Source organism: Paraburkholderia sp. Cy-641, assembly GCF_011752945.1.
GTDB lineage: Bacteria > Pseudomonadota > Gammaproteobacteria > Burkholderiales > Burkholderiaceae > Paraburkholderia.
Genome location: NZ_VWWM01000023.1, coordinates 1 through 112,521 on the forward strand (window position 1 = coordinate 1; position 112,521 = coordinate 112,521).

The window sequence follows — 112,521 nt, forward strand, 5'->3', positions numbered from 1 at the left end:
ACGCGCGCAGCGAGCCGCGCGTCGCCGCCGTCGCGACCGCGAGCGCGGCGAGCGTGACGAACGCGAGCAGACGGCTCGGCTGTGGCGTGACGGCGGCCGGCCAGTTCGGCGCGGCGATCCACAGGTAGAACGTGCCGAACACGAGCGAGGTGAACAGCGTGCCGTTCGCGACGAGCGTGCAGACCAGCGCGAGCCACGACGGCGCGCCGGCTACTTCGGTATGCGGCGGTACGCTGACGCCGCGGCCCACGGGCAGCGCGCCGTAATCGCGCGCATGGCCGGCGCTTTGGCCCGCGTAGACGAAGAGGCCGAACGTCACGAACGCGAAGGCGAGCGACAGCCAGTAGAACTTGAACAGCATCGCCAGCACCGCCGCGCAGGTGACGGTCGCGGTAATGAGCGGCAGATAGGTCGGGCGCGGCAGCACGATCAGCTGCTCCGGCTCGCCCGAGGTCATATGCACGCCGAGCGCTTCCTGCCAGCCGTTGCGCGTGAAGCCGAGATAGCCTTCGCCGCGCGCGAGCGAGGCCGCGAGCCGGCCGGGGCCGACCTGTTCGGTTTGCGCGTCGACGTGCGGAATCGATGCGAATGCATAGGGCGCGGGCGGAATCGGCATGGCCCATTCGAGCGTGGTCGATTCCCACGGATTACGCCGCACCCGCCGGCCGAAACGCAGCTGCACGAGGATGTCGATCGCGACGAGGGCGAAGCCGATCGTCATGACGAAGCTACCCAGCGACGACAGCAGATTGAGCCCGTTCCAGCCTTCGTCGCCGCTATAGGTGAAGATGCGCCGCGGCATGCCGAGCAGGCCGGTCAGGTGCATCATGAAGAACGTCATGTTGAAGCCGATGAACACGAGCCAGAACGCCGGTATCGAGAGCTTGTGCACGGCGGTGCGGCCGGTCAGCAGCGGCAGCCAGTAGTAGAACGCGGCCAGCATCGGAAACGCGAGTGCGCCGGCCACCACGTAATGCATGTGCGCGACGACGAAGTAGGTGTCGTGCGCCTGCCAGTCGAACGGCACCATCGCGAGCATGACGCCGGTCAGGCCGCCGCAGGTGAACACGAAGAAGAAACCGAAGATGTACAGCATCGGCACGTCCCAGCGTGGCCGGCCGTGCGACAGCGTGGCGAGCCACGCGAAGAACTGGATCGCGGTGGGCACCGCGACGATTGCCGAGCCGGCCGAGAAGAACGCGAGCGCGAGATGCGGAATGCCCACCGTGAACATATGGTGGACCCAGATGCCGAAGCTCAGGAACGCGAGCGCGATGATCGCGACGACGATCGCCTTGTAGCCGACGAGCTTTCTTCTCGCGAAGACCGGGATCATGGTCGAGAGCACGCCTGCCATCGGCAGGAAGATGATGTAGACGTCGGGGTGGCCGAACAGCCAGAACAGATGCTGCCAGAGCAGCGGGTCGCCGCCGCGCGTCGGATCGAAGAACGGCAGGTTGAAGGCGCGTTCCACTTCGAGCAGGATCGAGCCGAGAATCAGCGGCGGAAATGCGACGATCATCATCATCGCGGTCACGAGGATGTACCACGCGAAGATCGGCATGCGGTCGAGCGACATGCCCGGCGCGCGCATCTTCAGGATCGAGACGACGATCTCCATCGCGAGCGAGAGCGCCGAGATCTCGACGAAGGTGATGCCGAGCAGCCATACGTCGGCGTTCAGCCCCGGTGTGTAGACATGCGAACTCAGCGGCGTGTACATGAACCAGCCGCCGTCCGGCGCGCTGCGCAGAATGAGCGAGACCGTCAGGATCGTGCCGCCGAACAGATAGCACCAGTAGCCGTACGCGGTGAGACGCGGAAACGCGAAGTCGCGCGTGCCGAGAATTTTCGGCGTGAGATAGACCGCGAAACTTTCCACCATCGGAATCGCGAACAGGAACAGCATCATCGACCCATGCATCGTGAAGACCTGGTTGTAGGTCTCGACGTCCATGAAGGCCGCGTGCGGCGTGGCGAGCTGTACGCGCGTGAGCATGCCGAGAATGCCCGCGATCGCGAAGAACACGAACGAGGTCATCATCATGCGCATGCCGAGCACGCTATGGTTGACCGCGGCGAGTCTCTGCACGCCAGGCCCGGTGGCCCAGATCGCGGCAAGCTGACGGTGCAGCCGCAACGCGCTCATGCCCTGCGATTGCGGTTCGATGGGCACGCTCATTTCCTTATCTCCCCGGTGGCGGCGCTTCTGACGGCGGCGGAAAAGTCTTCGGAACGATCGACGATCACGCTGAAATGCATGCCCGCGTGGCCGATGCCGCAAAACTCGTTGCATTGTCCGGAGTACTCGCCCGGCTGATCGGCTTCGATGCGCAGGCGGTTTTCATGACCGGGCAGCGCGTCGATCTTGCCGGCGAAGCGCGGAATCCAGAACGCGTGCACGACGTCCCGGCTCGTGACGACGATATCGACCGGCGTGCCCGCCGGCAGATGCAGCACGTTCTCGGTTTCGACGTTGCCTTCGTCCGGATAGCGGAAGGTCCAGCGCCATTGCTGCGCGATCGCTTCGATGCGCATGGGCGCATGCGCGCGCAACGGCAGCAGCAGTTCGCCCGCATAGAGCGCATAGCCGATCAGCGGCAGCAGAACCACGGCGGGCAGCACGAGGCCGCCGAGCACGATCCAGCGCGCGGGCGACACGCGCGAGCCCCAGCCCGGATGACGGATCACGAGGTAGAACAGCACGAGCACCAGCGCGAACAGCAGCGCCGAGCCTGCCAGCATGACCCACCATAGTCCGGCGATGGACGCCGCCGCGGGACCGGAGGGTTCGAGCGTCGACAGCGGACCGGCGCAGCCGCATAACGCCGCGATCAATCCCGCTTGGACCATCAACCGCAAACGGCTATGATAGTTCGCACGATTAAGCATTCGACGCGAGGAACTTTCATCATGGCAAAACAAGGCAATTCCGGATCCGAAAGCAGAAGCGAAGTCCTGCTGGAACTGTTGCGGCTCGATGCGGGCTCGGCCGTTGCACTCGTCGGTCATCCTATCCACGTGATGATGGTGCATTTCCCGATCGCGTTCGTCGTCGCGACGCTGGGCGTCGACGTGCTCTACTGGTGGACGGGCGATCCGTTCTGGGTGCGTGCCGGTTTGTGGGCGGCTGGCTTCGCATTCTGGAGCGGCGTGGCCGCGAGCTTCGTCGGCACGGCCGAGTTGTTGCTCGTGCGCGGCATCCGTCTCAGGGAAGCGAGCTGGTCGCACGCGGTCGCCGCGATGACGCTCGTCGCAATCGCGGGCGCGAACTGGGGCGTGCGGCTGTTCTACCCCGAGCAGATCCTGCCGCATGGTCTCGCGCTGTCGGTGCTCGCCTCGGTGATGACGGGCTTCGCCGGCTGGCATGGGGGCAAGCTCGTGTTCGATCATGGCGTGGGTATTCTGGTTTCGCCGAAGGAGTGATGCAGCCAGCGGCCAAGTCCGCCGGGCTCGAACAGATGCGGGGCAAGCAGGTTCGAGTCGATGTGCGGCTTGGCCAGCACGATCCAGATGATCGCGACGATCACGACCACGTACGCGACGCTCAGCACGATCAACGATGCGCGGCTGAAACGGCCGTCGGGCAGAAACACGTCATGCAGCACGAGGCCGGCCACGACGTGCAGCATCGCCATGATGCCGACCAGCACCATCTTCAGCGAGAACCATTCGACGAAGGTGGCCTGCAGAAAAATTAACACCGTGCCGCTCGCAATCGCGACGAAGGCGGCAGGAGAAGTCAGTTCCACATAGACCATGCGCGTGATGCGGTGCAGGCGATCGAGCTCGGTGCCTTCCGTTTGCGCGCCGCGTTGCCAGAACAGGAACGGCAACACGATCAGGCCGCCCGACCATAGCGCAATCGCGGCGAGATGCATGAATTTCAGAAGGGTCGTCACAGTGCGGGCTCTCTGACGTGCAGGCTGGACCAGGCAAGCCGAAGTCCCGCGATGAAGTAGGGGATCATTCCGAGTACCCACATCAGCAGTCCTGCGAGTTGCTGGTCGGCGAGCGGCGTGAGCCCCCATGCGGCCGTGGTCGCGAAGTGCGCGACATAGAGCGGCACCGGCGCGAACACGATCAATGCGCCGAGCAGGCCCATATGTCCTATCGTCGCGACGAGCGCCATCAGTGCCGCGCCGGTCGGCACCGATGGCGAGAAGATGCTGCGCCACATGAACCATGCGCTGCCGAGCAGCGTGAGTTGCATGAGCCAGTAGGCCGGCACCGTGGAGAGCCCCCACGCATAGGGGCCGGGTGCATGCCAGAGCCAGATGAACACCGCATGCGCGGCGACTACCGGCACGAGCGGTGGACAGGCGAGGCGCGGCCATGGAAACGCGAGGGCGAGCAGCGGCGCAATAGCCGCGATCAGAATGATGTGGTGAGTGACGCGCGCCGAGAACAAGGCCGACGACAGCGCGCATAGCGGCGAGACGAATACGACGACCATCAGCGCAATGGCCGCCCAGGCCGCGCGTGCATTGTCGGAGCGGCCGCTCGCCACCACGAAGGCGAGCGCGGCGAGTGCCACGAGCAACAGCGGGTCTGTATTCCAGCGTAGCCACACGCTGCCGGGGACAGCGGCGGGGCCACAATAGGCGACCAGAAAATATGGCATGGCGCAATATCTTCAGCTAGTCCAGGTTTCGCACCTCACGTTGAACGCGCGGAATAAGAAACTGGAGAATGGTTGGGATGGCTGATGATCTTATTGATTGCCCATGTACTGTAGCGTAAATAATCTGTTTAGGGTCGGCTATCTGGACGTCATTGCTTTTTGCATTGCATAAAAGATTGTGAATTTTTCATGCGGAATGTGAATTATGAAAAAATCGATTCTATGCAATGACATCGATATACGTGCGATGGTGCGACGCAATACGGCCATGCTGATAGACGGAGTGGGTCGAGTGCTCGTGGGCGCGCGATCTATTCGCGTGCTTCCGGATCAATTGAATTGATTTGAATGGTGGCGTTGAAATTGCACCACCATTGGCATTGGAGCTGTATTGATGAGAATAGGATAGGGGGCGTGGTGAATGGGCGTCTTTACGATAATGTTGCTATTCGTTCTTTACAGCTGTGGGCGTTCCAGTTGTATCCATTGCCGCACGGAGTCTCGTTGCCATTGATCGTTTGCATAGTCCTTCAATCTTTGCGGCACCGGGTCACCGTTCAATACGAGGCGATTCAACATAAGCGCGAGATCCGTATCGGCAATGCACCACTCGCCGAAGAGATTGGACGAATCGTGCGGAAGCAGCGCTTCGACTGCTGCGAATAATTTTTGTGCCGCATCTTCGGCGGTCGCGGAAAGCGGGCCGCCACGCACGCCATAAAAGATGACTTCGGTCGAGCGTTCCTGGCGGATCGGCAATAGATCGCTGCGCAGCCATGCCTGCACCTGGCGCGCCCGCGCGCGCAGATAGCGGTCTTGCGGATAGACCGGCGTTTGGGGAAAAGTCTCGTCGAGGTATTCGGTAATCGCCGACGATTCGGATAACGCGAAATCGTCGTGGACCAACGTTGGTACGCGTTGTGTCAGCGAGCGGGCGGCATACTCTGCCTGACGATTCGCGTTGCTTGCGAGATCGACGGTGGAAAGATCGAATGGCAATTGCTTCTCGCGAAGCGTGACGAAAACGGACATCGCATACGGGCTGGCGAATTGGACATCCGTGTAGAGGCGCAGATGCGGTTGCAAAGTACTCTCCATCGTTGTGGTGTTGTCTTGCGTATCGAGCCTGAGGGGCGTTTCCCTCGGAGAAGTCCAAGCTTCAATACTAAACCGTTCTTACATCGGGCATCGCGCCTCGGGACATCCAGTTGGCTTCGGGTCTGTTTTTGAAAAATCTCCGCATAGGGGCTTCAAAAAAATAATTTTGTTGCTACAATGGCGCCCCTCTGCCCAGGTGGCAAAGGGGTAGACGCACTCAAAGCGCTGTCCAGGCCTTGGCTGACGGGGCTGTCAGCGGTAAAGGGTCCAGTGCGTCCTGAGTTGTATGCAGTGCCGACGTGGTGAAATTGGTAGACACGCTATCTTGAGGGGGTAGTGGCGAAAGCTGTGCGAGTTCGAGTCTCGCCGTCGGCACCAAAGTCATGCTCCGTAGCCAGCCGCGCTGCGGGCTACTAGCAGTTCTTCTTCCGCAGCTATCTGCTGCACGTTCCCCGTTCAAAGACCCGTTGAATCAGACGACGACGCCCGAGGGTAGTCTTGCGACGTGGTCATAAATTTCTCCCGGCCGCGTGAACCATACTTTGTCGCGATTCGCATGATTGACGATGTATTTCAAAGCTCGTTTGATTGCGCGTAATCGATACGGCTGGCCGACAATCATGGTGTGCAAGGCGACGCCACATACCAACGGATGCTCTTCCGATTGTTCAAGCATTTCCTCGAACTGATCGACGATCATGCGCTCGAACTCCTCAGCGGAGTGGTGACGGACCAGTACCTGGGGCGAGTCGTTGATTTCAAACGGATACGGTAGCGACAGAATCGGGCCCGAGCGCGTTTGCATCCAGATCGGCTGATCGTCACCGGGCCAGTCCATCAGGAACTTGTAGCCGCTTTCGCGTAACAGATCGGGCGTCTAGTGGCTGACCGACATCCATGGACTCATCCAGCCTCGGACTTCCTGCTTCGCGTGGTGCTGAATCTGCTCGCGCACATGTTGCAGGAGCCTGATTTCGTCCTGCTCCCACATCTGCCCCTGACGCTCCGAATTGGTTCGTCCGTGTCCGATGATCTCGTCACCGCGAGTCCTGATCGCTTCGACAATTTGTGGTGCATAGTCGAAAACCGCGGTGTTCATCAGATGGCATGCCGGCAAACCCAATTCGTCGAGTAACTTGAAAATACGCCATACGCCGATCCGGTTTCCGTAATCGCACCATGTGAAGGCTCGATGGTCGAGGCCAGGCAATGGCGTAGAAAGCGAATGGCTGAGGCCCGTTCCGAATGCGAAGTGCTCGATATTCAGGCCGATATAGAACGCCAGTCGTTTCCCCTCGGGCCATGAATAGTTCTGGCGTTCGACAATGGGCGAGTAGCTGTAACGATTATGGTGTGGCAGTTGCATAAGTGATTGGGTAGCCGTAGTTCATTGATCAATGACGATTCGCCATTCTTCTGCGTTCCAGTCGGCTGATAAGGCGAACCAGCGGGATCAACAGCAGCAGATACAACAGGGCGGCCAAAATAATCGGCGACGGGTTGTAAAGCAAAGCCTGCGCATTTTGGGCGACCTGCAATAGCTCGGGCAGCGCGACTGCGCTCGCGATCGTTGTGAGCTTGATGATTTCGAGTGAATTGCTGACCAGATCCGGCATTACATTGCGCACCGCCTGCGGAATCTGCACATAGAAGAGCGCCTGCATGAAAGAGAGCCCCGTGGAGCGGGCGGCCTCGACTTGTCCCTTGGGGAGCGATTCGAGCCCGGCGCGAAATACCTCACCGTAATAGCAGGAGTTGTTCAATGTGAAGCACAGCACGACCGCGACGATCTTCGGGATATTGAGGTTGAGGAAGGGAAGCCCGAAGTAGATGACCATCAGCAGCACGAGTGGCGGAATGGATCGGAAGATGTCGATATAGACCACCAGTACGGCGCGCAGTAGCGGGTTCCTGGCATTCGTATATAGAACCGCCACTCCGAGCCCGGAGATCAGGCCAAATGGAATCACCAGAATCGACAGGAGCACTGTCATCCAGAGTCCCTGCAGCAATATCGGAGCGACGCTGCGATAGATGTCCAGATTGAAAAAATTGTCCAGAATTCCCTGCATGGGGTTCCTCGTCTATTCAGCGGAAGCGCCGTTCCAGATAGCGGCCGACCAGTACCACGGGCAAGAAGATCGCGAGGCTGCCGATGGCGCACATCATCAACGGAGTCGCATTGCCCGCGCTGCTGGTCGCGGACTGCGCATTGTTGAGTACCTCGGCAAGACCGACCACCGCTCCCAGCGCCGTTCCCTTGACGATGGCGATGACCCGATTGGTCAAAGGCGGTACCGTGAGTTTCAGCGCGTGCGGCCATACGACATACCACATCGTCTGCATCCAGCTCATTCCGGTCGAGCGGCCCGCTTCCATCAATCCCTTGGGGGTTGCGCGCAATCCCGCCCAGAAGATTTCTTCGGCAAAGGCAGCCAGAACGAGCGATAGCGCCAACCAGGTGGCCGCGAACGCGGACATGGATATGCCGATGTACGGGAACGCAAAGAACAGCAGAATGATGCCGACGAGCGGCGGGAGCGAGCGAAGCACATCGGCGAATACGATGATGGCGACATTGACCGTGCGCACGCCGGCAGCCCGCATGAATGCAAGCAGGAACCCGATGGTGAGGCCCGTAGCGACCACCGCAACGCCCACCTTCGCCGTGACCCACATGCCGGACAGTATGAAAAGGTAGTATTTCCCGATCACGTCGGGATTTAAGAACGTAAATATCAGCCCTTGAATATTCATCGGTGTCTCAAAGCCGGAATCGAAACCTGAACGGACATCAATGCCGCGATGTCACGCTCGATATAAAGGCCTGGGTGCGCTCATGCCGCGGCTGCTCGAAGATCTGTTGCGGTGTACCTTGCTCCAGCACGACGCCGCCGTCCATGAACACGACCCGGTCGGCCGCCGCCCTGGCGAAGCCCATCTCATGGCTGACCACGATCATCGTCATGCCCATGGTCTTGAGCTTGCGCATGGCTTCCAGCACGCTGCTGACCAGTTCCGGATCGAGCGCGCTGGTGGGTTCGTCGAACAGCACGATCTTGGGATGCAACGCAATCGAGCGCGCAATCCCGACGCGTTGCTGCTGCCCGCCCGAGAGCTGATCGGGATAGTAGCTGGCGCGCTCCAGCATGTTGACCTGAGACAACGCTTCCAGCGCACGCTGTTCCGCGGCCGCTTTAGGCAGCTTCTGCACCTTGCGCAAGGCGAGCATGATGTTGCTCAGTACCGTCATGTGAGGATAGAGATTGAAATGCTGAAAAACCATTCCGATCTTCTGTCTGACTGCATTCAGGTCGGTGCGAGGATGCGTGATGTCCTGGCCGTCGAAGTGAATGCTGCCCGAACTCACATGCTCCAGCACGTTGCAGCATCGCAGAAGGCTGCTCTTCCCGGAGCCGGACGGCCCAATGATGAACACCAGTTCTCCGGCGCGAATGTCGAGATTGATTCCCTTGAGCACAGGGTTGTCGCCATACGACTTGTGAAGATCGCGGATGCTCAGGATGGGCTGCGAGGCGTTGTTCAGCATGAAATACCTCTACTTGGCGCAGGATAGCTTGACCGGCGTGGCGTCGTAGCCGGGCATATTCGGAATCCCTTCTCCCGGGTACACGTTTTTCGTCGTGTCCGGTGCAAAGCCCAGCCATTTGACCGCGATTTGAGCCACGATGCCTTTTTGTTTGAGGCACTTCAATGCATTCGAGATCTGATTGCGGCGCGCGGCATCGTCCTTGCGAAATGCGAAGGCCCAGGCTTGTCCGGTCTTGATGAGAAGCGTCGATTGAAGCAGGGGATTGTGTTTGGCCGCCCATGCCTGCGCGGGCACGCCCGCCATGTTTGCATCGGCTCTGCCCGAGACCACCGCCTGAATCGCATCGGCATTGGTCGGGAAAACGTTGAATTCAAAACCATATTTCGCATGGTTCTCCTGCGACCATTGCTCGTATGGCGATCCCCGATTGACCGCCAGCCGCATACCCTTCAGTTGTGCCAGCGAGGTGATCGGCGTCGCGCCTTTCTTTTGCAGCACCAGGTAGTCGGAATCCAGATAGGGCTCCGAAAACAGCATCGCGTTGGCACGTTCAGGCGTGGCGGTGACGGCCCCGAGGATGAAGTCGTACTTCTTTGCGTTGAGTGCGGGAATCAGCGCCGAAAACTGCGTGCCTTCAACCTCTATCTTATCGCCCAGTTCTTTTTCCAGCGCGTGCCCCAGATCGATCGAGAATCCTTCGAGCTGACCTTGCAAGTTGCGAAAAACGAGCGGGGCATAGGTGTCGTCAACCCCGGTGTGCAGGGTCTCGGCCTGTGCCGGTGCGATCGACATCGTCAATGCCGCGATGCAGGCCAGCATTCCCGCCCGTTTAACACCCAATCCGTATGCCATTTCTTTGTCTCCTCAAAAGTTGTTCCTGCCCGACAAGGTCGATCGTTAGCACTGCAATGGCAGCCCTTTATAGATCGAACAATTTTCTGAACAATAAACCTCGGCCATCGCGCCCCAGGCCATCAGGCACGGGGCGCTCGGGTTGCACCAGCCATTCCGACGGTCCGCACGCCAGAAACGTGCCGTCTCCCGGTTTCGCCAATAGCTGTCCGCCATTGACGACGACCTTTCCCCGGCAGATCGTTGTTTCCGGCCATCCCTGCACCTGCATGCCTTCGTATGGCGTGTAGCCCACGCGATCGTGCAGCATCTCGCTAGTGATGGTCACGTGGCGATCCGTGTCCCAGATCACGAGGTCGGCATCGCTACCGACCCGGATGACGCCTTTCCTTGGATAAAGCCCGTAGGCTTTGGCCGGATTGGCCGCGGTCAATGCAACGTAGCGCTCCAGTGAAATGCGGCCTTTGCCGACACCCTCGGAAAAGAGCAGAGGCAGACGTGTTTCCAGACCCGGAACGCCGTTGGCGATTTCGGAGAAGCGAGTCTCGGCGCCATTCGGGAGCTTCCCGCTGCTGTCGAAGCGATAGGGCGCATGATCGGACGAAAATACGCTGAGCGTCCCGCTGGCGAGACCCGCCCATACCGCTTCCCGCGATACGCCATCTCTCGGCGGCGGCGCGCAGCAGAACTTGGCGCCTTCCAGTCCGGGCAAATCCAGGTCTTCGCGGGACAGAACCAGGTATTGCGGGCAGGTTTCGGCATATACCGGCGCGCCCATTGTCTGCGCCGCATGAATGACCTGGACGGCCTCGATACCGCCGACATGCACGATGAGCAATGGCGCGCCAGCCAGCCGCGCCAATGACACGGCGCGATAAGTGGCTTCGGTTTCCGCGAGGGGATCGTGTGCCACCTCGTGATATTTAGGTGCGGTCAGGCCTCGTTCGAGCAGCCGGGCCGTCAGCCAGCGCACCATGTCGTTGCTTTCCGCGTGCACCATGACCAGGGCGCCGTGCTGGTTGGCCGAGGCGAAAACATCGAGTATCTGGGTGTCGTTCAGCCTGACCGCGTCATACGTCATGTACACCTTGAACGACGTTATGCCGCGGGATACGGCGATCGGTACTTCCCGGGTCAGAACGTCATCGGATGCGTCGGTCAGGATTGCATGGAACGCATAGTCGATCACCGCCTTGGGTGTGGCGCGAGCCGCGTAATCGTCGATGGCGGCAAGCAATGATTCGCCACGCCGCTGCATGGCAAAAGGAATCACGGTTGTCGTGCCGCCGAACGCGGCGGAAACCGTTCCGCTGTAGAAGTCGTCCGCTCCCATGATGCCCATGCCGGACATCTGCTCGATGTGACAGTGACTGTCTATGCCGCCGGGCAGAATCAGCTTTCCGCCGACATCGAAATCCTGCCGACCGGGACATAGGTCCGGGGCCAGCGCGACAATCTGTTCGCCACGAATTCCAATGTCGAGGCGATGCGTTCCATCGCCGGTGTGCACGAGACCGCCGCGCAGCGTAAGGTCGAATTCAATCGTCATCAATGAATCCCTGGTCGTTGTCAGGCTGTTGAAATTCGCTGTGAGATATGACTTAAAGAACCTATTCAACAGTCCTGCTGGAAAATGCCGGATCGATATACCGGCTGAGCAATTCGGCCGCAGCCAGCAGCAGGCGATCCTGACCAAATCGCCCCACCAGTTGCAACCCGAACGGCATGCCGTTCGCGGACCGGCCAAATGGAATGACGATGGTCGGCAGATGCAAGAGGGTCCATAAAGCGCCCAGTCGTGGCGAGCCGGAATAGTCGAGGCCTTCTTCCGCGGAGCCTTCCGTCGCCGGGTAGATCAGCACGTCGTTGTCCTGGAACAGTTCATCGACCGAGTATCTGGCGCGCTCGACGGCGCTGCGCAGCTGCAGATAAAGGTCCTGGTCGATCTGTTCCGCGACCGCGAGGCGGTTGCGCAGAATGTCGCTCATCAGTTCGGCGTGGTTCTGGCGTTCATGCGCGAGTGAATGAGCCGCTTCATAGACGAAGATTTTTTCCTGTCCGGCAATCAGACTCTCCAGATCGGCGTCGAGGTTCAATTCGCGAACCGGCTGATTTGCCCGCATCAGAGCCTGCTGAAGTCGCGTCAGCGTATCGAAGAACGATTGCTCGACGCCGTTCCACTGTGATGATCTGCAAATGGCAAAGCGCGGTGTGCCGCATCGAACGATTTCCGAGTCGAAGTCGGGATCATTGAACGTGAGCAGATAGGCATCGCGAATCGTGCGGGTCAACAATCCAATCGTGTCCAGAGATTGACTCGTGGGTTTCAGGCCCGCACGGTTGAACAGGTCGAACGTGGGCTTGAACCCCACCACTCCACAATACGATGCCGGTCGGGCAATCGATCCGGTCGTTTGCGTACCCAGTGCGAAAGGCACCATGAAATCGGCGACTGCCGCAGCCGATCCGCTGGACGATCCCCCGGGAGTATGGGTGAGACGAAGCGGATTGCGCGTCATGGCGGGCTTGCGCGTCGCGAATTCGCTGGTGGCCGCTTTGCCGACGAGAATCCCGCCCATGCCCCGGAATTGCGACACGCATGCCGAATCGGCTTGCGGGCGATGTCCGGCATAGATTGGGGAACCGTATTCAGTCGGAAAGTCGGCGGTTTCGATGATGTCCTTTACAACGAACGGTATCCCATGCAGGTGAGGGCGATACACCTGCCTGTCCATCTTGCGTGCATCGTGAAGCGCCTTGTCCGGGTCGACGATGACAAGAGCCTGCACGACCGGGTTGCGATCCTGAATGCGCTCCAGGCACGACCGTACGAGTTGCTCGGAAGTGAGCGAGCCGGCCGCCAATTGCTGCGCGGCGGCGGAAACAGTGAGCAGATGAGCTTCGTGGATCAATTTTCTTGCCGGAAGTCAACTTGAGTGGCGGATTATAGGTAGGCCATAAATCTACGTCTAATTCTTAATTGACAGTCGATTGATTCGTATTAAGCTATCAATCGAGTCTCGCCGGATCAGCCGACTCGGGGGCGAAGAGGCCACCCCGCGGGCCACACCGCGCGTAAGTTCGTCTTCCTTCTACTCATCACCCATGTACGATCTGATTCATCTGAAGACATTTGTCGTGCTGGCGGAAGAGCTGCATTTCCGCCGGGCCGCCGAGCGCCTGCATATCACTCAGCCCCCGCTCAGCCAGCGGTTGAAGCAGCTCGAAGACTTTCTTGATGTACGCCTGCTGGAGCGCACGACGCGATCGGTCGAACTCACCAATGCGGGCAAGGTTTTTCTGGAAGGCGCACGCGAGGTGCTGAGGCGGCTCGAAACGCTCGACTTGCAGACGAAGCTCGCGTCGACAGGCAATGCGGGAAAACTGCGCATCGGCTTCGTTCCGAGCGCCGCCTATATCTTCCTGCCGATGGTGTTGCAAAAGTACAAGGCACTTCATCCGATGGTGGATATCCAGCTGGACGAAATGCCGTATCTGCGCATCCTCGATCAATTGAAGAATCAGAATATCGATGTCGCGTTGCTGCGAACCTCGACGCAGGAGAAAGCGGTGAGCAATATCGTCGCAATGAGGGAGCCGCTCATTGTCGCCATCCCGCGCAGCCATCGATTGGCGAAGAGCAAGGTGGTCCGCGTTACGGACCTGCATCAGGAGCCATTCATCGCGTTTTCCGGGCGCGACTCGCCTTATTTCTCCGAGAAGATTGGCAACATCCTGTTGCAGCACCGGGTGCAACCGAGGATCGTTCAATATTCGCTATTGCCGACCATTCTCTCTTTTGTGGAAGCGGGAATCGGACTCGCGATCGTGCCGGAATCGGTCAGTCGAATCGCGAATCCGAATGCCGTCTACAAGAAACTGCTTGGCTTGCAGGATCGCGATGCGGTGGATCTGACCGCGGCGTGGCGCAGAGATCATAAATCGATTCTGCTGGCTAACTTCATTGAGATTATTCGCGAGGTGAGTCTCGTCAGTCGTCGGCGAAAACCGGGGGGAAAGGAAGTGTTCTGAGTGAACGGAGTATGGGATTCCTGTTTTACGTCGTCGGTCTGACTACCACCGTCCCTACCGAACCTCGATATCGCCGCGTGCCCTATCCCGCGGGTTATCTGTCGTGCGACGCCTGCGCGGATCATAGTCGAACTCGAGGCGCGCAGGCGTTGACTGCAATCTTGAAACAAAAATCATCCACGGCCCATTCCATACGTCGCGATTGATCGGTAGTTTGACTGGTTCAATTAATTTTACGCGAATGAACAAAGTTTTCGTCGTTCTGAAATACGAAACCTATAACGGCATGCCTATACATTCTTACCGCCTACATCGAATGAGAGAGAAATAAGTTCTTCAGAGCGCTATCCAGAAATGGACCACATTTTTAGTGTGTATTTCGGCCAGGACTTCGACCTGTTTGGAGAAACTGTTCCGGAAATTGTCGTGTGTTATAAGAAAGACAGTCCTTACCACTATAAAGAATTGAATCGCGAAATAGACTCGTTCAGGAGCGAACACCCGAACGACCTGGAGGCAGCATTCAATCAGTCGTTCAGGGATGGGTTTCGTCCCGAAGGGGCGGGCTACACGACCGCCTCTTTCCTTGAGGAATTGAAGCGGCTTCTGAGCGAGTAACCGCACCTACCACGCCGGGCCCAACATCGGTTTGCCGATACCCGTCGGCCCACCATCAGTACACTACCATTCAAAACTCACCCCGATACGCAAACAACCCCGGCAGTCCCCCGCTCATCACAAATAGAACCTTCTGCCCCGCAGCATACTTCCCACTCGTCACTCCTTCCACCAGTCCCGCGAACGCCTTCCCGCTATATACGGGGTCGAGCAGAAGACCTTCCGTCGACGCCAGCAAACGAACGGCAGCACGCATGCCATCCGTGGGGATGCCGTACCCCTGCCCGAGTTGCGCTTCATCGATCGAAACGTCGCTCTGGTTCACGCGCAGATTGGGATCGATAAGCTGAAGCGTTTGATTCGCTTTATCGAGTGTCGTGGCGTGCGCGTGAGCGGTATCGCCATAGACCGTGAATCCGGTAATACGCGACGGGTCCAGGCCGAGTGCGACAAAACCCGCAACCAGTCCTGCATGCATGCCGCCGCTTCCATTGGGTATCACGATGCGATCGAAAGACAACCCCGCCGCGCGCGATTGATCCACGATCTCAGCCGCGCAATCCGCATAGCCGAGACAACCGACGGGACTCGATCCACCCAGCGGACACACATAGACATTGCGGCCTTGCGCGCGCAATGCGTTCGCACGTTGTTCGGCGAATTGCAGCGCATTTGCCGAGCCGGGCAGATCATGCACATGCGCGCCGAATAGCGAATCGAGCAGGACGTTGCCGTTCTCCATGTAGTCGTGATCGGATCGCGGCACGGTGCACGTCAGCACCAGTTCGCATTGGAGTCCGACGCGCGCTGCCGCGGCCGCCGTGAGTCGTGCGTGATTCGACTGGCGGGCGCCGACGGTCATGATGGTATCCGCGCCGACGGCCAGGGCTTCTCCAATCAGGAATTCGAGCTTCCTCAATTTGTTGCCACCGCCGCCGAGACCGGTCAGGTCTTCTCTTTTGACGTAGATGTTAGCGCCGCCAAGATGGGCGCTCAGGCGCGGGAGATGCTGGATCGGCGTCGGACCTTCGAGAAGCTCGCGACGTGGGAATCGCGAAAGATCGAGCTTGGCGGTTCTGCTCATGGGCGTGGAATTCATGGTCTTTCAGAAATCGTTCGATTGAGCGGCATGTTGAGCCACGCGATCGGCGCGCTGCGCGGCCCGTTACCCGAACCTTAATGCACGAGAGCTCGTATCGCGGCTAGCAGTCTTTCGATCTCCGTATCGGTGGTCAGATAGCTGACGGATGCGCGCGCGACCTGCTGAAGCCCTCTGTGTGTCATATCCAGCGGCGTGTAACTCACGCCGTTACTGCTGATCGCAATGCCTTGCGCGGCGAGCGAACTCCGTACCGATGCCGCATCGAGACCCGCGACGTTAAACGACACGAGACCAGATAGTTCGGTACCCTGATCGAGTACCGATACGCCAGGAATATCCGCGAGTTGCAGGCGCAATCGTTGAGCGATCTGATCGATCTGTGCGCGAATGGTATCGATGCCGATTTCGAGCGCTTCGTGTAGCGCATTCGCCAATCCGCAGTGTAGAGCGAACGCCGTTTCCGACAATTCGAAGCGTGCCGCGTCGTCTCGCAGCACGGGTTCGCCGTGGGCATCGAGCGGTGCCGAATGTATGTCGACGAATGCAGGCATCAGGCGCGAGAGAAAATCCTGCCTCACATACAGCAGTCCTGTACCTCTTGGACCGCGCAAGGCTTTACGGCCTGCACCGGCCAGCATATCGCAGCCCAGTTCAGCCACGTCGACGGGAACCTGCCCCACGGCCTGCGCCGCGTCGATGAGGTAGGGAATGCCGTGGCGTCGCGCGACCCGGCCGATCGCCGCGGCCGGATTGATGAGTCCGCCGTTTGCTGGCAGCCAGGTCAGTGCGATCAGGCGCACGCTGTCATCGAGCATGGCTTCGAGCGCGTGAGGATCGACCATGCCGCTCGAATCGGACGGAATCGTTTCGACCGAGGCGCCGGCTCGTTGCGCGGCGTAGTACATCGAGGCGAGATTGCCGCCCCATTCGTGCCGCCCGACGAGAATGCGCTGCCCCGGTTGCCACGGCCCCAATGCGGCGAACGCAATACCCCAGCTAGCGGACCCGCCTGTGGTCAGCGCGATTTCATTAGGCTGTGCGTTGAACAGTTGCGCCGCGAGCGCGCGTGCTCGCGTGGACTGTTCTCTGCCTGTCGCGCCGGCTTCCATCGGCCCGGCCGTGGCTTCGCGCATCAGGTGCGCGTGAATGGCTTCCAGTGTGGCAGCCGACGGCAACGATGCGCCGGCGTGATTGAAGTGTGTCGTGGTGGACGCGCCGGGAGTGCGGGCACGCAGCGCATCTATTGCGGCAGACGAGAGCGGAGAGGACATGGCGGTTTCGATCGGGTGAGTTGAGTTCGCGCTTCCTGCAAAGTGCCGAGGATAGCCCGAAACCCGCCCTCTCCGCTAATTCCATTAACCCTTCCAGGCCTCTCCATCCGGAAACGCGTGCTTTTCGAGCGACTCCGCGAATATCTCGATGCTATAGCCCGGCTTTTGCGGCGGCATATAGCGGCCATTGCGAATGACGACCGGATCGACGAAATGCTCGTGCAGATGATCGACGTATTCGAGTACCCGGTTTTCGAGCGAACCCGACACGCAGATATAGTCGAACAGCGAAATATGCTGCACGTACTCGCACAATCCGACGCCGCCCGCATGTGGGCACACCGGCACGCCGAACTTCGCGGCCATCAGCAGCACGACGATGACTTCGTTGAGTCCGCCGAGCCGGCAGCTATCGACCTGGCAGAAGTCGATGGCTTGCGCCTGCAGCAATTGCTTGAACATCACGCGGTTGTGGCAATGCTCGCCGGTAGCGACGCCGATCGAGCCGAGCCGCTTGCGAATCGCCGCATGGCCGAGAATGTCGTCGGGACTCGTGGGTTCCTCGATCCACCACGGGTCGAATTCCGCGAGGCGCCGCATGTTCGCGACCGCTTCGTCGACGTCCCATACCTGATTCGCGTCCATCATCAGCTTCAGGTTCTCGCCGATTTCCTCGCGCAGAATGCGCGCGCGCCGGACGTCCTCGTCGAGATCGCCGCCCACCTTCTGCTTGAAATGCGTCCAGCCCTGCGCGACGCCTTCGCGCGCAAGGCGGCGAATCTTCTCGTCGTCGTAACCGAGCCAGCCGGCCGAGGTCGTATAGGCCGGGTAGCCGTGCGCGACCATTTCTTTTTCGCGCTCGCCTTTGGTTTTCGCGTGACGGTGCAGCATGGCGAGTGCTTCATAAGGCGTGATCGCATCCGTCACGTAGCGAAAGTCGAGACAGCGCACGAGTTCTTCGGGACTCATGTCGACGAGCAGTTTCCATACGGGCTTGCCGACCGATTTCGCCCACAGGTCCCACACCGCATTGACGACTGCCGCGGTCGCCAGATGAATCGCGCCTTTATCGGGGCCGATCCAGCGCAATTGGCTATCCGACGTCAACGCGCGCCAGAAAGCCCCCATATTCGCGGCGATATCTTCGAGCTTCTTGCCGGCGATGAGCGGCGTCAGCGCATTGACCGCCGTCACGCAGATCTCGTTGCCGCGCCCGATCGTGAACGTGAGGCCATGACCCGCGAGACCGGGCGAGTCGGTTTCGAGCGTGACGTAGGTGGCGGAATAGTCCGGCGCGGCATTCATCGCATCGGAGCCGTCGAGAGAGCGTGAAGTGGGAAAGCGAATGTCCCGAACGGACAGTCTTGTGATCGTGGTCATCTGAGTACTCTCCGGGAGCGATGGCTAGCGGTTTTCGCCTGCGGGGCAGGCGGGTCGGCTTTTTGCGCATGCGGCGCACGCACTACTCGTACGCGTATCGAGGCAGGGCGACCACTATTTGGACCATGGCGGACCCAGGCATTTGTACGCGTTGACAACACTGCATTCGCTTCCTAGCATGCTAGCATGTCTTCTCGAAATCAAGAGCGTCGTGAGTTCTTCAGCCGATCCAGAGACTGTCGCCAGCAATCCGTATGTCGCACTGCAAAAGATCAGGGGCGGCGAGCGCGGCAGCTTGACCGACGCGGTCGAAGCGGCGTTGCGGGAAGCGATTCTGACGCTGGCGTTGGAGCCCGGCATGATGATCGACAAGATCGCGGTCTGCGAGCGGATGGGCGTGTCGCGCTTTCCCGTTTCTTCCGCGTTGGCGAGGCTGGCGCATGCAGGCCTCGTCGAGGTGTTGCCGCAGCGCGGCACGCGCGTCAAACCGATCGCGCTCGACGACATTCGCCAGCATCTGTTTATCCGCAGCGCACTGGAAGTCGAAACGGTGCGCGGCGTTGCGTCGATGCGCGATCGGGCCACGCTCGATGCGCTGGCAAGCAATCTCGACAGGCAGCGCAGTGTGGCCGGCAGCGGCGAACGTCTTGCGTTTCACGAGCTGGATCTGGCTTTCCATGAAATCCTGCTCGACGCGGTGAAGCTGCCGCGAGTGAAGGAAATCGTCGCGGTGTCGCGCAATGCGCTGGATCGCGCGCGGCAATTGCTGGCGAGTCCCGAGCGGCTCATGCATACGCTCGAAGAGCACGAAAAGATTTTCGAGGCTATCGGCGCCGGCAATGGCGATGCGGCTGCGAAAGCGATGCACGATCATCTCGACCAGGTGGTCGCCGAGTTGCACCGGTCCGCGAAAGCAAGGCCGGATCTTTTCGAGCCGTAATGAAAGCCGCCTTGAACGCGGTCATCAAAGTGCTGGTGATACAGGTAGCCGTCGGCGAGTCCGCACCATGAACCCACTCATTTCAGTCAACAAGCTGTGCAAGAGCTTTCCTGGCGTCAGAGCGCTTCATGACGTTCGCTTCGAACTCATGGCCGGCGAGGTTCATGCATTGATGGGCGAGAACGGCGCGGGCAAATCGACGTTGATGAAAATTCTCGCTGGCGTCTACACGCGCGATTCGGGCGAAATTCTCTACGACGGCAAGCCGGTCGATTTTCAGGGGCCGCGCGACGCGCAGGCGGTCGGCATCGGCATCATTCATCAGGAACTGCAACTGATGAATCATCTGAGCGTCGCGCAGAACATCTTTATTGGCCGCGAGCCGCGCACGCACCTGGGGCTCTTTCTCGACGAAGACAAACTCAATGCACAGGCTCGCGAGATTCTCGCGCGCATGCATGTCAATCTCGATCCGCGCACGATGGTCGGCTCGCTCACGGTGGCGAGCCAGCAGATGGTCGAGATCGCGAAGGCACTGTCTTTCGACTCGCGCGTGCTGATCATGGACGAACCCACGTCCGCGCTCAACGACGCCGAGATTGCGGAACTGTTCCGCATCATTCGGCAATTGAAGGAGCGCGGAGTCGGCATCGTCTATATCTCACACAAGATGGACGAGCTGAAACAGATCACCGACCGTGTGACCGTGATGCGCGACGGCGAATACGTCGCGACCGTGCCGACCGAAGGCACGAGCATCGAAACGATCATCGGCATGATGGTCGGCAGAACGCTCGCCGAGATGCCGCCGGTCGAAAGCGCTTTGGTGCGCGGCGAGGTCGCGCTCGAAGTGAGAAATCTCGTTGCGGGGCCGCTCGTGCGCGACGTGAGTTTCGCGTTGCGCCAGGGCGAAATACTCGGCTTTGCCGGCTTGATGGGCGCGGGCCGTACCGAAGTGGCGCGCGCGGTGTTCGGTGCCGATCCGGTCGAGTCCGGCGAAATTCTCGTGAAAGGCGTGAAAGCGTCGATCAGAAAGCCGAGCGATGCGGTGAAGCGCGGCATCGGCTATTTGTCGGAAGACCGCAAGCGCTTCGGTCTCGCGACTGGCATGGACGTCGAATCGAACATCGTGATGTCCGATCTCGGCAAGTTCCTGTCGTTCAATATGTTTCTGCGCCGTGCGCAGATACGCAAACGCGCCCAGCACTTCATTAAGCTGCTCGCGATTCGCACGCCATCGGCCACACAGCAGGTACGGCTTCTCTCGGGCGGCAATCAGCAGAAGATCGTGATTGCGAAATGGCTCGAACGCGACTGCGACGTGCTGTTCTTCGACGAACCGACGCGCGGCATCGACGTCGGCGCGAAAAGCGAAATCTACAAGCTGCTGCGCTCGCTTGCCGCACAAGGCAAGGCGATCGTGATGATTTCCTCGGAATTGCCCGAAGTGCTGCGCATGAGCGACCGCATCGTCGTGATGTGCGAAGGCCGCATTACCGGCGAACTCTCCGCCAGCGAAGCGACGCAGGAGCGCATCATGCATCTCGCGACGCAGCGCGAAACCCTGAAAGCGGCACCAGCCTGAAGAGGTCCACGACATGACATTGCGAACGGATACCGCGGCGCTCGACGGTGAAGGCCGGTCTTCCGGCCTGCGGGCCCGCATCTTCGCGCCCACCGCGTTGCAGAAACTGCTCGCGTTCGCGAGCCTGATTCTGCTGCTGGTTTTCTTCAGCTTCGCGTCGCCCGCTTTCATGCAGATGGACAACATCCTCGGCATTCTGCAGGCGACCGCGGTGAACGGCGTGCTCGCGATTGCCGCGACGTTCGTCATCATCACGGGCGGCATCGATCTTTCGGTCGGCACGTTAATGACGTTTACCGCCGTGATTTGTGGCGTGTTTCTCACCAATTGGCATTTGCCGATGTGGATCGGCGTACTCGCTGCCATCGTCACGGGCGCAATTTGCGGCACGGTATCGGGCACGCTGACCGCGAAGATGAAGATTCCGCCGTTCATCGCGACGCTCGGCATGATGATGCTGCTGAAAGGACTTTCGCTCGTCGTCTCCGCCGACAAACCGATCTATTTCACCGACACCGAGAACTTCTACCGTATTTCGCAGGATTCGCTGATCGGCTATGTGCTGCCGAGCGTGCCGATTCCGAATGCGGTGCTGATCCTGTTCTTCCTCGCGATTGCGAGTTCGATCGTGCTCAATCGCACGGCACTCGGCCGCTACACGTTCGCACTCGGCAGCAACGAAGAAGCGGTACGGCTTTCGGGCGTCAACGTCGATCGCTGGAAGATCGCGATCTATGGCGTGGGCGGCGCGATTTGCGGCATTGCGGGGCTGCTGATTGCGTCGCGTCTGAATTCCGCGCAACCGGCACTTGGCCAGGGCTACGAGCTCGATGCGATCGCCGCGGTCGTGATCGGCGGAACGTCGCTGAGCGGCGGCTCGGGCACGATTCTCGGCACGATCATCGGCGCTTTCATCATGAGCGTGCTGACCAACGGCTTGCGCATCATGTCGGTCGCGCAGGAATGGCAGATCGTCGTGACGGGTCTCATCATCATTCTCGCGGTCTATGCGGACATCCTGCGGCGCAGCAGGAGAAGCTGAACCCGCCGATAGAGGAAACACAGCAAACGCAAACACAACAAACGCAAACGCAGCAAACACAGGAATCGCAGGAGCAAGAGAGAGAGGGGAGCACGTGGAGGCTCCCTCAACGGCTGCAGGTTGATAGCCCATCCTTAGGAGGAGGCCCCATGTTGAAGAGAAGACTCATCGGTATTGTGGTCGGTGTCGGCGCGCTCGTCGGTGGAAGTGCTCTCGCGTATGCGGACGAGCCTTATATTCCGCTCATTTCGAAGGGCTTCCAGCATCAGTTCTGGCAGGCCGTGAAAGCAGGCGCCGAACAGTCCGCGAAAGCGAACAACGTCAGGATGACGTTCGAGGGACCGGAAACGGAGGCGATGGTCGACAAGCAGATCGACATGCTCTCGGCCGCGCTCGCGAAGAAGCCGCAGGCGCTCGGCATCGCGGCGCTCGACAGCAAGGCCGCGATTCCGCTGCTCAAACGCGCGCAGAACGACAAGATTCCGGTCATCGCATTCGACTCCGGTGTCGACAGCGATATTCCGCTCACCACGTGCGCGACCGACAACATCGCTGCCGCCGCGCTCGCTGCCGACAAGATGGCCGCGCTGATCGGCGACGCGGGAGAGGTCGGCGTGATCGTGCATGACCAGACGAGCCGCACCGGGGTCGACCGGCGCGACGGTTTCCTCAACCAGATCAAGTCGAAGCATCCGAACATCAAGATCGTCTCCGTGCAATACGGTGCCGGCGATCACCTGAAGTCGGCGGAAATCGCCAAGGCGATGATTCAGGCCAACCCGAACCTGAAAGGCATTTTCGGAGCCAATGAAGGCTCGGCGGAAGGTGCCGCGATCGGCGTCAAGGAATCGGGCAAGAAGCTCGTGCTGATCGGCTTCGACTCCGGCAAGGAGCAGAAGGACAACATCATGTCGGGCCTGATGGCGGGCGCGATTACGCAGAACCCGGTCGGCATCGGCAAATGCGTGGTCGATTCGGCGGTCAAGGCGCTGCATGGCGAAAAGCTGCCGAAGAAGATCGACACGGGTTTCTACTGGTATGACAAGACCAATATGAACGATCCGAAGATTGCGGCAGTGCTTTACGACTGAGTTGCGCCGGCACGGCAATCGACGTGCGATCGTCAAAGAGGAAGAGCGACGCTCTTCCTCTTTTTTATTGGGTATTCGTCATGTCTGTTATTCGCAACGCCTGGAGTGCCTCGCGCATGGTGCATTGCGTGACGCCAAACGTTTGCGAGGACGTTCGAATTCTCCGTTGAACCGTTGTGCACGTGCTCGTCATTTGTGCAGCGCTTTCAATCGGTGTGTGGGCCAGTCATTTCCCGCCATTTGCGGAATTAATCTGATATTTTACGTTTGTGCAACCATTGCACGTCCGTGTGGCCCCACTAACCGATAGATGCGCAGGTCATGGCTTTTACCGAACCAAGGTCTCCATTTTTCAGGTGGGTCGTCTCTTGCGCTCAGAACCTGAGCCCGGAGAACCGGCAGGTTTTACTTGCTAATCTGTTTACGCGAACCGCTTCGATCGTCTTCGCGTCGATCTGCGAAATCAGCGTTTGCGCCACCGCGTACTATCTTTATCCGATTCCTCTCTACGCCGTCTGGGGCATTGCCGTCGTCGCATTGCTGGGCGCGCGGCTCGTGCTGATCTGGCTGTGCCGCACGCGTTCCGCGCAAGGTCTGCCCACGCCGACTTCCGCGTTTCTGTTGGCGAGTCTGCTGTGGAGCATGCTATTCGGCATCGGTACATTACTGTGCAATATCAGCGGGAATCCCACGCTGTTTCTGCTCGGCAACGTGTGCGCGGTTGGGGTGATCGGCGGCCTGGCCGGACGCAATGCGGGTACGCCGCGCCTCGCGCTATTGCAGATCGTTTTCATTCTCGGTTTCCTGAGCGTGGGCGCGGCACTCTCGCCGGGCAGCGGCAAGCTCGTGCTGCTGTTTCAGGCGCCGTTTTGCGCGGCCGGCTTTTTCACGGTGGCGTTGCGCAGCAATCGCGATACCGTGGCGTTGCTGCTCGCGCGCGAAAACAGTCATCGTCTTGCGCGGCAGGACAGCCTCACCGGTTTGCCGAATCGCGCGCGTCTCAGCGAACTGCTGCTCGAGCGCACCAGCAAGGGCTCGCCCGAGGACCAGGCATTCGCGGTGCTGCTGATCGATCTGGACGGCTTCAAGGCGATCAACGACAGTCTCGGCCACGCGGCGGGCGACCAGATTCTTCAGGAAGCGGCGAGGCGTCTGCGCGAGCTGCTGCCGGGCGGCGATCAGGTGGGCCGTCTCGCGGGCGACGAGTTCGTGGCGATTGCGGACGGCGCTGCACAGATTCGCGACGTAAAGGTGCTTGCCGATCGCATCGTCAGAACGCTCGCGCGGCCGTTCGCGTTGAGCGATGCGCTCGTGCATATCGGCGCGAGCGTCGGCATTGCGCTTTATCCGCAGCATGCACAGACGGGTCCGCAATTGCTGATTTGCGCCGATCGCGCGTTGTATGCGGTCAAGCGCAGCGGCAAGAGCTCGTTCACGATCTTCGACAGGGAGAAGCATGTCTCCGACGAAAGCCTGAGCCTCTTGCGCAGCGATCTCGAAGGCGCGTTGAAATCGTTCAGCGGTTTGCGCATCGAGTATCAGCCGATCGTCGACCTGAGTAGCGGCGCGGTGTCGGGCCGCGAGGCGCTGATTCGCTGGACGCATCCGACGCGCGGCGAGCTGTCGCCGTCCGCGTTCATTCCGACCGCCGAACGCACCGGGCTGATTCTCGCGCTAGGCGAATGGGTGCTACTGCAATCGTGCATGGAAGCGGCGAGGTGGTGCGACCAGGTGATCGTCGCGGTTAACGTGTCGCCGGTGCAGTTGCGCGAGGAATCGTTCGCGTCGAAGGTATTGGCGATACTTCGCAAGACGAAGCTGCCGGCCACGCGGCTCAATCTCGAGGTGACCGAAACCGCGCTATTGAACGATGATGCGGTCACTCGCCGCAACATCGCGAGGCTGCGCTCGCTCGGCATCGGACTCGCGCTCGACGATTTCGGCACCGGCTTCTCGACGATGTCGACGCTCGTGCGCTTCTCGTTCGACAAGCTGAAGATCGACAGTTCGTTCGTCAAGGAGTCGGTGCACGGGCGCGAATCGGCGGCCGTGGTGCGCGGCATCGTTGCACTGGCGCGTGAAATAGGCATGTCGACCACGGCCGAAGGCATCGAAACCGAGGAGCAACTGAACTTCGTGCGCGTATGCGGATGCACGCACGCGCAGGGCTATCTGCTCGGCAGGCCGGTGCGTGGCGATGCAATCGAGCAGAGCGAGTTGGCGCTCGAAGCACCCGATGTTGCGCCTGCTACGGCACCTGCTACCGCGCCTGTTACTGACAAGACAGAAAACGCCGGCTTCTGAAAGCCGCCAGCGGAAATCGACATGTCTTCTCCATTGCAATTCCAGCTCAGAATTACCGCGTCGCGCGAATGGGCAGAGGCGTTGCGCGCCGATCCGTCCAGCGCATCGTGGCCGGCGCTGCGTGACGTTCTGCGCACGCACAACGCGACGCTGAAGTGCCAGTTCGATGCATTCGCCGACTACGTGAGCGAAGCGGAAAGAATCGGCATCGAGCACTATCCGCTTTATCAATGGACCCGGCAGACGATAGAGAACCCCGAGAAAAAAGCGAAGTATCTGCAATCGTTCACGCTGTATGTCAACGGCGAGGAAGTCTACGACCAGGCTGTGACAGACGCGCTCGAAGGCGAGTTGTCGAAGCTCGTCGACGGGAGCCGCATCGTGCGCGTTTCGTGCTTCGACACGAATCCTGCGAACAATCCGCAGCCGCCCTCAAGCTGACGATTGTGTTACATCGGTACAGTCCCGTCACCGTCAAGCCGCTTAACATTTGACGACAGCACGCGAGCTTCGTGAGACGATGCAGTTTCACCAACTTTTGTGGGAGCGCGACATGGGACTTCTGGACGAAGTAGGCAAGATTGCAGGTGCGGTTGCCGCCGTCGAAGCAGCGGAGAAAGTCGATCCGGAAGCGGGTCTGCTGACGAAAGGCATTGCCGCTGTCGCTGGTTTTGAAGGCGCCGGCAAGCTGGAATCGCTGGTCGAGAAGAAAGAAGACGAGAAGCAGGACGACGCCAGCAACGCTCAGGCTTCCGACGATACGAGTTCGCAGACCTGAGCGAATTCACGGTTGCCGGCTGCATGCAGGTCGTCTGGTTGCATCGTGCGCCGGCAACCCCACGCTGATTAAGCTAGTCTGATTTAACGGTCGCCCGGCCGTTACGAATTTTTCAGAACGCCTTCATTGATATCGAAACGAGCTTTCGTTTCGCAATCCGATTCTTCCATTCCTTCGTTTTTCCGGTCCGATGTTTTCATCGGGCTGTCATCGCTACGCCGCTACGATGGTTCGTCACATGCGTCCGCGCTCGCACCGCGGTGCGTTGTTTTGCGCTGGCATTCTTCCACCACCTCACAACAACACCGGACATGTCGAACAAGAAAATCGTCAAGGCAGCGCCCGCCGACGAGCAGGGCGCATCGATCGTTTCGCGTCGAGGATTCCTGAAGTTCGCCGGCGCATCGAGTCTCGCAACCGCCGCGGGCGCGCTTTCGTCGGCGGCGCGCGGCGCAAACGGTACCGCACCCGACGGCACACCCGAGCAGGTGCATCTGACCTGGGGCAACGACCCGACGAGCGAAGTCACGGTGTCGTGGTCGTCGCTCGCGGTCGCAAGCAATCCGCAGGTGCGCCTGAGCGGGCTGAACGGCGCGGACCGGCAACGGCACACCGTGCATGCGGTGCAGAGCACCTATACCGACGGCATCAACGGCGAGGTCGTCTTCAGCTATCACGCCCGCCTGCGCGATCTGAAGGCCGATACGCATTACCAGTACGAAGTGACGGCCGACAACGACAGCAATGCGTCGCAGCCCTTTAGCGCGAGTTTCCGCACCGCGCCGCATGGCCGCACGCCGTTTCGCTGGACCAGTTACGGCGATCTCGCGACGCCGAATACGAACTGGGTATTGTCGTCGCCGCAAAGCCGCTTCGCGGTGCAGGCCGTCGAGCGCTTTCAGCCGCTGTTTCACCTGCTCAACGGCGACCTCTGCTACGCGAACCTGAATCCGATGCAGCAGCCCGAGGTGTGGCGCGACTTCGGCAACAATGCACAGACGTCCGCGTCGAACCGGCCGTGGATGCCGTGCCCCGGCAATCACGAACTCGAATTCAACAACGGCGAGCAGGGGCAGGCGTCGTATCTGTCGCGCTATACGCTGCCCGACAATCACACGCGTTTTCAGGGCCGCTGGTACAGCTTTCGCGTCGGCGCGGTGCTGTTCGTTTCGCTCGACGCGGACGACGTCATCTATCAGGATGGCGCGGCATTCGTTGCGGGGCCCACGCCATTGACGCCGGTGGCGAGCACCGGCAATCCGCCGATTCCGGCCGGCACCTCGCTCTACGTGCGCGGCTATAGCAACGGCGAGCAGACACGCTGGCTCGAAAACGTCTTGCAGCGCGCCGCACATGACGGCGACATCGACTGGATCGTCGTGCAGATGCATCAGGACGCGCTCAGTTCGTCGAAGACCGGCAACGGCTCGGACAAGGGCATTCGCGAAGCGTGGCTACCGCTCTTCGATCGCTATGGCGTGGACCTCGTGCTGTGCGGCCACGATCACGACTACGAGCGCAGTTATCCGGTGCGCGGTTGCAATCACCACAAGGGCACCGACATCGCGACGGGCCGGCCGGTCGATACGTTGCAGCCGAAGCCGGTCATGTCGGCGGTTTCGCATGGCGAGTCGACGTTCGATACGAGCCACGGCACGATTCACCTGATTCTCGGCGGTGGCGGCACGAGCGCGCCGCTCGACGTGTATGGCGTCGATGCCGGCACGGGTCTGCCGCAAGCGCGCATTTTCACGAAGCCGAATCGCCCGGCTCCGTCGACGACGACAACGGGCGCGTTCGTGCGCGCCAACGCGGATGCGGTCGAAGACGCGATCTGGTCCGCGCAGCGCGACACCGGCACCGGCTACGGTATCGCGGTGTTCGATTACGATCCGGGCGAGCATGGCGGGGAGACCACGATTACGATGAACTACTACCATGCGCCCGGCGCGGATCAAACGCCGACCGCCGACTACGAACTGTTCGAAACGATCGAGCTGAAGAAGAAACGGCACAAATAAGAAAGCGCATATCGTTCGGTAATCCGTAGCAATCCCGCAGCAGCAAGGGCCGCTTATTTCGAGCGGCCCTTGTTTTTTCGCGTTCAGCGCATGCCCTGCAAAAACGCGAATTCATTTTGTTACACGTCTTACTGGCGCTCGGCTATGTGGTTACAAAAGCCTTTCGAATGCGCCGTTATACTCGGCACCGTCTCATCAAAACAAAAGACCTGCTATGTCGAAGAGAATCATCCAGATGGTTGCCGTGGCCGCCTTGAGCGCCGCAGCGTCGTTGCCGGTCATGGCCGGCGATATGAACAACATGCTCGGCGGCGCGCTGGGCGGTGTGGCCGGTGCCGCACTTGGCGGCGCAGTGGGCGGCAGCACGGGCGCGGTGATCGGTGGCGCGGTCGGCGGCGGTGCCGGTGGCGCCGTAACGTCGAATCGCCGCGAGCGCACGGGCGCGATTATCGGCGGCGCGCTGGGCGGCGGTGCGGGCACCGCGGCCGGCAACGCAATGGGCGGCCGCGGCGGTGGACTGATCGGCGCGGCGGTCGGTGGCGGTGCAGGTTCGGCGCTCGGTGGCAATATCTCGCGCTCGAACTCCTACGAGCGCGATTATTCGCGCGGCTACCATTCGGGCAAGCGTCATCACAAGCGCCGCCGTTACGACTGATACGCTGGCCTCGCGTTTTCGCGCGGCAGGTCCCGCCTCGCGACGCATGCTTCCGGCCCGGCGAAATCGGCAAGGTGCTGAATCGCCGGGCGGCGCTGCATGACGTTGCGATAAAAACCTCGCAACGTCATTCAGCGCCCTTCAGCTTCCATCACGCATGCAAGATCAGCTTCTGAATCCGCCAGTTCAATAGCTCCGCGACGAATAGCGTGTTCTCGGCGGGACATGCCATCTGATGAATCCAGCCGAACTGCTTCGGCTGCTTGCCCGATTGGCCGAGCACGCCGAGTACCTTGCCGTCGAGCGTCAACTTGTAGATGCGGCCGGGAAACGCATCGGCGCTATAGAGTACCTGGTGAGGCCCCGGCGAGATGCAGATGGCCCACGGCGAGCCCGGTGCGAACGTGCCCGCGGCGATGTCGGCTTCGCTCGGCATGTTGCCGATCGCGGGGCGTGCATCCGGCGGCACCGGCACGTCGATCGTGAACTGGCGCAGGAACGTGCCTTCGGTATCGAACACCTGAATGCGCCGGTTGCTGCGATCGGCCACATAGACGTGGTCGTTTGCGTCGACGGCAATACTGTGCGGCGTATGGAATTGCCCCGGACCCGTGCCGCGATCGCCCCACGACTTGAGCCAGTTGCCGTCGCGATCGACCTTGGCGACGCGCGAGTTGATATAGCCGTCGCTGATATAGGCGTTGCCCGCTTTGTCCCACGCGACGTCGGTTACCTGGCGAAAGCGTCCGGGCTCGGCCGGCAGCGGCGGATTCGGATGCTTGAGCGGCGCGGTGTCCTCGTCCGACGCTTCCTGCTTGCGGCCGAACACCATGGCAACGCGTCCGTCCGGCGTGAACTTGATCACCATGTCGGAGCCTTTGTCCGTGACCCAGATGTTGTCGTGCCGGTCAACCTTGACCGAATGCGCGAACGACCACGCATAGAGGTTATGGCCGATCTCGCGCACGAAGCGTCCGTCGGGCGCGAATTCGAGCAGTTGAGCCGCGGCCGCGCCATAGGCGGGGCCCGTGCTGTTGCCGCGCGACAGCACGAAGATGTGTCCGCGCGAATTGAGCGCGACGCCCGAGCATTCGCCGAAATACATGTCGGCCGGCAGGCGTACGGGATTGGCAATCGAGTCGTAGGCGATGGAAGGAACGGTTGGTGTGTCCGCAAATACCGAGGGCATGGCGAGCCCCGCGGCACTGCCGGCAATTAGGCTCATGAAAGTCCTGCGGCTCATTGCCCGATGCTCCGCGATGCCGCAGCATGGACAGAACATGCCATATTGCTCGCTCATTCATCGTCTCCTTGATTGTCCGTTCGACCTGGGCCGACTCGCACCCGAAGTGTGCAAAGGCAATCGTAGTGCACAAAACGCTTAATAGCTAAGGCGTCTTGTGTTGCATGAGGAGAGGGCTTGGGTTGTGAGCGTTCATGTGCGACGACGTCATGGCTTCGCGGCGGCTCTTTGCTACTATGTAGCACCGCGACTGCTTTGAACCATCACACAAGGAGATTCGAATGAGCAAGGGTTATTGGGTGTCGTCGTACCGCAAAACGAACGACCCGCAGAAACTGGCCGCCTACGCGCAATTGGCCCCGGCCGCGGTGGCCGCGGCAGGCGGCAAGTTTCTCGTGCGTGGGGTGGCGGACGAGGCGCGCGAGCAAGGCCTCACGGAGCGCACGGTCGTGATCGAATTCCCGACGTACGAGCAGGCCGTCGCCGCTTACGACAGCGAGGAGTACAAGAAGGCGCTGGCCGCATTGGGCGATGGCGTCGAGCGCGATTTGCGCATCGTGCGCGGCGTCGACTGACGCGCAGCGCGCAAGCCAGACGAATCAGCCGCACGAGTTGCCTGCGCCGCAACACGTGCGGCAGCGCGAGGTCTATCTCGTCGCTACCCCATCAGCGCTACTTCACTGCGCCCAGCGCCAGCCCCTTCACGAGATAGCGCTGCAACCACGCGAACACGACCGACACCGGCAAGGTCGCGCACAAGGTTGCCGCCATCACGAGATGCCATTCGACGACGTACTTGCCCGCGACCATATCGGTCACCTGCACGGTCAGCGTCTTGTTCTCCGGTGAGCGGATCAGCGTATAGACCACCGCGAACTCGTTCCATGCATTGATGAACGTGAAGATCGCGGTCACGACGATGGCCGGCACCGCCAGCGGCAGAAACACCTTGAATACCGCGCGGGTGCGGCTGCATCCTTCGAGCCATGCCGATTCTTCCAGGTCCTGCGGCACGGTCTGAAAGTACGACGACAGCATCCACACCGCGAACGCGATATTGAACGCCGCATACGACACGATCACGCCGATCTTCGAATCGACCAGATTGCCGTCGCCCCACGGAATCATTGCGGCAAGGCGGAACAGGCCGACCACGAGCAGGATCGGCGAGAGCATCTGCGTGACGAGCAGGAACTGGCGGTACAGGCCGCGTCCGCGAAACGGAAAACGCGCGAGCGCGTAAGCGGCGGGCAGGCTCACCGCGAGTGCGAGCGAGGTCGACAGCAAACTGATGATCGTGCTGTTGCGCAGCGCGACGCCGAAGTTGGCCGCTTCCCACATGTCGACGAAATTGCGCCACTGCCAGTGCACCGGCAGCCAGCGCGCCGGGTACACGAAGATCTCCGAAGCCGGTTTTACGGCGGTGAAGAACATCACCGCGAACGGAAACAGCACGACGATCACGAGCGGCGAGAGCGCGAGCCAGCACCACAGCGAGCGCTTTGTCCGGGCACTGAGACTCATGACGGCGCTCCTTCTTTCGCGCGTTGCAGACGCAGATAGGCAATCGAGAACACGAACAGCATGACGAGCATGATGAGCGACACGGCGGCGGCCTCGCCGGGGCGTCCGAGCCGGAACCCCAGTTCGTACAGGTACGTGACGAGAATGTGCGTGCCGTTGTCGGGGCCGCCCTGGGTCATGACCCAGATGATCGGAAACGAGTTGAACACGTAGATCACGTTCAGCAGGATCGCCATGTTGATGAATGGGCGCAGGAGCGGCATCGTCAACAGGCGGAACTGCTGCCATGCGCTCGCGCCGTCGATGCGCGCGGCTTCGTAGATATCGCCCGGCACCGAGGAGAGGCCGCCGAGGAAGATCGTCACCGTAAACGGAATCGACACGAGAATGCCGACCGCGATTTCTACAGGAAATGCGAGCTCGGGCGTGGCGAGCCAATGTATCGGGCCGCCGATCAAACCGAGCCGCTGCAGCGTGACGTTGACCATGCCGTAGTCGTCGTTGAAGGCCCAGCGCCATACGACGGCGGTCATCGTCAGCGAGACGGACCACGGCAGCATCACGATCGTGCGGGCGATGCCGCGGCCGTGGAAGTCCTGATTCAGAATCAGCGCGACCGGCACCGAGATCGCGACGGTGCCGCCCACCACGCACACGGTCCAGACAATCGTGCGGCGCACGGAAGAAAGAAACACCGGGTCCTGGAACACGTTGATGAAATTCTGCAGACCGGTGAAGTCGCGAATCGCGCCGAAGCGCGACACCTCGTGCAGCGATTGCCACACGATGTTGAAAATCGGGTAGCTGATGATGAACAGCGCGAGCACGAGGCTCGGCGCGATCAGCAACCAGGGCGCGTGCGCGCGCGGAGAAACGGAACGGCTCATGCGTGCTCGATCGTAAGACGCGCCCGCGTTACACGGCGGGCGCGACGGAATGGGCCGGAGAGTGCGTCAAGTAATCGGACTGTTGGGTGAAGCCGTGCCGAAGCGGACTCGCGCGCCGTCGTGGCAACGGCGGCGCGCGTTCCGGATTCTACCCGTCAACGCCCGATTATTCCGAACGACGGTGCCTCAGTGACCAAGCGACTTGTTCGCCTGCGCCGCCGCGGCGTTCAGCGCGTCGGCCGGTTGCGCCTTGCCGAGGTAGATCGACTGCATCGCGTCGGTCACGGCCTTCGCGGTGTCTTCCCAACCCGTTACGGTCGGCGCGAAGTGAGCGGTCGGCAGCAACGCGACAAATGCTTTGGTATCCGGATCGTTGAATGCCGGGTCCGCTGCTTCGGCCTTCGTGGTCGGCAGGAAGCCCTCGGTCGTCGTGAACTCGACGCGCGGTTCCTTCGTGAACAGATAGTCGAGGAACTTCCACGCGCTCTTCTTCACTTTCGAGTTCTTGAACATCACGATCGAATCGGTGACCGCGTATGTCGCGTGCGTCGTGCCCATCGGCACCGGATCGATGCCGTACTTGAGGTTCGGCGCTTCCTTCTTGATCTGCTTGGCGAGGAACGGCGCCGAGATCGCCATCGCGACGCGGCCCTGCTTGAAGAGGTTCTGCACGTCTTCGCGGCTATAGCCGGTCACGCCCGGTTGCGTGAGCCCCTGGTCGATCATCGTCTTGTAGAGCGTGGCGGCCTTGATGCCGGCCGGCGAATTGAACGCGGCCTTGCCGTCCTTGCCGACCACGTCGCCGCCGTTGGTCCACAGCGCGTAGTAATAGTAGACGTCGGTTTCGATTTCCTTGCCTTGCAGACCGAAGCCGGCAATGCCTTGCGCCTTCAGTTTCTTCGACGCGTCGATCACGTCGCTCCAGCTCTTCGGGCCGTCGGGATAGCCGACCTTCGCGAGCAGGTCCTTGTTGTAGTAGAGCGCGCGAGCCGAAGCGGCAATCGGCAGGCCGTAGGTCTTGCCGTTGATCTGGCCAGGAGCCAGGAACGGCCCGATGAAGCGGTTCTTGAAGTTCGCGTCCATGTAGCCGTCGAGCGGCTCGGCCACGTCGTCCTTCACGAAGTCGAGCAGCCAGCGCGTGCCGACGATCGCGAGGTCGGCGTTGGCGCCGCCGGAAATGTCCGTTTGCAGCTTCTGTTGCAGCGTGTCCCAGTTCACGTCTTCGATCTTGATGGTCGTGCCGGGGTTGGCCTTCTCGAAGTTGCGCGCCATTTTCTTGAAGTACGGCGCGGTGGCATCGCTGTAGTGAGCGACGGTCACGCGGACCGTGTCGGCGTGGGCCGCCACGGCGATACCTGCAAACGCGAGCGCCACGGCGACTTTGCCTAGCGCGAGGGAAGCACGGGCATGCAACGACATTTCTCTCTCCTGTGGGTGGTTTGCCGCCGTCGCCGGCCGCCTTGGGTTGATTGTTTGAAAAAATCCTACATGACGAAAAATGGCTTGTCACGTAGGGTCTGCGATATTTCTTTTACCCCGGGTTTGTGCATAAGATGCTGTAAAGCATGGGGTATTCTGCATTGCGTGATGACACGAAAACCCATTCTTCGGGATCACCACGAGCGTGGCTCGCATCAGGCTTGTAGGAAATTTACAGAGTGGTCCGCGGCTCGGGTGGCACGGGCGGGGCGTGGACGAGTGAGGTCGAGATGAATCGTGTGGTGTTGGTGACAGGGGCGTGCGGCGGGATCGGCAGCGTGTTGTGCAGGCGCTTCGTGGCGGAGGGCGACACGGTGCTCGCGCTCGACATCGACGCGGCCGCGCTGCAAGCGCTGAGCGCGCAACTCGGCAAGGACAACGTCACGCCGGTCGCGGTCGATCTCGGCGACGCCGCTGCGGTGCAGCAGGCGGTGGCCGCGGCGGTCGCGACGCGTGGGCCAGTCGACGTGCTGGTCGCGAACGCGGGCGCGGCGCTCGGCACGACGCTCGCGACGACCGATGCCGCGAGCTGGCAGCGCGACGTGCATCTGAATCTGAACGGCACGTATCACACGGTGGAAGCGGTGCGTGCCTCGATGATCGAGCGGCAACGCGGCGCGCTCGTGCTGATCGGCTCGGTGAACGGACTCGCGGCGCTTGGCCATCCCGCGTATAGCGCGGCGAAGGCCGGGCTCGTCAGTTATACGAAAGCACTCGCCATCGAACTGGGCCGCTACGGCATTCGCGCGAACATCGTGTGTCCGGGCACGGTGAAGACGCAGGCGTGGCAGGCGCGGGTCGATAAAAACCCGCAGGTGTTCGAGGACCTGAAAAAGTGGTACCCGTTGCGCGACTTCGCGACGCCCGACGATATTGCCGACGCGGTGCTGTTTCTCGCCTCGCCGATGGCGCGCGTGATTACCGGCGTCGCGCTGCCGGTGGACGGCGGGTTGATGGCGGGCAACCGTTTGATGGCCGAGGAACTGACGCTCGAATCGTTTTGAGCCGGCGCCTTGAGCGCATGGGTAACGACGCAGGCAAGACAACACGCAGCAAGACAATGAGGACAGCATGGCAGCAGTGCAACTGAGCGGCATCTTCAAGCGCTATGGCGACACGCAGGTCGTGCACGGCATCGATCTCGACATCGACGACGGCGAGTTCGTCGTGCTGGTCGGTCCGTCGGGCTGCGGCAAGAGCACGCTGATGCGGATGGTGGCGGGGCTCGAAGAGATCAGCGGCGGCGATCTGATGATCGGCGGCACGCGTGCGAATACGCTCGCGCCGCAGCAGCGCAATATCTCGATGGTGTTCCAGAGCTATGCGCTCTATCCGCATCTGTCGGTCTACGACAACATCGCATTCGGTCCGCGGATTCGTAAGGAATCCTCGGCGAGATTCAAGCCGCGCATCGACGCCGCCGCGAAGATGCTGAATCTCAGCGGCTATCTGGACCGCTTGCCGCGCGCGCTGTCGGGCGGCCAGCGGCAACGCGTGGCGATGGGCCGCGCGGTGGTGCGCGAGCCGTCGCTGTTCCTGTTCGACGAACCGCTGTCGAATCTCGACGCGAAACTGCGCGTGCAGATGCGCACCGAAATCAAGGCGCTGCATCAGCGGCTGAAGAATACGGTGATCTACGTCACGCACGATCAGATCGAGGCGATGACGATGGCCGATCGCATCGTCGTGATGAACGCGGGGCGCATCGAGCAGATCGGCATGCCGCTCGAACTGTACGACCGGCCCGCGAATCTGTTCGTCGCGAGCTTTCTCGGTTCGCCGTCGATGAATTTTGCCGAGGGCGTGATCGTCAATCGCACGCAAGGCGCGGGTCTTGCGCTGAAACTCGCGGACGGCGGCGAGGTCGCGCTCGACGGCGCGCCGGCCTCGGCGGTGGTTGGCGCGAAGGTCACGCTCGGCGTGCGGCCCGAGCACATCGAAATCGCGACGCAAACGCCCGATGCCGAGCTCGACGTCGAAGTGATCGAGCCGACCGGCGCCGAGACGCATCTGTATGGGAAAATTGGCGTCGTCACATGGTGCGTGACGACGCGCGAGCGCTCGAGGATCGAGCCCGGCCAGCGAGTCGCACTGCGCTTGCCGGCCGAATGCATTCATCTGTTCGATACGGAGAGTGGACGCAGGCTGGTCTGAACCGCGTGTTGCCGCTCGGGGCTCATTCGAGCCGAACCAGCCGCGAGCGACGCGGGTCCCTCTGTAACAGACCCTAAGGAACACCGGGTGTCCGCAGCGAACTTGATTCCCCATATCCGCGGCGCGCTTGCGAGTCTGCGGCCCGCCGAGCGCAAGGTCGCCGAGATGGTGCTCGCCGACGTCGACTTCGCGATGCGCGCGAGCATTACCGAACTCGCGCAACGCGCCGACGTGTCCGAGCCTTCCGTCACGCGTTTTTGCCGCGCGATCGGCGCGCATGGTCTGCGCGACTTCAAGATGCAGCTCGCGCAGAGCGTGGCGGGCGGACTGCCGTACGCGTCGGCCACGGTCGCGCGCGACGACGACGTGCAGACCCTGATGGACAAGGTCGGCGAGGCGGCGATCGATGGCATCACGCACGCGCGTGGCGCGCTCGATCCGGCCGTGGTCGAAAGCGCGATTGCCGCGCTATCGAGCGCGCGGCGCGTGTTTTTCTTCGGCGTGGGTTCGGGCTCGGGGCTCGTCGCGCAGGACGCGGCGCTGCGCTTTCTGCGTATCGACATCGCCGCGGCGTCGTTTACCGACGGTCATTTGCAGCGGCTTTACGCGGGCCTGATGGAACCCGGCGACGTGGCGTTCGCGATCTCGCATTCGGGGCGCAGCGTCGAGGTGAACGAGAGCATCCAGATCGCGAAGGAGCGCGGCGCGACGACAATCGCGCTGACCAACGTCGGTTCGCGGCTTGCCTGGCTCGTCGATATTCCACTGCTGCTGCGCGTGCCGAGCCCGATCGATCCGAATACGCCAGGCGTGTCGCGGCTCGTGCAGTTGTGCATCATGGATGCGCTGGCGATCGGCGTCGCCTTGAAGGCCGGTCCGCAGACGCTCGAAAAGATGCGCCATGCGAAGGCGAGGCTCGGGTCGCATGAGCCGGAGGGGGCGGGGTAGGTGTCGCTTGGCGGAAAAGCGCCTACGTCCCCCCACTTTCCGCATCGTTCGCTGCCATCCACCCGAACCGTCGCGACAATCGCAGTGTGGCGGCGCGCAAGATCCGCGCAGGCTGGCCCGACGGTTCGCAATCGAAGCTGCCGCTTGTCCCCATTACCGCAAGCACGACGCAGATGCTGCCCGTGTGATCGAGCACGGGCGCGGCGAGCGTGTCGATGCCAGGCACCGGACGGCTCAATGCGGTATCGATGCCATGCGAGCGAATCTGCGCGAGACGTTGCGCGTAGCGGCTTTTTTGCGTGGCGATAGCCGTTGCGCTCGCGCCTGCGAGCCGCAGATGATCCTGGGCGAGCAGACCCACGCGCACGTCGTCGGCGACATACGCAGCAAACACGCGGCCAATCGCGGTATTGACGAGCGACATCACCGTGCCGACCCGCAAGCTCACATGCAATGGCCGTGCCGCTTCTTCGAGGCGCACGACGGTCGGCCCGAGCGGTCCGAGCACCGCCATCGCGACGCTCATGCCGGTCGAGGCCGCAAGATCGATGACTTCGGGCTCGGCCTCGCGCGTCGGCGAGAGGCGCTGCAAGCCGATCAAACCCAGTTCGAGCGCAAGCGGTCCGGCCTCGAAGCAGCCCGCCGCATCGCGGCTCAGCAGACCGATTTTCAGCAGACTCACGAGATGCGGAAACGCTTTCGCGGGCGGCATGCCGGCCGCGGCTGCGAGATCGCGCAGACTCAGCGGCCGCGCGGCGGTGGCGAGTGCGTTCAGCAGGTCGCCGGTGTTGTCGAGCGCTTGAATGCCGCGCTGCGGTTTGGCGTCGGCGGCGTCGGGAGAGAGCGGGGCGGAATCGGTCACGATGGAAAGCGGGCTATAGGGATGAGGCGAGTGCCAATGTCGAAGACGCGGAAGAAGACACCGCGAGTTCGGCGCCGATCTCGCTCGCCGTGGCGAGCAACGCATGCGCAAGCGGGCCGTCGGCAGCCACGTCGATCGCGCCGGTCGAGCCGATTACCGTCAGCGCGAGTAGAAGGCGGCCTTCGCCGTCGAGCACCGGCGCACTCAGACTGCTGATGCCGGGACTCGGCGCGTCGACACTGCTCTCGAGCCCGCGCGCGCGAATGCGTTCGAGCGTCGTCTCGAACGCGGCGCGTCCGGCGGGTGTCGTCATCGCGCGCTCGGCTGCGCCGGACTGATTCGCCCACATCGCGTCGAGCGTCTCGCGCGGCAGATACGCGCAAAACACGCGTCCCGTCGAGGTCGCCGGCAACGACATCACGGTGCCGATATGCAGATTGACGTGCAGCGGGAACCCCGCATGCTCGTAGCGGACGATGGTCGGCCCCTGCGGCGCGGCAATGCAGATCGCGACGCTAAAGCCGATCGCCTCGGCGAGCGCCGCGACGCGCGGCACGGCGGCGCGGAATGCGGGCTGGTTTTCGAGCCGCAGCAGACCGAGCCGCAGCGCGAGCGGCCCAGGCTCGTAACGGCCCGACAGTTCGTCGCGCTTGATGAGTCCCAGGCGGCTCAGGCTCACGAGGTAGGCATGTGCCTGGCCTGGCGCGATCTGCGCGGCACTCGCGAGATCGGACAGCGCAAGCGGAACGCGAGCGCCAGCGAGCGCGAGCAGCACGCGGCCGCTCACTTCGACGCTTTGAATGCCGCGTTGCGGTTTGGCGGTTTCCGGGGGCGCATTGTCGGCGCTGTCAGTGCTGCCGCTGCTCAGGCGTGAGCCTTTGCTCCTCGCGCGGCTTGTAATCGCCGTACCGTTCGCGCTTGCCGCCGATTTCGTCGCTTTGCTCACATTCGCGTTCGTCCGTAAAAAGCGCTTCATGTTAATCGAAGGATTGCCTTCTCCCAAGACCGCGCCGGGCAAGAGCTACCCGATAGGCGGCTTTCCAGGAGCCCAGTCGACCGGGTGTTCGAGCGAGACCTGCAAGCGGCCGCGCAACTCGGGATGTACCGAAGCCTGGTTGAGGACGGCCATGCCGCCAATCTGCCGTAAGGTTTCGTCGGTCAGCGGAGCAGTCGGGTCGTCGGAGCCAAGCGGCACATTCATTGCCGATCCGCGCGCGATCTGCCGGTCGATGGCTCCCTGGATTTCGTCCCGGTACACGGTACACAGCTGGAGCTGTTGCGTTTCCTCGTTATAAAAAATCACGGTGGCACGAAGGCGTTGGGTCATTTCATCAACCTCTGCAGTGCTGGTAATTTGCGAATGCTGTTTGCTTGCACATGGATTCTGCGCGTCGCCGTTGGTTTGCGTATAGCGATACTTTTAGCTATTGACAAATAAAACGTGACGACCATACCATGCATTCACCCCGACACACCGGCGCAATGACCGAACACAAAGCGGGGCGAGACAAGCTTCCAATCCCGCTGGCCCTTCGGTCTTCCTGCCGATGCGCCACGCCGTCTCGCCTCGCCCCCATCCCCGACGGAGACAAGCATGGCAAAGGCATTTGCATCGCAGGCCGATCTCGAAGCGAAGAAAGTCACGTGGACCCAACTGTCCGAGAACGCCTATGCGTACACCGCCGAGGGCGATCCGAACTCGGGCGTCGTCATCGGCGACGACGGCGTGCTGATCGTCGACACCACTGCGACGCCCGCCATGGCGCAGGACCTGATCGCAAGGATTCGCAGCGTCACCGACAAGCCGATCAAATACGTCGTGCTGTCGCATTACCATGCGGTGCGCGTGCTCGGCGCGTCCGCGTATTTCGCCGAGGGCGCGCAGCAGATCATCGCGAGCCGCGGCACGTACGAGATGATCGTCGAGCGCGGCGAAGCGGACATGAAGTCGGAGATCGAGCGCTTTCCGCGCCTCTTTGCCGGCGTCGAAACGGTGCCGGGACTCACGTGGCCGACGCTCGTGTTCGAGCGGGAAATCACGCTGTTTCTCGGCAAGCTCGAAGTGCGCATCGCGCATCTGGGCGCCGGTCATACGAAGGGCGACACGATCGTGTGGCTGCCGTCGCAGAAGGTGCTGTTTTCCGGCGATCTCGTCGAATACGAAGCGGCCTGCTATTGCGGCGACGCGCAGCTCGAACAGTGGCCGGCCACGCTCGAAGCGTTGCGCGCGCTGCAGGCCGACAAGCTCGTGCCGGGCCGCGGCCCCGCGCTGACCACGCCGGCCGACGTCGACAAGGGCCTCGATTACACGAAGGATTTCGTCACGACGCTATTGCAGACGGGCCGTGAAGCGGTCGCGCGAAAGCTCGACCTGAAGGCCGCGATGGCGCATACGCGCGAGGCGATGGACCTGAAGTTCGGCCACGTCTTCATCTACGAGCATTGTCTGCCGTTCGACGTGTCGCGCGCGTTCGACGAAGCGAGCGGCATCGCGCATCCGCGCATCTGGACCGCGCAGCGCGACAAGGAGATGTGGGCCGCGCTGCAAGTCTGATAGCGCAGGAGCGCAGAAGCAGAAACACCGAAGCAGAGAGCCTGGCGCGGAAGCAGACCGGCGCGGAAGTACACGCGAAGCCGCGCCATAGAGCGCGGCGGGACGGAGACACGAGATGAGCATCGATTATCAGGCGCTGTCGTTCGAATATCGGCCGTGCCGCGAGCAGCGCATGCCAGGTGCAGAGGAGCCGGCGGCCTATCCGGTGATCGTGGTCGGCGCGGGACCGGTGGGCTTGGCCACCGCGATCGATCTCGCGCAGCAGGGCGTGCCGGTGGTACTCGTCGACGACGATTGTTCGCTATCCAGAGGATCGCGGGCGATCTGTTTCTCGAAGCGCTCGCTCGATATTTTCGACCGCCTCGGCTGCGGGCAGAGGATGGTCGACAAGGGCATCAGCTGGAACGTCGGCAAGGTGTTTCTGAAGAGCGAACTCGTCTACACATTCAACCTGCAACCGGAAGCGGGGCATCACCGGCCCGCGTTCATCAATCTGCAGCAGTACTACGTCGAAGGCTTTCTGCTCGAACGTGCGCGGGAACTCGCGAATCTCGAGATTCGCTGGAAGAGCAAGGTGGTCGGCGTGCAGCAGCACGGCACGCCGGGCGCGTGCGACGCGAGCGTCACGCTGAGCGTCGAAACGCCGGACGGCATCTATGCGCTGCGTGGCCGCTATGTGATTGCTGCCGATGGCTCGCGCAGTCCGCTGCGCAACATGATGGGACTCGACAGTAAAGGCGTTACGTTCCGCGACCGCTTCCTGATCGCCGACGTGAAAATGGAAGCGGAGTTTCCGATCGAGCGCTGGTTCTGGTTTGATCCGCCGTTTCATCCGAATCAGTCGGTGCTGTTGCATCGGCAGCCGGACAACGTATGGCGCATCGATTTTCAGCTTGGCTGGGACGCCGATCCCGCGCTCGAAAAAACACCCGAACGCGTGATGCCGCGCGTGCGCGCATTGCTCGGCGCCGATGCGAAGTTCGAACTCGAGTGGGTCAGCGTCTATACGTTTTCGTGTACGCGCATGGAGCGCTTCCGGCACGGCAACGTGCTGTTCGCGGGCGACTCCGCGCATGGCGTGTCGCCGTTCGGCGCGCGCGGCGCGAATAGCGGCGTGCAGGACGCCGAGAACCTCGCATGGAAACTCGCAATGGTGCTCGGCGGCAAGGCGCCCGATGCATTGCTCGACACGTATGCGAGCGAACGCGAATTCGCCGCCGACGAAAACATTCGCCACTCGACGCGTTCGACCGATTTCATCACGCCGAAGAGCGCGGTGAGCCGCGTGTTTCGCGATGCCGTGCTGAAGCTGTCGCGGCACTATCCGTTCGCGCGTCAGTTGACGAATAGCGGGCGTTTGTCGGTGCCGGCCGTGTTGCGCGATTCGCCGCTCAATACGCCGGACAAGGACCGTTTCGAGGGCGCGCTGGTGCCGGGCGCCGCGTGCGTCGACGCGCCGCTGCGGATGGATGGCGAGCCGGCCTGGTTGCTGCGGCAACTCGGCGAGCCATTCACGGGTATGTTGTTCTGCGACCAGCATGGCGTCGATCAGGCGACGCGGACCGCGTTGAACGTACTGCGCGCGGCGCCGATTCCGCTGAAGCTCGTCATCGTGATGCTGGGCGAAGTGAGCGATGATGCTTTCACGCTGACCCACCTGCCGGCGAATATCCGCGTGGTGCACGATATCGAGGGACTGGCCGGCACGCGCTATGACGCGAAGCCCGGCACGTTCTATCTGATCCGGCCGGATCAGCACGTCTGCGCGCGTTGGCGGCGACTCGACGCCGAGGCGGTCGAGCATGCGCTCAGGCGTGCGCTGTGCGTCGAAGGCGCGGCCGGGAGCATGCAGGCGAGCGCCGATGTACGTGCAAGCGCGAATGCCATACCGGCAGCGCACTGAAGAAACACTAAAGAGAGAGTCGGGAGACAGACATGGCACTGAATACGCAACCGAATCTCGCGCGCCCCGATGACTTCTACGAAGCGCTGATCGACATGCATCGCGGGCTCGACGATGCGCAGAGCCAGTCGGCCAATGCGCAACTGATTCTGCTGCTCGCGAATCATATCGGCGATGAAGCGACGTTGCTCGAAGCGATGCGCCGCGCGCGCGAGGGGGCGCTCGAAAGCTAACGCAAAGCGTGCGTTAGGCGGCGGGTTGCGTCGTTCCCTTCGGCCAGCCGATCAGCCACGCTTTCGTCACCGGTTGCGCGACCGCGACCGCCGCGCGCACCTGGCCGCCCATCGGCAGATCGTGTACGTGCCACTCGCCGTGATGCGCGAGATCGAGTGCGACGCTCGCCGTCTCGCCGGAAAGCAGATTCGGCTCGACAACGATCGACGTATCGCGCAGTGCGCTGCGCAGGCTGGCGTAGCGTGCGAGCCGGTGCAGTCCTGCGGGCGAGGCGTCGAGCGCCGGGCGAGGCGCGGGCACCACGACGCTCAGGCCGAGCGCCGTCTTCGCGAGGCCGATCACGATCCAGATACCGCCATACACGATATCGACGACGATGCCGCGCCCGTCGCGTGGATGATGCGCGCGTAGCTTGTCGTCGCCGTCGTCATGCAATTCGACGTCGCGCGGCTTGCACTCGAACAGATGCGCGACGATCCAGCGCACCACCACGCGCGCGCTGATGAAGCGCTTGCGCAGCGCCGCGTTCGGATGCATCCGCGCGCGCTCGCGTTCCGACTTCGACAGCCACGAGTCGCCTTCCTGCACGGACACCGGCAACCATTCGCAACGAAAGCGCCACAGCAGCAGTTCGCCCGCCGACGGGATGACGGCATGGCGCGGAAAGTGGCGGCTCAGCGGACAGGGTGCGAAGGCGGGTGCGATGGACGGACGCGCGGCAACCGCAAGGTCCGCTTCCGGTGACATGAGCATCGATCGCGTCCTCAATGCATATAGGTGACGCGGCGCGCCTGCACGTCGAGTTCGACGCCGGCGTCGAGCAGGTCGATCGCGAACCAGCGCAGCAGCTTCAGCACGCCGCTGGCCGAAGGCGCGGGCAGCCACTCGTTCAGCATGCGCAACGCGGCGCCGCTATGGGTCTTTTGCAGCAGCGCGATGGCTTGCAGGATCACGGCCTCGTCCTTGCCGAGTTCGGTCGCGCAGCGGCAACGCATGTCGAGCGGACGATAGGAGGCGCGCATCAGCGAGCGCATCAGCAGATCGAAATGCTCGATGCCTTCCTTGCGCAAGCCGGCGTCGCTGAGGATGTCGTGCCAATGCCGGCTGCCGCGCACGGACTCGCAGGCCGGCCGCAGCCATGTGCGCACGGCGCTAAGCACGGTGTGATCGGGCGCGCAGGCGGTCTCGTTCGGATGATCGTCGACCAGTTCGGGGCGGCTGCTGTATTGAGAGCGGAAGTTCATCGATGCTCCTGAATGGACGCAGTCCAGAAAGTCGCGCCGGCCGGGTTGGACGATGCCGCGTCGCAGGCCGGCGTAACGCGCAGGCGACGGTTCGGCGCCGACGCGGCAAGCGCGTCGGGTTTTATTCGGTGGGTTGTCGGTGGCATGGCCATGGGTTGAATCATGGGGCAAATTTCTTGTTAATGCAAATCATTCTCATTTAATTGGATGAGTGTAGGGTAGATAGGGGTGTTTGTGCTTTCATTTAATGCAACTAACGGTCAATGGTGTGCGCTGCCCCCGACAAGCTATGTGGGCAAGCGGTCGAATCGGAAAGTCACGCAAGGGACGTGCGTGGTGATGTCAGGCGGGGGACTCTTACTGGCGAAGCATCAGATATGCGATGAAGGCTCCAATCAGCACGACACCCGCGCCATAGAGAACCGGTTTCTTTCTGAGCACGTCGAGCCTGGAGACAGGGGGCTCGTTTTCACCGTCGAGGTCCCAATAGTCAATGCCGGGATCGCCTGTCAGATTGACGATGATGATGCCGGCCGAACCCACAATCAGCACGAGTAACAGCAGGAAAACGGGGGTTGACATGTCGAAGTCTTGGCTTATTCGGTTGCCCAATGTGTGAAGACGAGTCGTTCTTCCTGATAGATGTCGTTTGCGGCTTCGCCGGCCATTCCGCCGAGGTTACTGCCAATATAAACGAGCGCCACCGCGCACGCGGGTTCAGCAGGACCGCACACGAAGGACACGGCAAAGCCTGCAAGTCCACCGCCAATCATGCCGCTCGCGATGATGCTGCCTTGTCGAGCGACTTCCTTAACCCTGTCTCTGGCTGCGATAATTTCACCCGTTGCCAGAACCGCAGTGAACAGGATTGCTATCCGAGCACTGATCCGAAGCTTGCGTACCTTGGTCGTGACATCAGCATTGCCGCCACCCGCCTTCCTGAGCACAGTGTAATAGACGGCGTTGCGCTCTTTCGTAGTCAGAGCATCAAAATTCTTTCCGAACTGAGCCTGGGCATACCTGTTCAGGTAATAGTCAAACCCCCTTGCCGTGAGCTTGAGCTTTTCCGCTTTCGCTACACCCACCGCAGAAGTGTACTTGCGATACTCAACAAAAAGCTTGTCTCGCAAGTCACTGCAATACTCGGCGCCTTCCTTTACCGTCATGCTGCCATCAGCAACTTCCTGGCGCACCTGGTCTGAGATCTCCTCGATGTGTTTCACATACTGCTGACGCACCTTGTCATCAGAGACGGCATTGGCCGCAAAGGTGGTCGCGATTGCCTCATAGTTCGCAATCGCAGCTTCCAGAATCCCGCTCCTGATGTCGTGAGTCTGTTGAGTGTGAAACGAGCCGCTTACTATAGCCTGAGCATTATTCTGAGCCATATCATCACCCCATCATCGCCTGCAACAAACTACCCATCACCGACTGCCCCGAACTCTTATTGGAATCGAGCACAACCTCAACCTTCTGGCAAGGCGAGGCATTGGGTCTGGTGAAATAGATCTTGTTTTTGGAATCGAACACCCCGTTTTCCACCGATCCATCAGAAAAGTAAGCGCGGCAGCGCAAGCCCTCACAACTATCTCTGTCGTGCAGAGCGAAGCGAATCCAATGCCCGTTTGTCGCTTCATCTGCCAACGAGTTGCTCGAGGATCCAAGGTATATGCTCGCCAGTTCGCGCGATTCGAAGTTCATCGCCATGTTTGACTGAGAAGCAAGCATCACAGGCGAGGGATGGCACTTACACGAACAGATGTCACCCTCCAGTGCGGCCTGCTTGCCCATCCAGTTGCCAGGCCAGCGAGGACCTTTAGCCACAATCTGCCCCGTGGATTTACATGCTGGGCATGTCACGGCCGCTCCAATAAAGGTCAGTTCTGTTCCATGGTGGGTCATCAACGGGATGCCCTCAACGACAGTACCACCAGCAGACGACTTATCTCCGATTTTCAGATAGCTTCTCTTCATGCATGTACTCCAGCAATTAATTTTTGACATTCGATGATGTGTCCGTCGAGTGTCTCCTTGTTGCAAGAAAGTCGTTGCTCAAACAGCGACGTAACGGCCTATAGAACGCTGCCTGAGCCGTATGCCGTCACACAATCGGAGAATTCTGAAAATGCTTGGAGAACCGAGCGTTTTTTTCGCTCGGCTTGATAGCTTGCAAGATCGAAGGGGAGAGAGACTGAAAAGATGGGCGCGCCGGAAAATCAGGTATTCGGCGCACCTCTGTAGAAATTTATTCTGAATTACTTTGGGTCGTTTCGGTCTGTCGGTAGACTGGTTCATGAACCCCGTGCCGCCGCCTGGCCTCTGCGACGATGCACTTCCATTCAGAAGGCGTTGCCCGCTCGCGGCATACTGCGATAAGAAGATCGCCAAGATCGTGATGTTTCTTGACGACTCCAGATTTACCCTTGATGAGCCTCAATTCGTTTTGCAGCCGGGCCACGCGTGCATGCGCCTTGCCATGTTCGAGCGAACCCGGCAGAAAAGTCTTGATGGATTGTTCGGCGGCGGCGAGTGCGCAAACGAGTTCGGCACGTCGCTGTTCGAGTGCTTCGCGTTCGTACCGGATGGTAGTGTCGGTAACCGATAACAGGGATCGGGTTTGCTCGGGGCAAGTGGGGAACTGGCGCAAGATGCACCTCCTATTCGGGTTGGATACCCGGCTCCCCGACGCCAATCGGGGTGGCCGGGCACATGGCAAGGTTGGCGTACCGGTGAATAGGAAACCGGCGAGCGCAAGCGCTCCCCCACCAAGGCCCGGCCATTGGAGCGCTTGATGCGGGCGTAAAAAAACCGCCAGTCGGCGGTTGCCCGCCTATTCCTTTTCCGGACGCCAATCCAGAGTCGCGGTGTCTACACGACTTGGCGAGCATAACGTACTGGGTCAGTGTCGATTTGCGTGGCTTGCCTCAGATCGAAGCACAGCGGCTTCACGCATTCGAACCTATCCCCGCACCACATCCCCCCGCCTACGCAAAACCGCAAGCAACGACACCCCATAAGGCAACGGCCCATGTGCGAGCCAATGCCGCTCGGCGCTGAAGATCCGATAGAGCACATCGTTGAGCACTCGCGGCGGAATCGCGTCGCCGGTCGAGCGCTTGCGGCGCAGCAGCCGGTCGGCCCAGCGCGCGGCCACCGCGAGCGGATAGAGCAGCGTGTTGAAGTAGGTGATGCGCTCGATTTCATAGCCGGCGTCGGCCGCGCAACGCATCAGCGAGTCGCGGCTATAGCGGCGGTGATGATGCAGATATACGTCGTGCGCGCTCCATAGCCCCGGACCCGCGGGCACCGTCACGACGATGCGGCCGCCCGGTGTCAACAGGCGCTCTATGCCTGCGAGCGCGCCGACGTCATCGGCAATGTGTTCGAGGCAATCGAAAAAGCAGATTAGCTCGAAGCGCTCGCGGCCGAACGGCACGTCGTCGGGACAGCGGCTCGCGCGAATGTCGAAGTGGCCGCCGGTTTTACGCGCGCTCAACGCGCGCGCGGTCGGGTCCATTTCGAGGCCGCTCACGGTGCCGAAGCCGGCCAGCATATCGAGGTTGCCGCCGGTGCCGGAGCCGACTTCGAGCACGCGCGCGCCGCGTGGCAACGCGAGCCGTTCGAGCATCGTTCGCAGCACGTCGCGCCGCGCGCGAAACCACCAGTGCTCGGCTTCGGTCGCGGCCATTTCGAGGTAGGCGTCCGGGGACATGATGTTCTCCTCGTTCAATGACCGGCGACGCGCACGCGCGGCGCGGTCCGCCTGCGCATGAGCTCGACGCGCGCGAGGTGCGGCGCGCGCGCGTCGTGGCGCACGGTCGGTAGCACGGAGACTTTGCTCTTCGCCTGATAGCGGCGCCGCACGAGATACACGGGCCGCTCTTTCGACTCGTAGTAAATGCGGCCGATATATTCGCCGATCACGCCGATGCCGATCAGCTCGATGCCGCCCATGAACAGCATCAGCGAGATCGTCGAGGCATAGCCCGGCACCGGGTTGCCCGACCACAGCGTATTGCCGACGATGTAGCCGCCATAGAGGAACGCGAGCGTCGCGATCGACAGGCCGATATACGTCCAGCTGCGCAGCGGCACGGTACTGAAACTCGTGATGCCTTCGAGCGCGAAATTCCACAGCCGCCAGCCGGAGAACTTCGAATGTCCGGCGCTGCGCGGCTCGCGCTCGTATTCGACGATGACAGTCCGATAGCCGACCCACGCGAACAGGCCCTTCATGAAGCGGCGCCGCTCGGGAAGGTTGCGCAGCGCGTTGACGACCTGGCGGTCGATCAGGCGGAAATCGCCGACGTTCTCGGGCAGCTTCACTTCCGAGAGCGCGTTGTGCACGCGATAGTAGAGCGCGGCCGCCGTGCGTTTCGCGAACGTATCGCACAGGCGGTTGGTGCGCTTCGCGGCTACCACTTCGGCGCCTGCGCGCCAGTGCTCGACCATCACCGGAATCAGGCTCGGCGGGTCCTGCAGATCGGCGTCGATCGGAATCACCGCGTCGCCGAACGCTTCGTCGATGCCGGCGGTCAGCGCTGCTTCCTTGCCGAAGTTGCGCGTAAGGTCGATCACGCGAATGCGCCGGTCGCGGCTGTTTGCCGCGATCAGATGATCGAGCGTGGCGTCGCTGCTGCCGTCGTTGATGCAGACGATCTCGAAGCGCGTGCCCTCGATCGATTCGAGCACCGGCACGACCGCGGCGAAGAAGCGCTCGACGGCGGCCTGCTCGTTGTAGAACGGCACAACGAGCGAGATCAGTGGTTTGTTGGCGTGGGTTGACATGGCGTTTCCCCGTTTAGCGAATTGTTTTGAGCGCGGGTGCGTAGGCGAGGGCGGCGTTGTCATCGCCGCGGTCCCCCTCGATGCGCACGCGACGCACGATCATCAACAGCATCAGCAGCAGAACGATCGGTCCGAACTGCGGCATCCCGGCCGTGCGGTTGAAGAATTCATAGGCTGGCAGCAGCCAGGCGAGCGCGATTACGCTTTGCTCGCCGCGCAGCCATCCTCGGTCGAGACCGAGCGCGCTCAGGCAGACGATCGCGATACCGAGCCACGCCAGTTCGTAGTGCCACACGTACGGATTCGCGATCAGCGTGGCGACCGTGAAGCTGGCCGCGCGCAGGCGGATGTCGTGCGTGTTTCTCCATACCCGCCACGCGGCGGCCGCGGCGATCAGCGCAACGCCCGCTTCCGCCGCATAGGCCACGGCAACCGGCACGCCGCTTTCGCGCAGTACCGCGAACGTGGTCGGCGACGCAAGCCAATAGCCTCTGCATTGTTCGAGCAGCGTCTCGCGCGCGAGTGCCGTGTTGACGAGAAAGAGCCGCACCGACTGCGTGCCGCAGACGAGCACGCTCAGCGCGCCGAACAGCCCCGCGCTGAACGCGGCGGCGGCCAGCGTGCGCCATGCGCGCGCGGCGATCAGCACGAGCGGAAACAGCACGGCCATTTGCGGCTTGATCGCCAGCAGGCCGATGCAGAGCCCCGCGCGCAGCGGATGACGGCGCATCAGGTAAAGCGCGAACGCGGCGAAGCTCGCGGTGAGCAGCGAGTTCTGGCCGAACGCGGCCGGCACGAACACGCATGGCAGCGCCGCGACGACGAACCATGCGAAGCGCGAGCCTCTGAAGCTGTCGGCGAGTCCGGAGACGCGCAGCGTGCCGGCCGTAAACAACGTCACGCCGAGGCCGACGAACATGAAGTACATGACGAGCGTCGGCAGCAACGCGAGCGGCGAGATCAGTACGAGGAACGTCGGTGGGTAGAGCCACGGCATCAGGCTGCCGTGACCGATATTGGGAAAGAGCGTCTGCTGGATGCGGTCGAACGAAGCATGCTCGTAGACCTGCGCCGCTGAGCCGTGCAACAGTCCGTACGACGCGGACCAGAAAATCGAAAAATCGAAACCGGGGCGGGTGAATTCCGGATCGGTGAAGCCGTGGCTCCAGAAGAACCACAACGACATGAGGACGACATACCCCGCGACCATCGCGCCGCTGTAAAAGACGATGCGCTCGGGCGTGAGCCAATGACGCACCCGGTCGTCGGCGCCGCGCATGCGCAATTGCTGAGAAACGTACATGATCCCCGATCCCCGTGTGATCCGGATAAGGCCGCGAGGACCTTCCGGTCTTTCTGTTTGTTGATTCAGATTCCTAATCGTCAGCGTGCGACATCGAATGAAGAACGTGTCGTTTTGCACTGAACCGGTCAACTTATTGTTGGCGGAAATCGGTCCTACTTTCAAGCTCGCGTTTTCGAGCGTGGGCGCCGTGCGCTGCCAATGTCGGCAAAAAGTGGCCGAATCGGCCGCCTTAATGTGCGCTAGCCCACCAACGCGTCTCGTCGATGAGACGCTTCGGACAGACGCTCCCTTTGGCGAGGGCCGTTTTCGCGGTCAATTTCGTTTTTACCGAACCAGGGAAAGTCCCAGGAAAAAAATCCCGAGCCCCAATTGACGGGCCTCTACGCGGAAAGCGAAGTGTCCGGCGCGGTGCGAGAAATGTTGCGGAATCAGCACATTCAGGACGCGATTTCGGTGGCGTACGCGACGGCATCCGGCGCGGACCCGCATGTTTGCTGCATTCGTGCGTAGCTGGCCCCGTCCTTGCGATAGGTGTGGCACGAGTGCCGGCCTCGAGCCGACACCGAAAAATACACAGTACGGGGGAAGTATGAACAACCAGCTCACGCGACTGAGCGAGCGCCATCACGGCAGCACGGGCCATGCGCCGATGCTGCACCGGCGGCTCGCGGCCACGGCGCATCGGTTTGTCCGCTGGCTGCGCCTGCGCACCGGCGGCGCGCGCAGCGCGCTCCAATTCTCCCGTTCTTCCCGGTTCGTCTTGCCCGGTGTCTCGCTTGTGCGTGCCAGCGCGCAAATGACGAGGCATGGGCGGCGAAGCTAGCCTGCCGTTCGTTTTTTCCGCAGTGCCCGTAGTGCTTTCCCTCGCGCCAATTCCGGCCAGGGGCTTTTAATTAGACATCCAAAGGGAGTCAATCATGAAGAACGTTATCGCTCAAGCAGTCCGTTTTGTTCGTGACGAAGACGGCGTGACGGCCATCGAATATGGCCTGATTGCCGGCCTGATCGCACTCGGGATCATCGGCGGCGTCACGACGCTCGGTACGAACCTGAAAACGATTTTCGGCAATCTCGCTTCGTCGGTATAAGCCCGGTGCCGACGGACGAACGCTCCGATTCGTCCGTCGCCGCCGTGCGATTGCCCAGCACGGACCTGGGCTCCTCATTTCCAATCCTGCCGCATCGGCGGCACGGGTTGACTCACTGACTAACGATAGCGAGGCCATCATGACGCTGCCGCCCTTGCCGCCGCATCCCGTGCCGCTTTGCGTGATCGCGCTGGTGATCGTGAGCGCCAGCACGGACATCACGGCGCGGCGGATTCCGAACCGCGTGATTGCGCTCGGCCTCGTCGCCGCGCTGGCCGTGCAGACCTGGCTTCACGGCCCGCTCGCCGGTCCGCTCGAATGGCTCGCCGGCGCCGCCTGCGGTTTCGCGCTGCTGCTGCCGTTCTATCTGCTGCGCGGCATGGCTGCCGGCGACGTCAAGCTGATGCTGACGATCGGTGCGTGGGTCGGCGCGGCGCTGACCTGGCGCATCGTGGTCGCGACGTTTCTGATCGGTGGCATCTGGTCATTGGCGTTCGCGTTGTACACAGGCCGCTTTGCGCGCCTGCTCGTCAATCTGCGGCAGCTAACGAGTGGCGGGTTTTTGGCGTCGCTGCGGCAGTCGAATCTGAATACGGCGGAATCCATCTCGGTCGGTGCGATTCCATACGGCGTCGCCATTGCGGCGGGAACCCTCGGGATGCTGTTCGCGGCCGCGGTCTAGCCAAGCGTCTCCATGAACCATGCAGGAGTGTTGCCATGAAAAACAGTCGTGCTTTAGTCATGCTGACGATCGCCGTGCTGGCGGGCCTCGCAGCCGTGAGTTTTGCGTCGCGATGGTTGTTGCAGACGTCCTCGGGCGCGGTGACGCCGGTGGCGGTCGCCTCGGGCGACATCAGTCTCGGCCAGCCGCTCAACCCGAACCTGATCCGCATGGTCAGCTGGCCCAGTGCGAGCGTGCCGCCCGGCGCGTTCGCCGACGGCAAGGCGCTCGACGGGCGCGTGCTGTTGACGAGTCTCGCGCCCGGCGAGCCGGTGCTCGAATCGAAGCTCGCGCCGCAGGGCACGAAAGGCGGCCTGTCGGCGGTCATCGGCGCGGGGCATCGGGCGATCACGGTGCGCGTGAACGACGTGGTCGGCGTGGCGGGCTTCGCCCTGCCGGGCAACTACGTCGACGTGATCGTCAATACGCAGGAAGCGGGCAAGGCCGACGCGCAGCAAAGCATTTCGAAGATCGTGCTCGAAAAGATCCTCGTACTGGCGGTCGCGCAGCAGGTAAGCCGCGACGACACCGCGCCAAAGGTGGTCAACGCGGTGACGCTCGAAGTCACGCCCGAGCAGGCCGAGAAGCTCGACCTTGCGCGCAGCGTCGGCACTTTGTCGCTGGTGCTGCGCAACCAGGTCGACAAGCAGACCGCGAGCACCGAAGGCGCGACCAAGCTCTCGCTGCTCGACATGCCGGCGTCGGCGCCGGCGCCCGAGCCGGTGCCGACGGTGCGTACGCACTATGTCGCGCGTCCGGCGCCGAAGCGCAACTGCATCGGCGTGCTGTCGGGCGTGACGGGCAGTGTCGAATGTTTCTAGGGAGGCTGCGGCGCGCCGGCTGACGAAGCGCCGCGACCTGAATAACAAAGGCAGTCAGGAACGTCTCGATCCACACACTTCGAGCGACGGGGGCAGCAACATGAAAACAGAACAACGCTTCTTATCCGGCAGCGGCCTGCGCTGTCGCGCGCTCGGCGGCACGATGCTCGCCGCGGCGCTGTGCACCGGCCTCGCGGCCATGCAGGATTGCGCCGCGCAGAACATGCCCGGCGGCCAGATGCCGGGCTGGGGCATGCAGAGCCCGCCGCTGCCGGTCGGCCGCGGAGCCGTGCCGATGCTCGTCAGCAATGCGGCGATTCCGAGCGCGATGGCGAGCGGCAAGGCGGTGGCTTCCGCGCAACTCACGGGGCCGAATTGCACCGGCGAGATTCGCGACGAGTCGAACGTATCGGTGCCCGTTGGCAAATCGGTTCTCGTGCCGCTCGCCGAACCGGCGCGCAATCGCACGCTCGGCAACCCGGTGGTGGCCGAGGCCACGCTCGTCTCGCCGCGCACGCTTTACGTGGTCGGCATGGCGGTGGGCACGACCAACATGATCGTGCAGGGACGCAGCGGCTCGTGCCAGATCATCGACGTGAGCGTCAGCGTCGATGCGGAAGGTTTGCAGCGCACGCTCTCGCAACTGTTGCCGAACGAGCACGGCATTCGCGTATCGAGCGCGGCCGGCAACCTCGTGCTCGCGGGCCGCGTGTCGAGCTCGCAGGCCGCGCAGCAGGCGATGGGCATCGCGAGCGCCTACGCGGGCGCCCAGCCCACGCAGCAACAGCAGGCCAGCACCGCGAGCTTCGGCAATGGCGGCTCGATCTCGCAGCAGAGCACGAGCGTCAGCAAGGGATCCGAAGTCATCAACATGATGACAGTCGATTCGCCGCAGCAGGTGATGCTCGAAGTGAAGGTCGCCGAAGTGTCGAAGACGCTGCTCAACCAGCTCGGCTCGGCGGTCAATATCCAGGGCGGTTTCGGTTCGTGGACCGGCGCGATCGTGAGCTCGCTGCTCGCGGGCGTCGGCAACGGCGTGCTGCTCAGCAAGGCGAACAACAAGCCGTTCAATCTGGCGCTCGACGCGCAGAAGAGCGATAGCCTCGGCAAGATTCTCGCCGAGCCGAACCTCGTCACGCTGAGCGGACAGGAAGCCTCGTTCCTCGCGGGCGGACGCGTGTTCATTCCGGTGCCGCAAAGCAACGGCACGGGCGGCTCGACGATCACGCTGCAGGAAGAAGAGTTCGGCGTCGGCCTCAAGTTCACGCCGACCGTGCTCGCGGGCAGCCGCGTCAACCTGAAGGTCGCGCCGGAAGTGTCGGAACTGTCGCCGACCGGCGTCACCGTAACGGCGACCGGCACCAGCGGCACGGCGATCCTGCCGCTCATCACGACACGCCGCGCGTCGACGACGGTGCAGATGAACGACGGCGAGAGCTTCGCGATCGGCGGCCTGATCCAGAACAACGTCACCGGCGCGCTGAAAGCGCTGCCCGGCATCGGCGAATTGCCGGTGCTCGGCACGCTGTTTCGCAGCACGTCGTTCCAGCAGGATCGCACCGAACTGGTCTTCATCATCACTGTGCATCTCGTGAAGCCGCTGCCGCCGGGAGACATTCCGCTGCCGACCGACAGCTTCGCGCAGACGTCCGACGCGATGGTCTACGCGACCGGCAACATGGAAGGCCGCCGGCCGGCTGCCCAGACCAAGTCGGCAACGACGCCGAACCCGAATGCGCCGCAAGGGACGCCACCGGCAGCGCCGCAAGCCGAGCCGCAAGCGCAACCGGCGGCGCAAATGCAACCGGCGGCACCGGCCCCCGCTCCGGCGCAAGGGGCGACGACCGCACCGGCGGCCTTGCTGCCGCGCGATACGCAGGCGGACCGGCCCGCGCCATCGGCGGCACTGTCGGACGACCGGACCGCGACGGTGGCGGCGCAAGCGGGCGGTACCACGGCCCACGCCGCCGGCGGCGACGGGCCCGCGCTCGCCAAAACCGATCCGGCCAACCAGTAACGCGCTGCGAAGGGGACTCTCATGAAACTCGAACATCTTGTGACGCATCTTGCGACGACTCGCCGCGCGGCGTTGCTGCTGGCGCTCTACGCAACCCTGGGCGGCTCGTTGAGCGGCTGCATGACGAGCACGCCGATCTGGGACGCGCACTTCGGCGAAGCCGTGCGCACCGTGACGCGGATGCAGATCATCGATCCGCACGCGGGCGAGCACACGCCGTCCACGCCGGGGGTCGACGGCAAGGCCGCCGTGGCCGCGCAGGACCAGTACGACAAGTCGTTCCAGGCGCCCGTCACGACCATCAATCCGTTCGTGATCGGCATCGGCACGAACGGCGGCAGTCAGTGAAGCACAGCGCGGCGACGTCCGCCGGATAACCTTGATCGCTTGGGCGAGAACATCATGATCAACATCCTGGCCCTCTCTGAAGACAGCGCGCGGCTCGCGCAGATCGCGCATCTGAGCGGCGAATGCGGCGACTATCGCTTCACGCGCGCGACCGGCGGGCCGTCGCTGCTCGGCGAGCGCGGCGACAGTCTCGACGCGTTCGACGTGCTGATTGTCGATGCGGCGTCGCTGAAGGACGCGGAGCTGCCCGTGGTCGAACGTCTGCATCGCGCGCATGGGCGGCTCACCTGCATCCTGCTGATTCCCGATGCGTCGCCGGATACGCTGATCGCCGCGATGCGCGCGGGCTTTCGCGACGTGCTCAACTGGCCGCTCGATCCGCGCCAGTTAGGCGACGCGTTGCAGCGCGCGCAGTCGCGGGGTTTGCAAAGCGGCACGCGCGATACCCAGGTGCTGTCGTTCGTGTCGTGCAAGGGCGGCGCGGGCACGAGCTTTATCGCCGCGAACGTCGCGCATGCGATCGCGAGCCTGCCGCAGAAAAAGCGCGTACTGCTGATCGATCTGAACCAGCAGTTCGCCGACGCCGCCTTTCTGGTCTCCGACGAAACCCCGCCCTCGACGCTGCCGCAAGTCTGCGCGCAGATCGAGCGCATGGACGCCGCGTTCTTCGACACGAGTCTGATGCACGTCACCGAGAACTTTCATATTCTCGCCGGCGCGGGCGATCCGGTGAAGGCGGCCGAGATCAAGGAAGACCGCCTCGAATGGATGCTCGGCGTCGCGGCGCCGCATTACGACTTCGTGCTGTTCGATCTCGGTCAGACGCTCAATCAACTGTCGATGCTCGCGCTCGATCGCAGCGACCAGATTCATGTCGTATTGCAGGCGAGCATGCCGCACGTGCGCGCCGGCCGCCGGCTGCAGGAAATTCTCTGCTCGCTCGGCTATGCACAGGAGCAGATGCGCCTCGTCCTGAACCGCTACACGCGCCACGGCGAACGCGCGCGCACGGCGCTCGAATCGGTGCTCGGCATGCACGCGTACCAGGTCATTCCCGAGGACGCCGAGGCCGTGACCGAGGCGATGAACCAGGGCCTGCCGGTATCGAAGACCGCGCGCAGCAGCGGGGTCGCGCGCAGTCTGCAAACGCTCGCCGAGAACATCGTCAGCCGCGCGACGACGTCGGAGCGCAAACGCGCGAAGAGCGATTCGCTGTTCGCGCGGCTGCTCGGCCGTCAGGCGGCGCCGAAACTTGAAACGCTGTAATACCTGAGAAGGGGAGAGGCCATGTCGCTTCGTGAGCAGATTTCCGCGCAACGCGCGCAACCCCTGGGCGAGCGCCAGGACTCGTCGGGTACGCCGGCCGGCATGCTGCGCGCTGCCTATCAGAAACTCAAGCGCGAGATTCATCAGGCCGTGCTCGAACGTGTCGAACTCGAACGCCTGTCGCGTTTGCCGTCCGATCAGGTGCGCCAGGAGATTGCCGCACTGATCGGCCGCATTCTCGAAGAGCAGAAGGCGCCGGCCAACGATCTCGAACGTCGGCAGCTCGTGGGCGACGTGCACGACGAAATGTTCGGCTTCGGTCCGCTCGAAGTGCTGCTGCGCGACCCGAGCGTGTCGGACATTCTCGTCAATACGTATCGCCATACCTACGTCGAGCGGCGCGGGCGGCTCGAAGCGACCGACGTGACCTTCTACGACGACGCGCATCTGATGAAGGTCATCGAGAAGATCGTCTCGGGCGTGGGCCGCCATATCGACGAATCGAGCCCGATGGTCGACGCGCGCCTGCCGGACGGCTCGCGCGTGAACGCGATCATCCGGCCGTGCGCGGTCGACGGTCCGTTGCTGTCGATCCGCCGTTTCGCCGCGAACCCGCTGCAGGTCGCCGATCTGGTCGAACTGCAAAGCCTCACGCCGCCGATGGCCGAAGTGCTCGATGCGCTCGCGCGCGCGAAGGTCAACATTCTCGTGTCGGGCGGCACGGGCAGCGGCAAGACCACGCTCCTGAACGTGCTGTCGGGATTTATTCCGGATGACGAACGTATCGTCACGATCGAGGACGCGGCCGAACTGCAATTGCGCCAGCAGCACGTGCTCAGACTCGAAACGCGTTCGCCGAACATCGAGGGGCGCGGCGAGATCACGCAGCGCACGCTCGTGCGCAACGCGCTGCGGATGCGGCCCGATCGCATCATCCTCGGCGAAGTGCGCGGCGCCGAAGCGCTCGACATGCTCAATGCGATGAACACGGGCCACGAAGGCTCGCTGTCGACGATCCACGCGAACACGCCGCGCGACGCGCTCACGCGCCTCGAAAACATGATTAACCTCGGCGGCCTGTCGCTGCCGACACGCACGATGCGGCAACAGATTTCGTCGGCGATCTCGGTCGTCGTGCAGGCCGCGCGTTTGACCGATGGACGCCGCAAGATCATCAGCATTTCGGAGTTGACCGGCATGGAAGGCGACATGATCAACATGCAGGAGATCTTCGTGTTCCGCCGCGCCGGTGTCGATTCGAAGGGCAACGTGCGCGGACATTTCTGCGCGACCGGCGTGCGGCCGAAATTCGCCGAGCGCCTGCAGGCATTCGGCGTGGCGCCGTCGGATCAGATCTACGATCCGGCCCGCCGCTTCGAGACGACGTGATTCGCTGTTTCAGGAGACTTGCATGAACCCGATCTTCTACGCCGCGATCATCCTGCTCTTCGTGGCCGTGGTGCTTGCGACGAGCGGCGTGTACGAGTACTGGGACAGCCGGCATGGGCCGACCGCGCGGCGCGTTGCCGCACGGATTCGCGCGGTCTCCGCGGGCGGCCAGGTGAGCCGCGAGCGGCTGTCGATTCTGAAGACGCGCATGCTGGCCGAGTCGGCGTGGCTCACGCGGTTTTTGCTGCTGATCCCGCGCGTGCATGCGCTCGATCTGTTTCTGCAGCAGTCCGGGCTCCAGTGGTCGGTGGGCCGGCTCGTCGGCACGTGCGCGGTATTGCCGCTGTTCGTGCTGATGATCGGCGCGAGCGTCGCGTTGCCGTGGTTCGTCTCCGTGGCGATTGCCGTGTTCGCCGCGCTGTTGCCGATCGTCTATGTGCAGCGGCGGCGCAATCGCCGCATCCGGCAACTGGAGCGGCAGTTGCCCGACGTCTGCGACATGCTGGCGCGCGCGCTGCGTTCGGGCCATGCGTTCACGGGGGCAATCGATATGGTCGGCACCGAGTTCGCCGAGCCGATGAGCGGCGAATTCCGCATCGTGTTCGACGAGATCAACTATGGCGTGTCGATCAGCGAGGCGCTGACGAATCTCGCCACGCGCGTGCCGATTCGCGATTTGCGCTACTTCGTGATCGCGGTCGTGATCCAGCGCGAGACGGGCGGCAATCTCGCCGAAGTACTCGACGGCATCACGGCGCTGATTCGCGACCGCTTCAAGCTGTTCGACAAGGTTCGCGTGCTGTCCGCGGAAGGCAAGATGTCCGCGTGGGTGCTGGGACTGATGCCGTTCGGCGTCGGCGCCGCGATGATGGTTCTCAATCCCGACTTCCTCGACATACTGTGGCGCGACTCCACCGGCGTAAAAATGGTCGTGAGCTCGGGCGTCGGGATGCTGTTCGGCATCTTCTGGATGCGGCACATCGTGAAGATCCGGGTTTGAGCGCGTCGTACCGCCCGCGAAGAACAACTACCGAGGAGAGACCATGCAAACGCTGAACATCACGCAGATTCTGCTGCTCGCCGCCGTGTTCGCGATCGTGTTCGCGGCCGCGTTCGGCGTGCTGCATCTGGCCGCGCCGCGCGACATGAGCCGGCGCATCGAGCAGGCGGGCGGCGCGAACGTCGTGCCGGCGCCGGAGCAACTGGCGCCATCCGCGGACACCGCGTGGTACGAAAAGCTCGTCGAAATTTCGCAGCCGATTTCGAAGCTGTCGGTGCCGAAGGAAGGCTGGGAGCAATCCGCGTTGCGTGTGCAATTGATGACTGCGGGGTGGCGCTCGGCCAACGCGGTGCCGATCTATCTGGCCGCGAAGACGGCGCTCGCGATCCTGTTGCCGTTTCTCGCGATGCTCGCGCTCTACGGCTCATCCTTCGCGCCCACGCTGCTCGGACGCTCGATCGTTCTCGTACTGCTCGCCGGGCTCGGCTACTACCTGCCGAATCTCGTGCTGGCAAAACGTATTGCCGCGCGCAAGCGCAGCCTCGTCGAGGACTTTCCCGATGCGCTCGATCTGCTGACGGTCTGCATCGAGGCGGGGCTCAGTCTCGATGCGTCGCTGATGAAAGTGGGCGAGGAAATCCGCATGCGCAGTGCGGTTGTGGCGAGCGAACTCGAACTGATGCTGCTGGAAATGCGCTCCGGTTTCTCGAAGGAAAAGGCGCTGCGCAATTTCTCCTTGCGCACGGGCGTGGAAGATATCGACGCATTCAGCGCCATGCTGATTCAGGCCGAGCGTTTTGGCACGAGCATCGGCATGTCGCTGCGCGTGCTTTCCGACACGCTGCGCACGCGGCGGCGCATGCGTGCCGAGGAGCGCGCCGCGAAGATTGCGCTGAAGCTGCTGTTTCCGCTGATCTTCTGTATTTTTCCGGCGCTGCTCGTCGTGCTGATGGGACCGTCGATGATTCATATCTATCGGGAACTGCTGCCGAGCATGGCGGGCGCCTGAGCCTGCGCAGGCCGTTGCCTGTCAATACATACGAGAGTGGGATGAGAGAAAAAGAACGCATAAAACGAAAAACTCAACGGGGCGCGGCGGCGGTCGAACTCGCGCTTGTGCTCCCGCTACTGCTGGCACTGATATTCGGCAGCGTGCAATTCGGCTGGTTCGTCAACAACTATCTGATGCTGACGAATGCCGCCGCGCTCGGCGCGCACCAGCTTGCGTCGGAGCGCGGGTACGCAGCGCCGTACACCGACACGGCGAATGCGATCAACACGCAGACAGGCGCATTGAAAGGCACGTTGACGATCTCGATGAGCGTCGGCGGTACGTCATGTACCAGCGACAGTACGTGCGCCAGCGCGTTGGGTTCGGGCACGCAGGCGCCCGCGGCCGGCACGCAGGCGATCGTGCAGCTCGGTTATACGTTTGCGCCGCTGTTCGGCGGCGCTTTGTTTGGCCTGAAGAGCATCATGCCGTCGAGCCTGAGCGCGAGCATGTCGGAGGTGGTGCAATGATTTCAGGCACGAGACCGACGCACCGATTACGGGGAGCGTCGGCGCTGAAAAAGCAGCAAGGCGTGGCGGCGGTCGAATTCGCCCTGCTTGCGCCCGTGCTTCTACTGATTGTGCTCGGCGTCGCGCAGTTCGGCTGGCTGCTCGGCAACTACGTGATGGTCGCAAATGCGGCCTCGGCGGGCGCGCGCTATTTCGCGTCGCAACGCGGCACCACCAGTCCGTATACGGCGACGCAGACTCAGGTGAACGCGTCCGCGTCGCTGCTCAAAACCTCGAATCTGTCGATCGCGACGTCGGTGAACGGCGCCGCGTGCACGAGCGATTCGGCCTGCGCATCGGGTCTGACGAGTGCCGGCGGCACGTCGGCGGTCGGAACGGCGACGGTGACCGTCTCGTACACGTTCGTACCGATCTTCAAGGGCAGCCTGTCCGGTCTCTACGCGATGATGCCGACCACGCTCAATGCAAGCGCGGTGGAGCGCGTGCAATGACTGGCGCAAAAAGCAGGTGCGCAAAATCTTGTGCGCAAAAGAAGCGCACACAAAAGGAAAGCGTGCAAACAGACGGCATGCAAAAGAGCGTGAGCAGCAAGAAAGCGGTTCAACCGTTTGGGGGGAAATCATGAGAAGAACGACAACTGGCCCGCGCGGCGCGCTTCGTCGCCAGCGCGGCGCCGTCTCCATCCTCGTGGCGATTTCGATGGTGATGCTGTTGGGCTTCGCCGCGCTCGGCGTCGATCTCGGCTATCTGGCCTATAGCCAGAGACGCCTGCAGAGCGCAACCGATGCCGCGGCGCTCGCGGGCGCGGTGGATTTGTGGACACAGTCGTGGGCCACCGCGTCGAGCAACGCCCAGGCGTTCGCGGCCGGCAACAACAACACGCTGCCCGGCGGCGTGATTCCGGCGGCCGCGACGATCACGGGCCTCACGTTGTCGAGCGTCGCGCTGCCCTACAAGCAGGCCGCTTCCGGCTACAACGGCATCCAGGTCACGCAGCAGGCCATCGTGCCGCTCTATTTCGCACGAGTCTTCGGCAAAAGCCAGCAGACGATCTCGGCAACCTCGAAGGCGGGCGCGGGCGGCGGCGCGGAGCCCGCGCTCTACAACGTAATGATCGTTCTCGACACCACGCGCTCGATGGCCACCACGACGGACAGCAACTGCAAGAACGCGAAGGGAGCCGCGCAAACACGGCTGCAATGCGCGCAGGCCGGCGCGTTGCAACTGTTGACGGGTCTCACGAACGCCGGTGACAACGTCGGCTTGATGGCGTTTCCGCCGCAAACTTCGTCGACGTACAACTTCTCGTGCTCGGGCAAGTCGCCGACCATTGCGAGCAGCTATTCGGCTTCGAGCGCGAGCTACCAGTATTCGTCGCCGAGCTCGGGTTATCTCGGCAGCAACGGCCAGGTCAGCACGAGTTCGGGCATCGTGCAGGCGCTCGGCGGCGGCAGTTGCAGCGGCCTGCCGGCGCCGGGCGGTCTGGGCACGTTTTACGCGCAGGCGATTACGGCGGCGCAAACTTCGCTGGCCGCCACCGCGTCAACGCAGCATCCGCCCGGCCAGAACGTGATTATTCTGCTGAGCGACGGCATCGCTTCGTCGACGACGACCCAGTTGGGCACGACCTATAGCAGCACCTACGGCAGCGAGTGCCAGGCCGCGATCAATGCGGCTTCCGCCGTGAAGAACAATACGGGCACGTTGATCTATACCGTCGCGTATCTCGGCGGCGAGTCCAATTCGGCGCCGAGTTGCGGCGACGGCGCCGATAAGCTCACTGCGTGCAATACGATGGCGTCGATCGCCTCGGGGCCGTCTTATTTCTATTCGGACACCTGTGCGAACGCGGCGGGCGGCACGAATAGCCTGAATGCGCTGTTTTCGCAGATCGCCTATAGCCTGACCAAGCCGCGGCTGATTCCGCTGGCGGCGAGCTAGTTGCAACGCTTCGGCGCGCATTACCGGTGGTCGTGCGTTTCGGCCGCGCTCTTTCCCTGAAAGATCGGCAGGCGCCAGCCGTAACGCAGCGACGCGAGCCGAACCAGCACGCAGGCGAGCGTCGCGAACCAGGGTGTCCACCAGTCGGTCCAGCCCGCATACGAAAAGCCCACCTGCACCGATGCGCCGAGCAGCGCGGCCGATGCGTAGATATCTCGCTCGAGAATCGCGGGTACGCGCGAGAGCACCACGTCGCGCATCACGCCGCCGCCGACCGCGCTGACGATGCCGAGCAGAATCGCGAGTTCGGCGTTGTGGCTATGCACGAGCGACTTCTGCGCGCCCGACACCGCGAAGAGGCCGAGCCCGATCGCATCGAAGAACAGCACCGGTTGGCGCAGTCTGCGCACTTGCGGATACGCGAGAATCGTGACTGCCGAGGCGGCCAGCGCGGTTGCCAGGTAATGCCAGTTCGACAGGCCCGCGGGCGGAATCGCACCGATGCAGAGATCGCGCACGATGCCGCCGCCGCACGCGACCATGAACGCGATCACGACGATGCCGAACAGGTCGAGCCGCCGTTGCCGCGCGGCCACCGCGCCGCTGATCGCGAATACGAACGTACCGACCAGATCGAGAAGGGTATAGACCGCGTGCGAATTCACAGTGCTTGTTCTCGCTGATCGAACCAGGCGCCGGCTGCGCACAGCATCGTTTCGATACCGGTGCGCAGCGTCGGGTGAAGCAGCGGGGCGAACTTCGGCGAATGGTTGCTCGGGATTTCGTTGAGCTTCTTCGCCTCGCGCGCTTTGCGGAAGGTCTCGGGATCGGTGCTGCCGACGAACCAGAACGAGTACGGCACGCCCCATTCGCGGCCGAACAGGCTGAAGTCTTCGCTGGCGGCGGCCGGTTGCGCCTCGTACGCATGCTTGCCGAAACGCGCTTCGAAGGCGTTGCGCAGACGCTCGGTAGCGGCGGCGTCGTTGACCGTGAGCGGATAGCTCGACAGCGTGGTGAATTCGGGTTCGCGCGGCGCGTTCGACGCCACGCATTCGGCGCAGCAGATGCGGCGGATCGCGCCGAGCATGTACTCGCGCACGTCTTCGTCATAGCTGCGCACGTTGAGCTTGAGCGTCGCGTCGTCGGGGATGATGTTCTCTTTCGTGCCGGCCTGTATCGAGCCGACCGTCAGCACGGCGCTGTCGCTCGGCGCGATTTCGCGCGACACGATGGTTTGCAGACGCAGCGTGGTGGAGGCCGCCATGATGACCGGGTCGATCGAGGTTTGCGGCTGCGAGCCGTGCGAACCGCGCCCGAACAGTTTGACCTTGAGGCTGTCGGCGGCCGAGAGGATCGTGCCGCTGCGATAGCCGACCGTGCCGGCAGGACCGAACATCACGTGCTGGCCAAGAATCACGTCGGGCTTCGGAAAGCGCGTGGTCATGCCGTCGTCGAGCATGCTGCGCGCGCCGCGCCCGATTTCCTCGCCGGGCTGGAATACGGCCATCAGCGTGCCGCGCCATGCGTCGCGATGCTCGGCCATCAGACGCGCGGCGCCGAGCAGCCACGTGACGTGCATGTCGTGGCCGCACGCATGGGCGACGCCGACTTCGATGCCGTCTTCGTCTTTCGCCTTCACCGTGCTCGCATAGGGCAGGCCGGTGGCCTCGGCCATCGGCAGCGCGTCCATGTCGGCGCGCAGCATGACCGTGGGACCGTCGCCATTGCGCAGCAGCGCGACGACGCCCGTGATGCCGACATGGCGCGTCACCTCGTAGCCGAGCTTTTCGACGTAATCGGCGACGATGCCCGCGGTGCGCACTTCCTGCATCGACAGTTCGGGATGCTGGTGCAGGTCTTTGTAGATGGCTTCGAGTTCGTGCAGAAGCGCGTCGATGGCACTCGACGTCGTTTCGATCAGCTTCGACATGGAAGACTCCTGGTTGCCGGATGAGCAGTAAGAAAGGCTGAAAAGAAGAGGCCGCAAAAAAACGGCGGGCAAAGTCGCCGGGAAGATCAATGCGGCGGCGTGCTCACGGACTCGCGTGCCAGCAGGCTGTTCGATAGCTTGCTGAGCAGCTGTTCGAGCAGCTTGCGCTCGCTGTCGCTCAGCACCGTGGCGAGCTGTGCTTCCATCGCGAGGCCCAATGCTTCCGACGCTTTCGCGACTTTCAGCCCGTCGGGCGTGGCGCGCAGCGCGATGCTGCGGCGGTCCGACGAATGCGCGTTGCGCGTGATGAAGCCGCGCGTTTCAAGCTCGGTGAGTACTTTGGAGAGCAGTGTCTTTTCGATCAGCGCGCGTTGCGATACCGCGGTGGGCGTGATGTCGGGCTCGGCGCAGACGAGGCGCAGCACGCGCAAGGCGCGCACGTCGAGGTTCCAGCGCTCGCGATAGACCACGTTCGCGCGGTTGGTCAGCAAGGCGCTGGTCAGATCGAGCCTGAAAGTCAGAAAGTCCGAGTACAAGATTGCTCCGCGTGTCGACCGTCGTGCCCGTTGCGGACACGACGGCCATTATAGGCATGTAGTTGAAATTTTCAATTACATGTTTGTGGCGGAGTTTCGGCGTAGTGGGCGAGCCAGTGAATGGCCCAGTGTTTGCTTCGGCTCAAAGCTGCTTGCAATAGAAGGTCGTGCTGCAGAATGCGCCGTCGGGCATCAGCGCGTAATTCGGCACGTTGCCCACGCGCTGCCAGCCGGCGCGTTGATAAAGCCGCTCGGCGTCGCCGCCGGTGACGGTATCGAGCACGAGAACCGACTTCTTTTCTTTGCGCGCGGTGCGATCTATTTCGTCCATCAGATGCTGCGCGATTCCGCGCCGGCGTGCTTTTCGATGCACGAGCATCTTTGCAACGTCGGCGCGATGTGGCTGATTTTCCGGCTGCGCGGTAATCAACTGCACGGTGCCGACGATTTCTCCATGGCCGTCTTCCGCGATCAGCAGCGCACGCTCGCCGCGCCCGACGCCCTCGGCGACGCCGCGCCAGAACGTCAGCGCGGTTTCCCGCGAGATCGGCAGCATGAAGCTGACCGAGGCTCCACCTTCCACGCAGTCGATCAGCACATCGGCCAGCGCTTCCAGGCAGGCCGAAACCTCGTCGGCGCCGACGCGCCGCACGGTCACATTGCCAATCATCCGGTTCTCCTGTCCAGTATTACCGTTATTACAGTTGTATATTTTTTGTTATAGTTTATTTTCACTATTATGTGAGTATATGCTGATGCGGGTCATGGCTAAATCGAGGGAGCATGAACGCTACGCATTGCATGAACGTCTCGCACACCTGTTCAGATGCACTGAATTAGGGCAGATTACCGGCATATATCAAGAGACTGCCGGGCACAGTCGAACACAAGAACGACTGACAACCCGCCGAATGGATTGACGAGGCAATTCATTCGGTGTGCGCTACCTTTTCGGGCGGCACTGCCGGCCGGATTGACAACGGCCTTATCGGCCATCCTCTGCCATGCCGGCCACGGCGGCGGTGCATTCATCGGCCGAATTAAGCGCTGATAGAACACCTGCTGAGAAAACTGAACGACCCGCGGTTGATCCCAGGAGACGGAGGGTGCTCATGGAAACGCCTTCAGACTTTGCCGACAGAACATGGAGCGCGTCGTTGATTCAGACCAAAATGGTGCCGCCGCTTCTTCCTTTTGGATGCGTTCGCCGGCACGCGCTGCTCGATCGGCTGAGCGAACAGCAGACTCATGGCATAACCGTGGTGACCGCGCCGGCGGGTTTCGGCAAAACGACGTTACTCGCGGGATGCAGTGAAGTACTTTCGCGGCAGGAGTATCCGGTTGCTTGGCTCAGTCTCGATGACGAGGACAATCAGGAGCAGCAGTTCGGCGCGTATCTGGTCGCGGCGTTTTGCCGGGTGTCGAAAGACATCGGCAGGCCGGCCCAGCAACTTTTGAATAGCGATGCGCGAACCTCCATCAAAACGATCATTTCCGTGCTCCTGAATGGAATCGCGGCATTCGGCCGACGTGTTTTCCTCGTGCTGGATGACGTTGACCGCCTCACGTCGGCGCCTGTCATTGCCGTCGTGTCGCGTCTGCTCCGCTATGCGCCCGAAAATATGCACGTTTTGCTTGGTGCGCGCGGCGAACCCGGCATGAAGCTCGGTCAGCTTCGGGCACCGGAGAAGCTCACGCGGATCAGTGCCAATGACCTCCGTTTTTCGATCGACGACGCGGAGAAATTTTTCGAGGAGACCTGTGCTTTATCGCTCGACCGTGCCAATGTCGAGTTGCTGAATGGCGTGACGGAGGGGTGGGTGGCGGGCTTGCAACTGGCCGCCCTTGCGCTGCGTCAAACCAGCGATCCCGCTCAGGTAGTCGGCCGGTTCACCGTTACCCGCTCCGGAATCGACCGTTACCTGGACGATGCGGTGCTGACCCAGCTGCCACCCGCTATGCTGGAATTCCTGCTGAGCACGTCGATTCTCGAACGGCTTTCGCCCGCCGTGTGCGATGCCGTCATGGCCGTCGAGGGCGGCAGCGGTGAAAAGCTCGAATGGCTCGAGCAGCATAACGTCTTTATCCGGCCGCTCGATGAACGGCGTGAATGGTATCGCCTGCACGCACTGCTGTCCGATGCGCTGCGGCGTCGTCTTCTCGCTCATATGCCGCAACAGGTTCCGGTATTGCATCAGCGGGCGTTTCGGTGGTTCGCGGAAAAGCGGCTGTGGTCGGAGGCGGTCAGACATGCATTGGCAGCGGGAGAATTCGAGCAGGCCGCCCAGCTGGTCGAGAACGGTGCAATGGAGATGCTCGAACGCGGCGAGTCACGCACGTTGCTGGAGTGGGTCGCGAAGCTGCCACCGGATGTCGTTCTCACGCGGCGCTTGCGTCTTGCCAAAGCGTGGGCGCTCGCTTTCTCGCTTCAAACGACGCACGCCATCAAGGAAATTCGTGTCGTTACCGATGAGATTTATCGGATGCGCCGCGAGAGTGCCTGCAGCATCGACGAAGTCGCGCTGGCGGAGGTGAATGCCATCAGCGGGATAATCGCCTCTGCCAGCGACCAGAGCGAACATGCATTCGAATTCGGGCACGCCGTCGCGACCTCATCGGCGATTGCGGCTCCCTGGGTCAATAGCTGCGCGCAATTCGCGCAATTCTTTGGTCTATTGCATCGAGGCGAATTCGACCAGATACGTCGGATATGGGGAGGCGCTCAAGATCGACCGGAACAGGGACGGGGGTCGATCTACACGGATCTGTTTCGAAACACGATGTACGGCCTTGCCGCGCAGATGCATGGCGAACTGGCCGAAGCGGGGAGAGTTCTCGAAGAAACGCTCGTGCGTGCCGAAAACGCTTTCGGCTACGCATCGTCCTGTGCCGTGATCGCGGCGGGTTGCCTGGTGTCGATTGTCTACGAATACAATCAACTTCCTCGCGCACGGAAGTTGATTGCGAACCGCACGACGATTGCCCTGGAGGTTTCTCCACTCGGCACGCTGCTCCGGCATGTGCTGACGGAGGCACGCCTGCTGCAACGCAACGGGCAAGTGGGGTCGGCGCTGGCTGTTCTTGAAGATGGCCGGCAGGTTGCCATAACCCGACAATGGCTGCGTCTCAAGATGGCGTGCGACGCGGAGACGGTCAGGTTGCTCCTTCATAGCGGTGACGTGACCCGCGCGAGGCAGATCGCTAACAAACTACGCGCGAGTATGCCGGTGGTGCTTGACGAGCAGGCGGGAGCCGCGACTGAAACCTGGACACACTACTGCTTCCTGCAGGCTCGGGTTCTGATTGCCGAAAATGATGCTGAAAAGGCAGTCGCTTTTCTCGTACGCCTGCTCGATGCTTTAGCGGCCAGGGGATGGCGTTATCATGAAGCGATTGCTTCCCTGTTGCTCTCGCTCGTATACGAGCAAGGCGGAGCGTCCGGAAGCGCGCTCGGCGCGCTGGATCGTGCGCTACGTCTCGGAGAGGCTGTTGGCATGGTAAATAGCTTCATAGACGAAGGGCAAGGAGTCCGCGCATTGCTGCAACGGTTTCGGTGGAACGCTGGGGGCGACTCCACGGTGGACGCCACCTATGTCGACAAATTGATCCATGCTTTCGATAACGTCGACGCGCCGTCGTCTACGTCTCCCAGGCCGGTCAGGAACCTGAAGATGTCGTCTGAGGTTCTGAGTGCGCGGGAGTTCGAAGTACTCCGTTGCGTGGCCCATGGCCAATCGAATAAGGAGGTGGGCCGATCGTTAAAGCTCGCACCGGAAACGGTCAAGTGGCACATGAAGAACATTTTCGAAAAACTCGATGTCACTTCGCGAATTGAAGCCGTGCAGAGCGTGTTCGGATTCGGCGCGAGAGAGGGTAGCGACGCTATGTAGTCATTGAATGCCTTCCACGAGAGACGGAGTTGGCGCAAGTCAGATTCGAGAACATCGATGCACTGACGGCCGGCATCAAACCGTACCCACTACTACAACCACAAGCGCATCGAGCTGAAATTGAAAGGGCTGAGTCCTGTGATGTACAGAACCCAGCCCTCACGGCCTAACCGACCAAATTGTCCAACTTCGCAGGGTCAGTTCAAGATTGCGCGCCCGTATTACACGGGCACATGAAATGATTTCGCAGATTCAGACCGGGTACGTGCCGCGAGTTTTACGGCATGTACCCGGTTTGATGCTTCGTTATGCCTTGAGCGTGTTCTTGTAGAACTTGCCGTCTTTCATCACGATACGCAGGTTCTGCTCGGGGTTCGCGATAAGGCCGAGATTCTCGAGTGGATTGCCGTCTACGAGCAGCAGATCGGCATAGGCACCTTGTTCGAGCACGCCGAGTTTTCGCGGATACGGATTGCGATGGCCGGATAGCGCGAGCAGTTCCGCGTTGGTACTCGTGGCCATTTCCAGTGCTTCGGCCGCGCTGTACCAGCGCTTCATATGCGTGAGCATCGTGCCTTGCCGCGCGGCGAGCGTCTGCGAGAAGATCAGGTCGGTGCCGAATGCGACCTTGATGCCGTGCTTGCGCGCGAGCTTGTACATGTTGTCCGTGCCCGCGGAGACTTCCTGGAATTTTTCGATGCCCGGCCCGGAGAGCGGCGCGACATCGTCCTGGCTGACGAACGGTTGCGTGCTGAGCCATGTACCGTTTTTTGCCATCAGCGCGGCGGTTTTGTCGTCCATCAGATGACCGTGCTCGATGCAGCGCACACCCGCCGCGACGGAGCGCTGGATCGATTCGTTCGTGTACGCGTGCACGAGGACATACGTGCCCCAGTCCGCGGCCGTATCGACGGCCGCGCGCAACTGCTTTTCCGTGAACGTGAGCATGTCGATCGGGCTGCGCGGGGTCGATACGCCACCGCATCCGACCAGCTTGACCTGGGTGGCGCCCTGAATGAACTGCTCGCGCACGCGCACGCGGACTTCGTTTTCGGTATCGGCAATCGCGCTGCCGCCGTCGAGTTCCGACTGGCTGACCCGCGCGCCGCTGCGCGGCAGATCGCTGAGCGGACGGAAGTCGCCGTGGCCGCCGGTCGTCGTGATCATCGCGCCGGACGGATAGATGCGCGGCCCGGAAATCATGCCGCTGTCGATCGCCTGCTTCAACGCGAACGAGGGGCCGCCCGCGTCGCGTATCGTCGTGAAGCCGCGCAATAGCGTGCGCTCCGCTTCGGCACTGGCCGCGAGATGCACGAACGCAATGTCGGATTGCAGCACGACCTGGATCGGCAGCGACGCGAGCAGCGAATGCCAGTGCATGTCGATCAACCCGGGCATCATGACCTTGCCCCCGCAATCGACGACGATCCTGCCCTCGGTCGAGGCGGGCTGGCCCTGACCCAACTGACTGATGGCATTGCCTTCGACGACCATATACAGGCTATCGCGCAACGTCGACGATTTGCCATCGAACAGGCGGAAGTTCGTGAATAGCACCGGCCTGGCGGGTGCACTGGGCGGCAGGACACTTTGAGCGTGGCTGAGTCCGGGCAGCACCAGGCCCAGCATCGAAGCCGCAAGACCGGTAACGAAGCCGCGGCGCGACAGATCGGCACTGATGCGGCGGTTCGCATATTGCGCTTGTGACTTGTCACAAAGACATGAAAGAGAAGGACTGACTGCTTTATTGCCGATGTACTTTCCTGAAGGCATAGCTCACCCATAACGTAAATCATCGTGCATAGAAAGCCGCCGCATAACGATAACTCGCGGGGAAGAACGTCAATCGAGAAGAAGAGTATCGCCTGCGGCGCCAGATGGCAAATGTTGAACCGGTCAATGACGATGGAGATCACTGTTCAGAATTCATTCGCAAAGAGGCAATGAAATGAGAATTGAATTGTGAATTAATGTGACGACATTGCGAGATTAACTCATTGAACTGGATGATTTAAAAAAATTGACTTGCGACGCCCGAAAAAAAGCGGCTATGCTCATACCACTCGCCGGCACGGTGAGGATTCCGGAAGAACACGCAGTGGCATTGACCGCGCTATCGCGAACCGGTATGCGCATCCTCGCTTTTCAATAACGACAAAAGACATTTCCGCGGAATTAAGTTGCAGCACAGCATCGGTATTACGCAATCGACGTCAGGACCGGTGCCATTGCATCGTCCTGTTCATTTTCCACGGAGAAACCGAGATGATTGATGTGTCCACGCCACGCATGACCAAGGTGCTGGCCGGCTCCGCGTTGTCGCTGTTCGCCGTTGCCGCGATGGCGGACGATACGCTGGGCCTGTCGGAAAGTCTGTATTCGGTCGGCGCCCCGGAAATCACCCAGGCATCCGGAGCCGGCGCAAGCCCGTGGCATTTTTCCGTTGGAGCCGGGGTGGTGAACATGCCGAAATTCCCCGGCGCGAGCGGCACGAAATGGGAAGTGGTGCCGACGGTCAGCGCGAATTACGACCGCTTCTTTATTGGCGCCAATCCGGATGCGGCTTCGCTGCTGTCGCTCGGCGGCTATCTGTATCGCGACAGTAACTGGCGCATCGGCGCGGCCCTGACTTACGATTTCATCCAGCCGCGCAGCGAGTCCGACGACGCGCGGCTGCGCGGTCTCGGCGACGTCAAGCGTACCGCGCATGCCGAACTGTTCGGCGTCTATACCTATCAGTTCATTTCGGCGCGCGCGAGCGTATTGACCGATATCGCCGGCAACGATCGCGGCACGGTCGCGACCTTCGACGTGCTCGGCCGCTATCAGCCGATTCCGCAACTGACGCTCACCGCGGGGCCCGGTTTGACCTGGGCGAGCAGCAAGTACAACCAGACCTATTTCGGCGTGACGTCGGAGCAGAGCGCGCGCTCGGGACTGCCGGAGTTCTCGGCCGGTTCCGGTCTGAACCAGTTGCGCTTTTCGATAAACGGCGCGTATCGGATCGCGGCACGCTGGAATGTCGGCGCGAGCGTTTCGTTCGCATGGCTGCGCGGCGATGCGGGCGACAGCCCGATCACCGAGAAGACAAGTCAGATAACGTACGGCCTGTTCGCCAATTATCTGTTCTAGCCGGTTCATCGAATAGTCGCGCAATCATCGTCGAACGGTAAGCCCACCTGTGTCCGATTGTTCAGGCACCGGTGGGCTTCTTTCGTTCAGCGAGCGATAAAGCCCACTTTGTTTAGCGCTATTTCTCCGGCAATGTCGCATCAACTCTTCTGCGCAAGCAGCGCCTGAATCTTTGCCTCGGTCTGCGCATAGTCGCCTTCTCCGAAGTGCGAATAGACGATCTGCCCTTTCTTGTCGATCAGATAGAACGCGGGCCAGTACTGATTGTTATAGGCATTCCACGTCGCATACTGATTGTCCTGCGCGACCGGGTAGCTGATGCCGAGCCGCTTGATCGCGGTCTTCACGTTACCGGTGTCGCGCTCGAACGGATACTCGGGCGTATGCACGCCAATGACCGTGAGTCCCTGATCCTTGTATTTCTGGTTCCAGCTTTTCACATACGGCAGTGTGTTCGCGCAATTGATGCAGCTATAGGTCCAGAAATCGACCAGTACCACCTTGCCGCGCAATTGCTGCAGTTTCAGCGGTTCGCTATTGAGCCATTGCGTGATGCCGGTGAACTCCGGCGCGGGCGGATCGTTTTCCAATGGCGCGGCGATGGCGGCAGTACTGGTGGCGGCCGTCGCGGCGAATGCACTGAAAGCGGCGGCAAGAGCGAATGTCCTGAGTCGGGCGTTCATGTCAAAGTCCTTTGAGTGAGGGGAAAAGCGCGGCGAGCCGGGCGTACAGCAGCACGTCGTATTGCAGATAGATGGCGAGTGCCGTCAGCATCACCAGTACGCCGAATACCTGTTGCAGACGATGCGCATGGCGCGATACGGCGCGTACATGCCGGGTCACGTAATGTCCGCCGTAGATGATCGCGAGCATCGGAATCGCGGCGCCGATCGCATACAGCGTGAGCAGCAGCGCCGACCAGCCGAGGTCCTGTGCCTTGACCACGAGCACGAGGATCGACGCGAGCACGGGGCCCGCGCAGGGTGTCCATACCGCGCCGAGCGACATGCCGAGCACAAAGCCGCCGGCGTTGCCGCTGCCGGGCTGACTGCCCGGTGCAATGGCCGCGCCGATGCGTTCGAGCGGCCCCTGCACTCGCGCGACGAGCCAGTCGTAGGGCCGGGGCCAGACGCGCATGAGGCCGGACAGTGCGAGCAAGGCGATACCCGTGTTGCGCAGCACCTGCTGCGCGACGTGGATGGTGCTGGACACCGCGCCTAGCAGCAAGGCGAACGACGCGAAAGTCAGAATAAAGCCGGCGACGATAAAGAGCGGTCGTGTACGGCTCGGCTGTTCGACCGACGTGCCGAGCAGAATCGGCATGACCGGCAGGACGCAGGGCGATGCGATCGTGAGCAGGCCCGCGAGCAGGGCGAGCGGCGTTTCGAGCGTGCTGTGCATGGTGGGCGTTCCGGTGGGCGGGTATGGCCGTATTGGAACGCCTGCGCGTATCTGGTTTATGTCGCGGGAATGAGGCGTGTGCAATGTTTTGTGTCTGCGTACCGGGTAGATACATTGCGACACAAAACGGCGGGCGGACGCAGCGTGGATGCGCCTTTACGCGCTGTGCGAACGTGCGATCAGCGAGTTTTGCGCTTTCGTGCCGTATTTGCCGATGGTCTCGCCGCCCGTTTCTTCGTTTCAGGCGGCGAGAACATCGGCATGCGCTCCTGAATCCAGCGCAGCAATTCGAGCGGAGCCAGGGCGAGCGGCCGGCCGGCTTTGACCAGTACTCGCGCCTGTGCGCCCGAGAAGAGCGGATGCACAACCGGCACGGTGGTCAATTCGCCGCTCGCGATTTCGCGGTACGCGGCGAATTCGCCGATCAGCGTCATGAAGTTCTCCATCGTCACGAATCGCTTGAGTCCGCTCAGCGAATTGGTTGTTAGCGTCGCGCGGATCGAAACGTTCTCCGCCAATTCGGTCATCTTGACGACATGACCAATGCCGAATGTCGAGGGCATCAGCGCAAGAGGGTAGGCGCGCAGATCGTCGAGCGTGGCGGGGCGTTTCCTTTTAGCGAGCGGATGATCGCTTCTCAACAACAGCACGACGGGTTGCGAACAACTGGCGCGGGACTCGATGCGCGGATGCGGCGGCGGATTGTAGGCGAGCCCGATATGTACGCGGCTTTCCGCGATTTCTTCCTGGATTGCATCGACCGCGAGCATGTCCATGGCGATTTCCAGTTCCGGATATTGCGCACAGAACGGCGCAAGCACGTTGTCGACGAGCGTATCGACGAAGCCTTCGCTGACCGCGAGCCGGATATGCCCTCGCTGAAGACCTTTTAGCGCATGCAGCTGATCTTCGAGCTTCTCCTGCTGCGAGCGGTAGCCGTGCCAGAATTCGAGCAGGTGCATGGCGGCTTCGGTCGGCTTGACGCCACGCGGCTGACGCTCGAACAGCACGGTGCCGAGTTCGTCTTCGAGCAGCTTGATCTGCCGCGTAATCACCGACGGCGACGTATTGAGGTTCTCGGCTGCGCCGCGAATCGTGCCGTGGGTCAGGACTTCGTTGAAGTACCGAAGGCGTTGCTGGTTGATCTCTCGCATGGGCTCACTCGACCGCGGTTAATGCGTTGCTCATTGGGCAACGATATGTGAACTTAGTTGCTCTTGCTGTCAGTGGTTGGGGCTGCCATTATGTATCTAAGCCTTGCGACAGCGGCAATTCACCGGTCCTGCCGGCAAAGCACTGCGTTTCAGATTCGCGCGGTTGCGCTTTACCGCCTTTACCACCCTTACCGCTTTTACCCATTCATGTTCGTTCCGTTCGCGTTGCGATTGCGTGCGGTGGCATCGTCATGCCGTCGATTTTTGCCGCTGCACGAGAGATGGGCGCACGGGCCGGATGAGTCATTCAAGGAGAATCAGCATGTCGGATCAGATCAATAGTCGGCGCCGTCGTTTTCTCGGAACGGCCGTGGCGGGTATCAGCCTGCTCGAACTGGGACTGAGCGGAATCGCGCATGCGCAGTCGACCGACGCGACCGGCATCGCGAAAGCGGGGCCGCGCGTTACTTCGTTCGAGAAGATTCGCTCGATCGATGCCGGCACGCTCAATATCAGCTATGCGGAAGCGGGTCCGCAAAACGGGCCGGTGGTGATTCTGCTGCATGGCTGGCCTTACGACATCTACAGCTTCGCCGAGGTGACGCCGCTGCTCGCGGCCGCGGGTTATCGCGTGATCGTTCCTTATCTGCGTGGCTATGGCCCGACGCGTTTCCTTTCCGCCGACACGCCGCGCAACGGTCAGCAGTCCGTGGTTGCCGTCGACATCGTCAATCTGATGGACGCGCTGAAGATCGACAAGGCCGTGCTCGGCGGTTTCGATTGGGGCGCACGCACGGCGAACATCATCGCGGCGCTGTGGCCACAACGCTGCAAGGCGATGGTCTCGGTGAGCGGTTATCTGATCGGCAGCCAGCAAGCGAACCGCGCGCCGTTGCCGCCGCAAGCCGAACTGGCCTGGTGGTATCAGTTCTATTTCGCCACGGAGCGCGGCCGCGCCGGGTATGAGGCGAACCGTCACGACTTCAACAGGCTGATCTGGCACACGGCCTCTCCGAAATGGAACTTCGACGATGCGACGTTCGAGCGTACCGCCGCATCGTTCAATAACCCGGACCACGTTGCTGTGGTGATTCACAACTACCGCTGGCGTCTCGGTCTCGCGCAGGGCGAGCCGCAATACGACGAACTCGAAAAGCGTCTCGCGACGGCATCGGCCATTGCCGTGCCGACCATCACGCTCGAAGGCGATGCCAACGGCGCGGCGCATCCGGAACCGGCTGCGTACGCGAAGAAGTTTACCGGCAAATACGAGCACCGCAATCTGAGCGGCGGTATCGGCCATAACCTGCCGCAGGAAGCGCCCAAGGCATTTGCGCAGGCTATTGTCGATGTGACGCGTATGACGTAATGCGGGCCGGCGAGTGCCGGCTGACTATTGCGGTTTCAGATCCGAACCCCAGGAGTTCAACACCGGCTTCGGGGTTTTTTTATGGGCGCGAGTCGCGAACGAGATGTGAGAGCGAGATGTGCGAACAAGATTAGTGGACAAAGCAGGGAACACGCAGAGCCGCTTTTTGTATCGCAATGTATCAGCCTCGTACGTAGACAAATACGCTTGCATAAAGGGGAGAAACGAAAACATTCCAGATACGTTGGCGCGCTCAAATGTCTTCACGCAAGGTTGATTCGCAACGTTGCGTGAATCAGGCGGGACATGAAGGCATATCGGCTTCGGTGGTCCGGTGTTCCGCTCAACCCTTGAATCCCGTGTATTCAGATATCTGGAGAGAACTCATGAAATTCGTTCAATCGCTGATCGTCGCCGCTCTCGTTGCCGTTCCTGTCGCTTCGTTCGCGCAATCGCAACATGAAGTCACGCGTGCCGAAGTGCGCGCGGAACTGGTCCAGTTGCAGAAGGCCGGCTACAACCCCGCGAGCGACAACGCGCAATACCCGCGCAACATCGAGGCGGCCGAGGCACGCATCAATGCCGGCAACAACGCAGCGGCCAATGCATATGGCGGCGTGGCGCAGAGCAACTCGGGCAGTTCGGCCGCGGGTTCACAGGCGTATGCGCCGATGAATCGCGCGGCGCCGGACCAGCCCGACATCATCGGCCTTGGTCCGATCTACGCGCATTGAAGTACGGCGTGTGCTCAGATCGCAATCGACGGAATGCTCTTCATGCAGCGCAGCGCGAACATCGAGCGGCTATGGCGAATGCCTGCGATCTTGTAGAGCTTTTCGCGCAGGAAGCGCTCGTAGCCCGCGGTGCCGTCCACGGCGACCTTGACGAGATAGTCGTAGTCGCCGGACACGAGATACGCTTCGAGTACTTCGCTGAGTGTCGCGAGTTCGGCGCCGAAGCGCGCGAGCGCGTCGTCGTCGTGGCGGTCGAGCGTGACTTCGAGCAGCACGATGTCGGCGAAACCGAGTTTCTGCTGATCGAGCAACGCGACATAGCCGCGTATATAGCCTTCGCTTTCGAGCTGGCGCGTGCGATTCCAGCAGGCCGTGGTCGACATGCCGACCAGCTCGGCGAGTTCCGCGTTGCTGAGGCGAGCGTTCTTCTGCAACGCGCGCATGATCTTGCGATCGAGCTGGTCGAGCGGGCGGTTTCGGGTCGTCATCGGCGTGAATGGAAGAATATTCCTTAAAAATTCATTATAGATGTAGATCGTCCCGAAGCAGCACCGCAACGCGATGTCTTTAAGAAGCCTATCCAGCGGGGCTCCCGGTATATTTTCTCCATGCATTCATGCCCGGGACAACCGTCCGGGCCGCGGGTCTCGCGCTCAGCGGTCTGTTGCGGCCACAAGCCGCGCTCCGGTGTCTCGCCGTCTTCACAGGAAGGCGGCACGCGGGCGAATTCCGGCGCTACCCGTGCCGGAAGGCGCGCCCGCCGGGCATGGACGCATGTCATCGCAAGCGACTATCGCAAGGCTTGCATTTGCATTGCCCCCACCCTGGCCTCTGCCCCTGCATACCGCGAATCGCCCGCCATCAAGGCAGGTTCTCGCGCAACACGATACTGAACTGCACCGGCTTCACGTCGCTCAGTGCATCGCGTTTCTCGTGCACGTTGCGGAAAATTCGCAGACAGTTGCCGACCATGGCTTGCGGCGTTTGCGTAATCAGCGCATCCATCGTGCCTTCGATCAGCAATGCGCGCGTATCGGGCGTCAGGCCATGTCCAATGAACAGGATCTTCTGTTCCGAACGCGCTTCGACGATCGCGCGCGCGACGCCATCCGAACCGCCGCCGCTGTTATAGATGCCCGCGAGATCGGGATGCTCTTCGAGCAGCTTGCGCGTTTGCCTATAGTTGCGCTCGCTATCGTCGTGACCTTCGCGCAGTCCTATGACGCGCACTTGCGGAAAGGTCGATTCGATCAGATGCAGAAAGCCGATTTCGCGTTCCTCATGCCCGCGATAGTTGAGGCTGCCCGCCAGCATCGCAATCTTGCCGCTCGGCCGCGGGCCCATGAAACGGCCTAACAGCAACGCCGCGGTGCGTCCCGCCGAACGGTTGTCGATGCCGACATACGCGAGCCGCCGCGAATTCGACAGATCCGAAATCAGCGTAATCGCCGGTACGCCCTGGTCCGCGAGCGTATTGACCGCGTCGCGCACGACCGGATGTTCGAGCGCCATGAACACGACACCATCGGCACGTTGCCCGTAATACAGCAGACGGTCCGCGAGTTCGTTCGGATTGAAACTCTCGACGTAGTGCGCGCGGCACTTCATGTCCAATGCGCTCCACTGTTCATGGGCGAATTCGATGTAGTCGCCGAGCATGTGCAGATAGCGATTGGTGCCCGCGGGCAACAGAAACGCGATGCGCATCGGCCTTGCCGTCGCGACGGTGGGCGCATCCGGCGTAAGCAGATAGCCGAGCTGCGCGGCCGCTTGCAGTACGCGCTGCGCGGTGACGGCGCGCACGCCTTCGCGGCCGTTGAGCACGCGATCGACCGTGGCGGTCGATACGCCGGCCGCGCGCGCAATGTCGGGAATGCGTGCGCGCGCGTTGAGCGGCGCGGTTCCGGTGAGATGACCCGGTTCTGACATGGCAGTCCTCAACAGATGAGGTCCATCAAAAAACATCAAGCTCGCGGTTTGACAGCGGTTGCCGCGAGCGCCTAGTCTTGCAGCTATCGCACGACATCGCAACGCGCTTGACCGGAAATCAGCGCGTTGCAGCGGGTGATGATGAATTTTGATGGATTCGACAGTCACATCAATTATAAGCAGCAAACCCCATGCATGGGATAGGAGACGCTCATGACCAACCTCGCGAGACGCAGCCTGCTGCGTGCCGCAGCCGCCGTGCCGGTGGCCAGTACGCTGGGATTCCCGGCGATCGTACGTGCGGCATCCGGCCCGGAGTTCGTGTTCAAGTACGGCAATAACCTGCCGCTCACGCATCCGCTGAACGTGCGCGCTCAGGAAGCGGCGAATCAGGTCCGCGAGGCGTCCAAAGGGCGCATGGAGATCCGGATCTTCCCGAATAACCAGTTGGGCGGCGATACCGACATGCTCGCGCAGGTGCGCAGCGGCGGCATCGAAATGTTCACGCCGTCGGCGCTCGTGGTATCGACGCTTGCGCCGTCGGTCGCGATCAATGCGGTCGGCTTTGCGTTTGCCGATTACGACCAGGTATGGCGCGCGATGGACGGCAAGCTCGGCGCCTATGTGCGCGGGGCGATGCAGAAAGCCGGGCTCGAATCGTTCGAGAAGATGTGGGACAACGGCTTTCGTCAGACCACGACGAGCACCGCGCCGATCGTCAACGCGCAGAACATGCGCGGACTGAAGATTCGCGTGCCGGTGAGTCCGCTCAGTATCGATCTGTTCAAGGGGCTCGGCGCGGCGCCGACCAGTCTGCAATTCAGCGAAGTGTATTCGTCGTTGCAAACGCGCATTGTCGACGCGCAGGAAAATCCTCTGCCGATCGTGCTGGTTGCCAAGCTCTACGAAGTACAGAAGTACTGCTCGCTGACCAATCACCAATGGGACGGCTACTGGTTCGTGCTGAACCAGCGCGCGTGGCAGCGCTTGCCGAAAGACCTGCAGACGATTGCGAGCGACGCCTTCAACCAGGCGGCGATCAAGCAGCGCGAGGACGTCCGCAAGCTGAACGATGCGGCCGTCGCCGATCTGCAAAGCAAGGGTCTCGCGATCAATCGTCCGTCGCCCGACACGTTCCGTGCCGCGCTGCGTCAGGCCGGCTTCTATAGCCAATGGAAAGGCCGCTTCGGCAACGACGTGTGGGATCTGCTCGAGCAATCGGTCGGTAAGCTCGCGTGAGCGCGCCGGGTTCCGGCGAGCATCGGACGACGCGCGGCGCGCGGCCGCAAGGAGACAGCACGATGTCGAATCACGCATTGAATCCGGCGGAAGCGGCTGCGCCGTTGCACGCGGCGAGCCTGCCGCGGCGCTGGCTGCGCAGTTTCGATCGCGGTTTGATCGCGCTCGTCGAAGTGTGCGCGGCGACCTTGCTCGCGATCGAAATCGTCGTGATGCTGGCGGGTGTCGTGTCGCGTTACGTATTGCATGAGCCGCTCGTGTGGTCCGATGAACTGGCCGGCATTCTGTTTCTGTGGCTCGCGATGCTCGGTGCCGTGCTCGCGTTGCGGCGCGGCGAACATATGCGCATGACGGCGCTCGTCAGCCGTTTGTCGCCGCGAGCGCGCGCGTTCGTCGATACGCTCGCGATCGTCGCGTCGATCGCCTTGCTCGCGCTATTGATTGCGCCGGCTTACGATTACGCGTCGGGGGAAGCGGCAATCGTCACGCCCGCCTTGCAGATCAGCAATGCGTGGCGCGCGCTGGCCTTGCCGATCGGCGCGGTGTTGATGCTGCTGGTCGGCGTGATCCGCCTCGCGCAGGTGAGCCGCGTGCTCGACGTGCTGATCGTGCTGGCGATTGCCGCCTTGCTCGGCGCGGTGGCGGTGTTCGCGGGAGACTGGTTTCAGACGCTCGGCAAAGCCAACCTCGTGATCTTTTTCGTCGGCGTGGTGGCGGTCGGCATTTTCTCGGGCGTGCCGATCGGCTTTTCATTCGCACTTGCGACATTCGGTTATCTCGGCCTCTCGACCTATACGCCTCTCGAAGTGATGGTCGGCCGCATGGACGAGGGCATGTCGCATCTCGTGCTGCTCGCCGTGCCGCTGTTCGTCTTTCTCGGCCTGCTGATCGAAATGACCGGCATGGCGCGTGCGATGATCGAATTTCTCGCGAGCCTCGTCGGTCACGTGCGCGGCGGTCTGTCGTTCGTGCTGATCGGCGCAATGTACCTGGTGTCGGGCATTTCGGGTTCGAAAGTCGCGGACATGGCGGCCATCGCACCGGTGCTGTTTCCGGAGATGAAAAAGCGCGGTGCCTCCGAAGGCGACCTCGTGGCCTTGCTCGCGACGACCGGCGCGCAAAGCGAAACGATTCCGCCGAGCATCGTGCTGATTACGATCGGCTCGGTAACGGGGCTGTCGATTTCCGCGCTGTTCACGGCCGGCATGTTGCCGGCCGCGGTATTGGCGCTGATTCTGTGCGTCGTCGTGTGGTGGCGTTATCGCAAGGAAGACCTGAGCGGTGCGCAGCGTTACACGCGCAAGCAGATCGGGCGGATGTTCGTCGTGTCGTTCCCCGCGCTTGCCTTGCCGTTCGTGATTCGCCTGGCCGTGGTCGAAGGCATTGCAACGGCCACCGAGGTCTCGACGATCGGCATCGTCTATTCGATGCTGGCCGGGCTGCTGATTTATCGGCGCTTCGAGTGGCGTCGGCTCGGCCGCATGCTTGTCGACGCGGCCACGCTGTCGGGCGCGATTCTGTTCATCATCGGCTGCGCGACCGCGATGGCCTGGGCGCTCACGCAATCGGGCTTCTCGCAGGACCTTGCGCAACTGATGGGTTCGATGCCGGGCGGCTCGTACGGTTTTCTCGCGATCTCGATCGTCGTGTTCGTGATGCTCGGCAGCGTGCTCGAAGGGATTCCCGCGATCGTATTGTTCGGGCCGCTGCTGTTTCCGATCGCGCGGCTCGCCGGGGTGCATGAAGTGCATTACGCGATTGTCGTGATTCTCTCGATGGGTGTCGGCCTGTTCTCGCCGCCGTTCGGCGTGGGTTACTACTCGGCGTGCGCGATCAGCAAGGTCAATCCCGATGCGGGCATTCGGCCGATCATCGGTTATATGAGCGCGTTGATCTTCGGTTTGCTGCTCGTCGCGGCGATTCCGTGGTTATCGATCGGATTCCTCTAGACAGTTCTTACTTCACTGACATTCGGGCGCTGCGTTGCGCGGCGCCGGGGTGTCGCTCGTCCTTCAAAACCCGCAGCAACGGGAGAGTTTCATGAGTCGTTTCTTTGGCGAAATCCGGCAGGCAGGCTACGTGGTGCGCGATATCGAGGCCGCGATGGACTACTGGAGCCGCGTGCTCGGCGTGGGCCCGTGGTTTTACAACGAACGCGTGCCGATCGAAAACTACACGTATCGCGGGCAGCGCTATGAAGTGCACAACTCGGTTGCGCTCGCGAACTCGGGACCGTTGCAGGTCGAATTGATCCAGACGCGCAACGACGCGCCCTCGATGTATCGCGACTTTCTCGCCGCGGGCCATACGGGTTTGCAGCACAACGCGTACTGGACCACGTCGTTCGACGCCGATCTCGCGCGTTTGCAGGAGCAGGGCTTCACGGTTGCGATGAGCGGCGAGGTGGGGCGCAACGGCCGCTTCGTCTACTTCGATACCGAGAATCATCCGGGCACGGTGGTTGAACTATCGGAAGTCGCGGGGCCGAAGGGCAAGCTGTTCGACATGATCTACGCGGCCTCGCGCGACTGGGACGGCCGCGAGCCGGTGCGTCCGTTTCCCGATCTGAGCACGCTATGAACGTTATTCAGGCACAGCGGCCGCTCGATAGCGATACGCTCGAAGCCGACTATCTGATCGAAACGCCGCTCGATCCCGCGCGCGTCGCGGACGTGATGGCCGGCGAGCAATCGAGCGGCACCTTCGTGCGGGTCGCGAACGAATCCGATGCACTGCGCGCGCGCAGCCGCGCCAACGTGCTGCATATCGAAGAGCTCGAAGCCGCCGCGCAACCGAGTCTGCTGAGCGCATGGCTCACGCGGCAGCGCACGCCGGGGCCGTGGCGGCGCGCGCGCATCACGCTGTCATTTCCGCTGGCCAACATCGAGGCGAATCTGCCGACGCTGGCCGCGACCGTCGCCGGCAATCTGTACGACCTCGGCGAAGTGACTGGCATGCGGCTGCTGTCGCTGCGTTTGCCGGCCGCGTATCGTGCGCGTTTCGAGTTGCCGCGTCATGGCGTGGCCGGCACGCGTGCGCTGACGCAAGTCAGCGGCCGGCCGATGATCGGCACGATCATCAAGCCGAACGTCGGCCTCAGCGCGGACGAAACGGCCGCACTCGTGCGCCAGTTGTGCGAGGCGGGCGTCGATTTCATCAAGGATGACGAAGTTTGTGCGAACCCTGCGCATGCGCCGCTTGCCGAACGCGTGCGCGCCGTCATGGCCGAGGTGCGCGCCTATCGCGAACGCAGCGGCAGGCCCGTGATGGTCGCCTTCAACATTACCGACGATCTCGACGCCATGCGCCGTCATGCGGAACTCGTCGAGCGCGAGGGCGGTAGCTGCGTGATGGCGAGCATCAACTGGTGCGGCTTCTCGGCGATCCAGACGTTGCGCCGTGCCACGCCGCTCGTGCTGCATGCGCATCGCAACGGCTACGGGATGATGTCGCGCGACCCGGCGCTCGGCATATCGTTTCAGGCGTATCAGACGCTCTGGCGTCTCGCCGGTGTCGATCATATGCACGTGCATGGGCTGGCCGGCAAATTCGCGCAGAGCGACGCCGAGGTGATCGAGTCGGCGCGCGACTGCGCGCTGCCGCTCGCGCCCGGCTGCGACGACAGCGTGCTGCCCGCGTTTTCGTCGGGGCAATGGGCGGGTACCGCGCAAGCGACATACGACGCCGTGCATTCGACCGATCTGCTCTTTATGTGCGGCGGCGGCATTCTCGCGCATCCGGACGGTCCGGCTGCGGGCGTTCAGAGCGTGCGCCAGGCGTGGGCGGCGGTGCAAGCCGGCACGCCGCTCGCGAATTACGCGCAGAACATGCCGGAATTGCAGCGCGCGCTGACGTTCTTCGGCGGCCGGGGTTGAGGGCGATGCCAGGCGCAGAAGAGATGAACAGTTCGCGCGATTTAGGCACGGACTACGCGTTCTACGGCGACGACTTCACCGGCGCGACCGATACGCTCGCGCATCTCGCACGCGCGGGCTTGCGCGCGATGCTGTTTTTCACGCCGCCCGATGCGGCGCGTCTGTCGATGCTGGGTCAACTCGACGCAATCGGCGTCGCGGGCGCGGCGCGCACGATGGCGCCGCCCGCGCAACAGCAGGAGCTTGCGCGTGTCGGCGCCGCATTCGCCGCGCTCGGTGCGCGCGTGATTCACTACAAGGTGTGCTCGACCTTCGATAGCGCGCCACATACCGGCAGCATCGGCGTGGCGATTCGCACGCTGCGCGAGTACTGTGCGAATGAACTCATTGCGATCGTCGGCGGGCAGCCGAATCTGCGGCGCTATTGCGTGTTCGGTCAACTGTTCGCCGCGGCGGGCGCGGACGACGAACAGCCCTCGATCTATCGGATCGACCGTCATCCGACGATGAGCCGCCACCCGGTCACGCCGATGAACGAAGCGGACCTGCGTGTGCATCTGCAGCGTCAGGGTATCGAGCGGGTGCGGTCGATCGACTGGCGGTGCTATGCGGCAGGCGAAGCGGCATTGCAGGCCGAGGTACGCCGCGAACTCGATACGAAGCCCGAGGTACGGCCCGACGCGTTGCTGTTCGATGTACTCGACGATACGCATTTGCATGCCATCGGCAAGGTCATCGCGCATTGCGCGGCGCGGTCGGCGCCATTGCTCGCGGTCGGGGCGAGCAGCGTTGCACAGGCCTATGCATCCGCGTGTGGAGTGCGCGGCAATTCCGATGTAGAGAACGGGGCCACCACGCCATTGGCTCGCGCACGCGGCCCCGTGTTCGTGCTGGCCGGCAGCCTCTCGCCCTTGACGGAAGTGCAGATCGGCGCCGCGCATTCCTATTTGCGAGTAGAGCTCGACCCACACAAGATGACGGGCGATACGGCAGCGGCCTATCTGGCGGATCGTGTCGCGGCCATTGCCGGACCCTTGCGCGACGGGCGCAACGTGCTGGCGTTTACGACACGAAAGGTATCGCACGCGACGCGAGTCGCTCAGGCGACGAGTGGCGAAAATACGGCGAATGCCGACAACGAAAACGAAGCCACCCCACCGTCCCAACTCGCGCATGCGTGCGCGACGCTATTGCAACAGGTACTCGGCGCGGTGCGATTACGGCGCATCGGCATCGCGGGCGGCGATACATCGAGCTTTGCGGTGCGTGCGCTGGATGCGTGGGGCCTGTCCTATCTCGCGCCGCTTTCGGCGGGTGTGACCGTGTGCCGTCTGCATTCCGATCGCGCCGAACTCGACGGCATGGAGATCATGCTCAAAGGCGGCCAGATGGGCGACGCGGATCTGTTCGAGCAGTTGATCGACGGTTATGCGGGCTAGCGCACATCGGCAATCGGTCGCACGATCGCCACGATCGGTACGCGGCCGACACCGCCGGTAGGGCCGTTGCCCCACGAGCGGCTATGCGGCCGGAGCGGCGCCCGTCTCACACAAAAGAACATCAGGCGGGTGCGCTCTTTCCAATTGCGGACACTTCGCGCGTCCTATAGATAGGTTCCGGTGATACGGCCTTCGAAGATGGCGGTATTGATGTCCCAATCGTCGACGTGACCCGTCGAAGTACCGTCCACGGTGACGACCACCGAGCGGCCACCGCGCAGGATTTTCATCTGTTCGACGGTGAGGGCTTTTTCGGCGGATGCGTCGCTTGCGCGATGCGGCAGGTCCTTGATGATGACAGTGGTTTTCATGGCATTACTCCTTGAGATCGAGAGGCGAGCACAATGCGGCGCCCGTCTGGATTTTTGCAAGGCATATGCCAACGTGCCGGGACGTGATGCGGAAAAGCGGTCACTCGCCGCCATGCGCATCCAGACGGGGATGCGCGCGCCCGCCTCGTCGAATCGTGCGGATCAGGCCGACGCATGCGAGGCGAAGTGTTCGCGCGAAGCCCACGTATTGCGCGCGCGTGGTGGGTTCATGGCACCGCTTCGCGAAAAGCGGACAGTGACACGACGCATGGCGGAAAGTGGGATTGAAATGGAAACGGCACGCGCGAAGCGCGCGTGCCGTGGCGATGAAAAGCGGTGGGCGGTTCCGGCGGCGTTACCGCTTCGGCTTCAGGGCGGCATTGCCGATAGGCAGATGCGCAGCGGGAAAGCCCGGCGGATAGTCGACGACACGCGTTGCGGCCGGCACGAGCGGCGCGGCGAGATTCGAGCGCGCCCCGATGCGCGCCCCGCCGACGATCGCGGCCATTGCCTCACGGTCGAGTTCGACGTTTTCGGTCAGGTCCTTGATGACGAGCTTGGTCATGACGGCTCCAGAAAAGCAATAGGGCGGCTCGGTCCGCTGAGGGTCCGGCCGCCGCGTTGGCGGAATGTTTGGCCTGTCGTTCGATGTACTGAGGTCTCGACGCACTTCGAGTATAGGAAATCCGTGTGCGGCCTGGGGCATGTCAATACAGCGGCAGTGCCGGAACCCCCGTTCCCGCGCTGCTGCATGCGCTTACACGGCGGCGTAGTTGGCGCCCCACAGCGTGGGGTCGACGTTGAGCTTCAGCGGCACGAAGCCCGCGCCGATCACGCCGATGTTGTTGAGTGCCGCGACGTTCACGTTTTGCTGCTGGAAGAGGCTCTGGTTCACCGTGACGTTGACGTTGGCAATGCCGGCGAGGCTGCCCAACGGCAAGCCGGGCACGCTGCTGCCGGTGCCGCCGGCAAGCGCGGACATGGCCAGGCGGTCGAGTTCGCGGGTGCCGGGCAGATCGCGAATCATGAGGGATGACATGATGTTTCTCCAAGGGTGCGCGAAAAGCGGAGACGAATGGCGTGCGGCGAAGCGGCCCGCGTGTGCGGGTGCTTCGCCGCGTCGCACATTACATGTGGATGTTGTTGTTCGACGTCACGAACGGATCGTTCGTCGAGGTGATGCCGGCGGCGAACGCAACGTTGTTGCCGTTGGCGTTCTGCTGGTTCAGTTCGTTGCTGATCAGTTGCGTGGCGGTGAGGTTCTTGCTGTTGTTCGGAGCGACGATCGGGCTGAAGTTGTAGTACAGGCTCGGGCCGAAGCCGCCGCGCACGGCACGCATGGCCTGGCTGTCGAGTTGTTCGGTGACGGACAGATCCTTGATCATGAGCGTTTTCATGGTGAGTCTCCAGAAAGAAGTCATCGCAATGTTGCGAGTGGTGTTGAGCAACCTGTTTGCTCGGATATCACTCATGCACAGGCTGTGCCAGATTTGCTCAAGTATCCTGATGAAATGCCGGGAGTCTCGATTAACAGGGCGTTCCGGCGTGAAGCAGTCCCGGCGTGCCGTGCGTCCGCGCGGCTGATCGGGCGGCAAGCGGTGGTGTCTCTCCGACAGACGGTGCAATCCTGTTGGTTCGCATACGACACTCGCGTCACGCGCGTGCATGGCGTCGCGAGGGTCATTGCCGGTTTGCGAAAGCGCGGACCGGGAGCTAGTATCGAAGCGGCACATGTAACTGGTTACGACAGGTTTCCTATCGACCCGCGTGGCGTCGGTCGCATGCGACACGGTCCAGCGGCAACGGCGGTGCTTCGCACAAATGGCTAGCCTTGCGCGTGTGATTCACGACTTCCAGAGCGGCGAGCTGTCTCGTGACGAGTTCGTCGCGCGGCTCGACAGCGCGTTGAAGACCGAGCAACTCGGTTCGACGCAGCTGCTGGAGATGCTGGGTGCCGCGCATCGTCAAACGCCATTGCCTGAGGAGTTGTATCTGGAAGTACGGCGGCGCATCGAGTTGCTGCGCTTATCGAACGTCGCGGCAGGCGGCGAGGAAACCGGCATCCAGACGACGGTGGAGATTCCGTCGCTGCGTTCGGGCAGCGCCGGTGTTGCGGGCGTTTCGGGTGTTTCGGGGACGGCGGACAATGCTTCCGCGCACGACACGATCAAGGGCATCGGCGATACGCTCAACAACCGTTTCGTGCTCGAGGAGTGCCTGGGCGTCGGCGGCATGGGCACCGTGTACAAGGCGCTCGATCTGCGCAAGCTCGAAGCGTCGGACCGCAAGCCGTATCTCGCGATCAAGGTACTCAACGTCCAGTTCCGCGGCAATCCGAATTCGCTCGTCGCGTTGCAGCGTGAGGCGCGCAAGGCGCAGGTGCTCGCGCATCGCAACATCATCACGGTGTACGACTTCGATCGCGACGGGCCGATCGTCTATCTGACCATGGAGTACCTGAGCGGCAAACCGCTCAGCCAGTTGCTGCGCACGCCCGGCTATCAGGGCATGCCGGTGCGCGCGGCACTGCCGATCGTGCGCGGCATGTGCGCGGCGCTCGCGTATGCGCACGAGCGCGGCTTCGTCCATTGCGATTTCAAGCCCGCCAATGTGTTTCTGACGACGAACGCCGAAGTAAAAGTGATCGACTTCGGCATTGCGCGCGTATTCCAGCGGCCGGAAGAGGAAAGCGATGCGACGGTATTCGACCCCGGCACGCTCGGCGCGTTGACACCCGCGTATGCGAGCCCGGAGATGATCGAGCATGGGGAGCCCGATCCGCGCGACGATATCTATGCGCTCGGCTGCATCACGTACGAACTGTTGACCGGCCATCATCCGTTCGATCGGCTGTCCGCGACGCAGGCGCGCAATGCCGATTTCAAGCCGCAGCGTCCACCGAATCTCGACTCGCGGCAATGGCGCGCGCTGCGCGCTGCACTGTCGTTCGATCGCGCGACGCGGATGCCAAGCGTCGTGCGCTTTATCGCCGAGTTCGACAATGAAGCGCGCGCCGAGAAGTCGGGCACGCTCGCGAAGGCGGGACTCGCGGGGCTCGCCGTGGTTTGCGCGGCGGCGGTCGGCATTTTCGCGCTGCGTTCCGGGCCGAGCCGCGAGAGCGAGCCGCGAACCGACCAGGTCGATCGCGTGGGCGGAGCGTCGGCAATCGTGTCGTCGAACAGTACGGCGCAGACGTCGCCCGCTTCCGCGGTAACTTCTGGAGCAACTTCCGCGGTAACGAATGAAGCAGCTAATGCATCGGCAAACGCGGGGTCTTCTTCGTCTGCGCCGTTGCCACCGGCTTCACCGCCGCCGCCCGCTCCGAAGCCCGCGTTGACGCTAGCCGCGATTACACCGGTGCTCGCGCAGGTGCCGTGCTCGGCGTTATCGGCAAGCGTGCAGGATCACGCGCTAACGGTGCGAGGTTTCGTCTCGCAGCGTGATGGCGTCGCGCATCTGAAGGACACGCTGGCGGCGTTGCCGGGCGTCGATACGTTGACGCTCGACGTCCAGCCGCTCGCCGACGATAAATGCGACACCGTCAAAACGCTCGCGCCGTACTGGATGCGTAACTGGCAGGCGGGCCGCGTCGCCGCGCTGCACGTGCGGCCGCCGAGCGGTTTATTGAGCGATGGCGATGCACTCGTCGTCGACGTGAATACGCCCAACTTCGATTCGTTCGTGAGCGTCGACTATTACCAGCTCGATGGCCGCGTCGTACACATGGTGCCGAGTCCACGCGCGAAGGACAATCAGGCGCCGCCGAACTACTCGGCGACGATCGGCGGCGCGGACGACTGGATCATTTCGAAGCCATTCGGCTCGGAGATGGTGGTACTGCTGATTACGCCGGTGCAACTCTTCGACAAGCTGCGTCCGGAAAGCGAATCGCGCGCGGATTATCTGCGTGCGCTCGATGCGCGACTCGCACAAATTGGCGGTAAATACGGGCAAGACCATATCTTCGCGGATTTCGCGCCGATTACGACGAAGCCGCGTATGCCGTGAAGTCGCGATAGGGGGGCAGTGCGAATGCGCAATGCCGTGAGTCGAGCCTGCGAGGAAAGAATGGCAATCGCCGGCGCAATCGTAAGCGCGCGAGCCGATGCGCGCTGCAACCGCGCTTCGGCGCCTTGTGTATAACCTCGAAGCTCAAGCGCCTTAGCGCAGATCCTTCACGACACGAAAACCATCCTGCGATTGGCGCACGCCCGCGCTGTACTTGAAGCGCGTTGCACTGAGCATGTAATTGCCGCCCTCGCGCCACGAGCCGCCGCGAATGACGCGCATTTCGCAGGCCGGGCTGTCCCATGCGTGGCCGTCGGCAGGCGCGCCCTGATACGAGTTGTGCCAGCAGTCGGCGGTCCATTCCCAAACGCCGCCATTCATGTCGTACAGGCCGAGCGGATTCGGCATGTACGAGCCGACGCTCTCCGGTCCTTCCTTGTGCCACGGGTCGCCGCAATCCTTGCAATTGGCGGTGCCCTTGCGCATCTGTTCGCCCCACCAGTACGCGGTCGTGGTGCCGGCGCGGTCCGCGTATTCCCATTCGGCTTCGGTGGGCAGGCGGTATGGTTTGCCCGTGGTTTTGGCGAGCCATTTGACGTATTGCTGCGTGTCGTCCCAACTGAGGTCGCGTGCGGGCGCGGCCTTGTTGGTATTGCTTTCGGGCGTGAGCTTCTGACATGCATTAGCCGCCACACAGGCATTCCATTGCTCGACCGTCACCGGGTATTTGCCGATCGCGAACGATGCACCGATGCTCACGTGATGAACGGGCTTTTCCGATGGATCGTCGGTGTTGCTGCCCATGGCGAACGAGCCGGCGGGTATCGCGATCATGATCGGACAGGTCGCGCAATCGCGTATTTCGCCGGCAGTCGGCGGATGGGCGACGGTTTTCTGCACGAGCGGGGCGGCGGTTGCAGCGGCGGCGGGCGGCGGCGCGGAAGGAGCGGGTTGTGCGGGTGATGCCGGTGTTGTGTGGGCGGGCGCCGGGGTTGCGGCACTCGCTTGTGCGGTAGTTGTCGTGCGTGTGGCGGGTGCCACCGTGGCGGCTTGAGAAGCCTGGCTGCTTTTCGCCGCGGGTGCAACCGGGGACGCCGCAGGCGCCGCACCGACCGTCGCATTCGAGGCGGCCGCCGCGCGCAACCGGTCGATCCGCGCATGCGCGAGCGTGGCGAAGCGGCCATCCGGATAGGCCTTCAGATAAGCCTCGTAATCGGCGGGGTAGTTGCTGTCCTTGATCGAATTCCAGAACGTGATTTCGTATTGCTCGTTGCTGTCTTTGGGCAGAAGGCCGCGGCTGCGCAGTGCGATGACGTCACGATCCGATGCGCCCGGTCGCGACACGGCGTCTTCGCTTACCGGCTCAACGGCGGAAAGCGTGGCCGTGGTCCACGGTTGTTGCGCGCCGTGCGTTGCCTCGCGAACTTCGGCGGCGACGCGTGGAAGCAGGTCGGCAAGCGATTGCGACGGCGCATTTCGCAGTGCGCGCAGCCATGCGGCGGTATAGACGCCGTGACGCGGACCGTCCGCCGCAAAACTGCCCGGCGCGGTGGCATATGCAATCACTGTGTTGGCAGGCAGCGCCGACGTACTCATGGTTGCCGCCGCGGGTGTAAATGGATTGTTCAGACAGGTATCGAGAATCGCGAGATTGAGCCGGCCGGCGCGCGACGATTGTATCGCATGCAGGACGGTATTCAGATCGACTCCGCTCCTGAGTAGCGAAGCGGGCGCGTGCAATAGCGCGTCTGTTTCGGGCTGCGCCGGTACAAGCAGCGTTTGCTGTTCTATTTGCATGGCGTGCCCGGCGAAATAGAACAGTGCGATATCGCCTGTTTGCAAGCGCTTTGCGAATTCGTCGATGGCTTGCCGCATTTGCGACGGGGTCGCATTCGTGCGGAAAATGACGTCGAAGCCGCGCGCGCGTAGTACATCGCGCATCGCTTCGGCGTCGCGCGGCGCGTTGTGGCGAAGCGGTTCCAAAGGATTGCCGTATTCGCCATTGCCGATCACGAGCGCAATACGTCGTGCGTGCTCATTGCCGCGCGATGGAGTAAATGGCGAGAACATCGGCGCATTTTTTTTCCTCTCCGCCGAAGTACTCGCAATCGCGCTCGCGACAGTACTCACCGCGCTACTTGCGCCGATATTCTCACGTTCCGTCGCGGCAATAGCGACGCCCGACTGCGCGTGGATTGCCCCGGCCATGCACACCAGCAGGAATTTTCGCCACATCTTCATATCCTGTTTGTACCGGACAGAATTCAGGCATTCGAGGACCGCGCGGTTCGCGGTATCCGCTGAAATACGGCGGGGAAGCATCGATGCCGCTATCGGACATTGACCCGCAACCTGTCAATAACGATAGCACGCGCTTTGCACGTCACCACTGTCCGGAAGCGCTCGGCGCGTCATACGGTTAACGAGTATCGCGTATCTTTTTCGCAAGTTACGTCCTAAGCTGATTCACAAAGTCGCGCCGCATGGTCGTTTTAAGTAGGCGGCAGTCCGGACATCCGGGTTCGCGACATGCCGCTGGAACGCCCGGAAGGCCATGCGCGGCCGGGCCTGCCATGACCCCTCTTCGGGAGAGTGAGCCATGCGAAGAACCCGTATTCCCCGTCTTTCCAGCCGGCTTGCGGCGCGCGCGCGTGGCGGCGCATTGCGCATGAGCTTGTGCGTGGCGGCCGTTGCGGTATTCACGAGCGTCGGGCCAAGCGGTGCCGCCTATGCCGAGCAGACGCCGTCGCCGCCGGGGGCGGAAGAGTACATCATCTGGCCGCCGGACGGCGCGGTGATTCATGGCGGCAAGCTCTGGGTGCGCATGGGCTTGCGCAATATGGGCGTGTGTCCGAAAGGCGTTGCGATTCCGAATACCGGCCACCATCATCTTCTGATCGACACGGACTTGCCGCCGCTCGATCAGGAGATTCCCTCGGACCGGCAGCATCTGCACTTCGGCGCCGGCGAAACCGATGCGCGTATCGAGTTGCCGCCCGGTAAGCACACGTTGCAGCTGATACTCGGCGATCACAATCACGTACCGCACGTACCGCCTGTGTATTCGAAGAAGATCACCATCACCGTGCTGAAAGACTAGCGCACCCGGTTCGTTCCGTTCGAAACGGATCGGCGGCATCGGAGAGACCTCATGGACAAGATCATTGCGGCCGCGGCGCTGCTCGTAGTCTCGGCATTGACGGCGTGGGCCGTGCCGGAAGCGGCATGGGCCGGCACCACGCCGGCGCCGCCCGGCGCCTATGCCTATATCGGCTATCCGAACGACGGCCAGGTCGTGCCGGCCAACAAGCCTTTTCGCGTCTGGTTTGGCCTGCGCTTCATGGGCGTCGCGCCGAAAGGCGTCAAATACCCGAATACCGGCCACCATCATCTGCTGATCGACACCGACCTGCCGCCGATGGACCAGGAGATTCCCTCGGATCGTCAGCATCTGCATTTCGGCGCAGGCGAAACGGAAACGATGATTCAATTGTCGCCCGGCAAACATACGCTGCAATTGTTGATGGGCGACGACATGCATATGCCCCACAACCCGCCGGTGTACTCGAAGAAGATCACGGTCATTGCGCGCTGAGCGATGTATGGCATGACGTACGGAAGCGCGCGTGATCGACTGTCGCGATGCAGCCAACCATTTCGAATGCGATGTTGGCTGCAATCCACCACTTCCCGTTTCATCTTCCATCGGCCAGGTTTCCGAGCCATGTTGCTGATTCGCTGAAGCCCTTTGCGAGCAGGCGTTTCGAGGTATCGACCGGAAGGGAGAGCACGGTTGGCATAGCTCATGCGTGAATGGCGTCCGAGCAGACAGGTTGCTCGATTCCCAACGCAGGACTATGCGCTTGCCCTTCCAGGAGATTGACCATGAACACGCTGACGATCAAGGATCTGTCCATCACCGAGCAACTCGACAGCAAGGCCATGCGCGCCGTGCGCGGCGGCAACGGCTATTACGCTCCGTGGTCGTCGTATTACAGCTTCGCGCCCGTGTATGCGCCGAACAACAGCAAGAACGTCGACGCGACTCAACTGATCAGCACGACGATGAATATCCAGAGCGCCAACGGTAACAACTCGGCGCTCGTCAACGGCACGACGACGCAGATCGATCCGCATGTGACGTCGAACAACAACATCTTCGTGTCCTGAGCGACGCGGCGCACGCGCGCCTTATTGTCCGCGCGTGCGCATTTCACGAGCGAGTTGCTTAAAAGACCGCTTATTCAATCGTCTTTTCCACGCACCCTTCGCGCTTTCGACTGATTTTCGACTGATTGCCGCTCGATTTCCGCCTGTTTTCCCGTGCCGACATTTCCGCTGCTTCGTGGCCGAAGCCGCGCGGCAGCGATTCGGTCTCGAACGCCGTTTTTTCTCGCGGATAAAGCGGGTGCCACCGGAGACAATCGTGTCATCGTTGCTCGATTCCTTGCTGCCTGAATCTTCGGCTTCCCGCCGCGCTCTTTCCGCGATCGCGGCATCGAGCGGTATTGGCAGTGCACTGCGCGGCGTTTGTGCCGCAACGGTCTGCGCGCTGTCGCTGTGCGCCTGTGTCGATGTCAGCATGCCGGCGTACAGGCGCCCCGACACGCCTGCAAAGACAGCGTGGTCGGATCAGAAGGGCCCGCCGGTCTCGGCTGCCGCGACGATCGAGCGCGACTGGTGGAAGGGTTTCCAGGACCCGTATCTCGACACGCTGATCGACAAGGCGATTGCGGGCAACTTCGACATTCAGGTGTTGGCCGCGCGGATCGACGTCGCGAGCACGCAGATCAGCGAAGCCAAGGCAGGTGCCTTGCCGACCATGGACCTTGGCGCGGGCGCCGATTTCCAGAAGACCACCGGCTTGCCTTTTACGAAACAGTACAACCTCGCGACCCAGGTGAACTGGGACATCGATATCTGGGGCAAAGTCGAAAAAGGCGTGCAGGCGCAAAAGGCCGAATTTCATGCGAGCGAAGCGGATTGGCGTGCCGGTTATCTCGAACTGGTCGCGAATGTTTCCAGCACCTATTTCCAGATCCTGCAATTCGACGATCAGATCGAGCAGCAGCAAAAAACGCTCGGCACGAACCGGCAGATTCTGACGATTTACGAAGGCCAGGCGCGCAATGGCCTCGTGCCGCAAACCCTGGTATTACGGCAGCAGGCCGAAATCAACCGGTTGACGCATGACCTGTACGAATTGCGCCGCGCACGTGCAGTCGCCAATAACGCGCTTTGCACACTGATCGGCGTGCCGGCCGGCGAATTCCAGCTGCCGCCGGGCCATTTGCAAGAACGCGTGAAACTGCCGGTCGTGCCGGAGGGTTTGCCCACGCAATTGCTGTCGCGACGGCCCGATGTGGTCGCCGCGGAATTCCGGGTACTCGAGGCGTATGACCTCGTCGGCCAAGCGAAGCTCGCGCAATTGCCGAGCATTGGCCTGACTGCCCAAGGCGGTACGGCGAGTTTCGCGCTGAATCAACTGTTGAAATCGTTTACGTTCGGCATCATGCCGAGCATCGATATTCCCTTGCTCGATCCGGGCGTGCGTGCGCATGTGAAAGTGACCGAGGCGCAATCGAAAGTCGCCGAACAGCAGTATCGCGTGGCCGTCATGGGGGCGTTCGAGGAAGTCGAAAACGCACTCGTCAATCTGAGCGCGCACAAGCAGCAGCGCGAGGAATTGCTGCAGCAGGTTGCGCGTTTGCAGATCGTGGCCGATCAGATTCAGGCGCAATTGCGGCTTGGCGTCGTATCGCAACTCGAAGTTTTCGAAACCGAGCGGACTCTACTCGACGCACAGCAGGCGCTGCTCGAAAATCATCAGGAGATTCTGTCCGACACGGTACTGCTGTACAAGGCGCTCGGCGGCGGCTGGCCGAGCGTCGACGTGCAGGCGCAAGTCAAAGACAAGTAAAGGAACATTGAGCTAATCCGCGTGGTGGCGTACGGCGCGGGTATTTAGGCCGCGAATGACGCATCCGTGCTGTTCCCGGCAGACGATATGGAAATTGACACTCGCCATGCGTGACTTACAATTCTTTAGGGGTCTGCGTTCGCGCGGCTCCTCACGACAACATCGTTGCGCCGTGGTTCTTCGTCCCTGTTCCACCGTGTCCTTCGCGTTCCCATCGCGACAGGTACACGCTTAGTGATCCAGACAAAATGGCCGCCGGCGAAGATTCGATTGCTGAGATGCGCGCGACAGTGGACGCTGCCTTCGACGTGGTGCTGTCGCCGGTTGCGTCCGCGCAACGCCCGTCGTTCGACGCGATCCGCATCGTCGACACGCTGTTTGCTGTCGGCCGCAGCGAAGCACCGTTCAACGATTACCCCGCGCAGTGGACCGCGAGTCTGTCGCGCCGTCATGCGCGCATTTTTATCGAGCATGGCACGGTGTATGTGGCCGATCTCGGCAGCAAGAACGGCACGACCGTGAACGGCGTCGCGGTGCGACAAACGCCGGCGCGCGTGCGCGCGGGCGACGAGCTGTGCTTCGGCGGCGAGTTTCGCTACCGCGCCGGCATCGAGCCGCGCGCGCGCATCGTCGCGAGCAGCGGCGAGTCTTGCGCGCTTCGTCTGCTGCTCGCGCCGCAGCGCGACGACCTCGGTCTGCAACCGGTCGAAGTACACGCGTTTCCATTTCTCGTCAGCAAGACGGACGAGGTTTTCTCGCGTTACAAGGAACGCTATCCGCATCAGGTCAATTACATTTCGCGGCGCCATGCGCATCTGTTTCTGAAGAGCGGCGAGTTGTTCGTCGAAGATCTCGGCAGCACCAATGGCACGTTCGTGAACGGCGTGCGGCTCGACGAAGCGGCATTGCCGCTCGCGGACGGCGATGTCGTTGCATTTGGCGGCGATCATTTCGTCTACAGAGTGTCGCTACAGAAACAGCCTGACGTCGAGCCCACCGTGACCCAGATTTCACTGAACCCGGCCGCGGACAGCGCGGCCGATGCCGACAAGACCACGTTCGTGGGCGCCGCGCATTCGTTCCTCGATATCTTTTGCGTCGATCCGGCGCTGCAACGCGAGGACGAGGTGAACGAGGCGGCACAGGTGGCGACTGCGCAGGCAAAGCGCGACGGGGCCTATTCAGGAAGAAACGGTGCGCAAGCCGCCAATGGTGCGGGCAATCACGGCGGCGCAATCGGTAAGAACGCGGCGAAGCATGAAAAGAATGCCGTGAGAAGCCAGTCGCGCTGGCGCCTGCTGGCCGGAGAATTCAAAAAGGCGCTCGCCGACGGCGAACGCACGAACGTCCGTCGTATCGCGGCGTGGGGCGGCGCGGGTGTCGTCGTACTGGCCGGACTGGGTGTCGCGCTTTATCTGCATGGCTCGTCGGAGCGCGAGTTGAAGAACCTGCTCGCCAGCGGAGAGTACGCGAGCGCGGTTACGGTTGCGCGGAGTTATCTCGCCAATCATCCGACGGACACGAAAATCAGTGCGCTCGCGAGCGAAGCACTCTTGAAGGCGCAACTTCCAGGCTGGCTCGATACGCTGCAAAAAGCGCAATTCGATCAGGCCGATGCGCGGCTCAAGGAGATGAAGTCGTTGAGCGCGAACAATGCGGACGCGGGCTCGCTGGTCGGCGAATTGCAATGGGTCGGCGATCTGGAGCGGTTCGTCGTCGCGCGCGGTGGTGTCGATGCGCCGATCCGCATGTATGCGGACGAACCGACGATCAGCAACCTGCTGCGCCGCTGGAACGACGATGCGAGAACGCACCAGCGCGCGCTCGACCGGATTGCGGGCTACGTGCCTCAGTTCGCGGAGCCCTATGCGCTGGCGCTCAGTCATTTGCGCAAGCTGGAAAGCGACGATTCGGTGTACGTTGCCGCAATCGATCGGCTGAACGGCGTGATTCGCGCCGAGCTTGCGCGCGACAAACCCGATGCACTCCCGGCCGTACTCGACGATTATGCGCAGCGTTATCCGCGCCTTGCGGGCCTCGACCGCGTACGCGAGGACTTGCGCCAATACACGGCATTGCTCGATGCCGCGTTGAGCCGCCAATTGACGTCATTGCTCGCGATGATGAAGTCGGCGCATTTCAGCACGCCGCCGTTTCAGGCGCAATTCCGGCAACTGGCCGCCGCGCGCTTGCCTTCGGCGGAAATCGTCAGGCAGCAGAATCGGGTCGATGCCGCATGGCAGCGTGGCGATGCACAACAGGCGCTGGCCGGTTTGCAGTCGATGCCCGCGAGTGCCTGGTCCGACGTGTTCGCGGCCGAATCGGTGCATAAGAAAGCGCTGTTCGATCAATACACCGATTTGCAGAAAACGCGCGATGCCAAAGATTATGACCAGCGTCTGCTGTCGTTCTACGCGAGTCTCGATCCGCAAACGGATGCGTGGTTCGTGCAGTCGATTCAGAAGGACGTCGCTGCATTGCACGACAAAGCGCTTGCTCGTGCGCAGGACTCGATGCTGCGCGCGCAGAGCTTGTGGAGAGCGTATCGCGCGAGCGGTCCGATCGGCGGCACGCAACGGCTCGAAGCCGGCATTTCGCCCGGCTTTCGCAACGAGGCGCGCCTGCTTTCCGATGCGCAAACCGCGGCCCAACAAGGCATGCGCATCTACACGCAACTGAAGGCCGACCGTCCGGCCGACTTCGACCGCCTGCTCGCGGATATCGAGGCCGAGGCGAGTTTGCAGCGCCGCTCGCTGACCGAATTGCGGATGGTGCTCGACCCCGCGCTATTGAAAGCGAAGCTCTCGCTGATTGGAGGCGATCAGAGTGAAACGCGACCCACACCCTAGACCGTTGTCCGAGGCGCTCGAAGATCACAGCGTCGAAGGCATCGCGATTCTGACCTCGGAGCCGGTGCGGATCGCACGCGCCTTGATCTGGGCGATGGTGGCGCTAGTCGTGACGGGACTGCTGTGGTCGTTCGTCGGCCGCGCGGACGTGATCGTCAGCGCGCCGGGCACCTTGTCGCCGGAATCGGAGGTACGGCGCATCTACGCGCCGATCGACGGCGAACTCGCCGACCTCTATATCGCCGAGGGACAGCCGGTGTCGAAAGGCGACGTGCTCGCGCGGCTCAATGCACGCGGCGCGATCGAAGCCGCGAGTAATGCGTTGCAGGCGCAACTCAAGCTCGAAGACGCCGAGCGCGAATGGAAGCAGTTTCCCGAGAAAAAGGCGCTGCTTGAACGCAAGGCTGCTGCATTGAAAGCGCAACTCGAAGTGGAAGAGCGACTGCACGAAAACCGCGTTTCCGAGGGTACGACGAAGCTGGCCGAAGGACAGAAAGCCGAACTCGATGAAGCCCGCAGCGCACTCGACAATGCGCGTCGCACGCGCGAAGCGGCACGCCAGGAACTCGACCGGTATTCGCGGCTTTTCGCGCAGCCCGGTGGCGGCGGCATTGCCGAATTGCAGGTCGAGCAGAAGCGCACGGCGGCGCTCGAAGCCGATAACGCCTATCGTGTCGCGCAATCGAAACTTGCGGAACTCGACTTCCGCCTGAGCCACGAATACGCGCAGGCGAATGCGCAACTGGCAACCAGCGGGCAGCAAAGCACCGATCTTCAGTTGCAATACGACTCGGCCGTGCGCGATATCACCGATGCCGAAGACAAGTTGCGCGTGCAATTGCAAAGCGCGCGTCTCGAAGCCGATGCGGCCGCGCGAGTCCGTTTCGAGAACATCGACAAAGACAACTTCCTGCTGATTCTCGCGCCGGTTTCTGGCGTCATTACCGACGTCACGTCGACGCAGCGCGGCGACAAGATTCAGGCGAATGCGCCGCTCGGCGGTATTGCGCCGAAAGACGCGCGGCCCGTGCTGAAGATCGAAATCGCCGAGCACGATCGCGCGTTTCTGCATGAGGGGCAACCGGTCAGGATGAAGTTCAATGCATTTCCGTATCAGCGCTACGGGCTTATCAGCGGCACGCTCGCATCTATTTCTCCGGCGACGAAACCGTCGGTGCAGGACAAGCAGCCGGTCTACGAGGGCCGCGTCACGCTCGATAAAGACTACTACCAGGTGGCCGGCACGCGTTATCCATTGCGTTATGGCATGACCGCCAACGCGGAAATCGTCGTGCGCGAGCGGCGCCTGATCGACCTCGGTCTCGATCCGTTCAGACAGGTGGCGGGTTGAGCACAACGATGACACGTCAATCAAAGGAGCGGATCAAATGACCGCGATAGTGCGTATCGACGACGAAGTCGTGGACGTCGACGAGTTCATTCGTCTTCTGAAACTGACGGGCCAGTTCGAGAGCCTGATCGAGCAGATCGTGCGCGACAAGCTCACCGTGCATGCGGCGAAAAAGCAGGGCGTGGCCGTGAGCGCCGACGAAATCCAGCAGCGTGCCGACCAGTTTCGCCGCGTGCGCGGACTGCATCGCGCGGCGGACATGAATCATTATCTCGACGCGCTGCATGTGAGTCTCGACGAATTCGAGGTATTCATTACCGACGGGCTCTATCAGGAGAAGATGCTCGACGAGGTCGGCAACGATGCCGCGATCCGCGATTACTTCGCGCTCAATTCGCCGAAGTTCGATTCGATCGAGGTGAGCCATATCGTGCTCGACAGCGAGGGCAAGGCGAAGGAAATGATTTCGTATCTGCGCGACGACCCCGGCAGTTTCGCGGAAATGGCGCAGGAGCATTCGATTGCCGATACGCGCGAATCGGGCGGCGTAATCGGCAAGGTACTGCGCGGTTCGTTGAAACCCGATATCGAAGCGAAAATCTTCAATGCAGCGGTCGGCGATCTGCTCGGACCATTCGCCTCGGCGGACCGTTCGTGCTTCGAGATTTTCGCGGTGACGGCCAAATATCCGGCCATGCTCGACGCCGACGTGGCCACTGAAATCCGGCGCCTGCTGCGCGAGAGCTGGCTGATTGCCCGCGCGCAGGAACACGTGATCGAAGCGCGTTAACGCGCTTGCCCGATTCGAATTCGACGCCCATGGACGCTTCCCAGACCGCGCCTTCCACCGCCGAATTTCTGGCCTCGGTGGAAATACTGTCGCCGTTCTCGCGCGACGAGATCGAGCGGCTCGCCGAGTATGCGCAAGCACGTTTCTATTCGTTCGGTGAAACGGTCTGCTCGACCGGCGAAGTTGCCGATGGTCTGTATGTGATCCGCTCCGGTTCCGTGCGCATCTTTACCGAGGAGCATGGCAAGGAAACCAGCATGGGCGTGCGCAAGTCGGGCGAGATCTTCGCCGACATCGCGATGTTGCGCACGTATATCCACGAAGCGTCGGTGCGTGCTTCGGCAAAAACCGAATTGCTGTTTATTCCGCGCACGGCGATCGAGCCGGTGATGGCCGGCAATCAGGCGGCGTTGGCGTTCGTTGCGAGCTATGTTGCGATCAATTCGGCGGGCGGCTTCGTCGCGCAACTGTTCGATCTGCGCGGCAAGCTGAACAAGGCCGAACTCGAAGAATACGTGCGCAGCGTCGGTGCGAAGAAAGTGTCTGCCGGCAAGGAGATTCTCAGGCAGGATGGCCGCGACGATCGCCGTCTCTATGTGGTGCGGCAAGGCGAGGTTCGCATCGTCCGGCACGAGGAAGGGCGCGATTACACGCTCGCGACGCTCGGCGAGGGCGAGATATTCGGCGAAAAGGCGTGCCTGATGCGCCAGGAGCAGATGGCTTCGGTCGTCGCGTCCACCGACACGCGTTTGCTCGTGATTCCCGAACGCACGGTGCATTTCATTCTCGAACGCAATCCGAAGCTGCGCGAAGTACTCGACGAACGCATCCGTTATGGCGACCGAGAATTGCAGCGGCAAAAGCGCCTCGAGCAGCGCCGCAAGCTGCCGTTGATGCTCGATTTGCGGAGCAAGCCGGAATTCGGCGAGAAGATCATCAAGCGCTTTGCGCTCGTCGAGCAGGCCGAGGAAATGGATTGCGGTGCCGCGTGTCTCGCGATGATCTGCCGCCACTACGGCATTCCGATGACGCTCGGCAAGCTGCGCGAACTCGCGAACGTAACGACGCAAGGCGCGACGCTCGACAGCCTCGCGCGCGCCGGCGAATCGCTCGGCTTTGCGACACGCGGCGTGCAATGCACGTTCGATTCGCTGCGCGGCTTCGATCTGCCGTTCATCGTGCATTGGGAAGGCTATCACTACGTCGTCGTGTACGGGCTTTCGAAAGAGTATGTGTGGCTGGCCGACCCGGCGCTCGGCTTCAGAAAACTCACGGTGGAGGAGTTCGAGCGCGGCTGGAGCGGTACGTGTCTGCTGTTTACCGGTGGGCCGCAGCTATTGCAGATGTCGGCCGCGCGCTCGCCGTGGATACGTTTTGTCGGCTACCTGAAGCCATACCGGACGATACTCGGCTACCTGTTTCTCGCGACCTTCGTGATTCAGGTATTGGGCGTGATCCCGCCGCTGATTATCCAGAACATTCTCGACGGCGTGGTCGTGCATCAGAACGTGAGCTTGCTGCATCTGCTAATCGGCGGCCTGATTATTTCCAACGTGTTCTCGCAATTGATGTCGACGATTCGCGCCTATCTCGCGAATTTCATGGTGCGTAACATGGACTTCGCGATGATGTCGCAATTCTTCAAGCATACGTTGTCGCTGCCGTTCTCGTTCTTCGCGAAGCGAAAAACCGGCGATATCTTCGCGCGCTTTCAGGAGAACCAGACGATTCGTGCGTTTCTGACCGAGTCGACCGTGACCACCGCGCTGAATCTGCTGATGATCTTCATCTACTTCACGATCATGTTCGTCTACAACGTGAAGATGACGCTCGTCTTGATCGCGTTCGTGATTCCGATCATGGCCTTGACCGTTATCGCGACGCCGAAGATCAAGTCCTATGCGCGCGAGGTGTTCACCGCGTCGACCGAGGCAAAGTCGTTCCTGATGGAAGCGCTCTCCGGTGTCGAGACCGTCAAGGGTATGGGCATCGAACGGCCCGTGCGGCTGCGTTGGGAGAAGAAGTACGCGAAGGCGCTCGAATTGCAGTATCGCGCGCATGCTTTCGGTATTCTCGTCAGCTTCGGCAGCCAGTTGCTCAATGCGGCGACGACGATCGCGATTCTATGGGTCGGCGCGAATCTGGTGCTCGCGCATGAATTGTCGATTGGCCAGTTGATCGCGTTCAATGCATTCATGGGCAGCGTACTGGGTCCATTGATGGGGCTCGTCGGCCTGTGGAGCATGCTCAACGACGCGGGCGTGGCGATGGAGCGGCTCGGCGACGTGCTCGACATCGAGCCCGAACAGAAACCGCAGGACTTGCCTTCGCGAGTCATGCTGCCGGAACTGCAAGGCGAAATCAGCCTGAGCGGCGTCTATTTCCGCTATGGCGAAGACGATTCGGCTTATGTGCTCGAAAACATCAGCTTTGACATCAAGCCCGGCGAACTGGTGGCGATAGTCGGGCGCAGCGGCTCGGGCAAGACGACGCTCGCGAAACTGCTGGTCGGCTTCTATCAGCCAACCGAAGGCAAGATGACGATCGACGGCTACGATGCCGGTGTGATCGACAAGAACTATTTCCGTGCGCAGATCGGCTACGTGATGCAAAGCAATCTGCTCTTTTCCGGCACGATTGCCGAGAACATCGCGAGCGGCGACGATGCGCCCGAGCGCCGCCGCATCGAGGAAGTCGCGAAGATGGCCGACGCGCATGGCTTTATCAGCAAGATGCCGCTCGGTTATGAGCAGATCGTCGGCGAGCGCGGTATCGGGTTGTCGGGCGGGCAGATCCAGCGGCTCTGTATTGCGCGCGCGCTTTATCACGATCCGCGTCTGCTCGTATTCGACGAAGCGACCTCGGCGCTCGACTCGCAATCGGAGAGCAATATTCTCGGCAATATGCACGACATTCTGCGAGGCCGCACTGCGATAATCATCGCGCACCGGCTCAGCACGATCATGCGCGCGGACAAGATTCTCGTGCTGTATGAAGGCGCGATTGTCGAACAGGGCCGTCACGAAGAGCTGATTCAACGCGGCGGCATGTATTACCAGCTCGTGCAGAAACAGTTGAGTGCATCATGATGAAGATACTCGATCAGACGGAAGAGGCCAGTCCCGCGATTTCGTATGCAGGGCTGATCGAGCGGATCGAGATTCTGCGCTCGACGTTGCGCTGGTCGTCGCGACTCGAACGCGCGGATATCGACAAGCTGCTCAGGCAAGCCACCTCGCTGCGCGACGAAGTGATGCAGCTTTCGCACAAGGAGCGTTTCGTGCAGGCGGCCGTGGCCGCCGAGCCGCAGGAGTCCGCGGATCAATCGCGCGGCGCGCGCCGCAAGGCATTGCTCGAACGCAGCTTTATTTTCGAGGGAACGTTCGGCGACAATCCGCGCCTGCTTGAATCGCTCGAAATCGCCGAGAAAGCGGCGCCGACCGATTTGCCGGTGTTGATCGACGGCGAGAGCGGCACCGGCAAGGAGTTGATGGCAAAAGTGATTCACGCGAATGGCGCGCGTGCGGACAAGCCGTTTATCTCCGTGAATTGCGGCGCGATTCCAGACAACCTGCTTGAATCGGAACTGTTCGGTCATCGCAAGGGCGCGTTCACGGGCGCATCGAATGATCGCAAGGGCAAATTCGAAAGCGCGCATACGGGGACGATCTTTCTCGACGAGATCGGCGAATTGCCGCTGGCGGGGCAGGTGAAACTGCTGCGTGTGCTCGAAGCGCACGAGATTCAGCGTGTCGGGTCCGACGAAACGATTGCGGTCGATACGCGCATTGTCGCGGCGACCAATCGCAATCTGCGCAAGCTCAGCGAAGAGGGCAAATTTCGCGAGGATCTGTTCTATCGGCTCAGCGTGATTCACGTAACGCTGCCGCCGTTGCGCGAGCGTCGCGATGAAATACCGCTGCTGATCGCATGGTTCGGCGACGAGGCGGCCGGCAGCCTGAAGCGCCGGCCCGTCAGATTGACGCCGCGTTTGCGGGACTTTTTGTTGAGCTATGCGTATCCCGGCAATATCCGCGAATTGCGCAACGTGATGTACCGCATTTCATGTCTCGCGGGCGAGATGGCCGACGTCGATCATCTGCCGCTCGATATGCGGCCCGCTGCGCCTGGTTCCACGACGGCCACCGCGGATGATGGCATGCACGCAAACGGCGCACAGCCGATCAGCGTCGCGAATCTGATGTCGTTGAGCGACGCGAAGCGTGCCGCGAGCGACGACGCCGAAAAAGCGTTTCTCGAACGTGGACTGCGCGAGGTGAGCGGCACCGTTGCCGAACTGGCGAGACGGATCGACATGAACCGCTCGCATCTGCAGATGCTGCTCAAAAAGCATGGGCTGCATTCGAAGGATTATCGCAATCGCAATGTACCGTCGGGAAAACAGAACGGCAGCGACGAGCCGGAGGAACAAGACGGCGAAGCCTGAAGTCCGGTCGGCTCCAACGCGATCCGGAACCGCACGTACAAGCGCAAGAAAAGCCGCGCTCACGGCGCGGGATTCAATAAGGTCTTCTCCGACGCATTCGGGTCTTGCGCTTCGACGACCACGGCCGTGATATTGTCGCGTCCGCCGCGTGCGAGCGCGAGTTCGACCAGGGCTCCGCATACGTTCTCGCGCTCGGTGGACGTCAGCACGCCGGCGATGTCGGCGTCGCTCAGTTCGTTGCTGAGGCCGTCGCTGCACAGCAGGAACAGGTCGCCGTCGGCGACTTCGATGGCATCGTCGTCGAGTTCGAGCAGGTCCGTTGCGCCGACCGCGCGCGTAATCATGTGCTGCGCGGGATGATGGCGCGCTTCTTCCTCGGTGATGACGCCGAGCGAGCGCAACTCCTCGACATGGCTGTGATCGTGCGTGAGTTGCCGCAACTGTCCCGCGCGATACAGATAGATGCGGCTGTCGCCTGCCCATACGTAGCCGCAAAAACGATCGTACGCGAGCAGCACGACCACGGTGCTGCCGATTCGCTGCACCCGGCGGCGCGCGGCCTCGTCGCGTAGCTGGCGGTTCGCGCCTTGCAGCCGCGCGCGCGTATCGGCGATCAGGGTTCTGATGCTGCGCGGCGCCGCGAGCCGGCTCAACGCTTCGATCACGGTACGGCTCGCGAGATCGCCGACCGCGTGCCCGCCCATGCCGTCGGCGACGGCCCAGCGGCCGGCTTCGGGCAGATCGAGGCAGGCGTCTTCGTTGATTTCGCGTACGCGTCCCGCGTCGGAGCGCGCGGACGACGTCCAGCGAAATGGGCTCGCACAGGTCACAACGGCTACACCATATCGTTTCTGCTGCGTGCGTCGGGAGAGACGTTGATGTTCGAGTTCGAGCCGGTGTTGCGCACGTCGACCGACTGGAACTGGTTGATCATCTGGTTAGCATAGAAGTTGTTGGACACCTCGTACAGATTGACGACGGGTCCGATGCTCGGCGTTTGCGGCACGTAGGGCTGAATCCAGCCATATACCCACGGCGCGCCACCGCCGCCGCGAATCGCGGCCATCGCCTTGCGGTCGAGCGCGAGGTTCAGCGGGAGATCATCGACTGTGATGCGGGACATGGCGTTCTCCGGTTCGCCGCGTGTGCAACGCGCGCGGTTGAAGGATGTTGCGGACAACGATGCAAGTGCCATGCCAATGTGTGCCGAGCGCCGCGCATTTCGGGCCGTGCGTTGACTGTCGGGCGATTCCGGACGCCGTGCGTGATGCAAGGGACGACGCCAATGGCAATGAGTCGGCCTGCGGCCAACACACGCGCATTCGAATCGGTGTGTGCCCCAACACGTCGAACGACTTCCTGGTGTTTTTCCCGAGGCCGGCCTGCCGCGCGGTACGCGCTCCTACGAGTGCCGCAAAAGAGCGCCGCGCGCCAACATATCGACGCGAATCCTGTCGGCTTGCCGCCGACATCCTCACCCTTCAGAAAATCCGAAATCAGCCGAAAACCCCGTAAACAAGGGCTTTTCCATGCATGGCCCGGATGATGCGAAAAGCTGTCGCAACCGTGTTGGAAATCCGAACGAGGCCAGCCATGAACACCCGCACGCTCGATACAGGCAAGGAAAGCCGGCAACGCAGTGACGCATCATCGACGATCGATCTGCCGATCGGCGCGCATCTCGTCACGCAACGCAACGGCTACGAACATCACGGCATCTATGTCGGCAACGGCCGCGTCGTTCATTACGCGGGCTTTGCGAGTTCGGCGCATCGCGGGCCGGTCGAGGAAGTGGAGATCGCGCGCTTCGCGGCCGGTCATCCGCTGTCGATCCGTCCGACGCCGAGCGCCCGCTATGCCGGCGACGAAGCGGTGCGCCGCGCGCGTTCGCGTCTCGGCGAAAACCGCTACCGCCTGCTGACCAATAACTGCGAACACTTCTGCGCATGGTGCCTGCTCGGCGAAAGCCGCAGCGAACAGGTGCATTGCTGCCTGCGCCATCCGCGTACGGGTATGCGCGCGCTGATGTGTCTCGTGAAGGCGTTCGTCGAAAGCGGGGCGAGCAACGGTGCAAAAAGCCGCGGACGTAGTGCGCGCGTCGCGCAACTCGCGTGAACGTAGCGCAATCGGGGCCGCGCGCGCAGCAGCAGAAGATTCGAGGAGAGCATCATGGTTGCCGTCGAAAAAACCTTGCGCTGGGCCGTCGACAAATGGCTCGCGCCAACGCCGTCGACGCCCGCGCGCGTCGTGCGGTTCTGCCATCGCACCTCGCAGCGTTATGTCTGCGTCGAGGCGCTGAAGCCCGAAGGACTGCTGTCGATCTTCTTCTTCCGTCACGGCGACGGCTCATGGAACGTGTTTCCGCCGCAAGCCGAGCGGCCTGCAATGAGCGGACAATGCCGCGCGGTGCCCGCCTGCTAGTTTCAAGTAGTCTCAAGCAGTTTCAAGTCGGCACAAGCTTCGGGCCTCGAGATGCAAATCATGCAAATCCCTAAGCGGCCGCGGCCTTCGTGATCCATTGACTGAATAGCACCATTGCCGGTGTCATCGGCTTGCTCTTCAGACAGGTCAGCCAGTAGCTGCCCGCCTGGACTTCCACGTCGAACGGGCGCACGAGACGTCCCGTGTTGATCTCATGCTCGAACATCAGTGCGGGCGCGAGTGCGATGCCTGCGCCCTGCATCGCGGCTTCCGCCATCAGCCGCGACGAATCGAACACCGGCCCGCGCACCGGCCGCGGCGCGATGCCGGCGGCGGCAAACCAGCTCATCCAGTCGTCCACGCGATAGGAGCGCAGCAAGGTTTCGTTGGCGAGATCGTCGGGTCGCGCGAGACGCGTGGCGGTCTCCGGCGTGCAGAGCAGCGTGAGCGGCGCGTCGAGCAGTTTTGTCGCGAGCGAGCCGGGCCATGTGCCGTCGCCGAAACGGATCGCGAAATCGAGGCCCTCGGTCGCGAGATCGACGAGGTTGTTGTTCGTCAGCAGTTGCAGTTCGACGAACGGATGCGCGTCGCGAAACGATTTGAGCCGCGGCATCAGCCAGCCGACCGCAAACGTGCCCACCACGCCGACCCTCAGCACCTCATGAAAGTGACCGCCGTCGAACCGCCTGAGTACGGCCTCGATGCGATCGAATGCATCGGAGAGTACCGGGCGCAGCGCGAGACCTTCTTCGGTCATCGCGAGGCCGCGCGGCAGACGCTTGAACAACGCGGTGCCGAGCCGTTCTTCGAGCGAGCGGACCTGCTGGCTGACGGCAGCCTGGGTCACGTTCAGTTCGAGCGCGGCGCGCGTGAAGCTCAGATGTCGCGCGGACGATTCGAAGGCGCGCAACGCGTTCAGCGGAAGATACGGTCTCATGGTGCAGGCATTAGATTTTCTTGTGAGCTGGATAAATTAGCATCGTTGACGGCGACCGTATATCGTCGCGTCAGATTTTGTTCAGAAGAATTGTGCGACACTAGGGCCGCATCGAAGAGGGCGAGCACCGGCGCGGCGACGCCTAGACGATAACGGGCGCGCGGCGTGAAGCGGCAGGGAGGGGACGGTGACGGGCGGCTACGGCGGTTGCCTCGATGTGTAGCGAGAAGTTGACTGTTCAGATGGAATGATCGACATGTTCCGCCGGCGCGCGAGTGAAGGCGTCGGCTCGTTCAACCGTACGTCATTACCCTCGATCGGGAGCCCGCTATGTCCGTGTATGTTCTGGCTTTGCTCATCGGTGTCGTCGCCGGCCTGCGCGCCATGATTGCACCCACCGCCGTCAGTTGGGCCGCGCGTCTGGGATGGCTGCCCTTGCAAGGCACGCCGCTCGCTTTTTTCGGTTTTGCTGCCACCCCGTATATCTTCACCGTGCTGGCCGTGGTCGAACTGATTACCGATCAGTTGCCCGAAACACCGAGCCGCAAGGTGCCGCTGCAGTTCGGGGCGCGCATCGTGCTCGGTGCGTTGAGCGGCGCGGCGATCAGCGGGGCGCATGGCGGTCTCGCGGGTGGTGCGATCGTCGGCGTACTCGGGGCGGTGCTCGGTGCGGTCGGTGCGATCATCGGCACGCTCGGCGGGGCCAAGGCGCGCGGCGCGCTGGCGCGAATGTTCGGGCGCGATGCGCCGGCGGCGCTGATTGAAGACGTGGTGGCGATTGTCGTTGCTGTGCTGCTCGTCGTGTCGCTGCACGGCTTATGAGGATTTTCTGTCAATGGCGGGACGCTGTGCGCGTCCCGCCGCCTTCGTTCGATAGATCGAGCCGATCGACTAGCTGGCGCGAGCGACTCGCGAGCCGGCCGTGATGTGCTTGACCGGCGCGGCAGCGGTTGTTGCGTTCACGCAATCGATGGCTCACTGTAAAAGGAGGCGGCGAAGCGGAGAACGTGGGAAACGCTCGATAAATGGCGCGGGCGTCTCAAGGTGGGTTTTCGCGGGAGAGTGGGAACGTTGGATGGGAATGTGAACAGGAAAATGCGAGTGTCTGCTGAACGGGCTGGCTTAGATACCCGTTCGCGCGAGCAGAGAGATATCGGGGAGTTCACCTTCTGCAATGTTTGGTCGCCAGTACCTCGCGGCTGATCTATCAGGTAGATCGACGGTCATGGCGTGCCAGGTCAACCGCTTTGCTATTCATCGGGACACGGTTTGTGTTTACGAGGGCCGTTTGCCACTACTCGTTTGCACGACAATCCAATACCGTGGAACTCCTTTGTGAAAACCGGCCCGCCGACAAAATCTATCGACACGACTGACGATGAAAAACATTTTCTTGCACACGTTCGCCTTGCTGGCTGTTGTTCTGGGCTTGAGCATCATGCAGTCCGCCGTGGCGGCGGAGACGCCCGAAGCGACGGTCCGGGAGTTCTACCCCTGGTACATCGGAAAGCAGGACACGCGCGATGCCCACTACTTTCAGCTAACGGACAACGCCATCTATCGCTACGTGTCGAAAAACACGGTAGATACGTTGAGAGACGACTACAAACACCACCGTCTCCCTGGGGATGCCGACTACTTCACGCGCGTTCAGGATCTCGACCCGCATGTATGGCTTGAAACGATGCTCGTGCATCCCGCCATCATGCTCGATGGCGTGGCCGTTATACCGGTGACTTTTGGCGTGAAGCCACAGGATAGGCAAAACCTCGTGGTGTTCGTCGCGAAGGAGAACGGGCACCGGCGAATCACCAAGGTAGAGGACACCCATAACGGCTACCTCGGCTATCACCAGTACGATGCGGCAGACTAGAGCGTGTTAGGCACTTTGGATAATTGGCACAGCATGAACGAGCATAAGCATGGCGAAGACAACGAAGTGCAGGCCTGCAAGGGTTTCGGGCAGGCGCTCGTAATCGCGTGCCAGCCGCCGGAAGCGGTTCGGCCAGCCAAAGCTGCGTTCAACCACCCAGCGACGCGGCAATAGCACGAATCCTTTCTTCGTCCCGGGCAGTTTGATGATCTGCAATTGCATTCCCTCGTCGCGAGCAGCCTGCGCAGCCGTGTCGCCCGTATAGCCCTGGTCAGCAAAGGCGAGTTTCACGGTCTGCCCCGTGACGTGCTGGACCTGGCGCGCAAGCTCACCCACCTGCGCACGTTCCTGCTCATTGGAGGGCGTAATGTGTACCGCAAGCAGCAGACCCAACGTGTCGACGGCCATATGAACCTTGCTGCCTCGCTTGCGCTTGTGTCCGTCATAGCCCGCACGTGGTCCGCTTTCGCATGCGGACTGCAACGTGCGTCCAGAATCACCGCACTGGGCTGGCCCTGGCGCGCTTGCGCCACGCGCAGCACCGAACGCAAATCGTTGACCATCGCCTCAAAGCAACCCGCGTTGAGCCAGCGTTGTGTTTGCTGATAGACCATCTCCCACGGCGGGAAGTTGGTCGGCAGCATGCGCCACGATGCACCAGCGCGCGCTATCCAGCGCAATGCGTTGAACATTTCACGCAGCTCATAGCGGCGCTGCGGCGCATCTTCGCTCATCAGGACGAGGTACGGAGCGGCGAAGCTCCATTCCTCGTCCGATACATCTGTTGGGTAGGGTTTGCGTTCTGGCATCCAGCCTGGTTACCAAGTTTGGCCGAAAGTGCCTAATACTAAAGCTATTTGAGGGATGTTGTACTAGCCCCCGCTTCACGCCATTTGGCGTACGGCTCTATTCGGGGTCTGAGGAGCAATGGAACAGGGAGGTCAGTTAAGCCTCGCGAACGAGCTTGACGGAGGAGTGAAGCGCGCGGGGTTCCATAGACCCCATTTAATTGTGGAATCTATGGAAAACACGAAAAAGGAATCACGCAATGGTTTACTGGAAGGGCCCAGGCGAGAGCGTTCGCAATGAGCAACTTTTTTTCGCGAGAGCGATAGTGCAGTGCCGGAGGATTGTGCATGCTGATAGTTTCTCTGATGTTGTCGGACGATAATGGGCTGCATTCATTCAAAACTAGTGGATTCTCACGGGCACGACTATGCGCTCGATACGTTGGGGTCGTCGTCTTCGCCCGCGCAGGCGTCGGCGTTGTCATCGTCCCGGTCTCAGTACTCCGACGCGCGGTTCGACCAGATTTCCCAAAACCGGCCACCCAAACTCAAATCTCCAGCGGCTCAAACGGCATACACTTCTGGTACTGCTGCTCAACCTTCTGCCGAAACACGCACAATAACGATGCCCCATGCGGTATTTTCGAAATCTCCCATGACATTGGAGACTAAAAGAGCCATCGCGCAAGTAGTCTTGGAGGATGTAAGGAATTTATATTACAAACATCCAAATTTGAAGTCCTGCAACAAAATTCGACTCCACGCGGAAAGAGACTCCGAAATACGCAGGGTTTGTGAGGCGGCAAATCAAATGGGTGAACTATATAAAAATTATACTTTGGATAACATAAAAAAATCGAAAGCACATAACTGTGGTGAATTGTCTCGACTCGCAGTCGACATGTTATTGAAGAATAATTTAAAGGCGGTCAAGATCGGGATTGGCGGGGTTGTTGGAACACACGCTTTCGCAGCTGTACTGCCACCATCGCACCCTGACTACATGGGTTTCGATATGGGGAGCGATATGAGTAAATGGAGTGAAGATATAATTATATGTGACCCATGGTGTAACATATCTTGTTCGGCACCTTATTTTAATGATTTTTTCTCAAAGAAGATGGATAAATGGGTTGCCGATGGAAAAATACTGGCAAATTCGTATGGTGGGTATAAGGAATACCTCGCAAATAATGAAGATTGGGTAAGAGATGTAGTGTCAGGGGAAAAGAAGATCGATTTCGTTCAATAAAAGCATGCCGTTTTGGCGAAACGGTCAGCGCATTTGTAAAGCGCTCAACGCTCTGGAAAACGTGCAAGCGTCTGATACACGGTCGGGTGGGATACCGAGAACAATTCAGCCAGATCGCTGATCGAGTGCTTGCCGCTTTCGTGCATCCGGCGCAGTTCCTTCTGCTGCTTGATGGAGAGCTTCGGTTGCTTGCCACGGAGCTTCCCCTTCGCTCGTGCGATGGCCATCCCCTCGCGGATGCGCAGACGGATCAGGTCGGCTTCGAATTCCGCGAACGTCGCCGGGATGTTGAAGGACATCTTGCCCATTGGGTCGGCCGGATCGTAGACGCTTAACCCGACTGCCAGTTTCATGTCGCGCGTGACGAGCGAATCCGCGATGTCGCGCGCATCCGGCACCGACCGCGTCAGCCGGTCGAGCTTCGGGACGATGAGCGTATCGCCACGACGTACGGCCCAGAGCCTGATCGAGTTCGGGGCGTGCGCGATGGGTACCGGTCAGGCCGCGATCCGTGTAGATGCGATCCGGGGCGCCCCCCAGTTCCATGAGCGCCCGCTGCTGGGCGGTCAGATCCTGTCTGTCGGTCGAGCACCGCACATAGCCAATCAGGGTCTCGGGCATATTTTCATGCTGCATGTTTAACCGCGATTTCCGCTGGCGCGATCTGCGACACACGTGGGCGAGCTGGCATGTGCAACGCGG

The 112,521-nt window shown here is 61.8% G+C and carries 110 protein-coding genes, 1 tRNA gene and 4 pseudogenes (1 of these 115 only partly in view); 60 read left to right on the forward strand and 55 right to left on the reverse strand.

All coding sequences use genetic code 11. From position 1 onward, the window contains the following. Both ctaD and coxB read right to left on the reverse strand, forming a co-directional pair. A partial coding sequence (ctaD, locus tag F3J20_RS14710) for a cytochrome c oxidase subunit I (protein WP_167283724.1) occupies positions 1-2,182 on the reverse strand: 2,182 nt, incomplete at its 3' end. Next, a complete protein-coding gene (gene coxB / locus F3J20_RS14715) occupies positions 2,179-2,745 on the reverse strand; it encodes a cytochrome c oxidase subunit II (RefSeq protein WP_240162803.1) in 567 nt (188 codons plus the stop codon). The genes ctaD and coxB, both read right to left, overlap by 4 nt. Here coxB and F3J20_RS32395 point away from each other — a divergent pair. Continuing rightward, on the forward strand, positions 2,744-2,872 hold the full coding sequence (locus F3J20_RS32395; RefSeq protein ID WP_275691460.1) for a hypothetical protein: 129 nt from the start codon (positions 2,744-2,746) through the stop codon (positions 2,870-2,872). The genes coxB and F3J20_RS32395 overlap by 2 nt on opposite strands. 41 nt (positions 2,873-2,913) lie before the next feature. Then, complete coding sequence (locus F3J20_RS14720; RefSeq protein WP_167042756.1) at positions 2,914-3,426, forward strand: DUF2231 domain-containing protein; 513 nt, start codon at positions 2,914-2,916, stop codon at positions 3,424-3,426. On the opposite strand, the gene F3J20_RS14725 is transcribed toward F3J20_RS14720, so the two are convergent. The 3 genes from F3J20_RS14725 to yfcF all read right to left on the reverse strand — a co-directional run bounded on the left by F3J20_RS14725 (position 3,390) and on the right by yfcF (position 5,710). Then, positions 3,390-3,902: a CopD family protein gene (locus F3J20_RS14725; RefSeq protein WP_167283725.1), complete on the reverse strand. Its 513-nt coding sequence runs from the start codon at positions 3,900-3,902 to the stop codon at positions 3,390-3,392. The two genes, F3J20_RS14720 and F3J20_RS14725, sit on opposite strands and share 37 nt — an antisense overlap. Beyond that, positions 3,899-4,624 carry a cytochrome c oxidase assembly protein gene (locus F3J20_RS14730; protein WP_205299297.1) on the reverse strand — a complete coding sequence of 242 codons (726 nt, stop codon included), beginning with the start codon at positions 4,622-4,624 and terminating at the stop codon, positions 3,899-3,901. The genes F3J20_RS14725 and F3J20_RS14730 overlap by 4 nt, the downstream gene beginning before the upstream one ends. Positions 4,625-5,080: 456 nt before the next feature. Then, complete coding sequence (yfcF, locus tag F3J20_RS14735; protein ID WP_275691461.1) at positions 5,081-5,710, reverse strand: glutathione transferase; 630 nt, start codon at positions 5,708-5,710, stop codon at positions 5,081-5,083. 305 nt (positions 5,711-6,015) lie between these two features. Between yfcF and F3J20_RS14740 the strand changes: the two genes are divergently transcribed. Beyond that, positions 6,016-6,100: transfer RNA gene (locus F3J20_RS14740), tRNA-Leu, on the forward strand. 94 nt (positions 6,101-6,194) lie between these two features. On the opposite strand, the gene F3J20_RS31855 is transcribed toward F3J20_RS14740, so the two are convergent. From F3J20_RS31855 to F3J20_RS14775, 8 genes are all read right to left on the reverse strand, one after another. Beyond that, entirely contained in the window at positions 6,195-6,560 is a 366-nt protein-coding gene (locus F3J20_RS31855) for a hypothetical protein (RefSeq protein ID WP_205299298.1), read from the reverse strand. 39 nt (positions 6,561-6,599) lie between these two features. Then, complete coding sequence (locus F3J20_RS31860; protein WP_205299299.1) at positions 6,600-7,088, reverse strand: polysaccharide deacetylase family protein; 489 nt, start codon at positions 7,086-7,088, stop codon at positions 6,600-6,602. 28 nt (positions 7,089-7,116) lie between these two features. Further along, complete coding sequence (locus tag F3J20_RS14750; RefSeq protein ID WP_167042750.1) at positions 7,117-7,794, reverse strand: amino acid ABC transporter permease; 678 nt, start codon at positions 7,792-7,794, stop codon at positions 7,117-7,119. A gap of 16 nt (positions 7,795-7,810) precedes the next feature. Further along, positions 7,811-8,479, reverse strand: a complete 669-nt coding sequence (locus F3J20_RS14755; RefSeq protein ID WP_205299300.1) for an amino acid ABC transporter permease — start codon at positions 8,477-8,479, stop codon at positions 7,811-7,813. Positions 8,480-8,516: 37 nt separating this feature from the next. After that, complete coding sequence (locus tag F3J20_RS14760) at positions 8,517-9,272, reverse strand: amino acid ABC transporter ATP-binding protein (RefSeq protein ID WP_167283727.1); 756 nt, start codon at positions 9,270-9,272, stop codon at positions 8,517-8,519. A 9-nt stretch (positions 9,273-9,281) separates the two neighbouring features. Further along, a complete protein-coding gene (locus F3J20_RS14765; protein ID WP_167283728.1) occupies positions 9,282-10,127 on the reverse strand; it encodes a transporter substrate-binding domain-containing protein in 846 nt (281 codons plus the stop codon). 67 nt (positions 10,128-10,194) lie between these two features. After that, positions 10,195-11,676 (reverse strand): dihydropyrimidinase, encoded by a 1,482-nt coding sequence (gene hydA, locus F3J20_RS14770; protein ID WP_205192898.1) that lies wholly within the window; start codon positions 11,674-11,676, stop codon positions 10,195-10,197. Positions 11,677-11,737: 61 nt separating this feature from the next. After that, entirely contained in the window at positions 11,738-13,039 is a 1,302-nt protein-coding gene (locus F3J20_RS14775) for an amidase (RefSeq protein WP_167283729.1), read from the reverse strand. Between the two features lie 193 nt (positions 13,040-13,232). On the opposite strand from F3J20_RS14775, the gene F3J20_RS14780 reads away from it, so the two are divergent. Together F3J20_RS14780 and F3J20_RS14785 are read left to right on the forward strand one after the other, a co-directional pair. Next, positions 13,233-14,159 (forward strand): LysR substrate-binding domain-containing protein, encoded by a 927-nt coding sequence (locus F3J20_RS14780; RefSeq protein WP_167283730.1) that lies wholly within the window; start codon positions 13,233-13,235, stop codon positions 14,157-14,159. A 354-nt stretch (positions 14,160-14,513) separates the two neighbouring features. After that, on the forward strand, positions 14,514-14,777 hold the full coding sequence (locus F3J20_RS14785) for a contact-dependent growth inhibition system immunity protein (protein WP_167283731.1): 264 nt from the start codon (positions 14,514-14,516) through the stop codon (positions 14,775-14,777). 70 nt (positions 14,778-14,847) lie between these two features. On the opposite strand, the gene F3J20_RS14790 is transcribed toward F3J20_RS14785, so the two are convergent. The 3 genes from F3J20_RS14790 to F3J20_RS14800 all read right to left on the reverse strand — a co-directional run bounded on the left by F3J20_RS14790 (position 14,848) and on the right by F3J20_RS14800 (position 18,530). Then, positions 14,848-15,861 carry a D-cysteine desulfhydrase family protein gene (locus F3J20_RS14790; RefSeq protein ID WP_167283732.1) on the reverse strand — a complete coding sequence of 338 codons (1,014 nt, stop codon included), beginning with the start codon at positions 15,859-15,861 and terminating at the stop codon, positions 14,848-14,850. A 92-nt stretch (positions 15,862-15,953) separates the two neighbouring features. Next, the gene (locus F3J20_RS14795) at positions 15,954-17,150 is read right to left on the reverse strand and encodes an aminotransferase class V-fold PLP-dependent enzyme (protein WP_167283733.1); all 1,197 of its coding nucleotides are present in this window, start codon (positions 17,148-17,150) and stop codon (positions 15,954-15,956) included. An 84-nt stretch (positions 17,151-17,234) separates the two neighbouring features. Then, complete coding sequence (locus F3J20_RS14800; protein WP_167283734.1) at positions 17,235-18,530, reverse strand: L-fuconate dehydratase; 1,296 nt, start codon at positions 18,528-18,530, stop codon at positions 17,235-17,237. 178 nt (positions 18,531-18,708) lie between these two features. Here F3J20_RS14800 and F3J20_RS14805 point away from each other — a divergent pair, with 178 nt between their 5' ends. The 9 genes from F3J20_RS14805 (at position 18,709) to F3J20_RS14845 (ending at position 28,946) form a co-directional block, all read left to right on the forward strand. After that, complete coding sequence (locus tag F3J20_RS14805; protein ID WP_167042732.1) at positions 18,709-19,470, forward strand: GntR family transcriptional regulator; 762 nt, start codon at positions 18,709-18,711, stop codon at positions 19,468-19,470. Positions 19,471-19,537: 67 nt separating this feature from the next. Then, entirely contained in the window at positions 19,538-21,055 is a 1,518-nt protein-coding gene (locus F3J20_RS14810; protein WP_167283735.1) for a sugar ABC transporter ATP-binding protein, read from the forward strand. Positions 21,056-21,068: 13 nt separating this feature from the next. Next, positions 21,069-22,097, forward strand: a complete 1,029-nt coding sequence (locus tag F3J20_RS14815; RefSeq protein ID WP_167042728.1) for an ABC transporter permease — start codon at positions 21,069-21,071, stop codon at positions 22,095-22,097. Between the two features lie 149 nt (positions 22,098-22,246). Next, positions 22,247-23,188 carry an ABC transporter substrate-binding protein gene (locus tag F3J20_RS14820; RefSeq protein WP_167042726.1) on the forward strand — a complete coding sequence of 314 codons (942 nt, stop codon included), beginning with the start codon at positions 22,247-22,249 and terminating at the stop codon, positions 23,186-23,188. 321 nt (positions 23,189-23,509) lie between these two features. Beyond that, positions 23,510-25,492 carry an EAL domain-containing protein gene (locus F3J20_RS14825; protein WP_167283736.1) on the forward strand — a complete coding sequence of 661 codons (1,983 nt, stop codon included), beginning with the start codon at positions 23,510-23,512 and terminating at the stop codon, positions 25,490-25,492. Between the two features lie 21 nt (positions 25,493-25,513). Continuing rightward, entirely contained in the window at positions 25,514-25,933 is a 420-nt protein-coding gene (locus tag F3J20_RS14830) for a hypothetical protein (protein ID WP_167283737.1), read from the forward strand. A gap of 112 nt (positions 25,934-26,045) precedes the next feature. Further along, on the forward strand, positions 26,046-26,270 hold the full coding sequence (locus tag F3J20_RS14835; protein ID WP_167042860.1) for a hypothetical protein: 225 nt from the start codon (positions 26,046-26,048) through the stop codon (positions 26,268-26,270). Positions 26,271-26,581: 311 nt separating this feature from the next. Next, complete coding sequence (locus F3J20_RS14840) at positions 26,582-28,291, forward strand: metallophosphoesterase family protein (protein WP_167283738.1); 1,710 nt, start codon at positions 26,582-26,584, stop codon at positions 28,289-28,291. A gap of 214 nt (positions 28,292-28,505) precedes the next feature. Then, the gene (locus tag F3J20_RS14845) at positions 28,506-28,946 is read left to right on the forward strand and encodes a hypothetical protein (protein WP_167042717.1); all 441 of its coding nucleotides are present in this window, start codon (positions 28,506-28,508) and stop codon (positions 28,944-28,946) included. A 151-nt stretch (positions 28,947-29,097) separates the two neighbouring features. On the opposite strand, the gene F3J20_RS14850 is transcribed toward F3J20_RS14845, so the two are convergent. Then, entirely contained in the window at positions 29,098-30,246 is a 1,149-nt protein-coding gene (locus F3J20_RS14850) for a peptidyl-alpha-hydroxyglycine alpha-amidating lyase family protein (protein ID WP_167283739.1), read from the reverse strand. A gap of 224 nt (positions 30,247-30,470) precedes the next feature. Here F3J20_RS14850 and F3J20_RS14855 point away from each other — a divergent pair, with 224 nt between their 5' ends. Beyond that, positions 30,471-30,764, forward strand: a complete 294-nt coding sequence (locus F3J20_RS14855; protein WP_167042713.1) for a DUF1330 domain-containing protein — start codon at positions 30,471-30,473, stop codon at positions 30,762-30,764. Between the two features lie 97 nt (positions 30,765-30,861). Here the strand turns inward: F3J20_RS14855 and F3J20_RS14860 are convergent, their stop codons facing one another. From F3J20_RS14860 to F3J20_RS14870, 3 genes are all read right to left on the reverse strand, one after another. Continuing rightward, positions 30,862-31,713, reverse strand: a complete 852-nt coding sequence (locus tag F3J20_RS14860; RefSeq protein WP_167283740.1) for a carbohydrate ABC transporter permease — start codon at positions 31,711-31,713, stop codon at positions 30,862-30,864. Beyond that, positions 31,710-32,600, reverse strand: coding sequence for a sugar ABC transporter permease (locus tag F3J20_RS14865; protein ID WP_167042709.1), 891 nt, complete (start codon positions 32,598-32,600; stop codon positions 31,710-31,712). The genes F3J20_RS14860 and F3J20_RS14865 overlap by 4 nt, the downstream gene beginning before the upstream one ends. 186 nt (positions 32,601-32,786) lie before the next feature. Next, a complete protein-coding gene (locus F3J20_RS14870; RefSeq protein WP_167283741.1) occupies positions 32,787-34,019 on the reverse strand; it encodes a sugar ABC transporter substrate-binding protein in 1,233 nt (410 codons plus the stop codon). Between the two features lie 290 nt (positions 34,020-34,309). Here F3J20_RS14870 and F3J20_RS14875 point away from each other — a divergent pair, with 290 nt between their 5' ends. The 3 genes from F3J20_RS14875 (at position 34,310) to F3J20_RS14885 (ending at position 37,181) form a co-directional block, all read left to right on the forward strand. After that, complete coding sequence (locus F3J20_RS14875; protein ID WP_167042705.1) at positions 34,310-35,083, forward strand: SDR family oxidoreductase; 774 nt, start codon at positions 34,310-34,312, stop codon at positions 35,081-35,083. Between the two features lie 67 nt (positions 35,084-35,150). Further along, complete coding sequence (gene ugpC / locus F3J20_RS14880; protein ID WP_167042703.1) at positions 35,151-36,233, forward strand: sn-glycerol-3-phosphate ABC transporter ATP-binding protein UgpC; 1,083 nt, start codon at positions 35,151-35,153, stop codon at positions 36,231-36,233. 87 nt (positions 36,234-36,320) lie between these two features. Further along, the gene (locus tag F3J20_RS14885) at positions 36,321-37,181 is read left to right on the forward strand and encodes an SIS domain-containing protein (RefSeq protein ID WP_167283742.1); all 861 of its coding nucleotides are present in this window, start codon (positions 36,321-36,323) and stop codon (positions 37,179-37,181) included. Between the two features lie 22 nt (positions 37,182-37,203). On the opposite strand, the gene F3J20_RS14890 is transcribed toward F3J20_RS14885, so the two are convergent. The 3 genes from F3J20_RS14890 to F3J20_RS14900 all read right to left on the reverse strand — a co-directional run bounded on the left by F3J20_RS14890 (position 37,204) and on the right by F3J20_RS14900 (position 39,370). Next, positions 37,204-38,043, reverse strand: a complete 840-nt coding sequence (locus F3J20_RS14890) for an IclR family transcriptional regulator (protein ID WP_345889885.1) — start codon at positions 38,041-38,043, stop codon at positions 37,204-37,206. A 13-nt stretch (positions 38,044-38,056) separates the two neighbouring features. Then, positions 38,057-38,989, reverse strand: a complete 933-nt coding sequence (locus tag F3J20_RS14895) for an IclR family transcriptional regulator (RefSeq protein ID WP_345889886.1) — start codon at positions 38,987-38,989, stop codon at positions 38,057-38,059. 75 nt (positions 38,990-39,064) lie between these two features. Next, positions 39,065-39,370 (reverse strand): hypothetical protein, encoded by a 306-nt coding sequence (locus F3J20_RS14900; RefSeq protein ID WP_167042858.1) that lies wholly within the window; start codon positions 39,368-39,370, stop codon positions 39,065-39,067. Positions 39,371-39,637: 267 nt separating this feature from the next. Between F3J20_RS14900 and F3J20_RS14905 the strand changes: the two genes are divergently transcribed. The 3 genes from F3J20_RS14905 (at position 39,638) to F3J20_RS14915 (ending at position 42,733) form a co-directional block, all read left to right on the forward strand. Then, a complete protein-coding gene (locus F3J20_RS14905; protein WP_167283745.1) occupies positions 39,638-40,597 on the forward strand; it encodes an MBL fold metallo-hydrolase in 960 nt (319 codons plus the stop codon). Positions 40,598-40,712: 115 nt separating this feature from the next. Beyond that, the gene (locus tag F3J20_RS14910; RefSeq protein ID WP_167283746.1) at positions 40,713-42,500 is read left to right on the forward strand and encodes an FAD-dependent oxidoreductase; all 1,788 of its coding nucleotides are present in this window, start codon (positions 40,713-40,715) and stop codon (positions 42,498-42,500) included. Between the two features lie 32 nt (positions 42,501-42,532). Continuing rightward, a complete protein-coding gene (locus tag F3J20_RS14915) occupies positions 42,533-42,733 on the forward strand; it encodes a DUF2783 domain-containing protein (RefSeq protein ID WP_167283747.1) in 201 nt (66 codons plus the stop codon). A gap of 13 nt (positions 42,734-42,746) precedes the next feature. Here F3J20_RS14915 and F3J20_RS14920 read toward each other — a convergent pair whose 3' ends face one another. From F3J20_RS14920 to F3J20_RS14960, 9 genes are all read right to left on the reverse strand, one after another. Beyond that, a complete protein-coding gene (locus F3J20_RS14920; protein ID WP_167283748.1) occupies positions 42,747-43,487 on the reverse strand; it encodes a hypothetical protein in 741 nt (246 codons plus the stop codon). Between the two features lie 11 nt (positions 43,488-43,498). Then, a complete protein-coding gene (locus tag F3J20_RS14925) occupies positions 43,499-43,978 on the reverse strand; it encodes a hypothetical protein (RefSeq protein WP_167042687.1) in 480 nt (159 codons plus the stop codon). A gap of 357 nt (positions 43,979-44,335) precedes the next feature. Beyond that, a complete protein-coding gene (locus tag F3J20_RS14930) occupies positions 44,336-44,560 on the reverse strand; it encodes a hypothetical protein (protein WP_167042685.1) in 225 nt (74 codons plus the stop codon). A gap of 14 nt (positions 44,561-44,574) precedes the next feature. After that, a complete protein-coding gene (locus F3J20_RS14935) occupies positions 44,575-45,366 on the reverse strand; it encodes a hypothetical protein (protein ID WP_167283749.1) in 792 nt (263 codons plus the stop codon). 4 nt (positions 45,367-45,370) lie between these two features. Then, positions 45,371-45,952: a PAAR domain-containing protein gene (locus tag F3J20_RS14940; protein WP_167283750.1), complete on the reverse strand. Its 582-nt coding sequence runs from the start codon at positions 45,950-45,952 to the stop codon at positions 45,371-45,373. A gap of 271 nt (positions 45,953-46,223) precedes the next feature. Next, positions 46,224-46,625, reverse strand: coding sequence for a hypothetical protein (locus F3J20_RS14945; RefSeq protein ID WP_167042681.1), 402 nt, complete (start codon positions 46,623-46,625; stop codon positions 46,224-46,226). A gap of 312 nt (positions 46,626-46,937) precedes the next feature. Then, on the reverse strand, positions 46,938-47,690 hold the full coding sequence (locus F3J20_RS14950; protein ID WP_167283751.1) for a class I SAM-dependent methyltransferase: 753 nt from the start codon (positions 47,688-47,690) through the stop codon (positions 46,938-46,940). Between the two features lie 14 nt (positions 47,691-47,704). Then, a complete protein-coding gene (locus tag F3J20_RS14955) occupies positions 47,705-48,766 on the reverse strand; it encodes a glycosyltransferase family 2 protein (RefSeq protein ID WP_167042677.1) in 1,062 nt (353 codons plus the stop codon). A gap of 13 nt (positions 48,767-48,779) precedes the next feature. After that, positions 48,780-50,069, reverse strand: coding sequence for a glycosyltransferase family 87 protein (locus F3J20_RS14960; protein WP_240162804.1), 1,290 nt, complete (start codon positions 50,067-50,069; stop codon positions 48,780-48,782). 592 nt (positions 50,070-50,661) lie between these two features. Between F3J20_RS14960 and F3J20_RS14965 the strand changes: the two genes are divergently transcribed. The 13 genes from F3J20_RS14965 to F3J20_RS15025 all read left to right on the forward strand — a co-directional run bounded on the left by F3J20_RS14965 (position 50,662) and on the right by F3J20_RS15025 (position 62,184). Continuing rightward, positions 50,662-50,895: a hypothetical protein gene (locus F3J20_RS14965; protein WP_167283752.1), complete on the forward strand. Its 234-nt coding sequence runs from the start codon at positions 50,662-50,664 to the stop codon at positions 50,893-50,895. Between the two features lie 94 nt (positions 50,896-50,989). Then, entirely contained in the window at positions 50,990-51,160 is a 171-nt protein-coding gene (locus F3J20_RS14970; protein ID WP_167283753.1) for a Flp family type IVb pilin, read from the forward strand. Between the two features lie 139 nt (positions 51,161-51,299). Next, entirely contained in the window at positions 51,300-51,842 is a 543-nt protein-coding gene (locus tag F3J20_RS14975) for a prepilin peptidase (RefSeq protein ID WP_167283754.1), read from the forward strand. Between the two features lie 35 nt (positions 51,843-51,877). Then, positions 51,878-52,702 carry a Flp pilus assembly protein CpaB gene (gene cpaB / locus F3J20_RS14980; protein WP_167042669.1) on the forward strand — a complete coding sequence of 275 codons (825 nt, stop codon included), beginning with the start codon at positions 51,878-51,880 and terminating at the stop codon, positions 52,700-52,702. A gap of 100 nt (positions 52,703-52,802) precedes the next feature. Then, complete coding sequence (locus F3J20_RS14985) at positions 52,803-54,719, forward strand: type II and III secretion system protein family protein (protein WP_167283755.1); 1,917 nt, start codon at positions 52,803-52,805, stop codon at positions 54,717-54,719. Between the two features lie 21 nt (positions 54,720-54,740). Then, on the forward strand, positions 54,741-55,067 hold the full coding sequence (locus tag F3J20_RS14990; RefSeq protein ID WP_167042665.1) for a hypothetical protein: 327 nt from the start codon (positions 54,741-54,743) through the stop codon (positions 55,065-55,067). A gap of 54 nt (positions 55,068-55,121) precedes the next feature. Continuing rightward, positions 55,122-56,333, forward strand: coding sequence for an AAA family ATPase (locus F3J20_RS14995; protein ID WP_167042663.1), 1,212 nt, complete (start codon positions 55,122-55,124; stop codon positions 56,331-56,333). A gap of 21 nt (positions 56,334-56,354) precedes the next feature. Beyond that, a complete protein-coding gene (locus tag F3J20_RS15000; protein ID WP_167042661.1) occupies positions 56,355-57,722 on the forward strand; it encodes a CpaF family protein in 1,368 nt (455 codons plus the stop codon). A gap of 22 nt (positions 57,723-57,744) precedes the next feature. Next, positions 57,745-58,722 (forward strand): type II secretion system F family protein, encoded by a 978-nt coding sequence (locus F3J20_RS15005; protein WP_167042659.1) that lies wholly within the window; start codon positions 57,745-57,747, stop codon positions 58,720-58,722. Between the two features lie 43 nt (positions 58,723-58,765). Beyond that, a complete protein-coding gene (locus F3J20_RS15010; RefSeq protein ID WP_167283756.1) occupies positions 58,766-59,731 on the forward strand; it encodes a type II secretion system F family protein in 966 nt (321 codons plus the stop codon). 41 nt (positions 59,732-59,772) lie between these two features. Next, the gene (locus F3J20_RS15015; protein WP_205192896.1) at positions 59,773-60,243 is read left to right on the forward strand and encodes a TadE/TadG family type IV pilus assembly protein; all 471 of its coding nucleotides are present in this window, start codon (positions 59,773-59,775) and stop codon (positions 60,241-60,243) included. Next, the gene (locus F3J20_RS15020) at positions 60,240-60,734 is read left to right on the forward strand and encodes a TadE/TadG family type IV pilus assembly protein (RefSeq protein ID WP_167283757.1); all 495 of its coding nucleotides are present in this window, start codon (positions 60,240-60,242) and stop codon (positions 60,732-60,734) included. The genes F3J20_RS15015 and F3J20_RS15020 overlap by 4 nt, the downstream gene beginning before the upstream one ends. Positions 60,735-60,864: 130 nt before the next feature. Beyond that, entirely contained in the window at positions 60,865-62,184 is a 1,320-nt protein-coding gene (locus F3J20_RS15025; protein ID WP_167283758.1) for a VWA domain-containing protein, read from the forward strand. 20 nt (positions 62,185-62,204) lie between these two features. Here F3J20_RS15025 and F3J20_RS15030 read toward each other — a convergent pair whose 3' ends face one another. From F3J20_RS15030 to F3J20_RS15045, 4 genes are all read right to left on the reverse strand, one after another. Continuing rightward, entirely contained in the window at positions 62,205-62,849 is a 645-nt protein-coding gene (locus F3J20_RS15030; RefSeq protein WP_167042651.1) for a trimeric intracellular cation channel family protein, read from the reverse strand. Continuing rightward, the gene (locus F3J20_RS15035) at positions 62,846-64,114 is read right to left on the reverse strand and encodes a M20 family metallopeptidase (protein WP_167283759.1); all 1,269 of its coding nucleotides are present in this window, start codon (positions 64,112-64,114) and stop codon (positions 62,846-62,848) included. Before F3J20_RS15035 ends, F3J20_RS15030 begins: the two co-directional genes overlap by 4 nt. 86 nt (positions 64,115-64,200) lie before the next feature. Next, positions 64,201-64,650 carry a MarR family transcriptional regulator gene (locus F3J20_RS15040; protein WP_167042647.1) on the reverse strand — a complete coding sequence of 150 codons (450 nt, stop codon included), beginning with the start codon at positions 64,648-64,650 and terminating at the stop codon, positions 64,201-64,203. A 142-nt stretch (positions 64,651-64,792) separates the two neighbouring features. After that, entirely contained in the window at positions 64,793-65,320 is a 528-nt protein-coding gene (locus tag F3J20_RS15045) for a GNAT family N-acetyltransferase (RefSeq protein WP_167042645.1), read from the reverse strand. 442 nt (positions 65,321-65,762) lie between these two features. Between F3J20_RS15045 and F3J20_RS15050 the strand changes: the two genes are divergently transcribed. After that, entirely contained in the window at positions 65,763-68,540 is a 2,778-nt protein-coding gene (locus F3J20_RS15050) for a LuxR C-terminal-related transcriptional regulator (protein WP_167283760.1), read from the forward strand. Between the two features lie 87 nt (positions 68,541-68,627). Next, positions 68,628-68,699, forward strand: a pseudogene (locus tag F3J20_RS15055) (IS3 family transposase); the annotation flags it as partial. Between the two features lie 147 nt (positions 68,700-68,846). On the opposite strand, the gene F3J20_RS15060 reads toward F3J20_RS15055, so the two are convergent. After that, a complete protein-coding gene (locus F3J20_RS15060) occupies positions 68,847-70,097 on the reverse strand; it encodes an amidohydrolase family protein (RefSeq protein ID WP_345889887.1) in 1,251 nt (416 codons plus the stop codon). A 708-nt stretch (positions 70,098-70,805) separates the two neighbouring features. On the opposite strand from F3J20_RS15060, the gene F3J20_RS15065 reads away from it, so the two are divergent. Beyond that, positions 70,806-71,672 carry a MipA/OmpV family protein gene (locus F3J20_RS15065; RefSeq protein WP_167042641.1) on the forward strand — a complete coding sequence of 289 codons (867 nt, stop codon included), beginning with the start codon at positions 70,806-70,808 and terminating at the stop codon, positions 71,670-71,672. Between the two features lie 140 nt (positions 71,673-71,812). Here the strand turns inward: F3J20_RS15065 and F3J20_RS15070 are convergent, their stop codons facing one another. From F3J20_RS15070 to F3J20_RS15080, 3 genes are all read right to left on the reverse strand, one after another. Continuing rightward, positions 71,813-72,355, reverse strand: a complete 543-nt coding sequence (locus tag F3J20_RS15070) for a thioredoxin family protein (RefSeq protein ID WP_167283762.1) — start codon at positions 72,353-72,355, stop codon at positions 71,813-71,815. 1 nt (position 72,356) lies between these two features. After that, a complete protein-coding gene (locus F3J20_RS15075; RefSeq protein ID WP_167283763.1) occupies positions 72,357-73,073 on the reverse strand; it encodes a cytochrome c biogenesis CcdA family protein in 717 nt (238 codons plus the stop codon). Between the two features lie 179 nt (positions 73,074-73,252). Next, positions 73,253-74,227, reverse strand: a complete 975-nt coding sequence (locus F3J20_RS15080; protein ID WP_167283764.1) for a LysR family transcriptional regulator — start codon at positions 74,225-74,227, stop codon at positions 73,253-73,255. A gap of 322 nt (positions 74,228-74,549) precedes the next feature. On the opposite strand from F3J20_RS15080, the gene F3J20_RS15085 reads away from it, so the two are divergent. Beyond that, a complete protein-coding gene (locus tag F3J20_RS15085) occupies positions 74,550-75,596 on the forward strand; it encodes an alpha/beta hydrolase (protein ID WP_167283765.1) in 1,047 nt (348 codons plus the stop codon). A 386-nt stretch (positions 75,597-75,982) separates the two neighbouring features. Further along, positions 75,983-76,330, forward strand: coding sequence for a DUF4148 domain-containing protein (locus tag F3J20_RS15090; RefSeq protein WP_167042631.1), 348 nt, complete (start codon positions 75,983-75,985; stop codon positions 76,328-76,330). A 14-nt stretch (positions 76,331-76,344) separates the two neighbouring features. Here the strand turns inward: F3J20_RS15090 and F3J20_RS15095 are convergent, their stop codons facing one another. After that, positions 76,345-76,818, reverse strand: a complete 474-nt coding sequence (locus tag F3J20_RS15095; RefSeq protein ID WP_167042629.1) for an Lrp/AsnC family transcriptional regulator — start codon at positions 76,816-76,818, stop codon at positions 76,345-76,347. A 373-nt stretch (positions 76,819-77,191) separates the two neighbouring features. Next, entirely contained in the window at positions 77,192-78,259 is a 1,068-nt protein-coding gene (locus tag F3J20_RS15100; protein ID WP_167042627.1) for a LacI family DNA-binding transcriptional regulator, read from the reverse strand. 213 nt (positions 78,260-78,472) lie between these two features. On the opposite strand from F3J20_RS15100, the gene F3J20_RS15105 reads away from it, so the two are divergent. The 5 genes from F3J20_RS15105 to F3J20_RS15125 all read left to right on the forward strand — a co-directional run bounded on the left by F3J20_RS15105 (position 78,473) and on the right by F3J20_RS15125 (position 84,812). After that, entirely contained in the window at positions 78,473-79,498 is a 1,026-nt protein-coding gene (locus tag F3J20_RS15105) for a TRAP transporter substrate-binding protein (RefSeq protein ID WP_167042625.1), read from the forward strand. Positions 79,499-79,560: 62 nt separating this feature from the next. After that, positions 79,561-81,447 (forward strand): TRAP transporter large permease subunit, encoded by a 1,887-nt coding sequence (locus F3J20_RS15110; protein WP_167283766.1) that lies wholly within the window; start codon positions 79,561-79,563, stop codon positions 81,445-81,447. A gap of 91 nt (positions 81,448-81,538) precedes the next feature. Beyond that, positions 81,539-82,078, forward strand: a complete 540-nt coding sequence (locus tag F3J20_RS15115) for a VOC family protein (RefSeq protein ID WP_167283767.1) — start codon at positions 81,539-81,541, stop codon at positions 82,076-82,078. Then, positions 82,075-83,373: a ribulose-bisphosphate carboxylase large subunit family protein gene (locus tag F3J20_RS15120; protein ID WP_167283768.1), complete on the forward strand. Its 1,299-nt coding sequence runs from the start codon at positions 82,075-82,077 to the stop codon at positions 83,371-83,373. The genes F3J20_RS15115 and F3J20_RS15120 overlap by 4 nt, the downstream gene beginning before the upstream one ends. Positions 83,374-83,396: 23 nt before the next feature. After that, a complete protein-coding gene (locus tag F3J20_RS15125) occupies positions 83,397-84,812 on the forward strand; it encodes a four-carbon acid sugar kinase family protein (RefSeq protein ID WP_240162806.1) in 1,416 nt (471 codons plus the stop codon). Here F3J20_RS15125 and F3J20_RS15130 read toward each other — a convergent pair. The 5 genes from F3J20_RS15130 to F3J20_RS15150 all read right to left on the reverse strand — a co-directional run bounded on the left by F3J20_RS15130 (position 84,809) and on the right by F3J20_RS15150 (position 86,580). After that, positions 84,809-84,934: a DUF3309 family protein gene (locus tag F3J20_RS15130; RefSeq protein WP_167283770.1), complete on the reverse strand. Its 126-nt coding sequence runs from the start codon at positions 84,932-84,934 to the stop codon at positions 84,809-84,811. The two genes, F3J20_RS15125 and F3J20_RS15130, sit on opposite strands and share 4 nt — an antisense overlap. Positions 84,935-84,976: 42 nt before the next feature. After that, positions 84,977-85,183: a hypothetical protein gene (locus tag F3J20_RS15135; RefSeq protein WP_167283771.1), complete on the reverse strand. Its 207-nt coding sequence runs from the start codon at positions 85,181-85,183 to the stop codon at positions 84,977-84,979. 355 nt (positions 85,184-85,538) lie between these two features. After that, positions 85,539-85,748 carry a hypothetical protein gene (locus F3J20_RS15140; RefSeq protein WP_167283772.1) on the reverse strand — a complete coding sequence of 70 codons (210 nt, stop codon included), beginning with the start codon at positions 85,746-85,748 and terminating at the stop codon, positions 85,539-85,541. Between the two features lie 192 nt (positions 85,749-85,940). Then, entirely contained in the window at positions 85,941-86,222 is a 282-nt protein-coding gene (locus F3J20_RS15145; protein WP_167042610.1) for a hypothetical protein, read from the reverse strand. Positions 86,223-86,310: 88 nt separating this feature from the next. Then, on the reverse strand, positions 86,311-86,580 hold the full coding sequence (locus tag F3J20_RS15150) for a hypothetical protein (protein WP_167042609.1): 270 nt from the start codon (positions 86,578-86,580) through the stop codon (positions 86,311-86,313). A 424-nt stretch (positions 86,581-87,004) separates the two neighbouring features. On the opposite strand from F3J20_RS15150, the gene F3J20_RS15155 reads away from it, so the two are divergent. Continuing rightward, positions 87,005-89,191, forward strand: coding sequence for a serine/threonine-protein kinase (locus tag F3J20_RS15155; protein WP_167283773.1), 2,187 nt, complete (start codon positions 87,005-87,007; stop codon positions 89,189-89,191). A gap of 153 nt (positions 89,192-89,344) precedes the next feature. Here the strand turns inward: F3J20_RS15155 and F3J20_RS15160 are convergent, their stop codons facing one another. After that, the gene (locus tag F3J20_RS15160; RefSeq protein WP_167283774.1) at positions 89,345-91,426 is read right to left on the reverse strand and encodes an SUMF1/EgtB/PvdO family nonheme iron enzyme; all 2,082 of its coding nucleotides are present in this window, start codon (positions 91,424-91,426) and stop codon (positions 89,345-89,347) included. Positions 91,427-91,859: 433 nt separating this feature from the next. On the opposite strand from F3J20_RS15160, the gene F3J20_RS15165 reads away from it, so the two are divergent. The 3 genes from F3J20_RS15165 (at position 91,860) to F3J20_RS15175 (ending at position 93,361) form a co-directional block, all read left to right on the forward strand. Beyond that, positions 91,860-92,291, forward strand: coding sequence for a DUF4399 domain-containing protein (locus tag F3J20_RS15165; RefSeq protein ID WP_240158978.1), 432 nt, complete (start codon positions 91,860-91,862; stop codon positions 92,289-92,291). Between the two features lie 51 nt (positions 92,292-92,342). Next, positions 92,343-92,786: a DUF4399 domain-containing protein gene (locus F3J20_RS15170; RefSeq protein WP_167283776.1), complete on the forward strand. Its 444-nt coding sequence runs from the start codon at positions 92,343-92,345 to the stop codon at positions 92,784-92,786. A 290-nt stretch (positions 92,787-93,076) separates the two neighbouring features. Then, positions 93,077-93,361: a hypothetical protein gene (locus F3J20_RS15175; protein ID WP_167283777.1), complete on the forward strand. Its 285-nt coding sequence runs from the start codon at positions 93,077-93,079 to the stop codon at positions 93,359-93,361. Between the two features lie 21 nt (positions 93,362-93,382). Here F3J20_RS15175 and F3J20_RS32135 read toward each other — a convergent pair whose 3' ends face one another. Continuing rightward, on the reverse strand, positions 93,383-93,775 hold the full coding sequence (locus F3J20_RS32135) for a hypothetical protein (RefSeq protein WP_167042526.1): 393 nt from the start codon (positions 93,773-93,775) through the stop codon (positions 93,383-93,385). Between F3J20_RS32135 and F3J20_RS15185 the strand changes: the two genes are divergently transcribed. The 6 genes from F3J20_RS15185 (at position 93,699) to F3J20_RS15210 (ending at position 104,548) form a co-directional block, all read left to right on the forward strand. Continuing rightward, complete coding sequence (locus tag F3J20_RS15185) at positions 93,699-95,111, forward strand: efflux transporter outer membrane subunit (RefSeq protein ID WP_167283788.1); 1,413 nt, start codon at positions 93,699-93,701, stop codon at positions 95,109-95,111. The two genes, F3J20_RS32135 and F3J20_RS15185, sit on opposite strands and share 77 nt — an antisense overlap. Positions 95,112-95,359: 248 nt before the next feature. Next, entirely contained in the window at positions 95,360-97,960 is a 2,601-nt protein-coding gene (locus tag F3J20_RS15190) for an FHA domain-containing protein (RefSeq protein ID WP_167042597.1), read from the forward strand. After that, positions 97,938-99,311 carry an HlyD family efflux transporter periplasmic adaptor subunit gene (locus F3J20_RS15195; protein WP_167042595.1) on the forward strand — a complete coding sequence of 458 codons (1,374 nt, stop codon included), beginning with the start codon at positions 97,938-97,940 and terminating at the stop codon, positions 99,309-99,311. The genes F3J20_RS15190 and F3J20_RS15195 overlap by 23 nt, the downstream gene beginning before the upstream one ends. A 37-nt stretch (positions 99,312-99,348) precedes the next feature. After that, positions 99,349-100,101, forward strand: a complete 753-nt coding sequence (locus F3J20_RS15200) for a peptidylprolyl isomerase (protein WP_167283778.1) — start codon at positions 99,349-99,351, stop codon at positions 100,099-100,101. A gap of 29 nt (positions 100,102-100,130) precedes the next feature. After that, positions 100,131-103,190 carry a peptidase domain-containing ABC transporter gene (locus tag F3J20_RS15205; protein ID WP_167283779.1) on the forward strand — a complete coding sequence of 1,020 codons (3,060 nt, stop codon included), beginning with the start codon at positions 100,131-100,133 and terminating at the stop codon, positions 103,188-103,190. Next, positions 103,187-104,548 (forward strand): sigma 54-interacting transcriptional regulator, encoded by a 1,362-nt coding sequence (locus tag F3J20_RS15210; RefSeq protein ID WP_167283780.1) that lies wholly within the window; start codon positions 103,187-103,189, stop codon positions 104,546-104,548. Before F3J20_RS15205 ends, F3J20_RS15210 begins: the two co-directional genes overlap by 4 nt. A gap of 59 nt (positions 104,549-104,607) precedes the next feature. Here the strand turns inward: F3J20_RS15210 and F3J20_RS15215 are convergent, their stop codons facing one another. Both F3J20_RS15215 and F3J20_RS15220 read right to left on the reverse strand, forming a co-directional pair. Beyond that, positions 104,608-105,378 carry a protein phosphatase 2C domain-containing protein gene (locus tag F3J20_RS15215; protein ID WP_167283781.1) on the reverse strand — a complete coding sequence of 257 codons (771 nt, stop codon included), beginning with the start codon at positions 105,376-105,378 and terminating at the stop codon, positions 104,608-104,610. Between the two features lie 5 nt (positions 105,379-105,383). Beyond that, positions 105,384-105,671: a hypothetical protein gene (locus F3J20_RS15220; protein WP_167042585.1), complete on the reverse strand. Its 288-nt coding sequence runs from the start codon at positions 105,669-105,671 to the stop codon at positions 105,384-105,386. Between the two features lie 470 nt (positions 105,672-106,141). On the opposite strand from F3J20_RS15220, the gene F3J20_RS15225 reads away from it, so the two are divergent. Continuing rightward, positions 106,142-106,663: a lecithin retinol acyltransferase family protein gene (locus tag F3J20_RS15225; RefSeq protein WP_167042583.1), complete on the forward strand. Its 522-nt coding sequence runs from the start codon at positions 106,142-106,144 to the stop codon at positions 106,661-106,663. 54 nt (positions 106,664-106,717) lie between these two features. Continuing rightward, positions 106,718-106,969, forward strand: a complete 252-nt coding sequence (locus F3J20_RS15230; protein WP_167042581.1) for a hypothetical protein — start codon at positions 106,718-106,720, stop codon at positions 106,967-106,969. 70 nt (positions 106,970-107,039) lie between these two features. Here the strand turns inward: F3J20_RS15230 and F3J20_RS15235 are convergent, their stop codons facing one another. Continuing rightward, positions 107,040-107,906, reverse strand: coding sequence for a LysR family transcriptional regulator (locus F3J20_RS15235; protein ID WP_167283782.1), 867 nt, complete (start codon positions 107,904-107,906; stop codon positions 107,040-107,042). Positions 107,907-108,236: 330 nt separating this feature from the next. Between F3J20_RS15235 and F3J20_RS15240 the strand changes: the two genes are divergently transcribed. Both F3J20_RS15240 and F3J20_RS15245 read left to right on the forward strand, forming a co-directional pair. After that, complete coding sequence (locus F3J20_RS15240; RefSeq protein ID WP_167042577.1) at positions 108,237-108,728, forward strand: DUF4126 domain-containing protein; 492 nt, start codon at positions 108,237-108,239, stop codon at positions 108,726-108,728. A gap of 556 nt (positions 108,729-109,284) precedes the next feature. Continuing rightward, positions 109,285-109,779, forward strand: coding sequence for a DUF3828 domain-containing protein (locus F3J20_RS15245; RefSeq protein WP_167283783.1), 495 nt, complete (start codon positions 109,285-109,287; stop codon positions 109,777-109,779). Between the two features lie 6 nt (positions 109,780-109,785). On the opposite strand, the pseudogene F3J20_RS15250 reads toward F3J20_RS15245, so the two are convergent. After that, positions 109,786-110,588, reverse strand: a pseudogene (locus F3J20_RS15250) (IS5 family transposase). Positions 110,589-111,222: 634 nt separating this feature from the next. Between F3J20_RS15250 and F3J20_RS15255 the strand changes: the two are divergent. Then, a complete protein-coding gene (locus F3J20_RS15255; RefSeq protein ID WP_167042573.1) occupies positions 111,223-111,819 on the forward strand; it encodes a hypothetical protein in 597 nt (198 codons plus the stop codon). Positions 111,820-111,863: 44 nt separating this feature from the next. On the opposite strand, the gene F3J20_RS32400 is transcribed toward F3J20_RS15255, so the two are convergent. After that, positions 111,864-112,217, reverse strand: a complete 354-nt coding sequence (locus tag F3J20_RS32400) for a helix-turn-helix domain-containing protein (RefSeq protein ID WP_345889888.1) — start codon at positions 112,215-112,217, stop codon at positions 111,864-111,866. 115 nt (positions 112,218-112,332) lie between these two features. Next, positions 112,333-112,455: pseudogene (locus F3J20_RS32560) on the reverse strand (hypothetical protein); the annotation flags it as partial. A 7-nt stretch (positions 112,456-112,462) separates the two neighbouring features. Here F3J20_RS32560 and F3J20_RS15265 point away from each other — a divergent pair. Continuing rightward, positions 112,463-112,521: pseudogene (locus F3J20_RS15265) on the forward strand (tyrosine-type recombinase/integrase) (its annotated part continues 145 nt past the right edge of the window); the annotation flags it as partial.

What these genes read in the sequence shown, in the direction of transcription:
- F3J20_RS32395 (WP_275691460.1), top strand. Translation starts at nt 2,744, where the DNA reads ATGACCCACCATAGTCCGGCGATGGACGCCGCCGCGGGACCGGAGGGT.
- coxB (WP_240162803.1), bottom strand. Translation starts at nt 2,745, where the DNA reads ATGCTGGCAGGCTCGGCGCTGCTGTTCGCGCTGGTGCTCGTGCTGTTC.
- F3J20_RS14720 (WP_167042756.1), top strand. Translation starts at nt 2,914, where the DNA reads ATGGCAAAACAAGGCAATTCCGGATCCGAAAGCAGAAGCGAAGTCCTG.
- F3J20_RS14730 (WP_205299297.1), bottom strand. Translation starts at nt 4,624, where the DNA reads ATGCCATATTTTCTGGTCGCCTATTGTGGCCCCGCCGCTGTCCCCGGC.
- F3J20_RS31855 (WP_205299298.1), bottom strand. Translation starts at nt 6,560, where the DNA reads ATGGACTGGCCCGGTGACGATCAGCCGATCTGGATGCAAACGCGCTCG.
- F3J20_RS31860 (WP_205299299.1), bottom strand. Translation starts at nt 7,088, where the DNA reads ATGCAACTGCCACACCATAATCGTTACAGCTACTCGCCCATTGTCGAA.
- F3J20_RS14750 (WP_167042750.1), bottom strand. Translation starts at nt 7,794, where the DNA reads ATGCAGGGAATTCTGGACAATTTTTTCAATCTGGACATCTATCGCAGC.
- F3J20_RS14755 (WP_205299300.1), bottom strand. Translation starts at nt 8,479, where the DNA reads ATGAATATTCAAGGGCTGATATTTACGTTCTTAAATCCCGACGTGATC.
- F3J20_RS14760 (WP_167283727.1), bottom strand. Translation starts at nt 9,272, where the DNA reads ATGCTGAACAACGCCTCGCAGCCCATCCTGAGCATCCGCGATCTTCAC.
- F3J20_RS14765 (WP_167283728.1), bottom strand. Translation starts at nt 10,127, where the DNA reads ATGGCATACGGATTGGGTGTTAAACGGGCGGGAATGCTGGCCTGCATC.
- hydA (WP_205192898.1), bottom strand. Translation starts at nt 11,676, where the DNA reads ATGACGATTGAATTCGACCTTACGCTGCGCGGCGGTCTCGTGCACACC.
- F3J20_RS14780 (WP_167283730.1), top strand. Translation starts at nt 13,233, where the DNA reads ATGTACGATCTGATTCATCTGAAGACATTTGTCGTGCTGGCGGAAGAG.
- F3J20_RS14785 (WP_167283731.1), top strand. Translation starts at nt 14,514, where the DNA reads ATGGACCACATTTTTAGTGTGTATTTCGGCCAGGACTTCGACCTGTTT.
- F3J20_RS14790 (WP_167283732.1), bottom strand. Translation starts at nt 15,861, where the DNA reads ATGAGCAGAACCGCCAAGCTCGATCTTTCGCGATTCCCACGTCGCGAG.
- F3J20_RS14795 (WP_167283733.1), bottom strand. Translation starts at nt 17,150, where the DNA reads ATGTCCTCTCCGCTCTCGTCTGCCGCAATAGATGCGCTGCGTGCCCGC.
- F3J20_RS14800 (WP_167283734.1), bottom strand. Translation starts at nt 18,530, where the DNA reads ATGACCACGATCACAAGACTGTCCGTTCGGGACATTCGCTTTCCCACT.
- F3J20_RS14805 (WP_167042732.1), top strand. Translation starts at nt 18,709, where the DNA reads ATGCTAGCATGTCTTCTCGAAATCAAGAGCGTCGTGAGTTCTTCAGCC.
- F3J20_RS14810 (WP_167283735.1), top strand. Translation starts at nt 19,538, where the DNA reads ATGAACCCACTCATTTCAGTCAACAAGCTGTGCAAGAGCTTTCCTGGC.
- F3J20_RS14815 (WP_167042728.1), top strand. Translation starts at nt 21,069, where the DNA reads ATGACATTGCGAACGGATACCGCGGCGCTCGACGGTGAAGGCCGGTCT.
- F3J20_RS14820 (WP_167042726.1), top strand. Translation starts at nt 22,247, where the DNA reads ATGTTGAAGAGAAGACTCATCGGTATTGTGGTCGGTGTCGGCGCGCTC.
- F3J20_RS14825 (WP_167283736.1), top strand. Translation starts at nt 23,510, where the DNA reads ATGGCTTTTACCGAACCAAGGTCTCCATTTTTCAGGTGGGTCGTCTCT.
- F3J20_RS14830 (WP_167283737.1), top strand. Translation starts at nt 25,514, where the DNA reads ATGTCTTCTCCATTGCAATTCCAGCTCAGAATTACCGCGTCGCGCGAA.
- F3J20_RS14835 (WP_167042860.1), top strand. Translation starts at nt 26,046, where the DNA reads ATGGGACTTCTGGACGAAGTAGGCAAGATTGCAGGTGCGGTTGCCGCC.
- F3J20_RS14840 (WP_167283738.1), top strand. Translation starts at nt 26,582, where the DNA reads ATGTCGAACAAGAAAATCGTCAAGGCAGCGCCCGCCGACGAGCAGGGC.
- F3J20_RS14845 (WP_167042717.1), top strand. Translation starts at nt 28,506, where the DNA reads ATGTCGAAGAGAATCATCCAGATGGTTGCCGTGGCCGCCTTGAGCGCC.
- F3J20_RS14850 (WP_167283739.1), bottom strand. Translation starts at nt 30,246, where the DNA reads ATGAGCGAGCAATATGGCATGTTCTGTCCATGCTGCGGCATCGCGGAG.
- F3J20_RS14855 (WP_167042713.1), top strand. Translation starts at nt 30,471, where the DNA reads ATGAGCAAGGGTTATTGGGTGTCGTCGTACCGCAAAACGAACGACCCG.
- F3J20_RS14860 (WP_167283740.1), bottom strand. Translation starts at nt 31,713, where the DNA reads ATGAGTCTCAGTGCCCGGACAAAGCGCTCGCTGTGGTGCTGGCTCGCG.
- F3J20_RS14865 (WP_167042709.1), bottom strand. Translation starts at nt 32,600, where the DNA reads ATGAGCCGTTCCGTTTCTCCGCGCGCGCACGCGCCCTGGTTGCTGATC.
- F3J20_RS14870 (WP_167283741.1), bottom strand. Translation starts at nt 34,019, where the DNA reads ATGTCGTTGCATGCCCGTGCTTCCCTCGCGCTAGGCAAAGTCGCCGTG.
- F3J20_RS14875 (WP_167042705.1), top strand. Translation starts at nt 34,310, where the DNA reads ATGAATCGTGTGGTGTTGGTGACAGGGGCGTGCGGCGGGATCGGCAGC.
- ugpC (WP_167042703.1), top strand. Translation starts at nt 35,151, where the DNA reads ATGGCAGCAGTGCAACTGAGCGGCATCTTCAAGCGCTATGGCGACACG.
- F3J20_RS14900 (WP_167042858.1), bottom strand. Translation starts at nt 39,370, where the DNA reads ATGACCCAACGCCTTCGTGCCACCGTGATTTTTTATAACGAGGAAACG.
- F3J20_RS14905 (WP_167283745.1), top strand. Translation starts at nt 39,638, where the DNA reads ATGGCAAAGGCATTTGCATCGCAGGCCGATCTCGAAGCGAAGAAAGTC.
- F3J20_RS14910 (WP_167283746.1), top strand. Translation starts at nt 40,713, where the DNA reads ATGAGCATCGATTATCAGGCGCTGTCGTTCGAATATCGGCCGTGCCGC.
- F3J20_RS14915 (WP_167283747.1), top strand. Translation starts at nt 42,533, where the DNA reads ATGGCACTGAATACGCAACCGAATCTCGCGCGCCCCGATGACTTCTAC.
- F3J20_RS14920 (WP_167283748.1), bottom strand. Translation starts at nt 43,487, where the DNA reads ATGCTCATGTCACCGGAAGCGGACCTTGCGGTTGCCGCGCGTCCGTCC.
- F3J20_RS14925 (WP_167042687.1), bottom strand. Translation starts at nt 43,978, where the DNA reads ATGAACTTCCGCTCTCAATACAGCAGCCGCCCCGAACTGGTCGACGAT.
- F3J20_RS14930 (WP_167042685.1), bottom strand. Translation starts at nt 44,560, where the DNA reads ATGTCAACCCCCGTTTTCCTGCTGTTACTCGTGCTGATTGTGGGTTCG.
- F3J20_RS14935 (WP_167283749.1), bottom strand. Translation starts at nt 45,366, where the DNA reads ATGGCTCAGAATAATGCTCAGGCTATAGTAAGCGGCTCGTTTCACACT.
- F3J20_RS14940 (WP_167283750.1), bottom strand. Translation starts at nt 45,952, where the DNA reads ATGAAGAGAAGCTATCTGAAAATCGGAGATAAGTCGTCTGCTGGTGGT.
- F3J20_RS14950 (WP_167283751.1), bottom strand. Translation starts at nt 47,690, where the DNA reads ATGTCCCCGGACGCCTACCTCGAAATGGCCGCGACCGAAGCCGAGCAC.
- F3J20_RS14955 (WP_167042677.1), bottom strand. Translation starts at nt 48,766, where the DNA reads ATGTCAACCCACGCCAACAAACCACTGATCTCGCTCGTTGTGCCGTTC.
- F3J20_RS14960 (WP_240162804.1), bottom strand. Translation starts at nt 50,069, where the DNA reads ATGTACGTTTCTCAGCAATTGCGCATGCGCGGCGCCGACGACCGGGTG.
- F3J20_RS14965 (WP_167283752.1), top strand. Translation starts at nt 50,662, where the DNA reads ATGAACAACCAGCTCACGCGACTGAGCGAGCGCCATCACGGCAGCACG.
- F3J20_RS14970 (WP_167283753.1), top strand. Translation starts at nt 50,990, where the DNA reads ATGAAGAACGTTATCGCTCAAGCAGTCCGTTTTGTTCGTGACGAAGAC.
- F3J20_RS14975 (WP_167283754.1), top strand. Translation starts at nt 51,300, where the DNA reads ATGACGCTGCCGCCCTTGCCGCCGCATCCCGTGCCGCTTTGCGTGATC.
- cpaB (WP_167042669.1), top strand. Translation starts at nt 51,878, where the DNA reads ATGAAAAACAGTCGTGCTTTAGTCATGCTGACGATCGCCGTGCTGGCG.
- F3J20_RS14985 (WP_167283755.1), top strand. Translation starts at nt 52,803, where the DNA reads ATGAAAACAGAACAACGCTTCTTATCCGGCAGCGGCCTGCGCTGTCGC.
- F3J20_RS14990 (WP_167042665.1), top strand. Translation starts at nt 54,741, where the DNA reads ATGAAACTCGAACATCTTGTGACGCATCTTGCGACGACTCGCCGCGCG.
- F3J20_RS14995 (WP_167042663.1), top strand. Translation starts at nt 55,122, where the DNA reads ATGATCAACATCCTGGCCCTCTCTGAAGACAGCGCGCGGCTCGCGCAG.
- F3J20_RS15000 (WP_167042661.1), top strand. Translation starts at nt 56,355, where the DNA reads ATGTCGCTTCGTGAGCAGATTTCCGCGCAACGCGCGCAACCCCTGGGC.
- F3J20_RS15005 (WP_167042659.1), top strand. Translation starts at nt 57,745, where the DNA reads ATGAACCCGATCTTCTACGCCGCGATCATCCTGCTCTTCGTGGCCGTG.
- F3J20_RS15010 (WP_167283756.1), top strand. Translation starts at nt 58,766, where the DNA reads ATGCAAACGCTGAACATCACGCAGATTCTGCTGCTCGCCGCCGTGTTC.
- F3J20_RS15015 (WP_205192896.1), top strand. Translation starts at nt 59,773, where the DNA reads ATGAGAGAAAAAGAACGCATAAAACGAAAAACTCAACGGGGCGCGGCG.
- F3J20_RS15020 (WP_167283757.1), top strand. Translation starts at nt 60,240, where the DNA reads ATGATTTCAGGCACGAGACCGACGCACCGATTACGGGGAGCGTCGGCG.
- F3J20_RS15025 (WP_167283758.1), top strand. Translation starts at nt 60,865, where the DNA reads ATGAGAAGAACGACAACTGGCCCGCGCGGCGCGCTTCGTCGCCAGCGC.
- F3J20_RS15035 (WP_167283759.1), bottom strand. Translation starts at nt 64,114, where the DNA reads ATGTCGAAGCTGATCGAAACGACGTCGAGTGCCATCGACGCGCTTCTG.
- F3J20_RS15045 (WP_167042645.1), bottom strand. Translation starts at nt 65,320, where the DNA reads ATGATTGGCAATGTGACCGTGCGGCGCGTCGGCGCCGACGAGGTTTCG.
- F3J20_RS15050 (WP_167283760.1), top strand. Translation starts at nt 65,763, where the DNA reads ATGGAAACGCCTTCAGACTTTGCCGACAGAACATGGAGCGCGTCGTTG.
- F3J20_RS15065 (WP_167042641.1), top strand. Translation starts at nt 70,806, where the DNA reads ATGATTGATGTGTCCACGCCACGCATGACCAAGGTGCTGGCCGGCTCC.
- F3J20_RS15070 (WP_167283762.1), bottom strand. Translation starts at nt 72,355, where the DNA reads ATGAACGCCCGACTCAGGACATTCGCTCTTGCCGCCGCTTTCAGTGCA.
- F3J20_RS15075 (WP_167283763.1), bottom strand. Translation starts at nt 73,073, where the DNA reads ATGCACAGCACGCTCGAAACGCCGCTCGCCCTGCTCGCGGGCCTGCTC.
- F3J20_RS15080 (WP_167283764.1), bottom strand. Translation starts at nt 74,227, where the DNA reads ATGCGAGAGATCAACCAGCAACGCCTTCGGTACTTCAACGAAGTCCTG.
- F3J20_RS15085 (WP_167283765.1), top strand. Translation starts at nt 74,550, where the DNA reads ATGTCGGATCAGATCAATAGTCGGCGCCGTCGTTTTCTCGGAACGGCC.
- F3J20_RS15090 (WP_167042631.1), top strand. Translation starts at nt 75,983, where the DNA reads ATGAAATTCGTTCAATCGCTGATCGTCGCCGCTCTCGTTGCCGTTCCT.
- F3J20_RS15095 (WP_167042629.1), bottom strand. Translation starts at nt 76,818, where the DNA reads ATGACGACCCGAAACCGCCCGCTCGACCAGCTCGATCGCAAGATCATG.
- F3J20_RS15100 (WP_167042627.1), bottom strand. Translation starts at nt 78,259, where the DNA reads ATGTCAGAACCGGGTCATCTCACCGGAACCGCGCCGCTCAACGCGCGC.
- F3J20_RS15105 (WP_167042625.1), top strand. Translation starts at nt 78,473, where the DNA reads ATGACCAACCTCGCGAGACGCAGCCTGCTGCGTGCCGCAGCCGCCGTG.
- F3J20_RS15110 (WP_167283766.1), top strand. Translation starts at nt 79,561, where the DNA reads ATGTCGAATCACGCATTGAATCCGGCGGAAGCGGCTGCGCCGTTGCAC.
- F3J20_RS15115 (WP_167283767.1), top strand. Translation starts at nt 81,539, where the DNA reads ATGAGTCGTTTCTTTGGCGAAATCCGGCAGGCAGGCTACGTGGTGCGC.
- F3J20_RS15120 (WP_167283768.1), top strand. Translation starts at nt 82,075, where the DNA reads ATGAACGTTATTCAGGCACAGCGGCCGCTCGATAGCGATACGCTCGAA.
- F3J20_RS15125 (WP_240162806.1), top strand. Translation starts at nt 83,397, where the DNA reads ATGAACAGTTCGCGCGATTTAGGCACGGACTACGCGTTCTACGGCGAC.
- F3J20_RS15130 (WP_167283770.1), bottom strand. Translation starts at nt 84,934, where the DNA reads ATGTTCTTTTGTGTGAGACGGGCGCCGCTCCGGCCGCATAGCCGCTCG.
- F3J20_RS15135 (WP_167283771.1), bottom strand. Translation starts at nt 85,183, where the DNA reads ATGAAAACCACTGTCATCATCAAGGACCTGCCGCATCGCGCAAGCGAC.
- F3J20_RS15140 (WP_167283772.1), bottom strand. Translation starts at nt 85,748, where the DNA reads ATGACCAAGCTCGTCATCAAGGACCTGACCGAAAACGTCGAACTCGAC.
- F3J20_RS15145 (WP_167042610.1), bottom strand. Translation starts at nt 86,222, where the DNA reads ATGTCATCCCTCATGATTCGCGATCTGCCCGGCACCCGCGAACTCGAC.
- F3J20_RS15150 (WP_167042609.1), bottom strand. Translation starts at nt 86,580, where the DNA reads ATGAAAACGCTCATGATCAAGGATCTGTCCGTCACCGAACAACTCGAC.
- F3J20_RS15155 (WP_167283773.1), top strand. Translation starts at nt 87,005, where the DNA reads ATGGCTAGCCTTGCGCGTGTGATTCACGACTTCCAGAGCGGCGAGCTG.
- F3J20_RS15160 (WP_167283774.1), bottom strand. Translation starts at nt 91,426, where the DNA reads ATGTGGCGAAAATTCCTGCTGGTGTGCATGGCCGGGGCAATCCACGCG.
- F3J20_RS15165 (WP_240158978.1), top strand. Translation starts at nt 91,860, where the DNA reads ATGAGCTTGTGCGTGGCGGCCGTTGCGGTATTCACGAGCGTCGGGCCA.
- F3J20_RS15170 (WP_167283776.1), top strand. Translation starts at nt 92,343, where the DNA reads ATGGACAAGATCATTGCGGCCGCGGCGCTGCTCGTAGTCTCGGCATTG.
- F3J20_RS15175 (WP_167283777.1), top strand. Translation starts at nt 93,077, where the DNA reads ATGAACACGCTGACGATCAAGGATCTGTCCATCACCGAGCAACTCGAC.
- F3J20_RS32135 (WP_167042526.1), bottom strand. Translation starts at nt 93,775, where the DNA reads ATGCTGACATCGACACAGGCGCACAGCGACAGCGCGCAGACCGTTGCG.
- F3J20_RS15190 (WP_167042597.1), top strand. Translation starts at nt 95,360, where the DNA reads ATGGCCGCCGGCGAAGATTCGATTGCTGAGATGCGCGCGACAGTGGAC.
- F3J20_RS15200 (WP_167283778.1), top strand. Translation starts at nt 99,349, where the DNA reads ATGACCGCGATAGTGCGTATCGACGACGAAGTCGTGGACGTCGACGAG.
- F3J20_RS15205 (WP_167283779.1), top strand. Translation starts at nt 100,131, where the DNA reads ATGGACGCTTCCCAGACCGCGCCTTCCACCGCCGAATTTCTGGCCTCG.
- F3J20_RS15210 (WP_167283780.1), top strand. Translation starts at nt 103,187, where the DNA reads ATGATGAAGATACTCGATCAGACGGAAGAGGCCAGTCCCGCGATTTCG.
- F3J20_RS15220 (WP_167042585.1), bottom strand. Translation starts at nt 105,671, where the DNA reads ATGTCCCGCATCACAGTCGATGATCTCCCGCTGAACCTCGCGCTCGAC.
- F3J20_RS15225 (WP_167042583.1), top strand. Translation starts at nt 106,142, where the DNA reads ATGAACACCCGCACGCTCGATACAGGCAAGGAAAGCCGGCAACGCAGT.
- F3J20_RS15230 (WP_167042581.1), top strand. Translation starts at nt 106,718, where the DNA reads ATGGTTGCCGTCGAAAAAACCTTGCGCTGGGCCGTCGACAAATGGCTC.
- F3J20_RS15235 (WP_167283782.1), bottom strand. Translation starts at nt 107,906, where the DNA reads ATGAGACCGTATCTTCCGCTGAACGCGTTGCGCGCCTTCGAATCGTCC.
- F3J20_RS15240 (WP_167042577.1), top strand. Translation starts at nt 108,237, where the DNA reads ATGTCCGTGTATGTTCTGGCTTTGCTCATCGGTGTCGTCGCCGGCCTG.
- F3J20_RS15245 (WP_167283783.1), top strand. Translation starts at nt 109,285, where the DNA reads ATGAAAAACATTTTCTTGCACACGTTCGCCTTGCTGGCTGTTGTTCTG.
- F3J20_RS15255 (WP_167042573.1), top strand. Translation starts at nt 111,223, where the DNA reads ATGACATTGGAGACTAAAAGAGCCATCGCGCAAGTAGTCTTGGAGGAT.